Source organism: Vibrio splendidus (assembly GCF_002873455.1).
Classification (GTDB): Bacteria; Pseudomonadota; Gammaproteobacteria; order Enterobacterales; family Vibrionaceae; genus Vibrio; species Vibrio splendidus_J.
Genome location: NZ_MCUN01000012.1, coordinates 1 through 115343, shown reverse-complemented (window position 1 = coordinate 115343; position 115343 = coordinate 1). Strand labels below are relative to the sequence as shown.

91 protein-coding genes, 1 tRNA gene, 1 other RNA gene and 2 pseudogenes (1 of these 95 running past the window's edge) are annotated in these 115343 nt (G+C 44.9%); 67 read left to right on the top strand and 28 right to left on the bottom strand.

Going from position 1 to position 115343, the window contains the following annotated elements; all coding sequences use genetic code 11:
* The 23 genes from flhB to BCU75_RS11890 form a co-directional block, all read left to right on the top strand.
* Window positions 1-330, top strand: the end of a protein-coding gene (gene flhB / locus BCU75_RS12000) for a flagellar biosynthesis protein FlhB (RefSeq protein ID WP_102465754.1). The gene continues 801 nt to the left of window position 1, outside the view; the window shows 330 of its 1131 coding nt (coding positions 802-1131); its start codon lies off the left edge, out of view; its stop codon occupies window positions 328-330.
* Between the two features lie 257 nt (window positions 331-587).
* Window positions 588-2687 (top strand): flagellar biosynthesis protein FlhA, encoded by a 2100-nt coding sequence (gene flhA / locus BCU75_RS11995; RefSeq protein ID WP_102473993.1) that lies wholly within the window; start codon window positions 588-590, stop codon window positions 2685-2687.
* A 27-nt stretch (window positions 2688-2714) separates the two neighbouring features.
* Window positions 2715-4298 carry a flagellar biosynthesis protein FlhF gene (gene flhF / locus BCU75_RS11990; protein WP_076678091.1) on the top strand — a complete coding sequence of 528 codons (1584 nt, stop codon included), beginning with the start codon at window positions 2715-2717 and terminating at the stop codon, window positions 4296-4298.
* A 13-nt stretch (window positions 4299-4311) separates the two neighbouring features.
* Window positions 4312-5199: a MinD/ParA family protein gene (locus BCU75_RS11985; RefSeq protein ID WP_004736216.1), complete on the top strand. Its 888-nt coding sequence runs from the start codon at window positions 4312-4314 to the stop codon at window positions 5197-5199.
* Window positions 5192-5926, top strand: coding sequence for an RNA polymerase sigma factor FliA (locus BCU75_RS11980; RefSeq protein WP_017076812.1), 735 nt, complete (start codon window positions 5192-5194; stop codon window positions 5924-5926). The genes BCU75_RS11985 and BCU75_RS11980 overlap by 8 nt, the downstream gene beginning before the upstream one ends.
* Before the next feature lie 42 nt (window positions 5927-5968).
* Window positions 5969-6337, top strand: a complete 369-nt coding sequence (cheY, locus tag BCU75_RS11975; protein ID WP_016767062.1) for a chemotaxis response regulator CheY — start codon at window positions 5969-5971, stop codon at window positions 6335-6337.
* A gap of 106 nt (window positions 6338-6443) precedes the next feature.
* The gene (locus BCU75_RS11970) at window positions 6444-7175 is read left to right on the top strand and encodes a protein phosphatase CheZ (protein WP_102473992.1); all 732 of its coding nucleotides are present in this window, start codon (window positions 6444-6446) and stop codon (window positions 7173-7175) included.
* Between the two features lie 9 nt (window positions 7176-7184).
* A complete protein-coding gene (locus BCU75_RS11965; RefSeq protein WP_102473991.1) occupies window positions 7185-9356 on the top strand; it encodes a chemotaxis protein CheA in 2172 nt (723 codons plus the stop codon).
* A 13-nt stretch (window positions 9357-9369) separates the two neighbouring features.
* Window positions 9370-10491, top strand: coding sequence for a protein-glutamate methylesterase/protein-glutamine glutaminase (locus tag BCU75_RS11960; protein ID WP_102473990.1), 1122 nt, complete (start codon window positions 9370-9372; stop codon window positions 10489-10491).
* Window positions 10492-10501: 10 nt separating this feature from the next.
* The gene (locus tag BCU75_RS11955; protein ID WP_017076808.1) at window positions 10502-11284 is read left to right on the top strand and encodes a ParA family protein; all 783 of its coding nucleotides are present in this window, start codon (window positions 10502-10504) and stop codon (window positions 11282-11284) included.
* Window positions 11271-12314 (top strand): chemotaxis protein CheW, encoded by a 1044-nt coding sequence (locus BCU75_RS11950; protein WP_102473989.1) that lies wholly within the window; start codon window positions 11271-11273, stop codon window positions 12312-12314. The genes BCU75_RS11955 and BCU75_RS11950 overlap by 14 nt, the downstream gene beginning before the upstream one ends.
* A gap of 72 nt (window positions 12315-12386) precedes the next feature.
* Window positions 12387-12881, top strand: coding sequence for a chemotaxis protein CheW (locus tag BCU75_RS11945; protein ID WP_004736225.1), 495 nt, complete (start codon window positions 12387-12389; stop codon window positions 12879-12881).
* Window positions 12881-13393, top strand: a complete 513-nt coding sequence (locus tag BCU75_RS11940) for a DUF2802 domain-containing protein (RefSeq protein ID WP_076678085.1) — start codon at window positions 12881-12883, stop codon at window positions 13391-13393. The genes BCU75_RS11945 and BCU75_RS11940 overlap by 1 nt, the downstream gene beginning before the upstream one ends.
* Before the next feature lie 278 nt (window positions 13394-13671).
* On the top strand, window positions 13672-14289 hold the full coding sequence (ccmA, locus tag BCU75_RS11935; RefSeq protein WP_102465760.1) for a cytochrome c biogenesis heme-transporting ATPase CcmA: 618 nt from the start codon (window positions 13672-13674) through the stop codon (window positions 14287-14289).
* A 1-nt stretch (window position 14290) separates the two neighbouring features.
* Entirely contained in the window at window positions 14291-14959 is a 669-nt protein-coding gene (gene ccmB, locus BCU75_RS11930) for a heme exporter protein CcmB (RefSeq protein ID WP_076678083.1), read from the top strand.
* 177 nt (window positions 14960-15136) lie between these two features.
* Window positions 15137-15877, top strand: coding sequence for a heme ABC transporter permease (locus tag BCU75_RS11925; protein ID WP_004736229.1), 741 nt, complete (start codon window positions 15137-15139; stop codon window positions 15875-15877).
* Between the two features lie 14 nt (window positions 15878-15891).
* Window positions 15892-16098 carry a heme exporter protein CcmD gene (gene ccmD / locus BCU75_RS11920; protein ID WP_004736230.1) on the top strand — a complete coding sequence of 69 codons (207 nt, stop codon included), beginning with the start codon at window positions 15892-15894 and terminating at the stop codon, window positions 16096-16098.
* Window positions 16095-16577, top strand: coding sequence for a cytochrome c maturation protein CcmE (ccmE, locus tag BCU75_RS11915; RefSeq protein WP_076678082.1), 483 nt, complete (start codon window positions 16095-16097; stop codon window positions 16575-16577). Before ccmD ends, ccmE begins: the two co-directional genes overlap by 4 nt.
* Window positions 16574-18544 carry a heme lyase CcmF/NrfE family subunit gene (locus BCU75_RS11910; RefSeq protein WP_102473988.1) on the top strand — a complete coding sequence of 657 codons (1971 nt, stop codon included), beginning with the start codon at window positions 16574-16576 and terminating at the stop codon, window positions 18542-18544. Before ccmE ends, BCU75_RS11910 begins: the two co-directional genes overlap by 4 nt.
* Window positions 18545-18549: 5 nt before the next feature.
* Window positions 18550-19101, top strand: a complete 552-nt coding sequence (locus tag BCU75_RS11905) for a DsbE family thiol:disulfide interchange protein (RefSeq protein WP_076678080.1) — start codon at window positions 18550-18552, stop codon at window positions 19099-19101.
* On the top strand, window positions 19098-19586 hold the full coding sequence (locus BCU75_RS11900) for a cytochrome c-type biogenesis protein (protein ID WP_102473987.1): 489 nt from the start codon (window positions 19098-19100) through the stop codon (window positions 19584-19586). The genes BCU75_RS11905 and BCU75_RS11900 overlap by 4 nt, the downstream gene beginning before the upstream one ends.
* A complete protein-coding gene (gene ccmI, locus BCU75_RS11895; protein ID WP_102473986.1) occupies window positions 19586-20806 on the top strand; it encodes a c-type cytochrome biogenesis protein CcmI in 1221 nt (406 codons plus the stop codon). Before BCU75_RS11900 ends, ccmI begins: the two co-directional genes overlap by 1 nt.
* 123 nt (window positions 20807-20929) lie before the next feature.
* Window positions 20930-21715 (top strand): MlaA family lipoprotein, encoded by a 786-nt coding sequence (locus BCU75_RS11890; protein WP_102465764.1) that lies wholly within the window; start codon window positions 20930-20932, stop codon window positions 21713-21715.
* Between the two features lie 94 nt (window positions 21716-21809).
* Here BCU75_RS11890 and BCU75_RS11885 read toward each other — a convergent pair whose 3' ends face one another.
* The 4 genes from BCU75_RS11885 to BCU75_RS11870 all read right to left on the bottom strand — a co-directional run bounded on the left by BCU75_RS11885 (window position 21810) and on the right by BCU75_RS11870 (window position 26246).
* Entirely contained in the window at window positions 21810-23120 is a 1311-nt protein-coding gene (locus BCU75_RS11885) for an outer membrane protein transport protein (RefSeq protein WP_102474066.1), read from the bottom strand.
* A gap of 295 nt (window positions 23121-23415) precedes the next feature.
* Window positions 23416-24681 (bottom strand): outer membrane protein transport protein, encoded by a 1266-nt coding sequence (locus BCU75_RS11880; RefSeq protein WP_102473985.1) that lies wholly within the window; start codon window positions 24679-24681, stop codon window positions 23416-23418.
* Window positions 24682-24976: 295 nt separating this feature from the next.
* The gene (locus tag BCU75_RS11875) at window positions 24977-25705 is read right to left on the bottom strand and encodes a DUF3379 domain-containing protein (protein WP_076678074.1); all 729 of its coding nucleotides are present in this window, start codon (window positions 25703-25705) and stop codon (window positions 24977-24979) included.
* Window positions 25698-26246, bottom strand: a complete 549-nt coding sequence (locus BCU75_RS11870) for a sigma-70 family RNA polymerase sigma factor (RefSeq protein ID WP_029224857.1) — start codon at window positions 26244-26246, stop codon at window positions 25698-25700. The genes BCU75_RS11875 and BCU75_RS11870 overlap by 8 nt, the downstream gene beginning before the upstream one ends.
* Before the next feature lie 562 nt (window positions 26247-26808).
* Here BCU75_RS11870 and fadI point away from each other — a divergent pair.
* Together fadI and fadJ are read left to right on the top strand one after the other, a co-directional pair.
* Window positions 26809-28116, top strand: coding sequence for an acetyl-CoA C-acyltransferase FadI (fadI, locus tag BCU75_RS11865; protein WP_102473984.1), 1308 nt, complete (start codon window positions 26809-26811; stop codon window positions 28114-28116).
* On the top strand, window positions 28116-30332 hold the full coding sequence (gene fadJ / locus BCU75_RS11860) for a fatty acid oxidation complex subunit alpha FadJ (protein WP_198593420.1): 2217 nt from the start codon (window positions 28116-28118) through the stop codon (window positions 30330-30332). Before fadI ends, fadJ begins: the two co-directional genes overlap by 1 nt.
* A 420-nt stretch (window positions 30333-30752) precedes the next feature.
* Here the strand turns inward: fadJ and BCU75_RS11855 are convergent, their stop codons facing one another.
* Window positions 30753-33530 (bottom strand): insulinase family protein, encoded by a 2778-nt coding sequence (locus BCU75_RS11855; RefSeq protein WP_102473983.1) that lies wholly within the window; start codon window positions 33528-33530, stop codon window positions 30753-30755.
* A 304-nt stretch (window positions 33531-33834) separates the two neighbouring features.
* On the opposite strand from BCU75_RS11855, the gene sixA reads away from it, so the two are divergent.
* Window positions 33835-34299, top strand: a complete 465-nt coding sequence (sixA, locus tag BCU75_RS11850; RefSeq protein WP_054548175.1) for a phosphohistidine phosphatase SixA — start codon at window positions 33835-33837, stop codon at window positions 34297-34299.
* 111 nt (window positions 34300-34410) lie between these two features.
* Here sixA and smrB read toward each other — a convergent pair whose 3' ends face one another.
* Window positions 34411-34941, bottom strand: a complete 531-nt coding sequence (smrB, locus tag BCU75_RS11845) for an endonuclease SmrB (protein WP_102464602.1) — start codon at window positions 34939-34941, stop codon at window positions 34411-34413.
* Between the two features lie 62 nt (window positions 34942-35003).
* Between smrB and prmB the strand changes: the two genes are divergently transcribed.
* The 10 genes from prmB (at window position 35004) to hflX (ending at window position 47257) form a co-directional block, all read left to right on the top strand.
* Window positions 35004-35936, top strand: coding sequence for a 50S ribosomal protein L3 N(5)-glutamine methyltransferase (prmB, locus tag BCU75_RS11840; RefSeq protein ID WP_102464603.1), 933 nt, complete (start codon window positions 35004-35006; stop codon window positions 35934-35936).
* Window positions 35937-36205: 269 nt separating this feature from the next.
* Entirely contained in the window at window positions 36206-36847 is a 642-nt protein-coding gene (locus BCU75_RS11835) for a LysE family translocator (RefSeq protein WP_102473982.1), read from the top strand.
* Window positions 36848-37324: 477 nt separating this feature from the next.
* Entirely contained in the window at window positions 37325-38782 is a 1458-nt protein-coding gene (locus BCU75_RS11830) for a protein adenylyltransferase SelO (RefSeq protein WP_102464605.1), read from the top strand.
* Between the two features lie 157 nt (window positions 38783-38939).
* Window positions 38940-39668, top strand: a complete 729-nt coding sequence (locus BCU75_RS11825; RefSeq protein ID WP_017076788.1) for a response regulator — start codon at window positions 38940-38942, stop codon at window positions 39666-39668.
* Between the two features lie 45 nt (window positions 39669-39713).
* Window positions 39714-41159 carry an ATP-binding protein gene (locus BCU75_RS11820; RefSeq protein ID WP_102473981.1) on the top strand — a complete coding sequence of 482 codons (1446 nt, stop codon included), beginning with the start codon at window positions 39714-39716 and terminating at the stop codon, window positions 41157-41159.
* 110 nt (window positions 41160-41269) lie between these two features.
* Complete coding sequence (locus BCU75_RS11815; RefSeq protein ID WP_102473980.1) at window positions 41270-42517, top strand: ABC transporter substrate-binding protein; 1248 nt, start codon at window positions 41270-41272, stop codon at window positions 42515-42517.
* Between the two features lie 181 nt (window positions 42518-42698).
* Window positions 42699-43637: a carbohydrate ABC transporter permease gene (locus BCU75_RS11810; protein WP_102473979.1), complete on the top strand. Its 939-nt coding sequence runs from the start codon at window positions 42699-42701 to the stop codon at window positions 43635-43637.
* Window positions 43634-44491 (top strand): carbohydrate ABC transporter permease, encoded by an 858-nt coding sequence (locus BCU75_RS11805; RefSeq protein ID WP_009848502.1) that lies wholly within the window; start codon window positions 43634-43636, stop codon window positions 44489-44491. Before BCU75_RS11810 ends, BCU75_RS11805 begins: the two co-directional genes overlap by 4 nt.
* A 6-nt stretch (window positions 44492-44497) precedes the next feature.
* Window positions 44498-45610: an ABC transporter ATP-binding protein gene (locus BCU75_RS11800; RefSeq protein WP_102473978.1), complete on the top strand. Its 1113-nt coding sequence runs from the start codon at window positions 44498-44500 to the stop codon at window positions 45608-45610.
* 279 nt (window positions 45611-45889) lie between these two features.
* Window positions 45890-47257, top strand: coding sequence for a GTPase HflX (gene hflX, locus BCU75_RS11795; RefSeq protein WP_102473977.1), 1368 nt, complete (start codon window positions 45890-45892; stop codon window positions 47255-47257).
* A gap of 97 nt (window positions 47258-47354) precedes the next feature.
* On the opposite strand, the gene pfaD is transcribed toward hflX, so the two are convergent.
* The 5 genes from pfaD to BCU75_RS24745 are packed head-to-tail and all read right to left on the bottom strand — an operon-like array spanning window position 47355 to window position 65086.
* On the bottom strand, window positions 47355-48992 hold the full coding sequence (gene pfaD, locus BCU75_RS11790; protein WP_102473976.1) for an eicosapentaenoate synthase subunit PfaD: 1638 nt from the start codon (window positions 48990-48992) through the stop codon (window positions 47355-47357).
* A 44-nt stretch (window positions 48993-49036) separates the two neighbouring features.
* Window positions 49037-55021: a beta-ketoacyl synthase N-terminal-like domain-containing protein gene (locus BCU75_RS11785; RefSeq protein WP_102473975.1), complete on the bottom strand. Its 5985-nt coding sequence runs from the start codon at window positions 55019-55021 to the stop codon at window positions 49037-49039.
* The gene (locus BCU75_RS11780; RefSeq protein ID WP_102473974.1) at window positions 55018-57066 is read right to left on the bottom strand and encodes a PfaB family protein; all 2049 of its coding nucleotides are present in this window, start codon (window positions 57064-57066) and stop codon (window positions 55018-55020) included. Before BCU75_RS11780 ends, BCU75_RS11785 begins: the two co-directional genes overlap by 4 nt.
* Entirely contained in the window at window positions 57066-64895 is a 7830-nt protein-coding gene (locus BCU75_RS11775) for a type I polyketide synthase (RefSeq protein WP_102473973.1), read from the bottom strand. The genes BCU75_RS11780 and BCU75_RS11775 overlap by 1 nt, the downstream gene beginning before the upstream one ends.
* A complete protein-coding gene (locus BCU75_RS24745) occupies window positions 64895-65086 on the bottom strand; it encodes a hypothetical protein (protein ID WP_102473972.1) in 192 nt (63 codons plus the stop codon). The genes BCU75_RS11775 and BCU75_RS24745 overlap by 1 nt, the downstream gene beginning before the upstream one ends.
* A gap of 527 nt (window positions 65087-65613) precedes the next feature.
* On the opposite strand from BCU75_RS24745, the gene BCU75_RS11765 reads away from it, so the two are divergent.
* A complete protein-coding gene (locus BCU75_RS11765) occupies window positions 65614-66441 on the top strand; it encodes a 4'-phosphopantetheinyl transferase family protein (RefSeq protein ID WP_102473971.1) in 828 nt (275 codons plus the stop codon).
* A 20-nt stretch (window positions 66442-66461) separates the two neighbouring features.
* On the opposite strand, the gene BCU75_RS11760 is transcribed toward BCU75_RS11765, so the two are convergent.
* Window positions 66462-66869 carry a thioesterase family protein gene (locus BCU75_RS11760; protein ID WP_009847292.1) on the bottom strand — a complete coding sequence of 136 codons (408 nt, stop codon included), beginning with the start codon at window positions 66867-66869 and terminating at the stop codon, window positions 66462-66464.
* A gap of 356 nt (window positions 66870-67225) precedes the next feature.
* Between BCU75_RS11760 and BCU75_RS11755 the strand changes: the two genes are divergently transcribed.
* The 3 genes from BCU75_RS11755 to BCU75_RS11745 all read left to right on the top strand — a co-directional run bounded on the left by BCU75_RS11755 (window position 67226) and on the right by BCU75_RS11745 (window position 70406).
* Complete coding sequence (locus BCU75_RS11755; protein WP_102473970.1) at window positions 67226-68221, top strand: TRAP transporter substrate-binding protein; 996 nt, start codon at window positions 67226-67228, stop codon at window positions 68219-68221.
* Window positions 68222-68286: 65 nt separating this feature from the next.
* Window positions 68287-69042: a TRAP transporter small permease gene (locus tag BCU75_RS11750; RefSeq protein ID WP_198593419.1), complete on the top strand. Its 756-nt coding sequence runs from the start codon at window positions 68287-68289 to the stop codon at window positions 69040-69042.
* Between the two features lie 2 nt (window positions 69043-69044).
* Window positions 69045-70406 carry a TRAP transporter large permease gene (locus BCU75_RS11745; protein WP_102473969.1) on the top strand — a complete coding sequence of 454 codons (1362 nt, stop codon included), beginning with the start codon at window positions 69045-69047 and terminating at the stop codon, window positions 70404-70406.
* A gap of 32 nt (window positions 70407-70438) precedes the next feature.
* On the opposite strand, the gene BCU75_RS24425 is transcribed toward BCU75_RS11745, so the two are convergent.
* From BCU75_RS24425 to BCU75_RS11735, 3 genes are all read right to left on the bottom strand, one after another.
* The gene (locus BCU75_RS24425; RefSeq protein WP_198593418.1) at window positions 70439-70612 is read right to left on the bottom strand and encodes a hypothetical protein; all 174 of its coding nucleotides are present in this window, start codon (window positions 70610-70612) and stop codon (window positions 70439-70441) included.
* Between the two features lie 78 nt (window positions 70613-70690).
* Window positions 70691-72040 carry a sigma-54-dependent transcriptional regulator gene (locus BCU75_RS11740; protein ID WP_102473968.1) on the bottom strand — a complete coding sequence of 450 codons (1350 nt, stop codon included), beginning with the start codon at window positions 72038-72040 and terminating at the stop codon, window positions 70691-70693.
* Window positions 72041-72100: 60 nt separating this feature from the next.
* Window positions 72101-73909, bottom strand: coding sequence for a sensor histidine kinase (locus tag BCU75_RS11735; protein WP_102473967.1), 1809 nt, complete (start codon window positions 73907-73909; stop codon window positions 72101-72103).
* A gap of 163 nt (window positions 73910-74072) precedes the next feature.
* Between BCU75_RS11735 and BCU75_RS24835 the strand changes: the two are divergent.
* The 8 genes and pseudogenes from BCU75_RS24835 to BCU75_RS11700 all read left to right on the top strand — a co-directional run.
* Window positions 74073-74255 (top strand): annotated as a pseudogene (locus tag BCU75_RS24835) (hypothetical protein); the annotation flags it as partial.
* Between the two features lie 335 nt (window positions 74256-74590).
* Window positions 74591-75889, top strand: coding sequence for a trigger factor (gene tig, locus BCU75_RS11730; RefSeq protein WP_004736079.1), 1299 nt, complete (start codon window positions 74591-74593; stop codon window positions 75887-75889).
* A gap of 105 nt (window positions 75890-75994) precedes the next feature.
* Window positions 75995-76621 (top strand): ATP-dependent Clp endopeptidase proteolytic subunit ClpP, encoded by a 627-nt coding sequence (gene clpP, locus BCU75_RS11725; protein WP_004736080.1) that lies wholly within the window; start codon window positions 75995-75997, stop codon window positions 76619-76621.
* Window positions 76622-76702: 81 nt separating this feature from the next.
* Window positions 76703-77983, top strand: a complete 1281-nt coding sequence (clpX, locus tag BCU75_RS11720) for an ATP-dependent protease ATP-binding subunit ClpX (RefSeq protein WP_076678055.1) — start codon at window positions 76703-76705, stop codon at window positions 77981-77983.
* A gap of 132 nt (window positions 77984-78115) precedes the next feature.
* The gene (lon, locus tag BCU75_RS11715; RefSeq protein WP_102473966.1) at window positions 78116-80467 is read left to right on the top strand and encodes an endopeptidase La; all 2352 of its coding nucleotides are present in this window, start codon (window positions 78116-78118) and stop codon (window positions 80465-80467) included.
* 170 nt (window positions 80468-80637) lie between these two features.
* The gene (locus tag BCU75_RS11710) at window positions 80638-80931 is read left to right on the top strand and encodes an HU family DNA-binding protein (RefSeq protein WP_012604504.1); all 294 of its coding nucleotides are present in this window, start codon (window positions 80638-80640) and stop codon (window positions 80929-80931) included.
* Window positions 80932-81151: 220 nt separating this feature from the next.
* On the top strand, window positions 81152-83017 hold the full coding sequence (gene ppiD / locus BCU75_RS11705; protein ID WP_102473965.1) for a peptidylprolyl isomerase: 1866 nt from the start codon (window positions 81152-81154) through the stop codon (window positions 83015-83017).
* A gap of 226 nt (window positions 83018-83243) precedes the next feature.
* On the top strand, window positions 83244-83543 hold the full coding sequence (locus BCU75_RS11700; protein ID WP_102465942.1) for a ComEA family DNA-binding protein: 300 nt from the start codon (window positions 83244-83246) through the stop codon (window positions 83541-83543).
* Here BCU75_RS11700 and rrtA read toward each other — a convergent pair.
* Window positions 83534-84082, bottom strand: a complete 549-nt coding sequence (gene rrtA, locus BCU75_RS11695; protein WP_102465943.1) for a rhombosortase — start codon at window positions 84080-84082, stop codon at window positions 83534-83536. The genes BCU75_RS11700 and rrtA overlap by 10 nt on opposite strands.
* Before the next feature lie 9 nt (window positions 84083-84091).
* Here rrtA and BCU75_RS11690 point away from each other — a divergent pair, with 9 nt between their 5' ends.
* The gene (locus BCU75_RS11690) at window positions 84092-84691 is read left to right on the top strand and encodes a tRNA-uridine aminocarboxypropyltransferase (RefSeq protein WP_102473964.1); all 600 of its coding nucleotides are present in this window, start codon (window positions 84092-84094) and stop codon (window positions 84689-84691) included.
* A gap of 26 nt (window positions 84692-84717) precedes the next feature.
* Here BCU75_RS11690 and BCU75_RS11685 read toward each other — a convergent pair whose 3' ends face one another.
* From BCU75_RS11685 to BCU75_RS11665, 5 genes are all read right to left on the bottom strand, one after another.
* Window positions 84718-86061, bottom strand: coding sequence for an anti-phage deoxyguanosine triphosphatase (locus tag BCU75_RS11685; protein WP_102473963.1), 1344 nt, complete (start codon window positions 86059-86061; stop codon window positions 84718-84720).
* Between the two features lie 352 nt (window positions 86062-86413).
* The gene (locus BCU75_RS11680; RefSeq protein WP_102473962.1) at window positions 86414-87550 is read right to left on the bottom strand and encodes a linear amide C-N hydrolase; all 1137 of its coding nucleotides are present in this window, start codon (window positions 87548-87550) and stop codon (window positions 86414-86416) included.
* A 283-nt stretch (window positions 87551-87833) separates the two neighbouring features.
* A complete protein-coding gene (locus tag BCU75_RS11675; protein ID WP_102473961.1) occupies window positions 87834-88718 on the bottom strand; it encodes a LysR family transcriptional regulator in 885 nt (294 codons plus the stop codon).
* An 85-nt stretch (window positions 88719-88803) separates the two neighbouring features.
* Complete coding sequence (gene yfbR, locus BCU75_RS11670) at window positions 88804-89400, bottom strand: 5'-deoxynucleotidase (RefSeq protein WP_076678047.1); 597 nt, start codon at window positions 89398-89400, stop codon at window positions 88804-88806.
* A gap of 170 nt (window positions 89401-89570) precedes the next feature.
* The gene (locus BCU75_RS11665) at window positions 89571-90803 is read right to left on the bottom strand and encodes a pyridoxal phosphate-dependent aminotransferase (protein WP_076678046.1); all 1233 of its coding nucleotides are present in this window, start codon (window positions 90801-90803) and stop codon (window positions 89571-89573) included.
* A 296-nt stretch (window positions 90804-91099) separates the two neighbouring features.
* Between BCU75_RS11665 and BCU75_RS11660 the strand changes: the two genes are divergently transcribed.
* From BCU75_RS11660 to BCU75_RS24415, 7 genes are all read left to right on the top strand, one after another.
* On the top strand, window positions 91100-92407 hold the full coding sequence (locus tag BCU75_RS11660; protein WP_102473960.1) for an isochorismate synthase: 1308 nt from the start codon (window positions 91100-91102) through the stop codon (window positions 92405-92407).
* A complete protein-coding gene (menD, locus tag BCU75_RS11655) occupies window positions 92404-94128 on the top strand; it encodes a 2-succinyl-5-enolpyruvyl-6-hydroxy-3-cyclohexene-1-carboxylic-acid synthase (RefSeq protein WP_102473959.1) in 1725 nt (574 codons plus the stop codon). The genes BCU75_RS11660 and menD overlap by 4 nt, the downstream gene beginning before the upstream one ends.
* A 9-nt stretch (window positions 94129-94137) precedes the next feature.
* The gene (gene menH, locus BCU75_RS11650) at window positions 94138-94938 is read left to right on the top strand and encodes a 2-succinyl-6-hydroxy-2,4-cyclohexadiene-1-carboxylate synthase (RefSeq protein WP_017110064.1); all 801 of its coding nucleotides are present in this window, start codon (window positions 94138-94140) and stop codon (window positions 94936-94938) included.
* 102 nt (window positions 94939-95040) lie between these two features.
* Entirely contained in the window at window positions 95041-95907 is an 867-nt protein-coding gene (gene menB / locus BCU75_RS11645) for a 1,4-dihydroxy-2-naphthoyl-CoA synthase (protein ID WP_010439547.1), read from the top strand.
* A 73-nt stretch (window positions 95908-95980) separates the two neighbouring features.
* Window positions 95981-96988, top strand: a complete 1008-nt coding sequence (menC, locus tag BCU75_RS11640; protein ID WP_102473958.1) for an o-succinylbenzoate synthase — start codon at window positions 95981-95983, stop codon at window positions 96986-96988.
* Window positions 96989-97040: 52 nt separating this feature from the next.
* Window positions 97041-98471 (top strand): o-succinylbenzoate--CoA ligase, encoded by a 1431-nt coding sequence (gene menE / locus BCU75_RS11635; RefSeq protein ID WP_102473957.1) that lies wholly within the window; start codon window positions 97041-97043, stop codon window positions 98469-98471.
* 115 nt (window positions 98472-98586) lie between these two features.
* Complete coding sequence (locus BCU75_RS24415; protein WP_198592572.1) at window positions 98587-98751, top strand: hypothetical protein; 165 nt, start codon at window positions 98587-98589, stop codon at window positions 98749-98751.
* Window positions 98752-98891: 140 nt separating this feature from the next.
* Here BCU75_RS24415 and BCU75_RS11630 read toward each other — a convergent pair whose 3' ends face one another.
* The 3 genes from BCU75_RS11630 to BCU75_RS11620 form a co-directional block, all read right to left on the bottom strand.
* Window positions 98892-99812 carry a YeiH family protein gene (locus tag BCU75_RS11630; protein WP_076678040.1) on the bottom strand — a complete coding sequence of 307 codons (921 nt, stop codon included), beginning with the start codon at window positions 99810-99812 and terminating at the stop codon, window positions 98892-98894.
* Window positions 99813-99984: 172 nt separating this feature from the next.
* The gene (locus BCU75_RS11625; RefSeq protein ID WP_102473956.1) at window positions 99985-101859 is read right to left on the bottom strand and encodes an MFS transporter; all 1875 of its coding nucleotides are present in this window, start codon (window positions 101857-101859) and stop codon (window positions 99985-99987) included.
* A gap of 17 nt (window positions 101860-101876) precedes the next feature.
* Window positions 101877-102467 carry a TetR/AcrR family transcriptional regulator gene (locus BCU75_RS11620; RefSeq protein WP_102466158.1) on the bottom strand — a complete coding sequence of 197 codons (591 nt, stop codon included), beginning with the start codon at window positions 102465-102467 and terminating at the stop codon, window positions 101877-101879.
* Between the two features lie 197 nt (window positions 102468-102664).
* Between BCU75_RS11620 and BCU75_RS11615 the strand changes: the two genes are divergently transcribed.
* On the top strand, window positions 102665-103573 hold the full coding sequence (locus tag BCU75_RS11615; protein ID WP_102473955.1) for a Tim44 domain-containing protein: 909 nt from the start codon (window positions 102665-102667) through the stop codon (window positions 103571-103573).
* Window positions 103574-103909: 336 nt separating this feature from the next.
* Complete coding sequence (locus BCU75_RS24410; protein ID WP_165690362.1) at window positions 103910-104065, top strand: hypothetical protein; 156 nt, start codon at window positions 103910-103912, stop codon at window positions 104063-104065.
* Window positions 104066-104228: 163 nt separating this feature from the next.
* Here the strand turns inward: BCU75_RS24410 and BCU75_RS11610 are convergent.
* Window positions 104229-104313 (bottom strand) — tRNA-Tyr (locus BCU75_RS11610).
* Window positions 104314-104862: 549 nt separating this feature from the next.
* Here BCU75_RS11610 and BCU75_RS11605 point away from each other — a divergent pair.
* From BCU75_RS11605 to BCU75_RS11595, 3 genes are all read left to right on the top strand, one after another.
* Window positions 104863-105981 (top strand): efflux RND transporter periplasmic adaptor subunit, encoded by a 1119-nt coding sequence (locus BCU75_RS11605; protein WP_133148293.1) that lies wholly within the window; start codon window positions 104863-104865, stop codon window positions 105979-105981.
* Complete coding sequence (gene vexH / locus BCU75_RS11600) at window positions 105981-109094, top strand: vibriobactin export RND transporter permease subunit VexH (protein WP_102464106.1); 3114 nt, start codon at window positions 105981-105983, stop codon at window positions 109092-109094. Before BCU75_RS11605 ends, vexH begins: the two co-directional genes overlap by 1 nt.
* A gap of 141 nt (window positions 109095-109235) precedes the next feature.
* Entirely contained in the window at window positions 109236-109556 is a 321-nt protein-coding gene (locus BCU75_RS11595) for a DUF1244 domain-containing protein (protein WP_102473953.1), read from the top strand.
* Between the two features lie 92 nt (window positions 109557-109648).
* Here BCU75_RS11595 and BCU75_RS11590 read toward each other — a convergent pair whose 3' ends face one another.
* Entirely contained in the window at window positions 109649-110716 is a 1068-nt protein-coding gene (locus BCU75_RS11590) for a PLP-dependent cysteine synthase family protein (RefSeq protein ID WP_102473952.1), read from the bottom strand.
* 147 nt (window positions 110717-110863) lie between these two features.
* Between BCU75_RS11590 and BCU75_RS11585 the strand changes: the two genes are divergently transcribed.
* Together BCU75_RS11585 and BCU75_RS11580 are read left to right on the top strand one after the other, a co-directional pair.
* On the top strand, window positions 110864-111319 hold the full coding sequence (locus BCU75_RS11585) for an Lrp/AsnC family transcriptional regulator (RefSeq protein ID WP_076676905.1): 456 nt from the start codon (window positions 110864-110866) through the stop codon (window positions 111317-111319).
* Between the two features lie 72 nt (window positions 111320-111391).
* The gene (locus tag BCU75_RS11580; RefSeq protein WP_102464109.1) at window positions 111392-112057 is read left to right on the top strand and encodes a hypothetical protein; all 666 of its coding nucleotides are present in this window, start codon (window positions 111392-111394) and stop codon (window positions 112055-112057) included.
* Window positions 112058-112163: 106 nt separating this feature from the next.
* On the opposite strand, the gene tesB is transcribed toward BCU75_RS11580, so the two are convergent.
* Window positions 112164-113057 carry an acyl-CoA thioesterase II gene (gene tesB, locus BCU75_RS11575; RefSeq protein ID WP_102474063.1) on the bottom strand — a complete coding sequence of 298 codons (894 nt, stop codon included), beginning with the start codon at window positions 113055-113057 and terminating at the stop codon, window positions 112164-112166.
* 168 nt (window positions 113058-113225) lie between these two features.
* Here tesB and BCU75_RS11570 point away from each other — a divergent pair, with 168 nt between their 5' ends.
* Entirely contained in the window at window positions 113226-113666 is a 441-nt protein-coding gene (locus BCU75_RS11570) for a YbaY family lipoprotein (protein ID WP_076676901.1), read from the top strand.
* 75 nt (window positions 113667-113741) lie between these two features.
* On the opposite strand, the gene BCU75_RS11565 is transcribed toward BCU75_RS11570, so the two are convergent.
* Window positions 113742-114044 carry an MGMT family protein gene (locus tag BCU75_RS11565; protein WP_076676899.1) on the bottom strand — a complete coding sequence of 101 codons (303 nt, stop codon included), beginning with the start codon at window positions 114042-114044 and terminating at the stop codon, window positions 113742-113744.
* A gap of 51 nt (window positions 114045-114095) precedes the next feature.
* On the opposite strand from BCU75_RS11565, the gene BCU75_RS11560 reads away from it, so the two are divergent.
* The 3 genes and pseudogenes from BCU75_RS11560 to BCU75_RS11550 form a co-directional block, all read left to right on the top strand.
* Entirely contained in the window at window positions 114096-114839 is a 744-nt protein-coding gene (locus BCU75_RS11560; RefSeq protein WP_076676897.1) for a hypothetical protein, read from the top strand.
* Between the two features lie 197 nt (window positions 114840-115036).
* Window positions 115037-115133, top strand: an RNA gene (gene ffs, locus BCU75_RS11555) — signal recognition particle sRNA small type.
* A gap of 120 nt (window positions 115134-115253) precedes the next feature.
* Window positions 115254-115343, top strand: a pseudogene (locus BCU75_RS11550) (TnsA endonuclease N-terminal domain-containing protein); the annotation flags it as partial.

The window sequence follows — 115343 nt, the reverse complement described above, 5'->3', positions numbered from 1 at the left end:
ACCAACCCTGAGCACTTTTCAGTGGCGCTGCGCTATAAGCAGAATCAAGATAAGGCACCAATTGTGGTTGCTAAAGGTGTTGATCATATGGCGATGAAGATCCGTGAAATCGCGCGAGAAAATGACATCTATATTATTCCAGCACCGCCATTGGCTAGGGCGCTTTATCACACTACAGAGCTAGAACAACAAATTCCTGACGGTCTGTTTACGGCAGTTGCACAAGTGCTTGCATATGTTTTCCAGCTTAAACAATACCGAAAAAAAGGTGGAGAGAGGCCAAAACTGCAAGATTCTAATATGCCGATCCCACCTGATTTACGTCATTAGATCAATTGCTTGAGCTCAGCTTAATGAACCTTGATAATAGCAACTTAGCTAACCCTCTTTTTTCCGAGGTGATGGCGATAATTTGACGTGAGATGTTGGTACAGTGTTTGCTATATCAATGCCGAACATAATAAGTCCGATCATTATAAACCTGATCGTTATAAACTTGATCGTTGCGAACCTTAGCAACATAGCTTAAACCTGAGCCTCAATTCGCTTGGTGAGACAGCTACAACATAGCGAAACTGCCTAGATTTATGAAATTCTCCCTGCCTTTTGCGGACAAGCTACCTAAAATTCCTAACCGTGCAATGCCTGCGATTGGTGCACCTGTTATGGTACTTGCAACGCTTGCTATGGTGGTGTTGCCCATTCCAGCTTTCTTGTTGGATATGTTCTTCACCTTTAACATTGCACTGTCTATGGTTGTGCTGTTGGTTTCGGTTTATACCCGTAGGCCTTTAGACTTCGCAGCATTCCCGACCGTACTTCTGATTGCGACTCTGCTCCGCTTGGCCTTGAACGTTGCTTCGACACGTGTGGTATTGCTCCATGGTCATGAAGGTGGTGATGCTGCCGGTAACGTTATTGAAGCCTTTGGTAACGTTGTTATCGGTGGTAACTATGCGGTTGGTTTGGTGGTGTTCTTGATCCTGATGATTATCAACTTCATGGTTGTTACCAAAGGTGCGGGTCGTATCTCGGAAGTAAGTGCACGTTTTACCCTTGATGCTTTACCGGGTAAGCAGATGGCAATCGATGCCGACTTAAATGCAGGTTTGATCGACCAAGATCAGGCTCGTACTCGACGTTTTGAAGTGACCAAAGAAGCCGATTTCTACGGTTCAATGGACGGTGCATCTAAGTTTGTTAAAGGTGATGCGATCGCCGGTATCTTGATCTTGTTCATCAACATCATTGGTGGCTTGAGTATTGGTATGGTTCAGTTTGACCTTGGTTTTGGTGAAGCGATTGAAATCTACACGTTACTGACTATCGGTGATGGTCTGGTTGCACAAATCCCGTCTCTACTCCTTTCTATCGCTGCCGCGATGATGGTAACGCGTCAAAACACTGATGAAGATATGGGGCAACAGCTCTTCTTCCAAATGTTCGATAATCCCAAATCTTTGATGATAACCGCCGCTATCCTTGGCATCATGGGTATTGTTCCGGGGATGCCGCACTTCTCGTTCTTGAGCCTCGCCGTTGTTGCGGGTGCTGGTGCCTATTACATCGATAAAAAGAATAAGAAGAAGGCGCTAGAGCCAAACCTTCCGGCGACCGTTGAAGCGAGTGGAGAGACTGGTTCTCAGAAAGAACTTTCGTGGGATGATGTTCAGCCTGTTGATATTATTGGCTTAGAAGTTGGCTACCGTTTGATTCCTCTCGTTGACAGAGACCAAGGTGGCGAACTGCTTGAACGTGTTAAAGGGGTGCGTAAGAAGCTGTCTCAAGATTTTGGTTTCTTGATCCCAGCAGTACACATCCGCGACAACCTAGAATTGACGCCAAACAGTTACCGACTCACCTTAATGGGAGTGGCAGTTGGTGAAGCCGAGATTAAGCCGGATATGGAACTCGCGATTAACCCAGGCCAAGTGTATGGAATGATCGATGGTGAGCCGACGATTGACCCTGCCTTTGGCCTAGAAGCGGTGTGGATTCGTGAAGAGCAGCGTGAACATGCGCAAGCCTTAGGTTATACGGTTGTTGATTCATCAACCGTGTTGGCAACACACCTCAGTCAACAGCTAACGAATAACGCATCACAATTGATTGGTCACGAAGAAGTTCAGAATCTTCTTGAAATGCTTAGCCGTTCAACGCCTAAGTTAGTGGAAGGCTTTGTACCAGATCAATTACAGCTTGGTGTCGTTGTGAAAGTGCTACAGAACCTATTGAATGAAGCCATTCCAATTCGTGACATTCGAACAATAGTCCAAACTTTGTCGGAGTACTCAGGTAAGAGTCAAGAACCTGACATACTTACGGCGGCTGTTCGTATCTCTTTGAAACGACTAATTGTTCAAGAAATCAATGGTATAGAGCCAGAACTACCCGTAATAACTTTGATTCCAGAGCTGGAACAAATCTTGCATCAAACCATGCAGGCATCCGGCGGAGAATCTGCTGGTATTGAACCTGGTTTAGCCGAACGTTTACAGACCTCACTCAGCCACGCCACACAAGAGCAAGAGCTGAAAGGGGAGCCAGCAGTGCTACTGACCTCTGGTGTATTGCGTTCGACTCTGGCTAAGTTCGTGAAGAACACGATCCCAAGCTTGAGAGTGTTATCTTACCAAGAGATACCGGACGAAAAGCAGATACGTATAGTACAAGCTGTTGGTAATTAAGCCGCCTAATTAGAACGGACGATCGAATTGAAAATTAAACGATTTTTTGCAAAAGATATGCGAACCGCACTGCTCCAAGTTAAAGAAGAACTTGGCTCAGAAGCGGTGATCATGTCTAACAAAAAGGTCGCAGGTGGCGTGGAAATTGTTGCCGCTATTGATGGCGAGTCTAGCCCGTCGACAGCGAGCCAGAGATTAAATAAACCTCAGCAGCCTGCGCAAAGCCAATATACGCAAATGGCCGCGCCCGCAGCACCGGCAGGACGTCGTCAATTAGACGATGACAAGGTTAGCCTACAGACGAATGCTGAAGGTGGACGCTCAATGACCAAACGCTTTGCGAATATGCTAAAGCAATACAGTCATGGCGCCGATGATGAGCCACAACACCGTGCTGAAAACGAAGACTCGTTGTCAGCATTGCTAAATCGCCAATCCAGCACGGGTCATAAGCCGCATAGTAATCGTCAGTCTCTTGGCAACCAGCCGTCTCTTGGTAATCAACAGTCTTCCGGTAACCAACAGTCTTCTGGCAACCGACAGTCTCATGGGAGCCTCGATTCAGCATTTGCCCGTGAAACCGGCTTATCCAAATTGATTGCCGAAGACCGCAGAGTAGAGCGTCCAGCACCTCGTTTGGATCCTACCCGTTATGATCGTGGTCGTGAGAACACTCAGTCGAAAGGTTCAGATGCTGAAATGGAGACGATGCGCGAAGAGATGACCTCAATTCGTCGTCTGTTAGAGCATCAAGTGTCAGGACTAATGTGGCAAGAAGTTGAGCGTCGTGAACCGCTCAGAGCAATGCTTATCAAACGCCTTGAGCGTATGGGTGTATCTGCCGAGCTTGCCGATCAAATGGCCTGTTACATTCCTGAAGATACCAAACCTGCACGTGCATGGAAGGCTTTGTTAGCCCTGGTTGCTGACCAAATCTCTGTCACGCAAAAAGATATTTTAAAACGCGGTGGTATTGTGGCTTTATTGGGCCCGACTGGCGTAGGTAAAACAACGACGGTTGCTAAGCTAGCTGCACGCGCAGCCATGGAATATGGTGCTGACAACGTCGCACTAGTGACAACGGATACATATCGTATAGGTGCACATGAGCAGTTATCGATTTATGGTCGAATTATGGGTTGTCCTGTAAGAGTTGCTAAAGATTCTAGTGAATTGGCCGATGTAATATATCAGTTACGTAATCGTCGCCTGATTCTGGTCGATACTGCAGGCATGGGACAACGAGATGTTCGCCTATCCGAGCAGTTAGACACATTGATGCAAGAGAGTGGTTCCGTTATCAATAGTTACCTTGTGTTGCCTGCAACCGCACAACGCAAAGTACTACAAGAAACCATTGAACACTTTAGAAGAATCCCGTTGTCGGGATGTATCCTGACTAAGCTGGATGAATCCCTTAGCTTGGGTGAGTTCATCAGTGTGGTAATACAAAATGCATTACCAGTTGCTTACATAGCAAATGGTCAACGAGTTCCTGAAGATATCGTCATAGCTCAGCCAAAGTATATGATTGCTAAGGCCAATGAGTTATTAGAAAAATCTACAGAGAATGAACCTCATTACTGGAATAGCGATTCTGAAGGGCTCTAGGCGGCGGATAAATATGAATGAGAATATGATACACGATCAAGCTAGCGGCCTCCGTCGCTTAACCAAGCCTTCACTCACAAAAGTTATCGCTGTAACCGGTGGTAAGGGAGGCGTCGGTAAATCGAATGTGACGTTAGGTATGGCTATTTGTATGGCTCGCCAAGGCAAGAAAGTCATGGTACTGGATGCCGACTTAGGGCTGGCTAATGTAGACATCATGCTGGGCATTCGTTCTAAACGAAACCTGGGTCATGTGTTGGCTGGCGAATGTGAACTTAAGGATGCGATTGTTGAAGGGCCGCACGGAATTAGAATTATTCCAGCGACATCTGGCACACAAAGCATGACTGAACTTTCACACGCTCAACACGCTGGGTTGATTCGTGCATTTGGTTCGCTTGAAGATGAGATGGATATCTTGTTGGTTGATACCGCTGCGGGTATTTCAGACATGGTAATTAGCTTCTCAAGAGCGGCGCAAGACGTGGTTGTTGTGGTCTGTGATGAGCCTACCTCAATCACAGATGCATATGCACTGATCAAGCTTTTGAGCCGGGAGCACCAAGTTCAGCGATTCAAAATTGTTGCAAATATGGTCAGAAGCTACCGCGAAGGCCGAGAATTATTTGCAAAGTTGACTTTGGTCACAGAGCGCTTCTTGAATGTGAGCCTCGAACTCGTAGCATGTATTCCTTTAGATGATAAAGTACGTCAATCAGTCAAGAGACAGAAAATCGTAGTAGATGCGTACCCTCGTTCTCCAGCTGCATTGGCAATCAGCTCTTTGGCTAATAAAGCATTGACCTGGCCAATACCAAAAACGCCAAGTGGACACTTGGAGTTCTTTGTTGAAAGGCTGCTTAATCGTACTGAATTTATAGAGGAACCATTTGGTGAATAAAGCGCTTACTTACGATCAACATGCTAATCACAATAGCCAGCAGGCTTTTTTTGAGAAGTATTCTGTGTTGGTTAAACGTATCGCTCATCACTTGTTGGGGCGATTACCGCCTAATGTCTTGGTTGATGACTTAATTCAAGCTGGCATGATTGGCTTGATTGAAGCGCAACAAAACTATGATGGTACTAAAGGCGCAAGCTTTGAGACGTATGCAGGTATTCGGATTCGCGGAGCTATGTTGGATGACATTCGCCGTGGTGATTGGGTGCCGAGATCGGTTCATAAAAATAATCGAGAAATCAGCAGTGCAATCGCGGAATTAGAGGGTACCCTCAACCGCGACCCAAGTGATGCCGAAGTGGCAAAGCATATGGGGCTGAGTTTAGACCAGTACCACAACGCTTTAACTGATATTAATTGCTCAAGACTGGTCGGGATCGAAGATTTAGGCGTCTCAGATGATGTAATATCTCCGAATGAAGACTCTCAAGATAACACGCCTTTTCAAGGGGTTGCTGATGAGTCATTCCGTCAAGCTTTGATCGATTCGATAAAACAACTTCCGGAAAGGGAAGGCCTCGTGCTTTCGCTTTATTACGACGAAGAACTCAATTTAAAAGAGATAGGGGAAGTACTAGGTGTCAGCGAATCTCGCGTCAGCCAAATACTGAGCCAATCTATGCAGCGTTTACGCACTAAGTTAAGTGCTTGGACACAGAACGACTAACAACACTGATTTTATTCAGTGGAGGCTAATTTGAACAAAAACATGAAAATTCTCATTGTTGATGATTTTTCAACGATGCGCCGAATTGTTAAAAACCTACTTCGCGATTTAGGTTTCAACAACACTCAAGAAGCAGACGATGGCTTAACCGCGTTACCTATGCTGAAAAAAGGCGAATTTGATTTCGTGGTAACTGACTGGAACATGCCAGGCATGCAAGGTATTGACCTGCTTAAACACATTCGCGCAGATGCAGAACTTAAGCACCTTCCAGTGCTTATGATCACTGCGGAAGCGAAGCGTGAGCAGATCATCGAAGCAGCGCAAGCGGGTGTTAATGGTTACATTGTGAAGCCTTTCACTGCTGCAACGCTGAAAGAGAAACTTGATAAGATTTTTGATCGCTTATAAGCATCAATAAGTTTTAGGCACTTCTAGGCAAACACTGACCGATAAGTTCTCTGTTTATCTCGATAGCCTAAGCGCACAAAGTATGCGGAGTAAGGCCGAACTCAGGATGATTTCATTAGAACAAGCAAAAAAATTAGTAGAGCTGCTTGAGAACGATAAGCAGCAAGATGCTGATTCTCTTGTTAGAAGCATTTATGAAGACAATTTTAGTCTTCAAGACAATCCAATGCTTCAAGAAATAGGAAGTTTGACTCGCGACCTCCATGACTCTTTGACTCAATTTAATTTCGATGAGCGCATCAGCGTTATCGCAAATGATGAAATCCCTGATGCAAGGGATCGCCTTCAGTATGTCATTGATAAAACGGAAGTTGCGGCAAATAAGACGATGGACGCTGTCGATCGTTGTATGCCAATTGCAGACAACCTACACGAGTGTTTACTTCAAGTAAGGCCTCAATGGAATGAACTGATGCATGGCCGCATTGAGCTGGCACAATTTAAAGCTTTATGTCACCGCATTGATGGATTGCTTGTCCAAGTAGAAGGCGATAGTACTGAACTACGTGGACAATTGACTGAAATCTTGATGGCTCAGGATTTCCAAGATTTAACTGGGCAGATAATTAGCAAAGTTATTACCTTGGTGAATGAGGTTGAAGGACGTTTGGTCGAGATTCTCACCGTATTCGGTGCGAATCAAATAGAGCCAACTCCAGAGTCAGAGAAGAAAGCATCTATTGCGCCTGAAGGTCCAATTCTGAACCCAGAAGAGCGTGAAGATGCTGTTGCATCTCAAGATGAAGTCGACGATTTGTTATCCAGTCTTGGATTTTAAAGGTAACGTATGAGCTACGATTTAGACGAAGATATTCTTCAGGACTTTTTAGTCGAAGCAGGAGAGATCCTTGAACTCCTATCAGAACAACTGGTAGAGCTTGAGAATAACCCTGACGACAAAGACCTATTAAATGCTATTTTCCGTGGTTTCCATACAGTAAAAGGTGGTGCTGGTTTCCTAGCATTGACTGAGCTGGTGGATACTTGTCATGGTGCTGAGAATGTGTTCGACATTCTACGAAACGGCCAACGCAGCGTAACATCAGGTTTGATGGATACGATGCTGCAGGCGCTAGATACAGTTAATGTACAGTTTCAAGCCGTGCAAGATCAGGAGCCTTTAGTGCCAGCTGATCAAGCTTTATTGGATGAACTTCACCGCCTCTGCAGACCGCAGTCTGCCGATGAAGCTGCCCCAGTCGAAGCACCAGTAATCGCTGAGCCAGTTTTTGAAGCGCCTGCTGAACCGATCGTCGAAAGCGCAAGTATTAGTGCCTCTTCAGTGGATGATATCTCTGAGGATGAGTTTGAGCGTCTGCTTGACGAGCTTCATGGTAAAGGTGGTTCACCAACAGCATCTTCTGTACCAACACCGCCGCCAGCTCCTGTTGCTCCTCAGTCGGTTGCTGAGAGTGGTGATATTACTGACGACGAATTCGAAAAGTTATTAGATGAACTGCATGGTGCGGGTAAGAGCCCGACGGCAGTAAGTTCTGCACCTCCTCCGCCAGCACCTTCTTCTGCACCCGTTTCGGCGATGTCTGAAGGTGATGACCTGATGAGCGACGAAGAGTTTGAGAAGCTACTAGATCAGCTACATGGTTCTGGTAATGGGCCAACTATTGAAGAGCTGGATGCGGCAACTAAGCCAGCTGCAGCGAAGCCAATTGCTCCAGTGCCAGCTCCACAAGCAGCACCTAAGCCTAAACCATCGGCACCGGTCGCTGTTAAAGAAGCCCCTGCGAAAGCAGAAGTTAAAGCGCCTGCGAAGAAACAACAAGCTGACGCAACAGTTCGTGTCGATACGTCAACACTGGATACCATCATGAATATGGTGGGTGAGCTGGTGTTGGTTCGTAACCGACTTGTGAGCCTTGGCTTAAACAGTAACGATGAAGAAATGGCGAAAGCTGTCTCGAATTTAGATGTTGTTACCGCAGACCTTCAAGGTGCGGTAATGAAGACTCGTATGCAGCCGATCAAGAAAGTTTTTGGTCGTTTCCCACGAGTTGTCCGCGACCTTGCTCGTAGTTTGAAGAAAGACATTGTTCTTGAAATGCGCGGGGAAGAAACGGATCTTGATAAGAATTTAGTTGAAGCACTTGCCGATCCACTGATTCACTTAGTGAGAAACTCTGTGGATCACGGTATTGAAATGCCTGAAGCCCGTATTGCGGCTGGCAAATCACAAACGGGTAAAGTGATTCTATCTGCCTCGCAAGAAGGTGACCACATTGAACTGGCTATCGTTGATGATGGCGGCGGTATGGACCCTGATACGTTGCGTGCTATTGCGGTTAAACGTGGTCTGATGGATGAAGATGCAGCGTCTCGCTTATCAAACAAAGAATGTTTCAATCTTATCTTTGCTCCTGGCTTCTCAAGTAAAGAAAAAATCTCGGATATCTCTGGCCGTGGTGTAGGTATGGACGTTGTGAAAACAGCGATCAACACACTGAATGGCTCGATTGATATTGATTCAGAGATGGGACAAGGCACCAAGATTACGATCAAGGTTCCATTGACGCTGGCGATTCTACCCACCTTAATGGTCGGTGTTGCCGGTCATCCATTTGCATTGCCATTGGCTTCTGTAAACGAGATCTTCCACTTAGATTTAAGCCGCACAAATGTTGTTGACGGCCAACTGACTATTATCGTTCGCGATAAGTCTATTCCGTTGTTCTACTTGCAAAACTGGCTGGCACCTAAAGCGGGGATTGTAGAATTACGTAAAGGACACGGCCACGTTGTTATCGTGCAACTTGGTAGTCAACGTGTTGGTTTTGTTGTTGATACGCTTATTGGCCAAGAAGAAGTCGTTATCAAACCACTTGATAAACTACTACAGGGCACGCCAGGAATGGCCGGTGCGACAATTACAAGTGATGGACACATTGCATTGATTCTAGATGTGCCGGACTTGTTGAAGCAGTACGCAGCTGCGTCAAGAATTTAATTTAAGGATAAATATGGCGATTAAAGTATTAGTCGTTGATGATTCGAGTTTTTTTCGTCGTCGCGTTAGCGAGATCATCAACTCAGAGGCTCGCCTAGAAGTCATTGATGTAGCAGTAAACGGTAAAGAAGCGGTTGAGAAAGCGAAACAGCTGAGACCTGACGTAATCACGATGGACATCGAAATGCCTGTCATGGACGGCATCACCGCCGTTCGTGAAATCATGGCTGCGTCTCCAACGCCTATTTTGATGTTTTCGTCGTTAACCCATGATGGTGCGAGAGCAACGTTAGATGCATTAGACGCTGGTGCTTTAGACTTCTTACCTAAGAAGTTTGAAGACATCGCACGTAACCGTGATGATGCAGTCGCGTTGCTTCAACAACGTGTGATTCAGATTGCAGCAAAGCGTGCGTTTATGCGCCGTGCTCCTATTGCACCACGAGCTACAACTACAACAGCTTCAACATCAGCACCATTGCGCCAACCGATTTCAGCTGCTGCTTCGGCAGTGAAGCCGGCGGTTGCCTCAACGGCGAAATTCAGAGCTTCGGGTAAAAAGTATCAATTAACTGCAATTGGTACCTCTACCGGTGGCCCTGTTGCGTTACAGAAAATTTTGACACGCATCCCTGCACACTATCCACATCCAATTGTGTTAGTTCAGCATATGCCAGCAACGTTCACCGCCGCTTTTGCTAGCCGACTGAATACCTTATGTAAGATTGAAGTTCGCGAAGCACAGGACGGAGATGTGTTGAAACCTGGAGTGGCTTATCTTGCTCCTGGTGGTAAACAGATGATGGTTGACGGCCGTGCAGGATCTGCTCGCTTAAGAATTATCGATGGCGGCGACCGAATGAATTACAAACCTTGTGTGGATGTAACCTTCGGCTCTGCAGCGAAAATCTACGGCGATAAAGTCTTGTCTATGATACTGACTGGTATGGGTGCTGATGGTCGAGAAGGTTCGCGTATGTTAAAAACTGCGGGCTCGACAATCTGGGCGCAAGACGAAGATAGTTGTGTTGTATATGGTATGCCTCAAGCTGTAGCAAAAGCTGGCATTTCTACTGAAGACCTCCCTCTAGACCGCATTGCGGAAAGGATTTTGGTTGAAGTTGGGTTAGCTTAGGTAAATCGAAATGATTGTTTGGAGTGTTGCAAACCAAAAAGGTGGTGTTGGTAAAACGACCTCGACCGTGACCCTAGCAGGTTTACTTGCGCTGAAGGGGCACCGTGTTCTGTTGGTTGATACCGATCCGCATGCATCACTAACCACCTATCTGGGTTACGACTCAGATACGGTGGAATCGAGTCTGTTTGATCTATTTCAGTTGCGTGAGTTTAACGCGCCGACAGTAAGACCTTTGATTTTACAAACGGAAGTCGAAGGTATCGATATTATTCCCGCGCACATGTCTTTGGCGACATTAGACCGTGTGATGGGAAATCGAAGCGGTATGGGGTTGATCTTGAAGCGCGCTTTAGCGGCTTTAAAAGACGACTATGACTATGTGCTTATCGATTGTCCGCCTATTTTAGGTGTGATGATGGTCAACGCATTAGCTGCCAGTGACCGTATTTTGATTCCGGTACAGACTGAGTTTTTGGCAATGAAAGGCTTAGAGCGCATGATTCGCACCTTGGCTATCATGCAGAAGTCTCGCAAAACACCGTTTAAGGTGACGATTGTCCCGACGATGTACGACAAGAGAACCAAAGCATCACTGCAAACATTAACTCAGCTAAAAGAAGATTATCCAAATCAAGTTTGGACATCTGCTGTACCGATAGACACTAAGTTTAGAGATGCTAGTCTAAAGCGCTTACCAGCATCTCATTTTGCATCGGGTAGTCGTGGTGTATTTGCTTACAAACAGCTGCTTATTTATCTCGAAAGGCTGGCGATAAATGAGCGCGAATAAAGAATCAACAATGGCGCGATCAAGTTTATCAAGTGAACAAGCACTTGATGATTACTTTGCTGCGTTATTAGGTGATGAAATGCTGGATTCTGACGAATTTTTTGTTGACGAGACCAGCGATGAGTCATCATCTGCAGAGCCAGAGCCAGAGCCAGAGCGTCAAATTTCAAGTTACTCGACGTATGCTGAGTTGCGAGAAGCTGAATTTGAAGTGCCCAATCTGGAAGACGTTCAAAAACTACTGAGCCGCTTAGAAGCGACGAACGTGGTTGATGAACTGAATCTTGATGAATTAATGGATCAGAACACGCGGAAAATCGCTCAGCAAGCAGACATGCAAATGTTTGATGCTGCGGTGGAATCCGTTCAGCTTTCTGTAGAGCCCGAGATTCAAGATTGGAACCTCCCAGAGCCAGATTCATCAATGGTTGTTGATCGACCTGTTGAACGACCAATTGAGCAGCAAGCCGAGTCTCCAATAGCTGAAGAGCCAGAAGTTGAATCTATCAGTGAACCCGAGGTTGAGCTTGAAACTCAATCTGGCGGTATTGAACGGTTTACATCTTGGGAAACTACGGCTCGAACAGAAGATTTTCAGGTACTGTATTTTGATGTCAACGGGGTAACTTTTGCTGTTCCTCTTGATGAGCTTGGTGGTATTCATCGCCTTGAAGAGCTAAGCCATTTGATTGGTAAGCCTGCTTGGTATTTAGGTTTGCAAACAAATCGAGACAGTCAGTTAGATGTGGTCGACACTGCAAAGTGGGTGATGCCTGAGAAACTAACGAATGATGAATACAAAGAAAACTATCAATATATAGTGATGCTTGGTGAAAGCTTATGGGGTCTTGCGGGCACTGAGCTTAAAGGTACCGAGCTTCTTAATACAGATAAAGTACGTTGGCGAGAAATGGCAGGTAAACGCCCATGGCTCGCTGGTATGGTAAAAGAAAAAATGTGTGCTTTGATTCATGTCGAAGCATTGATCGCCATGCTAAACGCAGGGCTAGATGTAAAAGCATTAAGCTAGTAATAAGCATTAGGCTAACAATAAGCATCAAGTTAATAATAGTGGTCGGTAACGACGGCAAGAGGATTAAATATGTCTCATATGAGTGAAATTGAAGTAAGAAAAGACCCAACCAATGATGAAGTACTTCAATGGGTGACATTTCAACTAGAAGAAGAAACTTACGGCATTAATGTTATGCAGGTACGTGAAGTACTTCGCTACAGTGAAATTGCTCCAGTACCGGGTGCTCCAGATTACGTTCTAGGTATTATTAACCTACGTGGTAACGTTGTTACTGTTATCGACACTCGTTCTCGCTTTGGTTTGATGCAAGGTGAAATCACAGACAACACTCGTATCATCGTTATTGAATCTGAGCGTCAAGTCATTGGCATTCTAGTAGACAGCGTTGCTGAAGTGGTTTACCTACGTTCTTCTGAAATCGATACAACTCCAAGTGTTGGTACTGATGAAAGTGCTAAGTTCATTCAAGGTGTTAGTAACCGTGATGGCAAGCTGCTTATCTTAGTAGATCTAAACAAACTACTAAGCGAAGACGAATGGGATGAGATGGCTCACCTGTAATGTTTGAAGCGCTTCCTTTAAGCCCTGTTGCTCTGATTGCTGGAGTCGGGGTTTTTACGTTATTCATTCTGATTTTGATTAGCAAAGTAAAACGTGCGATTCAAAAACAGCTCGATCAGTCACGCCTGCAAGTTCGCAACTTGGACAAAGAACTTCAAAAATCGAGCAAGCAATTGCTTGAAGTTCGTTCAGTCGTGGTTGGCCTTGGTCAGAAAGTGACGGAGCAGCAAGATCTAATAAAGCACTTGAATGAACGCATCGTAGAGCTGGAACATGTTGATACCGATGGGCGCTTGTACACGCGTGCGACGAAAATGGTTCAGCTTGGCGCAGGGATAAACGAACTGATCGAAGAGTGTGAATTACCTAAAGCTGAAGCTGAGCTGATGATGTCTCTACAGAACAAGCTCGCAGGTAAGGAAAAAATCCCTTCGCTAAGAAGTAACCCTTCATCGTACGATGAACAACCGACATCCCCTCGCGATCGCAGAGACCCGACTCGACGTCGTTAAATTGAGCGCTTACTGCGTATTGAGCAATTGATGTTTATCATGCATCTCTCTTAAAAGAAGCTTCGGCTTCTTTTTTTATGCCTGTTATATCTATATAGAACGTTGTTTATAAGTGTTTGTATCTAATGCAATATCTTGTTTGTTGATGAAAATGTGTAAATTGTGATGCGGTGGTAACAGTTTCTTACGGAGTTTGTCTTATCGAAAAGGCCTAATCCTGTTTTGTCACCTTATTGGTGTGCTACTATAGCCCTCTCATTACTCGACTAAATTTACCTATGCTTGAAGTCTCAAATTTAACTGCTATTCGTGACGACAGGGTTCTATTTGAATCGTTGTCTTTTCAATTGAAACCTGGTGAGTTGGTTCAAGTTGAAGGTCGTAACGGTACTGGGAAAACGACACTCCTTAGGATTATCACTGGGTTAGGTGATCGTGATGAAGGCACTATATCTTGGGATGGTGAGTCCATTGAAACGAGTCGAGATGTGTATCACCAAAATTTGCTTTTTCTTGGTCACCAAACTGGCGTAAAACGCGAGCTTAGTGCCTATGAGAACCTGAGCTTCTATCAATCGATTCACAGCGGTGGGACGAGTAACGAAGAACTTTACAATGCATTGGCTCAGGTAGGCCTTGCTGGACGAGAAGACGTGCCTGCAGGTCAACTTTCTGCTGGTCAACAGCGCCGTGTGGCATTGGCTCGCCTGTGGTTAAGTAAGCAAATGTTGTGGATTCTAGATGAACCGCTGACTGCCATTGATAAGCAGGGTGTTAAAGTTCTTGAGTCTCTTTTTTCTCGGCATGCAGACAACGGTGGCATTGTGTTGTTAACCACACACCAAGATATGTTTGCTGATAGCCCGAAACTAAGAAAAATAAAGTTGGGTGAGTAATATGATTTCTTCAATGACAACGATCATTCGACGTGAGCTGTTGATCGCATTTCGTCGCCAAGCTGATATCTTTAACCCTCTGTGGTTTTTTATCATTGTCATCACTCTTTTTCCATTGAGCATCGGCCCTGAGCCAAACCTACTTGCGCGTATCGCAGCGGGTATTGTTTGGGTTGCTGCTTTACTCTCTGCATTACTCTCTCTTGAACGATTATTCCGAGACGATTTCCAAGACGGTGCACTTGAGCAGATGATGCTGATGCCCATCCCGTTGCAGTTGGTAGTATTGTCCAAGGTCATAGCGCACTGGATATTGACAGGGTTACCATTAATATTGATCAGTCCGTTGTTGGCGGTACTGCTGTCCTTGGATTTCGATACTTGGTTATCGGTGGTCTTAACGTTATTGGTTGGTACGCCTGCATTAAGCTTTATTGGTGCGATTGGTGTCGCTTTAACGGTTGGATTACAAAAAGGCGGTGTGCTGTTAAGTCTGCTTATTTTGCCGTTGTATATCCCAATTCTTATATTTGCTACATCCGCGATTGATGCGGCAGCACTAGGCGTTGCGTATAACGGACAATTAGCTGTGTTAGGGGCAATGCTAATGGGCGCTATGACGCTCACTCCATTTGCCATAAGCGCAGCGCTGAGAGTGAGTGTTAACTAGTTAATTATCCAATTAAAACTAGCTAACCAAGCGCTCACCACCGCTTTGTTTGTTCAAAGTGAACTAATTTAAGCTTTCAGACTCATAGAGTCACTGAAAGAGACAGTAAGCCAAATAAATATAATAATTATAGCTGTGATAGCTGTAAGCAATATGAAGTAAGAGTGAGATTACAACATGTGGAAATGGCTCCATCCCTATGCCAAAGCAGAAACCTCTTATCAGCTAGCTGGTAAACTTCTGCCATGGTTCTCTATCCTAGCGCTATTGTGTCTATCCGTCGGTACTGTATGGGGGCTTGCATTTGCGCCTTCTGATTACCAACAAGGCGATAGTTTTCGTATCATCTACATCCATGTTCCGTCTGCGATTTGGTCGATGGGCGTATACATGTCGATGGCAATTGCGGCATTTATCGGCTTGGTATGGCAGGTAAGACTATCAGATATGGCTGCATTGGCTATGGCGCCTATTGGTGCTGTTTTTACCTTCATAGCGCTGCTAACCGGTGCTGTTTGGGGGAAACCAATGTGGGGTGCTTGGTGGGTCTGGGATGCGCGTTTGACCTCTGAGCTGATTCTTCTATTCCTATACTTAGGTGTGATTGCACTACACCACGCGTTTGATGACCAAAAAACCGCAGCGAAAGCAGCAGGTATTTTGGCTATCGTTGGTGTCATCAACCTACCTATCATTCATTTTTCAGTAGAGTGGTGGAACACACTTCACCAAGGCGCGACGATTACGAAGTTCGATCAGCCTTCTATTTCAAGTGACATGCTATGGCCGCTTCTTCTTAACATCTTCGGCTTCGCCTTTTTCTTTGGTGCTGTGACTATGGTTCGTTTTAGAAACGAAATCATCAGTAAAGAAAGTCACCGTCCGTGGGTTCGTAAACTCGCGGCTGATAAAGCGTAGTAGGGTAGGTAATTATGTATTTTGAATCTCTGAGTGATTTCTTTGCCATGGGTGGCTACGCCTCATATGTATGGAGTGCATTTGGAATCACATTCCTCGCGATGATCATTTTACTGGTCTTAAGCGTTCGTCGTGGTAAGCAATTACTAAATGAAGTACAAGCTAAGATTGATCGTCAAGCTCGTATCGATGCAGCAAAAAATATGGAGAACACTCTATGAACCCAAGACGCAAAAAGAGGCTGGGCATTGTCTTAGCGATCTTTTTTGGTATCAGTGCAACTATTGGATTAATGGTTTATGCGCTTAACCAGAACATGGATCTGTTCTACACGCCAACTGAGCTTGTTAATGGCAAAGACGGTAAGAAACCTGAAGTTGGCCAACGCCTGCGTATTGGTGGCATGGTTGTAGTCGGTTCTGTAAGCCGTGACAACGAATCACTACGTGTAAGCTTTGACTTGAAAGATGTTGGTCCTAAAGTAACGATTTTATACGATGGCATTCTTCCTGATCTTTTCCGTGAAGGACAAGGTATTGTTGCTCAAGGCGTTCTAAAAGATGCGACAACAATTGAAGCGTTCGAAGTCTTAGCGAAACACGATGAAGAGTACATGCCTTCTGAAGTTGCTGAAGCAATGAAGAAAACCCATGAGCCAATGCAGTACTCTACAGAACAAAAAGAAGGAAGTGCTCAATGATAGCCGAGATCGGCCACTTTGCCATGATCCTGTCCTTAGGGCTGGGCTTGCTTTTGAGTGTGCTCCCACTGTATGGGGCTGCTCGAAATAACACATTATTAATGAATAGTGCGCGACCGCTATCGTGGGGTATGTTCGGATTCCTAGCGATTTCGTTTTTTATCTTGTGTTACGCGTTCTACACCAATGATTTTACGATTCAATACGTAGCAAGTAACTCGAATAGCCAACTTCCTTGGTACTACCGAATCACAGCGGTTTGGGGTGCTCATGAAGGTTCATTACTGCTTTGGGTTCTTATCCAAGCGGGTTGGACGGTTGCAGTAGCGACGTTCAGCCGTGGTATGCCTCAAGAGTCTGTGGCTCGTGTGCTGGCTATCATGGGTTTGATTACGGTCGGCTTCTTGCTGTTCATTATCGTAACATCTAACCCGTTCTTACGAACACTGCCTTACTTTCCTGTTGATGGCCGTGACTTAAACCCACTACTGCAAGACCCGGGTTTGATCATTCACCCGCCAATGCTTTACATGGGCTACGTAGGTTTCTCTGTTGCGTTCTCTTTCGCTATTGCATCTCTAATGAGCGGTCGTTTAGATACGGCATGGGCTCGCTGGTCTCGTCCTTGGACAATCGCTGCTTGGTTATTCCTAACTGTAGGTATCGCACTTGGTTCATGGTGGGCTTACTACGAACTTGGCTGGGGTGGCTGGTGGTTTTGGGATCCAGTAGAAAATGCTTCATTCATGCCTTGGTTAGCTGGTACAGCGCTGATGCACTCACTAGCGGTAACCGAAAAGCGTGGCACATTTAAAGCTTGGACAGTATTGCTGGCTATCTCTGCATTCTCGTTAAGCTTACTAGGTACATTCTTAGTTCGTTCGGGCATTTTGGTATCTGTTCATGCATTCGCATCAGATCCTGCTCGTGGTATGTTTATTCTAGGTTTCCTAGTGTTCGTTATCGGTGGTTCACTGCTGTTGTTTGCTGTAAAAGGCGCATCGGTTCGTGTCCGTGGTAATTTTGATTTGGTTTCTCGTGAAAACGCACTACTTGGCAACAACGTATTGTTGATTGCAGCGTTAGTAGTTGTGTTAGTCGGTACGCTATTACCATTAGTCCACAAACAGTTAGGTCTGGGTTCGGTTTCTATCGGTGCACCATTCTTTGATATGTTGTTCTTCTGGTTAATGATCCCGTTCTCGTTCCTATTGGGTATCGGTCCATTGATCCGTTGGAAGCGTGACAACCTGTCTAAGCTGATTAAGCCAATGTTAGTGTCGGGTATCTTCTCGTTAGGTTTAAGTGCGCTAATGGTGACCATGCTAGCTGACCGCTTCAGTGGTACTGCTTTTGCTGGTTGGGTGATGGCGTTCTGGATCATCTTCATGCATGGCTTTGAATTGCATGAGCGTGCAACACACCGTCATACCTTCATGAAAGGCCTAACCAAGCTACCTCGTAGCCATTGGGCTATGATCTGTGGTCATATTGGTTTAGCCGTAACAGTGATTGGTATTGCGATGGTGCAGAACTACAGCATTGAGCGTGATGTGCGTTTAGCGCCAGGCGAAAGCTACCAACTTGAAGAATACAACTTCCTGTTTACAGGGGTACGTGACAAAGATGGCCCTAACTACGATGGTTACATTGCTGACTTTGAAATTACCAAAGAAGGCAAATACATCAACACGCTTCACGCTGAAAAACGTTTCTACACTACTGCTAAGTCTATGATGACAGAGGCGGCGATCGATCGTGGCGTAACGCGCGACCTTTATATCGCAATGGGTGAGCGTTTAGACGACGACAAATCTTGGGCTGTACGTATCTACTACAAACCATTTGTACGTTGGATCTGGGCAGGTTCTTTGATCATGGCAATTGGTGGTGTTATTGCCATCAGTGACCGTCGTTACCGTTTCCGTAAGCCAACGAAAAAATCGGCTCAAGAGCAGGAGGCTTAATTCGAATGAACAAAAAGATTTTATTCATTCCATTGATTGCGTTCATGGTTCTAGTTGGAATCTTTGCAACTCAATTGATGCGTAACCAGTCGGGTGATGACCCGACTAAACTTGAATCCGTATTAATTGGCAAGCAGGTCCCTGAGTTTGGCCTAGAGGATTTGGAACAACCGGGTAAGTTTCATGATCAAGCTATCTTTAAAGGTGAGCCACTGCTTCTTAATGTGTGGGCGACTTGGTGTCCGACTTGCTACGCAGAGCACTCTTACCTAAACAAGCTTTCTGATCAAGGCGTTAAGATTATTGGTCTTAACTACAAAGATGATCGCAATAAAGCGGTAGGTTGGTTAAATGAGTTAGGTAACCCGTACTTAATCAGTTTGTTCGATGGCGACGGAATGCTAGGCCTCGACCTTGGTGTTTATGGTGCTCCAGAGACTTTCTTAATCGATGCTAACGGCATAGTTCGCTATCGTCATGTTGGTGACGTAAACCCAACTAACTGGGCATCGACACTTAAGCCGATGTACCAGAAGTTGTTGGAGGAAGCGAAATGATTAAGAAAGCACTGATTATTCTATTCGCGACATTTGCTATTTCGGCGACAGTTTCTGCTGCGCCTATCGAATTTCATGAATTTGATACGGTTGACCAAGAGCAACAGTTCAAAGAGTTAAGCAACACGCTGCGTTGTCCAAAATGTCAGAACAACACGATTGGTGATTCGAATGCCGAGCTTGCGGTCGACTTGCGTCAAAAAGTGTATGAGATGACAAAAGACGGTAAGTCGAAGCAAGACATCATTGATTATATGATTGCCCGCTACGGTAACTTTGTTACTTATAATCCACCACTGACACTAGCCACGTCGATCCTTTGGGTTGGCCCATTTTCGGTTGTTGTGTTCGGATTTGGTTTGATCATTTTACGAAGCAGAAAATCAAAGTCGAAAGTAGTGGAGTCAGATAAAGACTGGGATGCAGACAAAGAAGCTCGCTTAAAAGCGTTACTCGATGAAGAGAACGACGGAGATAAGAAGTAATGACACTATTTTGGATTTCTACAGTTGTCCTTTCATTAGCGGCGATTTTGTTTGTTGTTATGCCTTTCATTAATAAGAAGGCGAACAATGACGAAATGCTTCGCGACGAGTTGAACAAAGCATTCTATAAAGATCGTCTCGTTGAATTAGAAGTAGAAGCAGAAGAAGGTCTTGTTGATAACCAACAAGAACTGATCGCTGATTTGAAACAGTCTCTACTTGATGATGTACCTGCACAGAAAGAGATGAAAAAAACACAGGTCTCTACGTTGGGTGTTGTTGTTCCTTCTGTGATTCTGGTTCTGGTTGTGACTTATGGTATGTACTTTCAGTTTGGTGCATTAGATAAGGTTCAACACTGGCAAGAAGTGAGTTCGAATCTTCCTGAGTTGTCTAAAAAGTTAATGTCATCAGAAGGTGGCGCGCTAACGGATGATGAATTGGAAGATTTGACTCTAGCGCTTCGTACTCGTCTTCACTACCAACCAAAAGATTCGACCGGTTGGTTACTGCTTGGCCGTATTGCGTTAGCAAACCGTGACGCTGAAACAGCGAAAGATTCTATGGAAAGAGCTTATAAACTTGAGCCTAAGAATGAAGATGTTCAGCTAGGTTTTGCTCAAGCACTGATGCTTTCACCTGATGAAGCCGATCAAAACCAAGCGCGTTTGATTTTGAGCCGTTTGATCCAAAACGATTATGTCGACCTTCGAGTATTCTCACTGTTAGCGTTTGATTCGTTTGAACGTCAAGATTACCCAGGCGCTGTGAAGTATTGGAGCATCATGCAACAGATGATTGGTCCACAAGACAGCCGCTACGAGATGCTGTCACGCAGTATTGAAAGTGCTCAGAAGAAAATGGGCGACACCATGGGTGTTGACCAAGGCAAGAGTGTTGCAGTAACGCTTGAGCTGTCTAGCGATGTGAATGCTGATCCTAAGTCTGTGTTGGTAGTTTCGGTACACAGAGCGGATGGTTCGCCAATGCCTATCGCTGCCGCTCGTTACCCATTGGGTTCTTTCCCACGAACGGTTGTACTCGATGACGGTAACAGCATGATGGAAGGCCTAAAGCTGTCTAGCCTTGAAACTCTGATGGTTAGAGCTAGGCTTGATACAGATGGTAACGTTTCAACTCGCGATGGTGATTGGTACGGTGAAAGTGAAGTGGTTGAACTGGGTGCTCCAGTGACCATTAACATCAATAAGCAATATTAATCATCACTTTGCATAAGTGTTAGCTATTCCGATTTAATGACAAACGGTATAGACTTACGCAAACAATTGAGGCCAGCGATTGCTGGCCTTTTTTTTATTTGAATTCCTTATGGAAAAGGTGATATGTCTGTCAGTGTTTTAAGACTCTTGAGTTTACTTTTTATCGCAAGCTTAACGGTGGGTTGTTCTAGCGCACCAGATGAAAGCATGAACGATGATAACCTCGACACCTCTGAATACCTCGAAGAGTCCCATCCGAATGACCCTTTCGAAGGGTTCAACCGAGCGATGTGGGATATCAACTACGAGTATTTAGACCCTTATTTAGTTCGACCTGTTTCTCTCGCTTATGTTGACTACACCCCTGTACCCGTTCGTTCTGGTATCTCCAATTTCCTGGCCAACTTAGACGAACCTGCGAGCATGGTGAACAACATATTCATGGGCAATGGCGAGAAAGCACTCGACCACTTCAACCGCTTTTGGATTAACTCAACATTTGGTCTTTTAGGCCTAATCGATATTGCCAGTGAAGCGGGTATCACCAAATATGACGACAAGTCGTTTTCTGATGCGATTGGCCATTATGGAGTAGGGAATGGACCTTACTTCATGGTTCCGGGTTATGGTCCGATTACGACTCGCGAAGTGACTGAGCAAGTGGATAGCCTATATGTGCCTTTAGCTCTGTTGAACTTCTGGGCAAGCTTAGGAAAGTGGGCATTTGAAGGTATGGAAACCCGTGCTCAGTTAGTGTCACAAGAAGCTCTGTTGGATGACTCGCCAGATCCATATGCTCTGACTCGTGAAGTTTACATTCAGCGTCGTGACTTCAAAGCGGAAATTGAACCCGAAGAAGTTGACCTTGAAGAAGAAGATTTCATCGATGGGTACCTAGAAGATTACTAGATTTAATTCTCGGAACAACAGATAAAAGAAAGGCTCGATGTTGATAAGAACATCGAGCCTTTTTAATGTTTATTACTTTGATTCAGTAAACTGATTAGAAACGGTAGTTCGCTTGGATACCTACTAGCCAGATGCTACCTGTCACTTCACCTTCGAAGTCGCCACCAAACGGTGCTGATGCTGCATCGTCTTCATGCATCTTCGCATCTTTTGCTAGAATATAGGTGAAGCCTGCATCTAGAGTTAGTTGCTCAGACCATTGGTAACCAGCACCAATGCTTAACCAAGTACGGTCTGTTTCTGGAATCGTTGCAGTGCGGTGTTCTTCGCTTACTGCTGATGTGTCGTATGCGATACCAGATCGTAACGCTAGTTTAGGCGTCATTTGGTAAGTTGTACCTATTGCAAAGCGGTAGTTGTCTTCCCAGTTTTCTTCCTTGATATCTTGAGTTCGTTTTGAGCCAAACTCAGGGATATCTGCTACAAGCTCTTTGAAGCTGCTCCAGTTTGTCCAGTTAACGCTCGCGTGTACAGCTACTTTATCGGTAAGTTGGTGGAAACTTGCCAGTTCTGCTGTAGCTGGTAAAGCTAATTCCATCGACCCACTATACTTTGGTTTTATAGCACCTAATCCACCGTTTTCAGCTGCGGCCTTATCGAAAGCTGCGCCTTTTGCGTGACCTTCAAGGGTTAAATCAACTTCAGATTTGTAAGTAAAGCCCAAACGGTTGTTTTCATTGATCTGCCATGCGGTACCGACTTGCCAACCCCATGCGGTGTCATCACCTTCCATATATTTCAGAGCATCGCCTTTTGATACTCCAATCTGTTGAATAGAAGTTGCTGATACCGCACCAAAACTACCTTCAGCCATGATGTAGCGAACACCGCCACCAATAGATACACCTTCAAGTACTTGGTAAGCCGCGTTTAAGTTTAGCTCCATTGTAGTAACGCTTGCTTCGTTACCGTGGTTTGCGCCACCAAAGTCTTTACCTAGGTCTGTTTCCATACCGTAGTTAGTGCCAGCAGCAAAACCTAGTGCGAATTTGTCGTTGTACTTGTGAGAAACATAAAAGTTTGGAATTACTGCGCTGTGTGCGAAATCGCTAGAGTTCGAAGATGTAGAGGTGCCACCTGATGTTGAAGTCCCATCAATATCAATATTCGGGTCAACGTAAATACCACCAACAGAAACTTGAGTACCTTCTAGGTAAGTCAACATTGCTGGGTTACGCCACTGGGCATCTGCGCCGTCTGCCATTGCGGCTTCACCAGCATACGCACGGCCTAGGCCTGTTGCTGAGTATTCTGCTAGTTGAAAACCTGCCGCTTGAGTAACGGTAGAAGTCGAAAGTAGTCCAACTGCCACTGCAGCAGATAGAAGAGTCTTATTCATTTTCATTATTATGTTCGCTGAATCATAAGTATTTAGTAGCATGATTCTACTTTTAGAGTTAATGCTTTAAAAATGAAATTCGAATAAAACAGTGTTTTAGCGATTTAATTATTAAATAGGTGTATTTTCTAGATAAATAAACTGAATGTTTCGGGCATGTTGCGAAATTTGAGCGTACATCTGTAGCATCATATGTCCTCTGTGGAGTACACCTGTAAGCCTAAATGTTTAGTTTTGATTAATTTTGGGCAAAGAAAAGGGCCGCAGTGCGACCCTTAAATTTTTCTAACTGAAGCTTAGATTAGAAGCTGCGGCTGTACTGCAGACCCATTAGGATTGCATCCGCACGAGTAGTTCCAGATATCGATGAAAGATATTGTGGACCAAAGGATGGGTTTTCAGTCTTCTCTTCTACATCCACATCATCACCCATTAAGTAGGTAAAGCCGAAGTCAATATTCGACTTGTCGTCTAAGTGGTATGTAAAGCCAGCTGAGAACCATTGGCGATCTGAATCTGGTACAGATATAGATGTCAATTCGTCTTGTGCACTTGTGTCGTACATATAACCTGCACGTAGTGTCCACTCACGGTTTAGGTAGTATGTACCGCCAATGGAGTAGTGCATACCATTCTGCCATTCGTACTCGTTAAGTACGCCAGCGTCTTTAGCTTCTAGTTTGTCGAATGAGCTCCAACCGATCCATTGAACAGAGTAGTGGACAGCATATTTAGTGTCTTTAATCCTGTGGTAACCAGAAAATTCAAGCAGGTCTGGCAGAGGCATGTATAAAGTATCGTCTTTATGCTCTACACCTGTGTACGTAATGTCACCCTTTGCTTCGAGTTCTGGAGAGTAATGGTACGCTAAACCAAATCGATTATTTTCATCTAACTCATATACGGTACCAACATTGAATCCTAATGCCCAACCGTCAGCTTCTGCATCCAAAGCTGTGGAGGACCCTAGAGATCCTGCTAAAGTTGGGTGAAGGTCACGTTGTAGTGTACCTTTACCGTAAATTAGGTCTAGGCCTGCACCAAAACTCCATTGGTCATTAAGTCGGTATGAACCAGCTAAACCAAAATTAACACTCTGAACATCAGTCAAACCACCATATTCATGTCCAGCATAACTGTCAGAAAACTCGGTCTTAGTTCCAAAATTTGAGTAAGCGTTGAAGCCTACCGCGAATTTTTCATTGATAGGGACAATTAAATGAATGTTAGGAGCAATAGATGTATCACCTGCATCATCATAGTTTGCGTCTACACCACTCCCAGCGTCAAACAGTTTGTATTTAGCATCTTTGACTTCAATCTTAGATGTAATGCTTTCAAAGCCGAGTGACAAAGAAGTTTCGTCAAACAATGCCATTGCAGCAGGGTTACGGGCCATTACTGACGCGTTATCTGCGATTACTGCATCACCAGCGAAAGCACGACCGATGCCGGTTGCTGATTGTGCGTTAATTTGGAAACCTGCTGCCATCGCTTGCGAAGACGCCAGTGTAATTGTTACTGCTAAAAGAGACTTTTTAAACAGACGCGTGTTGTTGGTAGTCATTCATTTATTCCTTTATATATCCGCCTCTACAGGGCGATTAATTTGAGCAATTGCTCAAGGTGGCTGATCCTATTCGCAAGTATACGATATACAAATCCGACCATTGGGAAAAATGAGTATAAAATTATGGAAATGACGCCTATCTGGCACGGAAATGGTGATAAATGCCATTTTTTAGAGTTTTAACTCTAGAGGTATTTATTTTATGAATGATTTTATTGATTTGCATAAACAAAGCCCAGCAATATCAGTGGTATACTTGCTGGGCCTTTTGTTACGGGGCTTTTTGAGCGAATTAGCTCATTGGTTTGATGATTTTTGTTAGCTTTTCGGCGATCTTAGAAATATCTTCTCCATCTTCACCAACAAGGATCAAGCTACTATTGTCAATCGGTGTTACTGAGCCTGACATGCCTTTTTCATCAAAGTCGACAGGTTTGTCTGTCGGGATTCCAGTCAAAAACAAAGTGACCTTACCTTTTTCACCTTGGAAAACCATGTGCATTGCGTTGGATTTACCAAAACCACAATGGTTCAGATAATACACATGATAAGGGAATGCTTCATCAAACTGATAAGCAAATGGATTCATTTTTGCGTTGATCTGTTGCGATGTAACTTGTTCGTCGATTGAACTAACAAAACTTTTTTCTTCAACAAAATGTTTCATCGCGGTATCGACCAAACTTGCCTGAGCTGGGGCAACCAGTGCGTTTCCCCAATTAACCTGCCCAACAAGCAAACCTGCAACGAATGCGACTGAAGCTGCCATCGCCATAGCTCGTCTAGCAAAAGTAGGTCTTACGACTTTGCGTTCTTCGCTTGAGGTCTGATTGAACAGAATGCGATCAGCAAGATCGTCTGGCACATCTACATTCATCGCTGAATGGATCTGCTTATCAAGCGATAATACATCGTCTAAGAAGTTACTATTGGTTTCACTGTTTGTTGCAGCATCAATAATATCTTGTGTGCGTTGCTTAGGTTCCGACAATACACGACGACGAAATTCCAAATCATCCATTATGTTGCCCCCTCTCTGCCTCTTCTGTATCCAGCATCTCTTTCAACTGGTTTCGAGCTCTGAATAAACGTGTCATTACTGTGTTTTTGTTGAGATTGAGAATATCGGCAATCTCTTCACCACTAAATCCACCAATGACTTGTAGGAAGAGTGGTTCACGGTAATCAACTTCAAGTTTCATGATCTGAGCTTGCAACCACAGATGTTGATGGTGCGGGTCATCGCTGACACTAGCATCATTACCATGATCGTCGATATCAACCAGATCAAACTGTTTGCGTTCAAAACGTCGAGCATTCTCGCGTCGCAAGATGGTAATCAGCCAAGATTTAGCGGCTTTTTCATCTTGAAGGCTATCGAGTGACTTCCATGCACGAAGGCAAGTTTCTTGCACTAGGTCTTCGGCAATGGTTTTGTCTTTGCATAGCCAATAGGCATAGCGAAAGAGGTCACGATGATAGGCACGCACGAGTGCTTCATATTTTCTTTGTTTGTCCATATCAGAGTTGACCGGACGCTTGGCAGTTTTCTTTCCAAACATTTTTATTATCGACACACGAGCCTCCATAATTGCTCTGTGTATAGCTGTCTTCTATACGTTGTGCTTTGTTTTTATATTGTGTTTTGCTTTTAGAGCTGGTGATTTACTGGAAATCGTAAAATCACAATGAAAATTGATCTACTTCAAAATCTCAGGCTTCGAACAAGCTATAGTACACCCTGTCGTCTAGTTAGTCATTCGTGGCTAGCATGTTGAGCAAGACGACACTTCCTTTTGAAGGCTGACTTTACTTTCTCCTAATCAGGAAACTGATTATTTCAATTGGCGTTAAGTTAATTGCTTTATATACATTCCGACCACACAGCTTTGTGTGGTTTTTTTTTGCCTCAAGAAATCACATCTCACATAGCAATAACAGTATCCACTCACAATAGTTTAGTCTCTTAGGACAACCTTTCACCCCAAAAGGTTCGCCTGAATGTGCAGTTAAATTTTCAAACAGTGAGATACTCGTATCACGTTTATTTAAACGCTCGTTTGATTTAATTAACAACTTCTTTACAATGGTTCAGGTCAGACCTCTTAACTTTAAGGAGAAACCATGGGCAAACAGGAAGTCAAAACTCGTTCTGGAGAACGTGTTGCCGTTGTCGCTGGATTACGAACCCCATTCGCTCGTCAGAGCACAGAATTTAGCCAAGTGCCTGCGGTTGACCTAGGCAAAATGGTTGTGAGCGAAATGCTTGCAAGAACGGATGTCGATCCTGCGCTTATCGAACAAGTTGTGTTCGGTCAAGTGGTACAGATGCCAGAAGCGCCAAACATCGCACGTGAAATTGTGCTTGGCACTGGCATGGACATCAATACCGATGCCTACAGTGTGACACGAGCATGTGCGACTAGTTTTCAAGCTGCCGTCAATGTGGCCGAGAGTATTATGGCTGGCACAATCGATGTTGGTATTGCTGGTGGCGCTGATTCCTCTTCTGTATTGCCTATCGGTGTTTCTAAGAAGTTGGCTGCGAATTTATTGGCATTGAGTAAAACGAAAACGTTGGGCCAAAAGCTCAAGATATTAAAAACGTTATCCGTTAAAGACCTTATGCCTGTGCCACCGGCTGTTGCTGAATATTCGACGGGCCTTTCAATGGGTCAAACCGCCGAGCAGATGGCAAAAACTCATGGTATCACTCGTCTAGAACAAGATGCACTCGCGCACCGTTCTCACTCTTTGGCTTCTCAAGCATGGAAAGAAGGGAAAATAAAAGATGAAGTGATGACGGCTTTTCCAGCACCTTATAAAAAATACTTAGCGGAAGATAACAACATTCGCCATGATTCAACGGTTGAAGGTTACGCTAAATTACGCCCTGCATTCGATAGAAAGTACGGCAGTGTCACGGCCGCCAATGCAACGCCTCTTACTGATGGTGGTGCAGCGGTGATGTTGATGCGCGAAGGCAAAGCGAAAGAACTAGGTTTAGAAGTGTTGGGTTATATCCGCGGATATGCATTTTCAGCGATTGGTGTTGAAACCGATATGTTGATGGGGCCAACTTACGCGACCTCACAGGTATTAAAGAATACAGGTCTAGAACTGTCTGATCTGGCGCTTATTGAGATGCATGAAGCATTTGCCGCTCAAGTACTGGCTAACGTCAAAATGTTTGCAAGCGATGAATTTGCTCAGAAGAATCTTGGCCGAGATAAAGCGATCGGTGAGATTGATATGGATAAGTTTAACGTGCTTGGTAGTTCAATTGCTTACGGACACCCGTTTGCAGCGACTGGCGCACGAATGATGACTCAAACATTACGTGAGTTGAAACGTCGCGGTGGCGGCTTAGCACTGAATACCGCTTGTGCAGCTGGTGGTTTGGGTGCAGCAATGATCTTGGAGGTAGAATAATGTCTACGACTCTTGATGCAACAACAAAAAAAGAAGCAGTCACCAAATCAGGTTCAACACCAGTGACGGATTCTACAAATAACAAAGCAACGGCGTTCTCTCTTAATATCGATGAACAAGATATTGCATGGCTCGCGATTGATGTGCCAAACGAGAAAATGAACACGCTGCAAGCGGCTTTTGCTGAAGAAATGAAAGCCATCTTCGAGCAGTTAAAAGAAAAGCAAAGCCGAGTTAAGGGCTTAATCGTTCATTCACTAAAGCCAGATAATTTTATCGCAGGTGCTGACGTTCGAATGCTTGATGCATGTAAAAGCGCTGACGAAGCACAGTCTCTCGCTCGTCAAGGGCAGGAGATGTTCCAAACACTGTCAGATCTTCCATATCCCGTAGTCGCAGCGATTCACGGGCCTTGTTTAGGTGGGGGGCTAGAACTCGCCCTTGCATGTGATTATCGTGTATGTACCGACTCAGACAAGACTCGTCTTGGCTTACCTGAGGTTCAGCTCGGCTTGTTACCAGGCTCTGGTGGTACACAGCGTCTTCCTCGCCTTATCGGTTTGCTGCCTTCTCTTGACCTTATTCTTACGGGTAAGCAGTTGCGTGCTAAGAAAGCGAAATCGCTCGGTGTTGTCGATGCTTGTGTGCCAGAAACTATCTTGCTTGAAGTCGCTAAGAGCTTTGTTGAAAAGAACTCAGGCGGTAAAAAAGGTAAGCGTTTGGCGTCTAAAAACCAAGCTTCGACCAAAGAGAAACTGATTTCACGCAATGGCCTTGGCCGTAAAGTGATTTTCGAACAAGCAGCGAAAAAGACTAATCAAAAAACTCGCGGTAATTACCCGGCTGCGGATGCAATTCTAGATGTGATTCGCTATGGCTTAGAGAATGGATTTGATAAAGGCCTTCAGTACGAAGCGAAGCGTTTCTCTGAACTGGTGATGACAGCTGAATCTAAAGCCCTTCGTTCTATTTTCTTTGCTACTACTGAAATGAAAAAAGAGCACGGTGCAGATGCAGAACCTAAAGCGGTTAAGCGTGTTGGTGTGCTGGGCGGCGGTCTAATGGGCGCTGGCATTAGCCATGTAAGCGTTGCAAAAGCTAAGGTTCCGGTTCGTATTAAAGACGTATCGAATGAAGGTGTACTGAACGCGCTAAACTATAACTTTAAGTTGTTCGATAAGCAGCGTAAGCGTCGCATTCTGACTAAAGCTGGTCTGGAAAGTAAGATGCTTCAGCTTTCTGGTGGTATCGACTTTACGAGCTTTAATCACACAGATGTAGTAATTGAAGCGGTCTTTGAAGACCTCGATCTTAAGCAATCGATGATTGCCGATATTGAAGCCAATGCGAAGCCAGAGACGATTTTTGCGACGAACACTTCTTCACTGCCAATCCATAAGATTGCAGAGAAGGCACAGCGACCAGAAAACGTGGTAGGTCTTCACTATTTCAGCCCTGCAGATAAAATGCCATTGGTTGAAGTTATTCCTCATGAAACAACGTCAGAAGAGACGATTTCGACAGTTGTTGCATTTGCGAAGAAGCAAGGCAAAACCCCGATTGTTGTTAAAGATACGGCGGGCTTCTATGTTAACCGTATTCTTGCGCCTTACATGAACGAAGCTGCGCATTTATTGCTAGCGAATGAACCTATTGAGAAGCTCGATAGCGTGTTACTTGATTTCGGCTTCCCGGTTGGCCCAATTACTTTGTTAGACGAGGTGGGTGTTGATATTGGCGCGAAGATTATTCCAATTTTAGTGAATGAGCTTGGCGACCGTTTCCAAGGTCCTGATGTGTTCGATATTCTTTTGAATGACAACCGTAAAGGCCGTAAGAGTGGCAAAGGTTTCTACACCTATAAGGGTAAGAAGAAGGAAGTCGATAAGTCAGTTTACAAGCTGCTTAAACTGCAACCGGACCCTAAGTTGAGTGATAACGATATCGCAATGCGCTGTGTGCTTCCTATGCTCAACGAAGCGGTTCGTTGTCTAGATGATGGTATTATCCGCAGCCCTCGTGATGGCGATATTGGTGCTATTTTCGGCATCGGTTTTCCTCCATTCTTAGGTGGTCCTTTCCGCTACATGGATCAAGTTGGCATTAAGTCTCTGGTTGAAATGATGAACGACTTTGCTACGAAATACGGTGATCGTTTTGCGCCCTGTGATGGCCTGCTGACACGTGCTGGATTGGGCGAATCTTTTTATAAGTAACGCTCTCTGCAAGTAACGTTTTAGCACATTGATTATCAAACCCGTATCAAGCAACTGATGCGGTTTTTTTTGTGTCTGTAGCTTTTATGGTCAGTTAATTTACTCAATATAGATTCCTACTCAATCGTTCCTCTTTCTCGGGAATGACAGGGGAGGTTGGTGCGACTGAATGAGAATGTAAGTGGCAGAAGTTCTCAACTGAATCCTTCACTCTATCTAGGGAATAATGGCAGAGAGTGTTGTGTGCTGGCTGTGAGAAATGAGAAATAAGTTGGGTAAGCTCGCGATGTTAGTTGTAAATCGAACCCATCGTCATATCCCAAAGCGACGAAGGAGCGTAAGAGAGATCTGCTTTTGTGCTTCACCCAATAAAAAAGGTTGATGCTTTCACATCAACCTTATGATTTTTATCGCAGTTTATTAGCCAAGATCACAGTCTTTAGGGCGTAACTGAAACTCATCAATTGAGCCAATCTCCACACCTGCCGACAACTTCTGTTCCTTATTATGAGCATTACCGTGCGCATGCATAATCAGACGATTTGCCGTGCGAGGTTTAAGTTGGCTGACCACAAAACGTATCATGTCTGAGCGTGTTAGACCTTTGAGGTCTTCTAAGACACGCTCTCTCTGATTGAACTCCAAGTCCTTATTGCCTATCGCAACCCATAAGCGTTGAGCGCGACCACGCAGGGTGGTATCTGGCGTTGAAATCTGATTCCAGAGGCCGCGTTTACTACTGTGCCATTGATAGTCATTAAGCTCCAACAGCACCATGTAAAAGGCATTGAGGAATTCATCTATCGAGGCTAACAAGTCTGCTGGGGCAGCATTCGGTGATTGCACATATAACACAATACCCGGGTGTCGGTTCAACGGCATATTGCCAGTGCCGACCATATAGCCTAGCTGCTGCTTGGTACGAATCTCATGGAAGAAGGTGGCTGACATCAAATGGTTCGCCAATGAATACAGCGCAATATTTTTAGGTGAAATGTCAGCACATTGGTAGTAAACCACGATGGCTGAATCATCTTGATTACATACGACTTCGCGTTGGAAGCTACCATTTTCACCCAACATGATTAATGGGCGTAGTGACTCTTCGTAAGCTTGGTCTTGAACACGTAATGCATCTTTTAGCGTTTCAGCCATCTTGTGTGCATCGGCTTTTTTCCAATCACCATACACAAACATTTCGACATGCAGTTCTGCCAAAATAGCTTGAACAAAAGAAGAGAGTTCATCGACCTCAATCGTTTCCAATGCTTCAATTAATACGGAATAGGGCGGGTTATTTGGCTGAAGAATTCCAGTCATCGCATTAAACAGCTGAGAAATAGGACGATCTTGCGACGCATTATTCCAGTTTCTGAGCAATTGATGCTTAATAGTTTCAAAGCGTGTTGGACTAAAGTCGCGTGCTTGGAAGCGCTCAAGGATCATATTGAGCAGCTGTGGTTGCTTTTCGCTGAATCCCGAAAGCGTGAGTGTTACACCGCCCTGATGGGTATACATGTTGTAGCCCATACCCGCAATCTCAGCCTGATACGTATCTTTTTCAAGCGAGTCCAAGAACATCTCTACACACAAGCGTGTTTTAACGATGTTTCTCGGGGTGGCGACTGAGTGTGGGCTGTCGATAGCGATATACACCACACCTTTAGGTACTCGAAATTGATGGTCTTGAAGGTGCCATAACTTAAAGCCATCCAGTTCTTCTAACAGTTGTGGGTGCTTAGCATCACCTTCGAGTTCAGCAGGGTCTAAGTCGTAGCAAATAAATGGGTTTTTACTTGGCAGCTCAAACATCCAGCCGGGGTTGATGCACGTAAAGCATTGGGTCTGCTCTGAGCTAAAAGGCGTAACGGAGTAGGGCGTAAAATACCACTTTGCTTCTTTGTCATATTCGAAGCCTTGAGCAACGATGGTGACTCGCATGTTGTCGACAGATAAGTAGGGAAGCAAAGAGCGTTGTAACTCTTCGTCAAAGTGCGACATTTTGTAATCGCCATACACCACATCTTGCTCTTGATAGTGCTGCATGTTGATAACAAGATGACTGACAACATCGAGCGGTCTTGAGGGCTCTTGAAACCGGAATGCGGACTCTAAAACGGCGCGCTTTTCGAGATAACGCCACTCTTCGATGCCTTGTTGTTCAATTAATTTGATGTACTGAAATACTGCTTGGACGATGTTATCGGTTTTGGTTAAACCTTCGGTGGTCAATGAGCAACTGATCGTGAAGTCACGATAGTTACTGCCACTTGCGCCGCCACCTGCCGAGAGGGAGGTAATCCAACCTTTATCTTTCAGCTGCATCATCAAGCTACCTTCGCCTTCGTAACCGATAAGGTGTGCAAAGAATGATAATGGCTTAACGCCGTAGTGCTCGTCCATGCTTGGCATCGGGAAAGTTAAGATAAGTTTGCGTACTTCTTTTATCGGTTTAACGTGTACTTGTACACCCGTGCTTAATTCGCCAACAATCGGTACTTCAACCTTTTTACCTTGTAGTTTGTGATTGGTAATCGAGCTAAAACGCTCCTTAACCCAGCTTTGCATTTCGTCTAATGATTGATTGCCAGACAGTGTCAGCGTCATTAGATCGGCTGAATATTGTTGCTGGTGGAAAGCCAAGATTTCTTGTCGAATCGTTTCACCGTTTCTGTCACCCAACGTCTCGATATTACCGACAGAAAACTTCGAGAATGGGTGATTGTGATTCACCAGTTCTTTGGTCACTTGGTACAAGCGTCGCGAGTCGTCGTTGAGTTTCATCTTGTATTCTGAATCAACGGCTTGGCGTTCTTTGTCTAGTGCTTCTTCGTTAAAAAGTGGTGCTGTGAAAAATTGGCTGAAGCGATCGAGTGCGGTTTCAAAGGCATTCAATTCAACATCAAAAAAGAAGCAGGTGTGTTCGGTTCCGGTCCAAGCATTGTTGCTACCGCCATGTTGGCTGATAAAACTTTGGAACTCTCCGACCTTTGGATACTTTTCAGTTCCCAAAAATAGCATATGCTCTAAGTAGTGCGCTAAACCCTCTCGGTCGGTAGGGTCATCAAAATGCCCGACATTAACGGCGAGTGCGGCTGCAGCTTTTTGAGCGTTCTGATCGTGAACTAACAGTACTCGCAATCCGTTATCCAAGGTTACGTAACGGTATTGATGTTCATCATTAGGGCTTAAATGCACAGAAGCATCTCCAGAGAAGGTGGTTTTTAAATTATGTACGCGATGATTTGAGGTGCAAACCTTGCGATCACATTTTGGGATATGAAGAGCTTTTTGGCGACTTCTAAATCATTTTTATCGATTTTTATCAGTGATTTATTTTCTTTTAATAAGATTGTTAAGAAAGTCGAACTCTTTAGCAAGTGACTTGATATAATTATTTATATAGACTGCGGTTTCTCTAGTTTGAGAGCCAAACGCTAAGTAGCGTATCGCTGATATGGGATATATCGACTTTCGAAATGTTACGTAGACAGGACTGAACATGAAAATATTCATAATGCGCCACGGTGAAGCAGAACATTTTGCGGACTCGGATGCAGAACGAGCGTTAACCAAGCGCGGGAAAATGGCATCTCTTGCAGTGGCTCAAGCTGCAAATGAGCAGGGGATTAGTCAATTCGATAAAGTGCTTGTGAGCCCATATTTAAGGGCACAAGAAACGTGGTTAGAAATCTCTCAGGCGTTTTCTGGAAAGAAAGTAGAAACCTGTGATGATATTACGCCTTATGGAATGTCCGACGACGTGTTTGATTTGACCTTAGCAATGGCAGAAGTAGAAAAACTAGAGACCATTTTATTTGTGTCTCATTTACCTCTAGTGGGCTACTTAACAGCGGAATTTGCAACGGGCATGGCACCACCTATGTTTCCGACGTCAGGTTTGGCTTGCATTGAATTCGACCTTGAGACACAAAAAGGCGAGTTACTTTGGAACATCAATCCATAGTCGAGGTTATATCTAACCTGTAGGCTGAAAGATAACAAAGAAAAGGGCACCTCAATGATTTGAGGTGCCCTTTTCTGTTTTTGACGTTGGGGGGGGAATAGCGAGTCAGGGTTATTTGTCTGGAATAGCAAGCAAAACCAACAACGCACCGTTACCACCGAACTCTAAAGGTGCTTGGTGAAAGGCCATCACGTCGGGGTGCTGCGCTAACCACAAAGGCACCTTCTGTTTAAGGATGTGTTTACCGATACCGTGCTGAACACAGGCACACGCCACGCTCTCTTTCACGCAGTGCGCAATCATTGCACCTAACTCGCGTTTCGCTTCTTGTTGAGTCATACCGTGCATATCAAGATACACATCAGGTACGTAGACACCACGACGTAAGCGCTTCACCTCATACTTAGAGACATCATCACGCGCATAACGTGTTGGGCCTTCTTCGCTAAGATGCGGAATGAACTCATCCGAGAAATAAAACTCGCTATCACTGGCTTGTCTTGCCGTGCGAGTAATTTCTTTTTGCTTGGTATTTCTTTTTGGCTGCTGGACTATGGTATCCTGTTGCAACTTTTTAACGCCCTTTACTGCATCGTTGAATAGGGCGAAATCGTCATCGAAGTCGGTGTCTTTTTTGCTCATCAGGTTATGAATTCTAATTAGAAACGTAATTAGCAGTATTGTAGCGCTTTTCGGAGACAATTTTGGATAAGATTTTTGTAGAAGAAGCGGTATCAGAACTACACACGCTTCAAGATGTGATTCGTTGGACTGTTAGTCGCTTTAACGCAGCGGGCCTTTTTTATGGTCACGGCACTGATAACGCGTGGGATGAGGCGGTACAACTTATTTTACCTACTCTTTATCTGCCGATTGATGTTCCTTCGCATGTTATGAACTCTCGTCTAACGAGCAGCGAACGTCTGCGTATTGTTGAGCGCGTAATCAAGCGTATCAATGATCGTACACCAACGGCTTACCTAACCAACAAAGCTTGGTTCTGTGGTCTAGAGTTCTTCGTTGATGAACGCGTTCTTGTGCCTCGTTCGCCAATTGGTGAGCTGATCGAAGCTCAATTCCAACCTTGGTTAACTGAAGAGCCAACACGCATCATGGACCTTTGTACGGGTAGTGGCTGTATTGCTATTGCTTGTGCTCATGCATTCCCTGACGCTGAAGTAGACGCGATTGATATCTCTACTGACGCATTGCAAGTTGCTGAGCAGAACGTTCAAGATCACGGCATGGAGCAGCAAGTGTTCCCAATCCGTTCAGATCTTTTCCGTGATTTACCAAAAGAGAAATACAACCTGATCGTATCGAATCCACCTTACGTGGACGAAGAAGATATGAACAGCTTGCCAGAAGAGTTTACTCATGAACCAGAACTTGGCCTAGCGGCAGGTTCTGATGGCCTTAAACTGGTTCGCCGTATTCTGTCTAACGCACCAGATTACCTAACTGATGATGGTATCTTGATCTGTGAAGTAGGTAACTCAATGGTTCACATGATGGACCAATATCCAGAAATTCCATTTACTTGGATTGAGTTCTCGAATGGCGGTCATGGCGTATTCATGATCACTCGCGAGCAGCTAGTGGCTTGCGCAGATGAGTTCTCTATCTACAAAGACTAAGTTTTTTATAGACTAAGTTTGCACAGACTAAGCTTTGTATCGAAAAAGCTTCTTTGATTAGATTCGGGTTACCTTCGTTATTAAAGAAACCCTATCTGTATTAATTTAAACGCCATGCAGCAGTGCATGGCGTTTTTTATTGCCTAAATTTTGGATATCGTACTTAGCGTTGAGGATTCGTTTCATATTATTTAGTTGCTTAATGTGAATAACTATCACATATTGATGGTCAATGTTTACTCGTTTTAGTGAGTTAAGGAGAATTCGCGATGAGCTTTGATACATGGATTTATTATTTATTAGCGGTGCTGGTTTTGACAGCTTCGCCCGGGCCAAGCTCTTTATTATGCATGACTAAAGGGGTGCAGTCTGGCTTTAAACTATCGATATTTACCGCGCTGGGTAGCTTGACTGCGATTACTGGAATTCTTACGTTATCGTTTACTGGGCTGGGTGTGATTATTGCTTCGTCTGAGGTGGTGTTTAACGTCATTAAATGGACAGGTGCCGCTTATCTAATCTACCTTGGTTGGAAGTCTCTGCGTTCTAGTCAGCAAGATTATGACAACCTACCCAATCAACAATCCGATTCTAAATCGGTTAAAGAAAGTGCTGCGCAGCATTACCTCAGTGGCTTTATTGTTGGTGCGAGCAATCCCAAAGCTATTCTATTTTTTACCGCACTTTTCCCACAATTTATTGATCCATCGATCGCTCTGGTTCCCCAGTTTACCGTGTTTGCTTTGACCTTTGCCGTGATGGAATTATCTTGGTTAATGGTGTATGCCTACTTGGGCGCGAAGTCGTCAAATTGGTTGTTTGCTAAAGGTCGAGCTAAGATATTTAATCGTGTCACTGGAGGTGTCTTTATTGGGGCTGGTGCACTGCTTTCTACGACAAGCCGAGCATAGCTTTTGATTTATCAAATAGTTGAATAGTTACAGAAGTTTCTTGGTGTTGTAATAAAAGGTTAATATTAATGTGCTTGCTGATATCGGTGTAAAGTCGATATATTGGTGTTACACCATCACGTTCTCAGGAGAGACATATGCAGCATCAAGAAATGATTCAACACAGTAATTTTGGCGTAATCAGTCGTACTTGGATTTTCTCTACCCTTTCTCTAGTGGGTATTCTTGCTTTAATGTAGTCAGTTTTATGGCTCAATATTTTCAGTTTTTATTATGAATACACTTGTTAAAAAGTCTTTAAAGTCAGAACTCTTATTCTCGTAAATGTGGCTCTTCTCATCAGTCTAGCCACTTAGCTTTTCCTCTTCGCAAAACAGCTAAGCAATCTTCTCTCATAAGCTCATCGCGTAACCTCATCTGAAGTTGTTATCAAACTGTGATAATCTTAAATCATCTTTTATCTACAGTGTGCCTCTCATGTCTGTCTGGGATTCTATTTCATTTAACAATCGATTTACCGCATTACCTCGACTGTTCTATACCCCAATTCAACCTACACCGCTCAGCAATGTCCAATGGCTCGCATGGAACCATAATCTTGCGAATGAACTTGGCTTTCCGTCATTTGAAAACGCTTCCGAGGAATTGCTTGAGACGTTATCTGGCAATGTTGAACCTGAGCAGTTTTCGCCTGTAGCAATGAAATACGCAGGTCATCAGTTTGGCTCTTATAATCCGGACTTAGGTGATGGAAGAGGGCTGTTGTTAGCGCAAGTTGTCGCGAAAAGTGGTGAAACGTTCGACTTACACCTTAAAGGTGCAGGTAAAACCCCCTATTCTCGTATGGGCGATGGCCGTGCTGTTATTCGATCAACCGTTCGTGAGTACCTATGTAGTGAAGCGATGGCAGGGCTTAATATCCCAACCACTCGCGCGTTGGCGATGATGACCAGCGACACTCCTGTATACCGAGAGAAGCAAGAGTGGGGCGCATTGCTGGTGCGTGCTGCTGAGTCACATATTCGTTTCGGTCACTTTGAACACCTGTTTTATACCAATCAGTTGGCAGAACATAAATTATTGGCCGACAAAGTCATCGAATGGCACTTCCCAGAATGCCTCGATGAAGAGAAACCCTACGCAGCCATGTTTAATGAGATTGTTGATCGCACCGCTGAAATGGTCGCATTGTGGCAAGCGAATGGTTTTGCTCATGGAGTGATGAACACCGACAACATGTCGATCATCGGTCAAACCTTCGATTATGGCCCTTTTGCCTTCTTAGATGAATATGATCCAAGATTGATCTGTAATCATTCCGACTACCAAGGTCGTTATGCTTTTAATCAACAGCCTAGAATTGGATTATGGAATTTGTCGGCACTGGCTCATTCTCTTTCGCCGCTGGTGGATAAAGCTGATTTAGAGGCAGCGTTAGAGCAGTACGAGCCGCAAATGAATGGTTATTTCAGCAAGTTGATGCGTCGCAAGTTGGGATTGCTTTCGAAACACGAAGGTGACAGTCGCTTGTTTGAATCGTTGTTTGAGCTGATGTCGCAAAACAAAGTCGACTACCCAAGATTCTTTAGAACGTTGTCGAACTTGGATACCTTGCCGCCACAGGAAGTGATTGATTTGATGATCGATCGCGAGGCCGCGAAGCTATGGGTAGATAACTACTTGCAACGCTGTGAATTGGAAGAGAGTTCAGTGGCCGAGCGCTGTGAAAAGATGCGCCAAGTAAACCCGAAATACATGCTCAGAAATTACCTTGCTCAACTCGCCATAGATAAAGCGGAACGCGGTGATAGCAGTGATATTGATGCACTAATGGTGGTGCTGGCAGACCCTTATGCGGAACATCCTGACTACGAACATCTTGCTGCCTTGCCGCCTGAGTGGGGCAAAGCCATGGAAATCAGCTGTTCCTCTTAACCTCCTATGATTTTTTGAGTCGCTAAGTACAGGTAGAGGTCACTAAGATGTGATCTTTATCTGTTTGTTCGTCTAACTTTACAAACATGTCAATAATCAAATAATCGGCCAGCCTATACACTATGTGAATAAGTTGTAAATTTAATAGGTTTGGGCGATGCCAACAAATACTCGAATTCTCGTGGTGGATGATGATCAAGAAATCCGCGAGCTGCTGGAAGAGTACCTCACAAAATCGGGTTTCGATGTCTCTTCCGTTGGAGACGGTGTTGAATTAGAAACCCACCTGCAAAGCCAAGGTTATCCGGACCTGATTCTGCTCGATGTGATGCTGCCCGGTGACGACGGTTTTACTTTGTGTCAGCGAGTACGAAAGCAATCCAATGTGCCTATCATTATGCTGACAGCAGTATCGGATGAAACCGATCAGATCATCGGCTTAGAAATTGGTGCTGATGATTACATTGCGAAGCCGTTTAGCCCTCGTCAGTTAATGGCGCGTATCAAAGCGTTATTACGCCGTGTTCAAGTGGTGGATGACAAACCAAGCGATGCATTACCAAAGCAGATTATCTTTGGTGATTGGACGCTTGATACACTCGCGCATCGAATCTCGCACAATGAAAACTCAGAAGAAATGGACTTGTCAGGCAGTGACTTTTCTTTGTTGATGTTGTTCTTAACTCGCCCTAACGAAGTTCTCGACCGTGACACCATCTCTTTCGCCACCAGAGGCCGTGAAGCGCTGCCTTTTGAACGTGGCATTGATGTGCAGCTTAGTCGCCTGAGAAGCCGATTAGGTGACAGCGGTAAATATCCTCACTACATCAAAACCATGCGTGGCAATGGCTATATTCTTGCTGTGCCGGTTCAGTATGAACACTAATAATCAATTGCTGTTAATGAACACCTTGCCAATGAAGTATTTCCTATGAACTGGTTGAGCAGGTTAAAGCCAAACTCTTTGGTCGCAAGAACCTTGTTGTTAACCTTACTAGCGGTGGTGATCGCTCAGGGTATCGCAACGTCTATTTGGTATAGCGAATCCAAGCACAAAGAACTTGAGGGGATTCGTTCTGCCTCTTCGAGCATGGCGAACATGTTTGCCTCAACGGTGACTTTTTTCCAATCTTTGCCCGTTAAATATCGCCATATCGTGCTGGATCAGATCCGCAATATGGGCGGTACGCGTTTCTTCGTTTCTTTCAATAAAGAGGCTTTGATTGTCGAACCGATTCCGGATACCCGACTAAAAACCGCCTCAATTGAAGCGATAGAAAGTGTTTTGAGTAGCAAACTCAATAAAGTGGCGTCAGTGCGGGTTGATTTCTCTCGTCCTGAACACCTTCGCTTGCTCAAAAATGGCATCTATTTAAGCGATCTCCCACGATCGTGGGCACATCATACTTTAACGTTAGAGCCTCTTAATCCACCTATTTTGGTTGTTCAGATAGAATTGACCAGTCATGAATGGGTGTATATTGCGGCACTGTTGCCTGCGCCATACGTAAAGCTCGACGATACGATTCTTGGTCGTGAGCAAGTAATTTTCTTAGTTTCCTCGACACTCATTCTGCTCGTACTTACCTATTTTACGATTCGTCGCCAAGTTCGCCCTCTCAAAAAGTTGGCAAGGGCGGCTAATGAAATGAGCATGGATATTCAGCAGCCCCAATTGAAAGAAGAGGGGGCGACTGAACTGGTCACGGCAACCCGAGCCTTTAATCGCATGCAGCAGCGGATTCGTCGTTATGTTGCCGACCGAGAGCATTTGTTCTCGGCTATCTCTCATGACTTGAAGACACCAATCACCCGACTCAGGCTTCGTGCTGAGTTGTTGGAAAGCGAAGTAAAGAAAGACAAGTTCAACAAAGATCTTGATGAGCTTGAGATGATGGTGAAAGGTGCATTACAAGCGGTAAGAGACACAGACCTCCATGAAAACAATGCCATTATCGATCTCAACGATATGATGCTCTCCGTGATTGAATTACACAATCAATACCAAACTAAGGTCGAGTTTGAACCTGCAGTGATTGAGCCTTTGGTTGCCAAACCGCTAGCGATCAAACGCGTGCTTACTAATCTTATCGACAATGCTGTGAAATATGGACAATCCGCCGAAGTCGATATGAGCAGTGATTCAGTGTGGGTCATTGTGACGATTCAGGATCACGGCAAAGGTATCCCTGAAGACAAGTTAGAGCTGGTTTTTGAACCCTACTTTAGGTTGGCAACCGACGACCAAGGACATGGTTTAGGACTCGGGATCTGCCGAAATATCCTGCACGGACACGGCGGAGATCTCATTATTCGCAACTCCTCTCAAGGTGGCTTAGAAGCCAAAGTCTATATACCAAGAGGCTTAGAAGTGTAATGTAACAATTGTGTTACATAGGGCTTACCTTTTGTTTCAATCTTATAAATCAGAATAAGTAGACTCTTTATTGAACCGGACGTCGAGTCCGCTAAACATGGAAGATTATAATGAAAATCAATAAAACCCTACTTACTCTATCTCTTCTTGCTGCCTCAACATTTTCTCAAGCTGGTGAAGTGGAAGTGCTTCACTGGTGGACTGCCGGTGGCGAAGCGAAATCCGCTGCGGTACTGAAAGAGATGATTGAAGAACAAGGCCATACTTGGAAAGATTTTGCTGTTGCGGGTGGCGGCGGTGAAAGTGCGATGACTGTTTTGAAAACTCGAGCAGTATCGGGCAATCCTCCTTCTGCAGCGCAGATTAAAGGTCATGATATTCAGGAGTGGGGTGGTTTAGGTTTTCTAACGTCTCTCGATGCGACTGCTAAACAAGAACAATGGGATGAACTACTACCAGAAGTAGTGACTAAAGTGATGAAGTGGGATGGCGAATATGTGGCAGTTCCTGTCAACGTTCACCGTGTTAACTGGCTTTGGGCTAACCCTGTTGTTTTAGAAAAATCAGGCGTGACGGTTCCAACGACGTTAGATGAGTTCTTTGTTGCTGCAGATAAGATTAAAGCGGCTGGTTTCATTCCATTAGCTCATGGTGGCCAGCCTTGGCAAGACGCAACCGTATTCGAAGCCGTGGCACTTGATGTACTAGGCAGTGCAGACTACAACAAAGCGTTCGTTGATCTTGATATGGACGTGTTATCTGGCGACAAAATGGTGGAAGTATTCACCAAGTTCAAAAAGATGCGTGACTACATCGACAGCAACTCTCCAGGTCGTGATTGGAACGTCGCAACTTCAATGGTTATCAATGGCGAAGCCGCGATGCAAATCATGGGTGATTGGGCGAAAGGTGAGTTTACTGCGGCAGGCAAAGTGCCGGGTAAAGATTACATCTGTGCACCAGCTCCAGGTACTGACGGCCAATTTACCTTCAATATTGATAGCTTTGCGTTCTTTGAGTTAAGTGACAAAGAGAACCCAAAAGCGCAGCAAGACCTAGCGAAAACCATTCTTACTAAAGACTTCCAAGAAGTCTTCAACCTTAACAAAGGTTCTATCCCTGTACGTCTAGATATGGACATGTCTAAGTTTGACCAATGTGCGTTGGACTCAATGGCAACCTTCAAAGCGAGTGCTGAATCGGGCGATCTTGTTCCGAGTATGGCTCACGGCCTAGCGACAACAAGCTACGCTCAAGGCGCCATCTATGACGTAGTGACCAACTTCTTCAATGAGAAAGATGCCGACCCGAAACAAGCGGCAGCTAAGTTAGCAAAAGCAGTGAAAGCGGCTATCTAATCTAACTTGATAAGCGACACACAATGCACGTGAGTGACGGGTTGTGTTGCTTTATCGAACCCCCAGGGTGGGTAGGCTCGTAGGGAGCCTATCTGCTCTTCACTCCCAATTCTAATATGCGTGATGCTGATGTGGTGCCGAAAGGTAAGCCATTGGCTCGATTGTGCAACAAGGATAAGTTATGGAGCATGTTTTGACTGAGTCGACTCCAAAACCCACAAGGAGCCAGCCTGCACCGAAACCGAGTTTTGCTGACAGGTTGCAACATTGGTTACCTAAAATTGTGCTGGCGCCAACTGCGTTAGTGACCGTGGTGTGTATCTACGGTTATATATTTTGGACGGCCGCATTGTCGTTCACCAACTCTCGATTTCTTCCTAGCTTCAACTTCGTTGGTTTAACCCAATATGAAAAGCTGATGGACAACGATCGCTGGATCACCTCTATCACCAACCTCAGTGTGTTTGGTTTTCTATTTATGGCGATTGCCATCTTGCTTGGTGTTGGTTTAGCGGTATTGCTTGACCAGAATATCCGTCAAGAAGGCGCGATTCGTACTATCTATCTCTACCCAATGGCGTTGTCATTCATCGTGACGGGTACGGCGTGGAAATGGATTCTTAACCCGGGTCTTGGCATTGAAAAGCTGATGCAAGACTGGGGATTTACTGACTTCAAATTTGACTGGCTCGTCAATTCTGAAATGTCGGTTTACACCTTAGTGATTGCAGCACTTTGGCAGTCTTCTGGATTCGTGATGGCGATGTTCTTAGCAGGTCTGCGTGGCATCGATTCTTCAATCATCAAAGCGGCTCAAATCGATGGGGCAAGCTTACCCACTATCTATCTCAAAATCATTCTGCCTTGCTTGCGCCCTGTGGTTTTCAGTGCGGTGATCATCACCTCACACATTGCAATTAAGAGCTTCGACCTTGTGACCGCAATGACGGCAGGTGGTCCCGGTTATTCATCGGATCTTCCTGCGCTATTTATGTACGCACACTCCTTTACTCGCGGACAAATTGGCCTTGGTGCTGCCAGTGCCATGATGATGCTTGCCGGTATTTTAGCGATTCTCGTGCCTTATCTTTACTCTGAACTTAGGGAGAAAAAGTCATGATGAATAACATCAATTTTGCTCGAATCTTTATCTACTCAGCACTGCTTTTCTTCTGTTTAGTGTACCTAATGCCATTATTCGTGATGGCGCTGACGTCATTCAAAACTCTGCCTGATATCAAGGCAGGCAACCTGATGAGCTTGCCGAAAGAGTGGGTTTTCGATGCTTGGTATAAAGCGTGGGATACCGCCTGTACGGGCGTGAAATGTGAAGGCATCAAAGGCTACTTCTGGAACTCGTTCCAAATGGTGATTCCTGCGGTAGCGATTTCAACATTGCTCGGTGCATTCAATGGTTATGTCGTGACGAAATGGCAATTTAGAGGTTCAAACCTGTTCTTTAGCTTGTTGTTGTTTGGCTGCTTTATTCCATTTCAAGTGGTGTTGCTGCCAATGGCAACCATGTTAGGAAAAATGGGTTTGGCAAACACAACTATCGGCTTGGTGATTGTGCACGTTATCTACGGCATGGCGTTTACCACACTGTTTTTCCGTAACTTCTACATCTCGATTCCTGATGAATTGATCAAGGCGGCAAAGCTCGATGGTGCTGGCTTCTTTACTATTTTCTTCAAGATCTTATTACCGATTTCGACACCAATCATCATGGTGACGGTGATCTGGCAGTTCACCGCAATCTGGAATGATTTCTTGTTTGGAGTAGTCTATTCCGGCTCAGAAACTCAGCCGATCACCGTGGCATTAAACAACTTGGTGAACACCAGTACAGGCGTTAAGGAATATAACGTCGACATGGCCGCCGCGATCATCGCCGCACTGCCAACTTTGTTGGTGTATGTCTTCGCAGGAAAATATTTTGTTCGTGGCCTAACGGCAGGATCAGTAAAAGGATAATTACCCATGGCAACATTAGATTTAAAACAGATCCGTAAAACCTATCGCAACGCGGACAACGAAACGTTAAAGGGCATCGACATTAGTATCGATTCGGGGGAATTTTTGATACTTGTCGGCCCTTCGGGGTGTGGGAAATCCACCCTAATGAACACCATCGCTGGGTTAGAAAATATTAGCTCGGGTGAAATCGTGATTGATGGTGTTGATGTGGCGCAGGTTGAACCTAAAGACCGCGACATTGCGATGGTATTCCAGTCTTACGCGCTTTACCCAAATATGACGGTGCGTGGCAATATCGCCTTTGGTCTGAAGATTCGTAAGATGCCGCAACAAGAGATCGATGCAGAGGTCAATCGAGTGGCAGAAATGCTGCAAATCGAACAGTTGCTAGATCGTAAACCATCGCAGCTTTCTGGTGGTCAGCGTCAACGTGTCGCGATGGGACGTGCTTTAGCTCGTCGTCCTAAGCTGTATCTGTTTGATGAGCCGCTTTCGAACCTGGATGCCAAGCTGCGTGTTGAAATGCGTCATCAGATTAAACGTCTACACCAGAAGCTGAATACCACGATTGTTTATGTAACCCATGATCAGATCGAAGCAATGACTCTGGCGGATCGCATCGCAGTAATGAAAGACGGTGAACTGCAGCAGTTAGGCACACCGCAAGAGATCTACACCAAGCCAAATAACATGTTCGTAGCGGGCTTTATGGGTTCACCATCCATGAACTTCATTAAAACCATGGTGGACTTGGATGAGGAACAGAATCCGATCATCAAAGTAACTGGCACGGCGGAGCAAGAACACCACATTCGATTGCCACAAAGTATGCGCGATCAAGATGGCAAGGAGTTGGTGATTGGGCTACGTCCTGAACACATTACTGAGCAGCCAAGTGATGATGTTTCTGCCTCCACAAAGCTAGACTTACAACTAGAGGTATTGGAACCAACAGGGCCAGATACTATCGCGATGGTCAAAGTGAACGACCAAGAAGTCGCATGTCGTTTATCGCCAGAATTTGAAGTATCGGTTGGGCAAATGGCACCACTTCATTTTGACTTATCAAAGGCGGTATTCTTTGATGCTCAAACCGAAGTGAGAATTGATTTCTAACTTCTAGTTGCTGAGTTAGTTCAACAATCAAAGTTCATGTCTAAATCAAAGGCAGTATCACCAACTAGTAATAAGTAATGTGGTGCTGCCTTTTTCGTTGTCTATACTTGCTTTTTATCCCTTATAAAAACAGAGGGATAAACGATATATATGCTTCTACTGCAATAATATCTTGATTTAGTATCCCTTAGCTCTATAAAGCTGACGTAGAAACGCGTAGGATCACACTACTTTAGATCAAAAACTAGGTTGCACTTTGGTGCATAAACAGAAGAATACATGAAACTAACAGCAAAACCAGCGGCGAATAACGCTTTACTTATTTCTATTACGACACCGGATTTTAAAGGTGACGAAGCAAAAGAGTCTCTTGCCGAACTTGCTCGCTTAGTGTCAACCCTAGGGTTTAAAGTCGTCGGAACACAATCGCAACATCACAGCTCATCACAACGACAAAACGTGTTGGGTGCCGGTAAGCTTGCTGAAATTGCACACCTAACTGGTTATCAAGGCTCTATTGAAGAAGCAGAAGATGAAGACTTTATTGATGAGTCGTTTGATTTTAATGTTGAAATCGATGAGCTAGATTTTGATGATCTTCCAACGGGCAACTTCCAATACGGTGCCGCTGATGTTGTGGTATTTGACTGTGATTTAAGCCCATCTCAAATGCGTACTGTTGAGGCGAGTTTGGGTGTGGAAGTATTTGACCGTACTGGCATCATCATCGAAATCTTCAGCCGTCACGCACGTACTCGTACTGCTCGTCTGCAAGTTGATATCGCTCGTCTAAACTACTTAGTGCCACGACTTAGTGAAACGGCTGAGGGTGATAAAGAGCGTCAAATGGGTCAGGGCGCAGGTGAAACTTCACTAGAGCTAGACCGTCGTAATGTACGTGACCAAATTGCTGCGCTTAAGCGTGAGCTAGTAAGCGTACAGGATGAAATGAAGACCCGACGCACAAGGCGTGCGGAGCTTTTTACTGTTGCTTTAGTTGGCTACACCAATGCCGGTAAGTCTTCGATGATGCGTGCAATGACCGCAACCGAAGTAGTGGGTGAAGATAAACTATTCGCAACCCTAGATACTACGGTTCGTGCACTTCAGCCGATTACTCAGCCACGTATCTTGGTTTCAGACACGGTTGGTTTCATCAAGAAACTGCCACACGATCTGGTTGCTTCATTCCACTCAACGCTAGCAGAAGCGCATGATGCTTCACTGCTTTTGTATGTGGTTGATGCGTCTGACGTTTCGTTCCGAGCTCAGCTTGATGTGGTACACGACGTATTAGCACAAGTGGGCGTTGAAGGTAGCGAAAAACTATTAGTGCTGAATAAGTGCGATAGATTGACTGAAGAACAGCAATTAGAGCTGATCGAAGAATTCCCAGATGCGATGCTAACGTCAACTCGTGATCCGTTAGATATTACGAAGCTGCACAAATACATCGTTGGTGTTGCAGAAGAAGGCATGATCGAAGAAGAGATCACTATCCCTTATTCTGGACAAGGCATCATCGGTGAGATTCGCTCAAACATGAGTGTGGTTAAAGAAGAGTACGATTATGAACACATCAAATTAACGGTTCGTTCAAGCGCAATTGATTTAGCGCGACTGAAAAAACGTATGCAGAAGTCTTAATCTTTTAGCTAGCTTAAGAAGAATAACCAAAAGAAAAGCGACCCGTTAAGGTCGCTTTTTTTATTCGTTGAGCTTAATTAACTCTGTATTGAAATGCCTATGCCATTCTTTGAATCGGCTTCCAACGTGCTAGCTCTGGATCAAGCTTGATACCTTGCGAAGTCAGCAGGTTAACACGTGCTAAGTAAGCCGCACCGTGCATCAGGTGCTTAGCAAGGTCCACCGCATTACGCTGTTGGTAATCATCTAGGTAGCTGTCTTTTGCCCATGCGTTGAATGCGCCAAGTGCAGGGCCTGCCCATACTTGGTAATCCATTTCACGACCTTGCTCACCTGTGTTTGACCAACGGCTTGAAAGTCCCAAGTACCAACGGAAGATCAACGCCATTTTACGCTTCGGGTTGCCTTCAGCTCGTTCTATCTGTTTAGGATCGCGCTCGTTAAAGTGCGCCACAGTCCCCGCCCAAATATCATCCAGTGTTGAACGGAATACTTGCTTCTCAAGTTTCAGGCGCTCTTCTACTGGAATCGCTTCAATTGAATCGTAGCGAGTGTAAAGTTCGTACAGTTTGTTTGCACGCATTGGGAACAAGGTACCACGCTTAACCACTTGCAGTTTCACGCCCATTTCGAACATGTCTGCCGCCGGGGCCATCGTCACGTCAGCCATTTCAGTTGTCGAAAGCAGCTTACGTGTGTGTTCGCTCGCGCCAGCCTCAACACACGCTTGGTTGATTGAACCGGTAACAATGTAAGCAGCACCCATGTTAAACGTCGCTAGAGCAGCGTCAGGCGTACCTACGCCACCACCACAACCGACACGTAGCGGAGTTTTGAATTGGTACTGTGCTTGGATTTGCTCTTTCAGTGCAAGAATCGTTGGCAGTAGGGTAACCAGTGGACGGTTATCGGTGTGACCACCAGAATCTGCTTCTGCGGTAATGTCATCAGCCATAGGAACCAGCTGCGCCAGTTCCATCTGTTCTGCTGTGATTCGACCTTCATCAACTAGAGCTTGCAGCATTTTAGCTGGAGCTGGTTGCATGAACTTACTCGCGACTTCAGTACGGCTTACCTTAGCAATAACCTTGTTTCCAATCTGAATCTCACCTTGTGCATCACGGCTAAGGCCAGCGGCACGGTAGTGAACGATTTGCGGTGTTAAACCTAAGAAGGCTGAAGCCTCAACGGTTTTCACTTTGTGCTTCAAAAACAGCTCTACACTGCCGCGCTCTAGCGCGGGTTCGCTTGGGCTGTGAATCAGGTTAAACGCATAAGGACCGTTTGGCAGTGCTGCTTGAATACGGTTGATCGCTTGCTCAACGCGAGACGGGATTAAGCCCGCCGCGCCAAATGAACAAAGAATGCCAGCTTGACCAAGGGCAATCACCAACTCTTCAGATGAAATGCCGTTTGCCATTGCGCCTGCATAGTAAGCGTATTTCACGCCGTGACAGCGACGAAAATCTTCGTCGCCTAGGCTTTGTGTACCAAGAGCTGGAGCAAATGCGCTAACAGGTTGGCTGTTTGCTGCACTTGCTGAATCACCCGATGTAATTTCAGCTTGTTGGCTTACGCCTAAGCCTTTTTCTGGGTGGTTCACTACATAACAAGCAAGGCTTAAGTCTTTTAAGATTGTCGACATTGCCGCGCTATCAAAGTGAGTTGTGTTCTCTTCAATCTGCCAAGGCCACGGAGATAGCTTTTCGTTATTGATAGTGGTTTGAGTTGTCATAATTAATTCTTTCCTAGTTCTCTGTCTCTGTCACTAATGGCGGCTTATGCTTTATCGTTCACAGGGGCTTCTTCGATACAAATTGCGATGTCTTTCACTTCGTAAATGCGCAGACCATCTTTGCTCAGGTTTGCGTCGCCAATGATGATGCGTTTGCCGTCTTCGTCTTTAATCGCAGTGATGTGTACATCAAGAGACATTTGCTTGTTCAGAGGGTTAATCTGACCACGATATTTCCATTTCACTTCAGATTGGATTTGACCAAACTTCGGATTGCGGAAGCCAGCGCCAAGGTCTTTGTTCAGAGCGTAGGTTTGCATTAGTTCGATGATCGCTTCGACACCTAGAGAGCCTGGCATTACCGGATCTTGATGGAAGTGGAACTGGAAGAACCAATCGCTTGGGTCAATCGTACGCTCAGCGTATAGGTAACCTAGGCCATCTTTACCACCATCGCTGGTGATCTGCACCGTATCGATAAAGTTCAAGCGACCGCCAGCCAGTTGGTAGTGCTCTTGTACTTCACCAGTAGCAGAAACAGGTGCATTGAAGTAACGCGTCGTTTTGTCTAGTAGGTTGATGTTTACATCAGGCGTGCGGTTGTTATCAACATGCCAAGGGTGAGTCACTTTACCGTTGTCCAAACCAAGTTGATCTTTCAGTGCTGCGCCCTTGAAGTAACCAAATACCGCTGTACCTTGGTAGAAAGGCACGCCGTCAGTGCTCAGTTCGAAGCTGAAGCTCTGAACGATGTTGGTGCCCATCATTACTGTTGAAAGCAGACGAGAATCGTTGGTAATCGTTTTGCCGCGCAAGTCGACGTTACGCAACATTTTACCGCTGCCATCTAGGTTGCGGAAAAACAGTTCTTCACCTGGGAAGCCCAGTGTTGTGCCCATGTAGCCAGAGATAAAGCCGTTTGGTTGCAGTGAAATCTCCATCAATATCGAGTAAGGCATTAGGGTCTGGTGGCTGTTTTCATCAAAGTACCATGCATTCTCTGGCACTTCGTATTCTGCGATACATGATGAAGGCTTCTTGAAGTCGCCACGCTTACCGTCGATCTCAACAACACGAGTAGTTAGCTGTAGGTCGCCACACGGAGTACGTGGTGGAATCATGCCACGGTAGATAGAGAAATCAGGACCGAAGCATTTCTCGATATCACCTGTTGCGAATTCGAACATGTGGTAAGGCGTGAATGGAACCGTATCGGGAGTGCGATTTGGGTAATCTGGAGTTACCGGAGCTTCAACGTGTTGAAGAGGAACCACACCTTTATTTGGCGCAGTTTCTAGATCTTCAATTTGCGCCATCAATGGTGCATTCACTGAAGCCTGTTGATTCACTGCTGGTGTATGGCCCAAGTTTTCGATAACAGGGGTCGCGACAGCTGTTTCTAAAGAAGGCAGGTAACGAGTACATTCGTCGTCTTCTTTGATCATCACACCCAAGTTTTGGAAATCAACAATCACTTTGCCGTTGAGCAAGATATCGATGTTAGCTTTCGCGTATGGGCGAGGGCTTAGACCAATCTCGGTCACTTCCATGCGGTAAGTCAGTTCTGCCGATTGTGGTAGAACTTGACCACGACAGCGTACTTGTTGAGGGGCATTTTCAAGCGGTTGGAAACGACCATTTTGAACAAGCGTGTGCATGCCAAGGTGCATCATGAAGAACTGAAGCAATTGACCACAACCTTCTGCCATCAAAGAACCAGCCATTACCGAATCATCTTTGAAGTGACAAGGGAAGTACCAGTGCTCAGGCTCTAGCTGCTTGTGACCTTCAATCAGACCAAGTCCCCATGTGCCGCCTTTCGGTTCAACACGGCTAACCTTTTCGATCATCATGAACTTCTCTGAGCTGAAGCACAAAGAAGGCTGGTGGCTATTGGATTGGTGAGTTGGACCAAAACACTCTGCAATGTTGGCTGTCAGTAGATGACGTAATTCTTGGTGGTCAAACTGCGTTTTAGGGCAGTGCAACATAGGGTCAAAGCGTTGCTTAGTTGCAAGCTTACGAGCCTTAATTTCATCTTCAGTGTGAATCACACCTTTGCCGTCTGCTAGCTCTTCATCAGTGAAGAAGCCCGCACAGCCGTTATCCATTTTCAGGATCATCTTGTCGCCAACGAAACATTCGTACGAGAAGAAGAACAGCAACGTGTCGCCATTGCGAGCAAAGCTGTTGATTGAGATATCGTAACGCAGCGTATCGCCACCACGAGGCAGGTCGCCAAGGAAAGTCAGCGTACAATCCAGCAGGCGGTAAACGCGCTCACCTTTGTTTTCAAAATCGATACCTAGGTAGCTGATCAGCATTAAGTCACATTGACCAGACTCTACCGCCACAGCCCAAGGGATCTGACCATCAACAAGATACGGCGCATCAACAGGGATGTCGTATTCTGTGGTCATTGTGCTTGGCTTGTACTCGTTCACTGTCGCGTTGAGCTTGGTTACACGAGATACCAATAGGTAATCGGTAGTTGGTAAGCGAACGCGGCGCGAGTAGCTATCGATGATCGCGTAATCAGGACCAAATACGTTGGCGATATCGCCTTCAGCGTATTCAACCAGATCATCATAATCCCAGATACATGGCTTACGGATAGGTTTTACTGGTGCTGGCGTCGCCAATACGTTGACTGGTTCTGACTGAACCTGAGCTGGTTGAGCTTGAACAGTCTGAGTTAATGTTTTCTGACCAGTCGTTTGTTGACCATTCGTTTGTTGAGAAATGGCATTGTTCTCTAAACTTGAGTTATCTAAACCAGATGTCACTGCGTTTAGCTGTGCTTTTAATAGCGCATCAGCCATTTGCATGCCTTGGGCGCGAGTGTGCAGGAATGCTTTGTGTACTTGCTGCGCTGCTTGCTGGTTTTGAGCAAAAGCTTGGTTGTGTGGTGTTACAGACGGCTGTGATGCTGCATCCGTATTAACGTCGATATTCGATACGCCATTTTTAGCGGATAGGACATGAGTCATATTGCTGTGGTTACCTGTTAGCTGACTGTGGCGAGTTGGCGCCAGAGTAGGGGATACTGATGTAGGAGTTTCGATTATTGGCTCTACCGCGTTCTGCGCTAGTGCTTTCTTCTCTAACTCTTTTTGCGCAAGGGCTGCTTGAATGCTTGCTGTCGTTGGAACCGGCGCCACTCTTGCTGCTTGTTTACCAGAAGCTTTGTGTTGAATTGTTGCCAAGTTAGTCACTGGGGTTTGGGCAATATGTTGATAAATATCGCGGCCACCAAGAGTCACTTGCTTAACCAATTGACGTTTAGCATCACTCGCCAGTTCACTGCTTAAACGAACCGATAGTGATTGAGATTCAACACTCGATTGGCTTAGTAGCAGCTGTGAGCATTGTCCTTCGCTGATGTTGGCAACAATCGCGCTCTTAGAGCTGATATTTGGATTCAGAGACTCAAGGTTCAGGTTGAGCAGACCGTGTAGCAGACTTGCCATGCCAGAAGCAGCGGAGCAATGACCAACACGTTGACTCGCTTGAATTGTCTTAGCGCTGCTTCCTAGATTGATAGGAGTTTGCTCTTGTGACAAAGACTCTGATGCATGGTTAAGCTCAAGCAGTGAAACATCGTTCGATCTCATACCAACTTGAGTCAGTAATTCATCAACAACGGCGTTGTTATGCTCGCTTGAACCAAAGGCCAATGCGTTGATGCTGCCGTAAGCCGTATCTTGGTTACTCGCTACTCTATTCTCTTCAACAAGAACAATCGCACCTGCGCCTTCGCCCACATTCCAACTGCCGTCTTGCGGTTGTCCGAATTTTGGAGCAAGTGACACTGGGCTGACGCTGTTCTTCAGAATCACGTGCTCTGCACTGCCACTAAGGTCAACGGCGGCAATCACGACGGCGTCCATGGATTCTTGCGACATCAAGTTTTGTGCAACATCGATACAACGAGCAACCGACTGTTCAGCGGCTGAAATCGTGAAGGCAGGGCCGTTAAAGTCCCACAATGAAGAGATACGCGAAGCCATGATGTTGCCGATAAAACTGGTGTATTGGTTCAGCTTGGCTGCGTCCATCACACTGTCCATCGCGATGGTTTCTAGCGATTGGTATTCGTCTTGTGTTAGCTCAATATCCATGTTGGCAAAACTGTCAGCCAATTGGCTATGCAGGTTTACGCGTCCACGGAATTGGTGCATCTCAAGCTCTGTTTCCATCGCAACGAGTACTGCAACCTTTTGGCCTGCTACAAGCTTGGCGTCTTTGATGGCTTCGTCTGCAACTTTCATCAGTAGCAACTGCTGAGAGATCAAACGGTCATCTTCATTAGGCGGTACTTTGAAGCGTAGGAAATCGAGATCGAATTGATCGATGTACGCTCCGTTTGGAATACCGTGTAAACCAAACTGATTCAGTAGTTCTGGGTGTTGGTCTAAGCCTTTCCAGCGTTTCTTCGGCAATGCAATGAAAGCATCGTTGTTGGTCTCAATCGCAGTGCTTAGCGCATTGATGCTTTGCAGAGAGCCGAAGTGAGACGCTAGACCAGTAATGCTTAAATTAGACGGCTGTAGGCTTGGAGACGCTGATTCTAGAGTCTGGTTTACATGACTGGTGTCTGAATACGCTTCAAGCAGTAAGTGAGCGTTACAACCACCGAAACCAAATACAGAAACACCCGCACAGCGCTCTTGGTTACCTGCTTTACTTGGCCAAGGTTGAACCTGCGTTGGCAGAGTCTGTGAGCCAAATAAACCTTCAGGCGACGATAGTGGCTTGTCTAAGTTAATACTTGGCGGAAGCACACCTTCTTTCATCGCGAAGATCATCTTCATGATCCCAGGCATACCTGCGGCTGTCAGTAAGTGACCGAGGTTTGACTTCGCAGAGCCAATCAATGGTGGGTTAGAACCATTCAATTTGTCAGCAAAGAAACGCTCCATTGAGGTTAACTCAACCTTGTCACCTAATGGTGTGCCGGTTGCGTGACACTCAATCACTTCAATGCTGTCTGGTGTTAGGTTCGATGCCTCGTAAGCGCGTTCAAAGGCTTGTACTTGTCCTTTGCTATTTGGGCTTAATACGAACTGGCCACGGCCATCGTTCGACAAGCCAATACCGCTGACAACTGCGTAAATATTATCGCCATCACGCTCTGCATCAGCTAAGCGTTTTAGGACTAAAACACCAGTACCTTCGCCAGCAAACAAACCTTTACTGTTGCTATCAAACGGAACCGACACACCGTGATCTGGGTAAGCGTGGAAGATGGAAAAACCCATGTTGATAAAGAATGGGTCAGCACCGGATACCGCGCCTGCCAACATCATGTCGGCTTTGCCTGTATTCAAGTAATCACACGCTAACTTCAATGAATACACTGAGCTTGCACATGCGGCATCTAGGCTAAGTTGCACGTTGCCTAAACCCAATGCATCAGCCACTAACTTAGAGGCGTTGTGTGCTGCTGCACCGTTGATCGGGTTGAGGTTTTGAGCTGTTTCATTGGTTGGTAGCAGTGAAAACTGGTCATTAGCCAATTTAGCTTGTAGTGCTTTCTCGACCACCGAGTGGTACATCGGTAGAAACAGGTCGTTTGAACGTGTGGTTGGGAACGAAAGAGCACCCATGATCACGCCGGTACGCTCTAAAACATCGGCGTTTAAATCAATGCCAGCGTCGACTAACGCCTTACGGCTGGTATCCAAAGCCCATAGGAAGCTTTGATCTACGCCGTTAAATGATTCTGCTGTTAAGCGGTAGCCATTGCTATCGAAATTGAAGTTTTCGATGTAGCCGCCTTTGTCACAGTAAAAGCGGTCTGACTCACCTTGCACGCCCTGATAGCTTTCAGGTTTAGCACCTAACTTTTCAGCGCTTAATGTGGTCCGAGAATCTTTTTTATCCAGCAAGTTTTGCCAAAAGTCTTTTGGCGTATCAGCTTCTGGGTATTGGTTAGCAATACCGACAATCGCGATCTTATTGCACTTCACTTGCTGCTTATTCTTAGCCTTAGCTTGATATTGAGATGGCTTCGATTGAGAACTCATACTAGCTCTCCTTGATAATTCACTGCGCTGCCTTGAGATAAACCGCTTAATTGCTTAGCTGCGGTGATCTGTTGTTCTAGCCCTTGGATAAGAGGCTCGACAGACAATGGGATTTGATGAGTAATGAGCTGACCAATGCATTTGATGAGCGTGACAACATCGTCGCCACCTTTGGCATTGGAAGCGATTGTGCAGTATTGGTCTGCTACGTTGTCGCTACGATTGATCTTGTCGATCAATGTGCTGGTTTGACGATCGGCACCCACTTCGACAAACAGACGAGCACCTTGTTGACGTGCACTCTGGATCAACGCGGTAAAATCCAGCGTCGAACAGAAAGTGTCGGCAATCGAAAGGGCGATACTATCGCTGTCGATATTGATTGGGGCGCCAGTCGGTAGACCTGCTGCGCTGATAAAGCGGATATGCTTTGGCAACTCGTCGAACAATGGTTGCGTGTAAAACTCTCGCACTTGGCTATGCTGGCTTAGTGCTGGTGTAGTGTGCATTGCGGTAACTCGATTTGCGGCAATGCCACGTTTACCCAGTTTCTTGAGCAGAGCACGACAGGTGCTTTCACAGCCTGCCAGTACGCAAGTGTCACCTTGGATAATGGCAAGGTAAGCACGTGGAAACTCTGGTAACAGAGCCTCAATCGCTTGCGCATCACTGCGAACCACAAAGCTATTCCATTGGATGCTTTCGTTGCCGTTCAGCTGCCAATCTTGACGCACTGCGGTGAGTTCGCCAGAAATAGCCGTAGTGAAGATAGGACTGGTTTGAGTCATCTCAATCAGCGCATGTGGATTTTTCCAAATATTTAAGCTAGCCCACATGGAGGCTTCACCTTTGGAGTAGCCCAAGGCGAAATCTGGCTGTACTTTGAATTCATCACATAGCAGTTGTGTTAACAGATAACTACTGCCCACACCTGCAATTGCCAGCTCACTGAGCGACATTTCTTGCGAGTCGTCAGCGTAGGTTTTTTCAGCCTGCAGCATCTCTTTCAAGTTACCTTCGCGCTCTAAGCGAGCAAATAACTGTGGGAAATGGTGGTGAAACTCACGCAACATACCGGGATAAACCGTGCCAACACCAGGGTAAACAAATGCAACACCACCTTTGCTTTGAGGCATCGGTGAGAAACAACTGCCCGCTGGCGTTTTGTAATGGCTATTGTCAGTCATTACTTTTGGCAACGCATTTTCTAGCGCTGAGATCTCTTGTAGTGCAGCCTCAATTGAAGCCGCTTGAATCACGATGTTCGCACCACGGCCAGCATTGTGTTGAACGCTTTGAAAGTGGCTTAGGTTTGAATGCATCAAGCTGGCGATAGCAAGTTTGCTGTCTGCCGCTTCGTTAACGCATTTAAGCTCTTCTCTTAACGAGATTAACTGAGAAACCAACTCGGCTTGTTCGTTGCCTGAAACCACAAACATCAAACGCTCGCTTGATAGCAAGGGTTTTGGTTCTTGCAAACCGGTCGCTTGAGTCAATATTAGGCTGGTGGATTTTTGGCTATCGTCACTGAAAGTTAACGCAGAAACACGAGCTTTGTTCGGCTCAGTGAACCAGTAATTATTAGCTAATGAATGGCTCGGCAATGAACGGCTCGATATCGCCTCAACTATATTCAACAACTCATCAAACTGCTGCGAAGCAGAAAGTGCAGAATATTGTTGTTGATGGCTTAAATCTGTAGCGGGGCGGCGCGCAATATCCAGAGCTAGCTGAATGCTATCTCCGATAGCTGTATCTACAAAACCTGCTAGATAAGCGTGTGGATGAATCTTGTTTTGAGCAGCGGTCAGCGCGTTCAACATCAACAATGATGGATAATGAGAATCCAAACAAAGCTTAACAACATTACCTTGATTGACTGTCTCGATGGCGTGAGCAAGTGCTTGATTAAAATTGCCATCAACCACGACAGTAACAATCTCTGGAAGCGAAGGTGATAAGTCGGCAGAAAGCTCAGCCGCGTTTGCTGGCTGAGCTAAAAGAGCGATGCGCAATGGCATCGCTTTATTAGTAGGAACAGTCACTATGACAATTGCTCCTTTTCTGCGTTCTTAGTCGCCTCTTTCTTTGATACTGCTGAGCTAGACTTCGGCAAAAATGCATCGTTTAAGCTCTTGCTGATGGTGACTTTGGCACCTTTCATTACCGCACTTAAACGACCATCTTGGTGGTAAAGCGAGATATCAGCTTGCAGAGAACGAGCCGTGCTTTTTATCACGCTCAGCTCTAGCCAACCTTGGTCACCATTGCGCATCGGTGCGTAACAAATAAACTCACCAATTGCAGACGGTAGGCTTGCCGCTCCGTACTTCAATCGAGCCCATACCAACATAGCTTGCAATAGATAATCTTCAGCAAATGGCTGGCTATCGCCAAAACCTTGCTTAGGAATAAATGATCCGCAGTCGCTGTTTTCAATCTGAGGCAATTGGCACTGAGCCAGTAAGCCTAAGTCGTCAAAGCGTTCAACTGAGGTAATACCTTGCAGTCTTGGTCCGTGAAACAGAGTGCCGTCACTGTATAGATCTTGTGCCGTTGTTACAGGTGTTGAAGTGTTGGTTTCAAAGCGCTTTTCTGACGCTTGTTGAACATCTTCAGACACTAGCACAGAGGCAACTTGCAACTGAGCTTGATACTGTGGTCGCCCTTGGCAACTGATCACTGCTTTTAGCTGCTCTTTTGATTTAGCATCAGCAGAAAGAACCAGTTTTAGCTCTTGCACTTCATCAGTATCAAAAATCACACCCTTAAGCAGTTTGTAGTTGTGAACGCTAACGCTTACCCCTAACAGTTGCTCTGCCACTTCACGCATCCATTGGATGGCACACACTGTCGGTAACACTGGGTTACCGGCAATGCAGTGATCTTGAATGAAAGGCAAAGCCTTAGGATCAAGATGACGTGTCACAGTGATGCTTGTATTCAGCGGACTCTTTGCAAGATGCACAGACTCCGCATTAAGCTTTTTTACAGCAGCTTCCTTGTTGTCAGAACCTTGCATGCTCGTACCAACCAGCAGTTGAATGCCAGTTTCGTTCAGTAGTTGAGAACTAAACAGCTCTGCACCTGCCTGAAGAGGAATTACGTACACGCCGCGCTCTGTGAACATACGTTTCAGTGCTGCGTTGACCATGCCACCGTCCCACGGTCCCCAGTTGAAGCTCATCACTTTCGCTTGAGGGTTACGCGCAGACAGTTGTAGAGCCGCTTTGTTTAGGATCTCGTTAGACATCGAGTAATCACTTTGGCCAGTGTTTCCGTAGAAACCCGCCGCCGAAGAGAACATCGCAATCAGTTTTAGCTTGCTGCTATCAAGACCACCAAGAACCGCTTCTAGTCCGCCCACTTTCGTGCCGTAAACCATGTTCAGTTCATCAAGTGTTTTGTCTTGAATGTGTTTGTCAGCCAGTACGCCTGCGCCGTGGATAAGACCTGTGATGCCTTCGAAATTCGCCAGCGTTTTCGCTACTGACTCATGGTTCGATACATCTAGACTTAGGTATTCAGCGCTCGCGCCAATCTCGTTGAAAGCGGCAAGTGCTGCGTTGATTTCAAGGCTGCTCAATACAGGTTTTAGCAAGGTATCAACTTTCTTTGGCGTTGGTTTGTCACCTGTTGCTTGTAGGTGAGCAATAGCCGCTGGTTTTAGCTCTTTCTCTTGCTTGCCTTGTGCCCACTGAGGTAGCTCATCTGAAGTAATATGCTTACTACGACCTGCAAGAATGAAGTGAGACTTACATTGCTTAGCAAGCGTCAGTGCACATTCAAACGTCACGCCTTTAGCGCCACCAGTTACGAGAACTTTGTCGCTCTTGGTGAGTTGAGCGCCTGTGTTTTTGGTTTGTGCAGCACCTGGTGTTGCCGCAATCAATGTTGCACGACCCGATTCACCGTTTTCTGCATGGCTAAGACCGATTTCAACCGTGTTGGTATCGATATCGAACAGTTCGCCTGTGATAGCTTCAGCTAGGTGACGAGCATCAATAGAAGCGTCAGCATCCAATGCACGGCAGAACACGTTTGACCATTCATGGCTCAGTGTCTTAGTTAGACCAGACAACGCGGCTTGGTTGAGTTCTGCATTCGCTAATTGCTTAGTATCTAGGTAACCAAAGCCACCATCGATACGGCTTAGCGTGAAGAACACACTGCGACCAGAAACGGTATTCAGCTGACCATTTAGGTGCTTCGCGAATAAGAACGCTGTGGTTAGTGAAGCTCTTGAGTCTGCATTCAAGTTAACTGCTTGCTCGTTGCTTTGTTTCGCATCAACGATAGCTTGTAAATGAATGAAGCCAGCAATCACTTTGTTCGACGTTTTAAGGTCTGCTTCGATGTCGTTAATCACAGCTGTCACACCAGCATCATCGACGCTGTTGAGTGTGTAGCTTGCGATTTCACTGTTTAAAGGTGACGCGGCAGAAAGAGCACTACGCACTACAGCAACTTGAATGCCGTTAGCGGTCAACTTTTCTGCTAGAACACCAGCGTTGTGACCATCATCTGTGATCACGACACAAGCGTCTTTTGAGAAACAATCGACGAGTTTATCTGCCGCTGGTAGCTTTTTTAGCGCTACCTCATTGTGTGGAGGAAGTTCCGCTGTCGCTGTTTCTGCGATAGGCGTTACTGATTCAGCTTTTGGAGTCGCTACGGGTGCAGCAGCGGATAGCTTGCTTTGCATGTAAGTAACGATTTCACCAAGCGTACGACACTCAGCTAAGTCTTCAGGGTTTAGCTCTGGCAGCGTTGGTAGCTGGTCTTGAACTGTACCTAGGATCTCAACGCGTTTGATAGAGTCGATACCAAGGTCTGCTTCCATGTCCATCGCTAGGTCGAGCATTTCTGCGGGGTAGCCAGTTTTATCGGCAACCACTTCCATCATTGTTGATTGAACATGAGCAGGATTTAGGTCATTGCTCGTGCTTTCTACAGCGGCTGTAGCTGCTTCCGAACTAGGAGCTAACTTGCTGTTCATGTAGTCAACGATTTCGCCAAGAGTACGACACTCAGCTAGATCTTCAGGGTTCAGCTCTGGCAATGTTGGTAGCTGGTCTTGAACTGTTCCAAGGATCTCAACACGTTTGATTGAGTCGATACCAAGGTCTGCTTCCATGTCCATTGCTAGGTCGAGCATTTCTGTTGGGTAGCCCGTTTTATCAGCCACTACGCTCAGCATTGTGCTTTGAACTTGTTCTGCGTTTAAACCGTTTGATACTGCTTGCGCTGGCGTAGATGCTTGAGCTGCTACTGGAGCAGAAGCTGGAAGCTTGCTGTTCATGTAGGCTACGATTTCGCCTAGAGTGCGACATTCAGCTAAGTCTTCAGGGTTTAGCTCTGGAAGAGTAGGCAGTTCATCTTGAACCGTACCAAGAATTTCAACACGCTTGATTGAGTCGATACCAAGGTCAGCTTCCATGTCCATTGCTAGGTCTAGCATTTCAGTCGGGTAGCCCGTTTTCTCAGCGACCACTTCTAACATGGTTTTTTGAACGACAGCCGCATCTAGACCATTGCTAGCTGTTGCCGGAGTAACTACTGGTGCTTGTGAAGACACTGGAGCAGAAGCTGGAAGTTTACTGTTCATGTAGTCAACAATTTCGCCAAGAGTACGACACTCAGCTAAGTCTTCAGGGTTTAGCTCTGGAAGAGTAGGCAGTTCATCTTGAACCGTACCAAGAATCTCAACACGTTTGATTGAGTCGATGCCAAGGTCTGCTTCCATATCCATTTCTAGATCAAGCATTTCCGTTGGGTAACCTGTCTTCTCAGCAACCACTTCTAGCATGGTTTGTTGAACGACTTTCGCATCAAGACCGTTAGCTGCTTGAACAGGAGCGGTTGCGCTTGGCTGTGCTGCAACAGGCGCTGATGCTGGCATCTTGCTGTTCATGTAAGTAACGATTTCGCCAAGAGTACGACACTCAGCTAAATCTTCAGGGTTCAGCTCAGGTAGGTCCGGCATTTCGTCTTGAACGGTACCAAGGATCTCTACGCGCTTGATTGAGTCGATACCAAGGTCTGCTTCCATGTCCATTTCTAGATCAAGCATTTCCGTTGGGTAACCCGTTTTCTCAGCGACCACTTCTAGCATCACTTTTTCAGCATCTGCTGATTGTACTGCTACTGGTGCAGCAACAGGAACCGGTTGCGCTTTAACTGGAACAGGTTGAGCTGCAACAGGCGCTGCCGCTTGAGCCGCTACTTGTGGTGCAGGAAATGCTTTCTGTACAGGAGCTTTCTGAGTTGTTGTATTTTGAACCGGCGCAGCTTGAACAGACTGAGCTTGTACAGGAGTCGCTTGTACTTGAGCTACAGGCTGTTGGATGATAGCTGCTGGAGTAGTTGGAGCTTGAATCGCTGGTTGAGCATTGACTGACGCAACGAAGGTAGGTTGTGCCGTTTGTACTGAACCTTGCGTCAGCATATTAAGTGCAGAGCTGTTGCTGTGCGCTTGCATCTCTAGGTAATGAGCGTGAGCTTTTAGCGTTTCAGCTTGGTGCTGGTGGAACATCTCCATAGAACGCTGTAGGTTCTCAGGAATTGCTACGCCTGCTGTCGCCATTTTCGCTTGCTCAGACATTAGGGTGTTGAACGTGTCACCGTATTGCTGAGGAATCGCCAAGAATTGCTGATGTACTTCTGCTGCTTGTTGTTGAGCATTGAAGAACGATTGCAGTGAAGATTCATCAACTGTTACTTGAGCTGCTGGCTGAATAGTCGCTGGTGCAGATTGCGCCACTTGTGGCTGCTGAGCTGCTGTTACTACTTGTGCGCTTGGTGCTGGAGCAGCTGACTGTTGTACATTTGAAGCTTGAGGAGCAGCCACAGGTACTTCAACGATTTCTGTTTTAATCACTTCTTTTTCCACGATTTTCTCGACTTCAACTTTCACTTCAACAATCTCAGTCTTTTCGGTGACGTTGCCCGAAGCCAATGATTGATCCATTTTCTTACGAGTAGCAGGGCTGATGTAGTTGGTTGCATTCAGCTTGATGTTCATTGGTGATGCCTTCGCAGGTTCAGCAATGTCAGCTTGGTAAGGGTCAATGTTGTCTAATGAAATACCTGCCACGCACAGTTGAACCGCAGCTAAGCGAAGCTGTTGGTCACTGTCGCCTTTAGGGCTTGGGTTGATGCTGATTGCGTAAAGCTCTTCGTTCTTATCAGCCAATGTTTTCTCAACCAGCTTTTGAAGAATGTTTTTCGGACCGAACTCAACGAATACGCGCGCGCCTGCTTCATACATCGCTTCAATTTGCTCGCTGAAACGAACCGATTGCAGCATGTGTTGCTTGAACGCTTTCTTGATCGCTTTAGCGTCTTTGCTGTGCAGTTTGCCCGTTGCGTTTGAGTAAAGCGGCAGCGTTGGAGCGCTAAATGAAGCTTTGTCAATTGCAGCAGCAAATGGTTTTTGAGCGTGAGCAACAAGTGGAGTGTGGAACGCGCCAGATACAGGCAGAGCGATTGCTTTGAAGCCTTGTTCTGTCAGCGCTTGTGCTGCTTGTTGAACCGTCGTAGTTGGGCCAGCAATAACCAGTTGAGTCGGAGCGTTGTAGTTGGCAATGCTCACGCCTTCGAATTGGCTGATGCAGTTTTCAACGGCTGGAAGTTTGTCTGCGTCTAAGATGACCGCAAACATAGTACCGCTGTCGCCTTGTTCTGGTGTCGCCGCCATAGCATCGCCACGCGCGAAAGCTAGCTGGTAGTAATCGTCTTGCGAGATAACACCCGATGCACATAACGCGCTTAGCTCACCAAAGCTGTGGCCTGCGACCATGTCTGCTTTGAAGCCAGCTTGAGTCATGATATCGAACTGACCCATAGACACAGTACCAATCGCACTTTGCGCATTGGCGGTGTTGGTTAACACCGCTTCTTGAGCTTTGGTTGCTTCTGGTGTGAAAGTTGGAATTGGGAACAGAATTTGCGACAGAGCCGTTTTCTTGTGTTGACCAAATACCTGATCCGCTTGAGCAAGCTGTTGGCGCATTTCAGGGTAATGACAAGCAAGCTCGCGACTCATGTTGAGGTATTGCGAACCTTGACCTGCAAATAGTGCTGCCACTTTACCTGCACCATTTTCTGCAATCAGTGCCGACTCACGGTAGCTAGTACCGTTTGGCATCTGCCAATGTGTTTTGGTTTGGCTCTCAAGCATAGAAACCGCTTGAGTCAGTTGCGCTTGAAGGTCTGATTGGTCAGTGACAACTAAACCAAGACGAGCGTGCTTAGCGTCTACTTCGCGTAGAGCGTGCTGCTCAGCAAGCGCTTCTAGTTTGAATGCCGCATCTGCAGCTTTAGTTGAAACCTGCTTGAGCTCATTGATCAGTGCTTGACGAGATTCCGCGCTGAATAACAGAGTTTGCGGTACTTGGCGCTGACGGTATTTGTCACCGCGAGCGTGTTCTGGTGTGTACTCTTCCAATACCACGTGGAAGTTAGTGCCACCAAAACCGAATGAGCTGATACCTGCACGGCGTGGTGTGCCGTCGACACGTTTCATCCAAGGACGCGTTTGTGTGTTTAGGTAGAACGGTGAGTTCTCGATATCCAACTTAGGATTCGGAGCTGATACGTTAATCGTTGGCGGCAGTACTTTGTGGTGCAGTGCTAATGCAGCTTTGATTAAACCTGCAGTACCCGCGGTTGATTTAGTGTGACCAATTTGAGATTTCACAGAGCCTAACGCAATGTGTTGCTTCTCTTCATTGTTCTCACTAAATACCGAGTTTAAGCCACCAAATTCAGCCACATCACCTGCCGCTGTACCTGTGCCGTGCGCTTCTAAAAGGCCAAGCGTGTGCGGTGCGAAACCAGCATCATCGTAAGCACGTTTCAGTGCTTTTGCTTGTCCTTCAGGGCGAGGTGCGTAAATACTCTTGAACTTACCATCCGAAGAAGAACCGACACCTTTAATCACTGAGTAGATTCGGTCGCCGTCGCGCTCTGCATCTTCAAGACGCTTAAGAGCAACCATGCCGATGCCTTCACCAATCATCATGCCTTTTGAATCGATATCGAAAGGTTGAATGGTTTCATTAGTAGTGAATGCTGGAGTTTTAGAGAAGCTCATGTACATGGTTGGTGAGTTATCAGTACACACACCACCTGTGATCATCATTTCACTGCGGCCTTCAACCAGCTCACTTAGAGCCATACGCATTGCGGCTAGAGAGCCTGCACACGCAGCGTCTACTACACAGTTGATGCCACCAAGGTCAAAGCGGTTAGCAATACGACCTGATATTACGTTACCCAATGAACCAGGGAATGAGTTCTCTTCCCAGTGGATGTATTGGTCTTGGAATTTTTTGATCAGCATTTCGCTGTCGTCGTCGCTGATACCACTGCTCTTGAAGACTTTTTTCAAAACAGGGTATTGAAGACGAGCATTTAGGCTTTGAGCGATCTTCTGACCACCACCAACACCGAGCGTGATACCGATCTTATCGCGATCGTAGCCTTCAGGCAGCTTGGCATCTTCAAGTACTTCTTTTGCAACGATCAGAGAAAGCAGCTGTGAAGTGTCTGTCAGTTCTAGGATATTTGGCGGAAGACCGAACTCCATAGGGTTGAAGTCTACTTCTGGGATGAAACCACCGCGCTTACAGTAAGACTTGTCTGGCGTCGTACGATCTGAATCGTAGTAATCTTCTGGACGCCAGTGCGTATCTGGTACTTCAGTAATCGCATCGATCTTTTCGCTGATAAGGTCCCAAAATTTATTCAGGTAGCGAGAGTTTGCAAACATGCTCGCCATACCAACGATAGCGACAGGCATATCTTTAAGGCGTTTATTCAGTCGAGTATCGTCGACTGATTCCGGTGTATTTGTCTCGGGTTGGCTCATTATGAGTCTCCACTAGAAATCACAGAAAGTGATGTCGTGTTTTGAGGCTGCGCTTTTAAAGCTATAGAAAGAAAATCTGAAACAGACTTAGGGAAGCGCAGCTGAAAATTCAGGTTGCTGAGTGGCGGCAACCAGATAGAAATTAGTTTTTCGAAGTGCGTTGACTTACGAGTGTAGGGGAGGTGTTTCATGCGCGACGGTGGCATTCAAATGTTGAGGCGATGTCCATTAAAATCCTGTTCAAAGTCTGACTAAACGACAAGTCGGTATCCGCAAAGAAAACGTGTGAATTTGTTTAATGGTTGAGCAGGCTACCCGAGGTGAGTGGTCGATACAATGCTCCCAGAGGCCACTATGATCTGTTCAGACCAGATGAATTTGGCATGGTTTTGATTTTTGTATTTTTAATTTAATTAACTTATTGATAATTAATGGGTATGGGTTGTTTTTTAGTGTTTTTACTCTATATTTAGAGTTGGTGAGATCTATGTCATATTTTTGTAAGTAACATTTAATGGATGCCTCTTGTGTAAGGCTAAGTGTGATCTGTGTTTTAATTTGTTATTATTTGAAAAATTAGTTTTAAGTCCTCATATGAAGGGGGTTTCCCTCCCGTATTCTCTAGGTTCCACTTAATTCATAGGTGAGTTAAATTTGTTCGATTTGGTTGTTCCAATCGTGTTTTGAAGAGTGATTTATAGAAGTGAGTTCGCGTTAAATGAAAACTCCCGTTGTTGATTTGTGGCTATGCTCTCTGAGTAACTTGAATGACCAGCCAGACAATGTATCTCAGCTCAAAAAGAGACTGACAACCGATGAGATTGCCAAAGTTGAGCGTTATCGAATGCCCTCATCTCAGATTCAAGCTTTGTATGTACGAAATTATCTGAGAAAGGTGCTGTCTAGCTATTCTGATTTGATGCCTGAAGCGTGGCGCTTTGAATATGGTGAGAAAGGGAAGCCAAGATTAATTGAGAAACAACAAATAGAAACTGGCCTGAATTTCAATATCAGTCATAGCAAAGAACATTTGTTAATCGCAGTTTGCCAGAGAGAAGGGAAGTCATTTCAATTAGGCGTCGATATCGAACATGCCAGAAGCTCGACCAATATCGACTCGATCATGAAGCACTACTTTTCAGATACGGAATTGACGGATTTACTTGAGCTCAATAAAGAAGAACAGAGAGAGCGCTTTTTCGATCTGTGGGCGCTGAAGGAATCGTATATCAAAGCGACGGGCAAGGGGCTAGCGACATCGTTGCGAAGCTTTTCGTTCGATTTCTCCAATCTGACGGAGCAAACATTGCCAATTCACTTTTCGGATTTTCAACCAAACTTACAGGATGAAATTAGATTGCATGGTGAAATCAGCATATACAGTGGAGTTGGGTTGGATGTTACTGAGCAAACCGATAGTTCTACAGATTGGCAGTGTTGCTTAGGGCGGCTGGATGAACAGTATCGCTTTGCGGTTACACTTGGCGGAAATTTGCTACCCATGCAGATAGAGATGAGAACCTTTTCATCGTCTCATCTCTTTTAAGCTAGTTTGGTGAGACGAAGTTAGCTCGTTTCGCCAAGCATCGCTTTTAAGACTTCAGCAGGCACGGGCTGTAGTTGCTTGTCTTTGTCTAGGCAAACCATTTCGATATCACCAATCACCGCGGGTTTGGTTGCATCTTTACGCCACACTTCCTGTCGCCATAGCGTTTTGTATTTGCCATCAAGTTCAAAAGAGGTTCGGATGTCGCAGATCTCAGCGAACTCAACCCCATCTTGAAAAGTCATGTTGGCTTTGTATACCGCAAAACCTAATCCATGTTCATTCCACAATGTTGCCAGTTTATCGCTACCCAATACATGTTCGCGTGCACGCTCAAAGTACTTTAGAAAGTTAGGGTGATAAACCACACCTGAGTGATCGGTATCTTCATAGTAAATTTGTACTGGGTGATGGTAGATCTGACTCATTGGTATCAACTCTTGTTAAGTAGTGGGGTGGTAAATCTGGCTAAGTTGTGCAGCACTCTACAGGATAGGTTGAAATTACTTCAAGGCATCATCGGCAATGTGGCTCTTGGTCAGACCTCATTCAGCCGTATTCATTAGTGATGCGTTGGTCAACTCCCACCCATTTACAAATATTCTATGTGTCATTTCCCACCCATTAATTTTTGCAGCGAGTTGGTGACTACTACAGGCAAATATCATGAAGCCTTATGGTTAAAGGGTTGTTAATGGTTTGTATTAATGTGGCGCGCTAATTGCCTTAGTGAAAGCACGCAGTTCCCATTGAAGGGCTGCTTTGTTTACTAAGGAGAATAATAATGTTTAAGCCTCTTACCCTGCTGTCTGTCTCTGCTCTGGCGCTCACAAGCTTTAATGCTGCTGCAAACTGTGACCCAGGTGAAATCGTGATTAAATTCAGTCATGTAACCAATACCGACAAGCACCCGAAAGGCATTGCCGCTTCTTTACTGGAAGAGCGAGTAAACACGGAAATGAATGGCAAAGCTTGTATGCAAGTTTTCCCAAACTCAACACTCTACGATGATAATAAAGTACTGGAAGCCCTGTTAAATGGTGATGTTCAAATGGCGGCACCATCGCTGTCTAAATTTGAGAAATTCACTAAGAAATACCGCATTTTTGACCTTCCTTTCCTATTTGAAGACGTAGAAGCTGTTGACCGTTTCCAAAACTCAGAGTCTGGCGAAAAGCTGAAGAACGCGATGAAGCGTCGTGGCCTGCAAGGTCTCGCGTTTTGGCACAATGGCATGAAACAGATGTCGGCGAACAAACCTCTTATCAGCCCTGAAGATGCAAAAGGTTTGAAATTCCGTGTTCAAGCATCAGATGTATTGGTGGCTCAATTTGAACAACTAGGCGCTAACCCACAGAAGATGTCTTTCAAAGAAGTGTACGGTGGCCTACAAACTAAAGTTATCGATGGCCAAGAGAACACATGGTCAAACATCTACGGTAAGAAGTTCTTTGAAGTACAAGACGGCGTAACTGAAACCAATCACGGTATCTTGGATTACCTAGTTGTAACGTCAAACGACTTCTGGAAAGACCTACCTGAAGATGTACGTAAACAGCTTGGTACTATCGTTCAAGAAGTTTCTGAAACACGTAATGCAGAATCTTCAAAAGTTAACCTAGCGAACAAAAACAACATCATCGAAGCCGGTGGTGAGGTTCGTACACTTACGCCAGAACAGCGTGAAGCATGGGTAAATGCGCTTCAACCAGTATGGAAGAAGTTTGAAAAAGACATCGGTTCAGACCTTATCGATGCAGCGTTAGCTTCAAACCAATAACACCGCTAAGGGAGTGGCGTGCATTTCGCCACTCCTTATTAAAATAACTATAAGCGGAGTCAATTATGGACAATCCTCAAATGGAACAACCAAATTCTAGCGAATCAGCACTGGAAACTTCTTTTTTTTCCAAAGTCGGAAGAGTTACGGATGTGATTGAAGAGTCATTAATCGCATTTTTCCTTGGCGCAATGACGCTACTTACTTTTGCCAATGTGGTATTCAGATACGCATTCAACGGCAATATATTGTGGGCACTAGAACTGACTGTGTTCATGTTCGCTTGGATGGTGTTAGTGGGTGCATCTTATGGCGTTAAAAAACACTTCCACATTGGCGTTGATGTGATCATTAACCTTGCCCCAGAAAAGCTACGTAAAGTGTATGCGTTAATCGCCGTTACAAGCTGCTTAGCCTTTTCAATCTTACTTCTTATCGGTTCTTGGAATTACTGGTACCCGTTCGCGACTGAGCGCGCTTGGTACGAGACCGATGATATTCCAATGCCAGAGATGCTTCAGTTTCTTGCCGACTGGCTGAATGAAGGCGAGCGATACGAGAAACTGCCACGTTTTATTCCTTATATGGCACTGCCGATTGGTATGGCAATGCTGACGTTCCGATTCATCCAAATCGCTTATCAAGTGGCGACGGGCAAACTTGACCGCATGATTGCAGGCCATGAAGCTGAAGAAGAACTGGATGCATTGAAAGCTGATGTTTTAGCGGGTTCTGATGAAGACGCGACTGCGGTATTGGATTCGACTGAGCAAAACAAGGCGAATGAGTCGGGTACAAAATCTAACGGTAAGGAAGACTAATCATGGCAATGTTATTTCTATTTTTAATGGTAATTGCTTTCATGTTGGTCGGTGTGCCAATTGCGATTTCCCTTGGTTTGTCGAGCGTCATATTCTTGTTGATGCACTCTGATGCGTCACTAGCTTCGGTTGCACAAACGCTGTTTAATGCATTTGCAGGCCACTACACACTTTTAGCGATCCCTTTCTTTATCTTGGCCTCTAGCTTTATGTCCACAGGCGGTGTGGCGAAACGTATTATCCGTTTTGCTATCGCAATGGTGGGCTGGTTCCGCGGTGGTTTAGCGATGGCGTCGGTTGTGGCATGTATGATGTTCGCAGCGTTATCTGGATCGTCTCCAGCAACGGTAGTGGCAATCGGTAGTATTGTTATCGCTGGTATGATCAAAAACGGCTACACAAAAGAATTCGCGGCAGGGGTTATCTGTAATGCGGGTACTTTGGGTATCTTGATTCCACCGTCAATTGTGATGGTTGTTTACGCTGCGGCGACGGATGTATCTGTAGGTCGTATGTTCCTTGGTGGGGTTATTCCTGGCCTATTGGCGGGTGTGATGTTGATGATTGCTATCTATATTGCAGCACGTATTAAGAAGATTCCTGCGCAGCCGTTTGTGGGCTGGGGTGAGATGTTCGCAGCAGCAAAAGATGCAAGTTGGGGTCTGCTACTGATTGTCATCATTTTGGGTGGTATCTACGGCGGTATCTTTACACCGACGGAAGCGGCGGCTGTTGCAGCGGTGTACGCGTTCTTTATTGCCAACTTTATCTATAAAGATATGGGGCCATTCGCAGATAAGAAAAACACCAAGCCAGCTTTGGTTAAAGTGTTCCAAACCTTTGTTCATAAAGACACGAAAGACACGCTCTATGATGCAGGTAAGCTGACGATCATGCTGCTGTTTATCATTGCCAATGCTCTGATTCTTAAGCATGTACTGACAGAGGAACGCATTCCTCAGATGATCACTGAGTCTATGCTTTCTGCGGGCTTAGGTCCGATCACCTTCTTGATTGTGGTGAACGTTCTACTCTTGATTGGTGGGCAGTTCATGGAGCCATCAGGCTTGCTGATCATCGTTGCGCCGTTGGTCTTCCCAATCGCAATTGCACTGGGCATCGACCCAATTCACCTAGGTATCATGATGGTTGTGAACATGGAAATAGGGATGATAACGCCGCCTGTTGGGCTCAATTTGTTTGTAACCGCCGGGGTTGCGAAGATGTCGATGATGAACGTGGTAAAAGCTGCACTGCCGTGGGTTGGCGTGATGTTCTTGTTCTTGATTATCGTAACTTACGTACCTTGGGTATCAACATGGTTACCGACCACGTTGATGGGGCCAGAGATCATTACTAAATAGGAAGTTGTGTCATTTTAAAAAGTGAGGAGGTATCAAACCTCCTCATCAATATTCCTGCCGAAGTTAAAATGAGAGTCGCTCTGTTGATAGAGGGCTCTTTTTGCTTCTAATTCAGGAGTGTTTAGGTCGACATGTTGATCGATATAATAAACACCATCTATCTCCAACGTATCAGTAATTGATGGAACTTTTGTTTTCTCACCCATAACTACTTCCTTATTAGCTTTATTGCATAACATCCTGTTAGCAATTTAAGTATAGGTGATCTTGCTCGCATATCTAATTTAGTTTTCGCTCTGTCGGTATGACTCTTTCGCAAGTTGATGTTTTTGCATCTTGTCATAGAGAGTTTTACGCGGAAGTTGAAGCCTTTCCATGGTCTCTTTTATGCTGCCATTACACTCAATAAGCGCTTGCTTTAACGTGTTTTTCTCAAAGTCAGAGACGAGTTCCGTTAGAGATAAATGCTGAGTTGATCCGGCGGTGTTGTCTGATAAATGAGACAGCTTGCCTAAAAGCACGAAACGCTCGGCTGTATTACGTAATTCTCGTACGTTTCCGGGCCAATTGTGGGTTAAAAGTTCGTGCAGCTCTTGTTGTGGAATCGCGGGAGCGGTTTTGCCATAACGAGCCGCTGCGACCAGTAAGAAGTGGTGGAAGAGTGCTGGGATATCTTCTTGGCGACCTCTTAATGGTGGTAAATCTAGAGTGACAACATTGAGTCTGTAATAGAGGTCTTGGCGGAAAGTCCCTTCCTCAGAAGCCTTTTTTAGGTCGACTTTAGTTGCGGCAATCACGCGAATATCCAGCGGTACTAATCCGTTCGAGCCTACTCTTTCAATGACGCGTTCTTGCAAGACACGTAACAGGCGAATTTGTGCCTGCATCGGCATGGATTCTATTTCATCTAAAAACAGTGTGCCGCCTTGCGCAAACTCGAACTTACCAACACGCTTACTTTCTGCTCCAGTGAATGCACCTTTTTCATGGCCATAGAGTTCACTTTCAATCAGGTTTTCAGGAACGGCGCCACAGTTGACCGCAACAAAGTTTTGCTCTCGGCGGCTGCTTTGTTCATGCAGAGAACGTGCGACTAGCTCTTTGCCGGTACCTGTTTCTCCAAATAACAAAATATCGGCGTTAGTGTCGGCAACGTGGGTGATGATGGAGCGCAGCTCGGTCATTGATTGCGTGTCACCAATGATTCTTGGTCCAAGCGTTTTACTGGCCTTGAGCGAGCGCTTTAATTCAAGGTTCTCAAGGGTAAGTTGGCGTTTTTCTATCGCTCGCTTAGTTGTTTCGATTAGACGTTCATTGGCGAACGGCTTTTCAATGAAGTCGTAGGCGCCGTCTTGGATTGCTTGAACGGCCATCGAAATATCGCCGTGACCAGTAATCATGATTACTGGGATCTCTTTGTCTTTGTGCATCACGGTGTTGAGCAGATCATGCCCGGAAAGACCCGGTAAACAGATATCAGTGATGATTACATGGGGTAAGCCGTTCTCTTGAATCGCGAGCAGAGCAGACTCCGCGTCGGGAAAGAATTCGGCATCAACATCAGCAAGCTCAAAGCTTTGCTCAATCGCCATTCTTAAATCGGATTCATCATCAATGAAATAGACGTGACACATAGTGATTCCTTTAATCTTTTATTTTTATTATTGGTGAACATGTACTGGTTTGCTTAGCGACTAATCTGATTCTTTTGGTGGAACGATGGGTAACTCGATACTAAATCGAGCACCGCCTTGTGGGCTATTTCCGGTAACGAGCTTGCCGTTGATTCCGCTGATTATTTGTTGAGAAATCGATAATCCAAGTCCAAGTCCATTTTTCTTGGTGGTGTGGAAGGGTTCAAAAAAATCTCCGCTTGAAGGGGAAGTGAAGCCGGGGCCATTATCATCGACATGAATCAGCAAGGTGTTGGCTTGTTGATGGTCGGATTCCCTAACCTCTAACAGAATAGCTAATTGTTTGTCGTCTTGTTGTTCCATCGCCTGAATTGCGTTGGTCAGTAAATTAATGATCACCTGTTCCAATTGAATGGCGTTGGCGAGCACACAAGCATCAAAGGTTTTAGGGAGTTCGTTGACCTTAACTCGTTCACTCTTGAGTTGTGGTTTCATCAGTTCTTTTGACGAGTGCAATACGGGAAGTATTTGCAACGTATGTAATTCTTCTGCGGTGGATTTTTTTGCAAAAGAGCGAAGCTGGTGGCTGATATTCGCCATGCGATCAGTGAGCGCCGAGATTCGCGATAGGTTGTCATCGACACGATCGGTCTTTTCTTTGGCAAGAAACAGTCGGCCGTTGTCGGCATAACTGCGAATTGCAGCGAGAGGGTTATTCAACTCATGGCTGATGCTTGCTGACATTTGCCCTAACACCGCCAGTTTGGCGGCTTGGATGAGTTCGTCTTGTGTCTGCCTCAGTACATGCTCGGTTTCGATACGATGTTTAATCTCGACATGCAGCTCTGATGTGCGCTCAAGCACTTGAAATTCTAGCTTTTGCTTGGCTTCAGATTGCAGCCTGTCAATTTGGGCACGCCTTTGTTGTCGATGGTGATTGAGCTGCATCGTTAGATAAATAATCGCAAAGATAAGGCTGAGAACTACAAGGTAAGCCACCAAGTCCCACCAAACTAAGTGGGTTGGAGAAAATACTCTGATTGTGAGTTTCGGTTCAGCTAAAAAGCGTGAAGAGCTAAAGAACTGCTCTTGGACGAGTTTGTGTGGTGACTCAATATTACTGGTTGCACTCTCGAAATTACCAGAGAAGTGGAGGCTTTCTATTTTTGTATCGAGATACTGCCTGCTTTCTTGAATTCTAGCTTGTTGTGCCTGGCTCAGCGGCTGAAGGCTTTTGAACAGCCACTCTGGATTACTCGACATGAATACGATTTGGTCTTTATCGTCAGCAACGAAAAAACTCTGTTTTCCTTTCCAACTTGCTTCAATCAGCGATAAATCCATCTTTACGACAATGACGCCAATAATCTCGGCCGCATAAGAGACGGGGTAAGAATAATAATAGCCTCGCTTCCCAGACGTTGAACCTAGCGCAAAATATTGATTTTCATTGCCCTGAATGGCTTCTTGATAGTAGGGACGGAAAGCAAAATTTCGACGAATAAAAGAACGCGGTTGATTCCAGTTACTGGCTGCGATGGTGGTGCCAATGCTGTCTAATAGATAAGTGTCAGACGCTTGAATTACTGAGTTTACGTGTTCTAGATAGCGGTTAGTGAGTTCGATTTGCGCAGAATTACTTGGAGAATTAAGAGCATCGACCAGCTCTTTGTCCTTTGAAAGCAGCTCGGGAATGTGCGCGAACTTGTCCAATTGACTTGAAATATGAACCGAAAAGCGGTCTAGCTTAGATTGATGATCATTTAACAAACTTTCATGACTTGTATTCCATACCCAATGACCGCCAAAGACCATAAGTAGACTGTAAGTGGCCATTAATAGTATTGGGATTCGCAAAGCTTGAAACATGAAGGCTCTCCGCTCATTTCTTTGGTAATCAATCAAGCCTGTCTTCTCTCATTTATGGTAGCAAATAGCGGTAGTTTTTGCTGAAAGGAGAAAGTCGACAGATGGGGCTAGGTTAAGGGTTTGTAACCGGGATTGTTGAAAAAGTTATCGACTCTGAGGGGTAAAACAAGAGCAAGATCTCTTTTTAAGGTTTTTAGCAAAAAAAGCCCTCGATTCCCTTGAAAAAGTCGCTATTGTCCCCATTTCTGTTGTGCTAAGTGATGATTTGATCGTTTTTATATCATTTAGTTGGACGAATTTAGAGCATTCATCATCATGCAGAGGTGAACGGCTCGACAGAGATTAAACAGATCGCTAGAATGTCGCATCTAAAATTTCTGTCCTGAGGCTAATCGGAGATACCTTTCTTGTTTTCGAAAACAAGCTTTACTGCTTTTTGTAAGTACGTGAGAACGTTTTATAACTGCGTGAGAACGTTTAATAAGCATGTGAAGAACGAAGATATCGCTGATTAGTCTGGTGTTTGGTTGAATAATCAATTCAGACATCAATGCTCGATTTTAAATTAGGTGTTCGGATAGAGCACTACACAAGAATGCAGCCAACAACGTCGGCTTTTGAATTAAAGCTAAGTTACGGCTCATATGCTCAGATTACTGAGCCAGTTTTGAGGTTTATATAATGCAAGTTACTGTTGAAACGCTAGAAGGCCTAGAGCGCCGTCTTAATATTACTGTTCCTGCTGCTAACATCGAAGATGCAGTTACAGCTGAACTACGCAACATCGCGAAAAACCGTCGTTTCGATGGTTTCCGTAAAGGCAAAGTGCCTATGAAGATGGTTGCTAAAATGTACGGCAAAGCAGTACGTCAAGACGTGATGGGCGAAGTAATGCAACGTCACTTCATCGAAGCGATCGTTAAAGAGAAAATCAACCCAGCTGGCGCACCTACTTTCGCACCAGTTGAAAACAACGAAGGCGCTGACCTAGTATTCAACGCAACTTTTGAAGTTTACCCAGAAGTTGAGCTGAAAGGTCTAGAAAACATCACTGTTGAGAAACCAGCAGTAGAAGTTAAAGAAGCTGACGTTGAAGAGATGATCGAAACTCTACGTAAGCAACAAGCAACTTGGACTGAAGTTGAAGCTGCTGCTGACGCTGGTTCTCGTGCAACTATCGACTTCGTTGGTTCTATCGACGGTGAAGAGTTCGAAGGCGGTAAAGCTGAGAACTTCCCACTAGAGATGGGTGCTGGTCGCATGATCCCTGGTTTTGAAGACGGTATCGTTGGTAAAACAGCAGGTATGGAATTCGAAATCGAAGTAAACTTCCCAGAAGATTACCACGCTGAAAACCTAAAAGGTAAAGCTGCTAAGTTCTCTATCAAGCTGAACAAAGTTGAAGCTCGTGAGCTTCCAGAACTAAACGAAGAATTCGTTTCTAAGTTCGGCGCAGCTGAAGGCGTTGAAGGCCTTAAAGCTGAAGTTCGTAAGAACATGGAGCGTGAGCTTAAGCAAGCTGTTAAGAACCGCATCAAAGAGCAAGCAATCGACGGTCTAGTTAACGAAAACAACATCGACGTACCTTCTGCTCTAATCGATCAAGAGATCGGTGTTCTACGTCAACAAGCTGCTCAACGTTTCGGTGGCAACACTGAAGCTGCTGACCAACTTCCACGTGAGCTGTTCGAAGAGCAAGCTAAACGTCGCGTAGTTGTAGGTCTTCTTCTTGGTGAAGTAATCAAGACTGAAGAGCTAAAAGCTGACGACGAGAAAGTGAAAGCTATCATCGAAGAGATGGCTACAGCATACGAAGATCCAACAGAAGTTATTGCTTACTACGAGCAAAACGAGCAAATGATGAACAACATGCGCAATGTTGCTCTAGAAGAGCAAGCTATTGATGCAATCATCGCTAAAGCTCAAGTTTCTGATAAAGAAGTTAGCTTCAACGAGCTAATGAATCAGCAACCTGCTTAATATAGTAATATCTGACGTAGAAGGTTGACGTACGGTCAACAATTCTGCTAACAATGGTCCGTATGATTTAATCATTCGGGCCATTTATTTTAGGGACATAAGAATATGAGCTACCAAGAAAAAAATACAATGCCATCGATTATGGACGCACTAGTTCCTATGGTGGTTGAACAGACTTCCCGTGGTGAACGTTCTTACGATATTTATTCTCGTCTATTAAAAGAACGTATCATTTTCTTAACAGGTCAAGTGGAAGACCACATGGCAAATCTTGTCGTGGCTCAACTGCTTTTCTTGGAATCAGAAAACCCAGACAAAGATATCTATCTTTACATCAACTCACCTGGCGGTAGCGTAACAGCGGGCATGTCTATCTACGACACAATGCAGTTCATTAAGCCAAACGTGAGCACTGTCTGTATGGGTCAAGCTTGCTCTATGGGTGCATTCTTACTAGCGGGTGGTACTCCTGGTAAGCGTCACGTGCTTCCAAACTCACGTGTAATGATTCACCAGCCACTTGGCGGCTTCCAAGGCCAAGCGTCTGATATTCAAATTCACGCGCAAGAGATCCTAACGATCAAACAAAAGCTAAACAAACTATTGGCCGAGCACACTGGTCAGCCTTTAGAAGTTGTTGAGCGTGATACAGATCGTGATAATTTTATGTCTGCTGATCAAGCAGTAGAATACGGCTTGGTAGATTCAGTTCTTAATCACCGCGGTCAATAATTGCACGGCAATTGTTTAACGCAAAGTGATTCAAATTGATATACACTCAAGCATAGAGAGTAAAGGCTAAGAGGTTAGCGAATGACAGACAAAAGCAAAGAGGGTGGTAGCGGTAAACTGCTTTACTGCTCTTTCTGTGGCAAAAGCCAACACGAAGTTCGCAAGTTAATCGCAGGTCCTTCTGTTTACATTTGTGATGAATGTGTCGATCTTTGTAACGACATTATTCGTGAAGAAATTAAAGATGTTCTTCCTAAGAAAGAATCGGAATCGCTGCCAACGCCGCGTGAGATTCGTGAGCATCTTGACGACTATGTAATCGGTCAAGAATACGCGAAGAAAGTGCTAGCAGTTGCAGTATATAACCACTATAAGCGTTTACGTAATGGTGATACGACAGCTGAAGGCGTAGAGCTAGGTAAGAGTAACATTCTTCTTATCGGTCCTACTGGTAGTGGTAAAACACTACTGGCTGAAACATTGGCTCGTTTCCTAGACGTTCCTTTCACAATGGCAGACGCAACAACACTAACCGAAGCTGGTTATGTGGGCGAAGATGTTGAAAACATCATCCAGAAATTGCTTCAGAAATGTGATTACGACGTAGCGAAAGCAGAACGTGGCATTGTTTACATCGATGAAATCGACAAGATTTCTCGTAAAGCTGAAAACCCATCAATCACGCGTGACGTGTCTGGTGAAGGTGTACAGCAAGCTCTACTAAAACTTGTTGAAGGTACAGTTGCTTCAGTTCCACCTCAAGGTGGTCGTAAGCATCCACAGCAAGAGTTCTTGCAAGTGGACACGTCTAAGATCCTATTTATTTGTGGCGGAGCGTTCTCTGGCCTAGATAAAGTGATTGAGCAACGTGTAGAAAAAGGTTCGAGCATTGGTTTTGGCGCAGAAGTGCGTTCAAAAGATGAAGCAAAAACTGTGGGTGAACTGTTCACTCAAGTTGAACCTGAAGATCTCGTGAAGTACGGTCTAATTCCGGAATTCATTGGTCGTCTACCCGTGACAACGACATTGACAGAACTTGACGAAGAAGCTCTAGTTCAAATTCTTTGTGAACCGAAGAATGCGCTTACTAAGCAGTACGCAGCATTATTTGAAATCGAAGAGACTGAATTAGAATTCCGCGAAGACGCTCTACGTGCGATTGCTAAGAAAGCGATGGAACGTAAAACGGGTGCTCGTGGTCTGCGTTCTATCTTGGAGGGTGTTCTACTAGAAACTATGTACGAACTGCCATCTTCGACAGATGTAAGCAAGGTTGTGATTGATGAGTCGGTAATTAATGGTGAGTCAGAACCACTATTGATTTACAGCAACTCAGATAACCAAGCCGCGGTTGCAGAGTAGGTCTTTTTTAGACAAGTCACTCAAATTGAAAAAGGAGGTAAGTAATTACCTCCTTTTTTTTATTCTTCCATTGAATCCAGTCGTTTAAGCCCCATATACTGCTTTATAAGTTAAAGCGGAAGAGAGAAATATATGAACTTGGAACGTTCCGAGCGTATCGAAATCCCCGTGCTACCTCTACGTGATGTAGTGGTTTACCCACACATGGTTATTCCATTGTTTGTCGGTCGTGAAAAATCGATTACTTGCCTTGAATCGGCAATGGAAGCTAACAAACAAGTACTACTTGTAGCGCAGAAAGAAGCGGACACTGATGAGCCTTCAATCGACGACCTATTCAACGTAGGTACAGTCGCGACTATTCTTCAGTTGCTAAAGTTGCCTGATGGTACTGTAAAAGTACTTGTTGAAGGTCAGCAGCGTGCAAAAATTCACCAATTTAAAGAAAGTGAATTTTTCCTAGCGGATGCCGAATACGTTGTAACCTCAGAACTTGACGAAAAAGAACAAGAAGTGGTTGTTCGCAGCGCGATCAATCAATTCGAAGGCTTTATTAAGCTAAACAAAAAAATCCCACCAGAAGTTCTAACGTCTCTGAACGGTATTGATGAGGCTGCACGCCTAGCCGATACGATTGCAGCGCACATGCCACTTAAGTTGGTAGATAAGCAGCACGTTCTAGAAATTGCAGATGTGACTGAACGTCTGGAATTCTTAATGGGCCAAATGGAGTCAGAAATTGACATCCTGCAAGTTGAAAAACGCATTCGTGGCCGCGTTAAGAAGCAGATGGAGAAATCTCAGCGCGAGTACTACCTGAATGAGCAAATGAAAGCGATTCAGAAAGAACTGGGCGAGATGGATGACGCACCTGATGAATTCGAGACTCTGAAGAAGAAGATCGAAGATTCAAAAATGCCTCAAGAAGCTCGTGAAAAAACCGAGCAAGAACTGCAAAAACTGAAAATGATGTCGCCAATGTCTGCTGAAGCAACAGTAGTACGTAGCTACATCGATTGGATGGTTGGTGTTCCTTGGGCTAAGCGTTCAAAAGTTAAGAAGAATTTAGCGAAAGCGGAAGAGGTCTTGAATGAAGACCACTACGGCTTAGAGCGTGTTAAAGAACGTATCCTTGAATACTTGGCAGTACAAAATCGAATTAACAAGCTAAAAGGTCCAATCCTTTGTCTTGTTGGTCCTCCTGGTGTAGGTAAAACCTCGCTAGGCCGTTCGATTGCAGCGGCAACGGGCCGTAAGTACACTCGTATGGCTCTTGGTGGCGTACGTGACGAAGCGGAAATCCGCGGTCACCGTCGCACGTACATCGGTTCACTTCCGGGTAAACTGATCCAGAAGATGTCTAAAGTTGGCGTTAAGAACCCACTGTTCCTATTAGATGAGATCGATAAGATGTCTTCTGATATGCGTGGTGACCCATCTTCAGCGCTTCTAGAAGTATTAGACCCTGAGCAGAACGTTGCATTCAACGATCACTACCTAGAAGTAGATTACGATCTGTCAGATGTCATGTTTGTTGCAACATCTAACTCAATGGACATTCCTGGCCCGTTACTGGACCGTATGGAAGTGATTCGTCTGTCGGGTTACACAGAAGATGAAAAGCTAAACATCGCTAAAAGTCACTTACTGGACAAACAAGTTCAACGTAATGGTCTTAAGCCTCACGAGATTAATATCGAAGATTCAGCTATCGTCGGCATTATTCGTTTTTACACGCGTGAAGCGGGTGTGCGTAACCTAGAACGTGAAATCTCTAAGATCTGTCGTAAAGCAGTTAAGAACATTCTGCTAGACAGCAGCCTTAAGTCTGTAACGGTTAACATAGATAACCTGAAAGAGTACTTAGGCGTTCAACGTCATGACTTTGGTAAAGCGGATGAGAGTAACCGTATCGGTCAAGTGACTGGTTTAGCGTGGACTCAAGTTGGTGGCGACTTGCTGACTATCGAAACTGAATCCATGCCAGGTAAAGGTAAGTTAACGCAAACCGGTTCTCTTGGCGATGTGATGAAAGAGTCGATTCAAGCAGCCATGACTGTGGTTCGTTCTCGTGCGGAAAATCTGGGTATTAATACCGATTTTTACGAGAAGCGTGATATTCACGTTCACGTACCGGAAGGTGCAACACCAAAAGATGGTCCGAGTGCGGGTATCGCAATGTGTACTGCATTGGTATCTAGCCTAACAGGTAACCCTGTGAAAGCTGAAGTCGGTATGACAGGTGAAATTACCCTTCGTGGTGAAGTTTTACCTATCGGTGGCTTGAAAGAAAAACTGCTTGCAGCACACCGTGGCGGCATCAAAACTGTCTTGATTCCTAAAGACAATGAGCGTGATTTGGAAGAGATTCCAGACAATGTAATCGCTGACTTAAAGGTGATTCCGGTCCAATGGATTGATGAAGTACTTAAAGTCGCGTTAGAACGAGATCCGTCAGGGGTCGAGTTTGACGTGAAAAAATAGTGATGCATAGCAAAAATAAGTAAAGAATTACGCTGATAGACCCGAAAAGGCTTGTCAGCGTTTTTTTTGGACGCTAAGTTATTTGACTAAAGCGGCAGCCCTTTTGCAATAAGGCTTGCGGCTAAATTAAAACCAAAATGGAACGTACAGTCATCAAGAAGTAGTCACAGATGACACATAGGGGAAAAACAGTGAATAAAACACAACTAGTAGAATCAATCGCAGAAAACGCAGACATCTCTAAAGCTTCAGCTGGTCGCGCTCTAGACGCTTTCATCGAAGCAGTTGGCACAACGCTACAATCAGGTGATCAAGTTGCACTTGTTGGCTTTGGTACTTTCAGTGTTCGTACTCGTGCTGCTCGTACAGGTCGTAACCCAAAAACTGGTGAAGAGATCCAAATCGCAGAAGCTAAAGTACCTGGCTTCAAAGCAGGTAAAGCACTTAAAGACGCATGTAACTAATTTTCACTGCTGAAACCTCGATTTTAGAGAGGGGAAGGCAGTAAAATGCGTTTACTGTTTGAACAATGATGTTTCATTCTTAGACAGTATGTGTGCAAAGCACATTGAACTTATTTAAATTATGCGCATCCTACTGATGCGCATTTCTTTTTCTGATAATATCGCGTGAATAGATTTTTATTTTGAAGCCAATACTTCATATCCGGAGAGCACTTAAATTATGATGGATCGATTACGCGAAGGCGTGAATAGCATCGCGGTAAAAATTATCCTTGGGTTGATTATCCTGTCATTCGTATTCGCAGGTGTAGGCAGCTACATCACCGGTGGCGGTAACAACGCAGCAGCTAAAGTTGGCAACACAGAAATTGCTCGTGGTGAGTTCGAACAAGCTTACCAAAACGAACGTAATCGTATGCAGTCTCAACTTGGCGATTACTTCGCTCAAATGCTTGCAGACCCTGCATACGTAGAGTCTTTCCGTAAATCAGTACTTGATCGCATGATCAATGATGTTCTACTTGAGCAGCAAGCTGAGTCACTAGGCCTACGAATCAGTGATTCTCAAATCCGTACAATGATTCTAGAAATGCCTCAGTTCCAAACTGCTGGTCAATTTGATCAAGAAGTTTACCAAGCAGCACTGCGTCGTGCTGGTTTCAGCGCAGAAAGCTTCGCTGAATACATGCGTCGTGACCTCATGCGTAACCAGCTTGTTACTGCGCTTCAAGGCAGTGAGTTTGTTCTTCAAGGCGAAATCGATACTCAGAGCAAGCTTATTGCTCAAACTCGTGACATTCGCACAGTGACCTTATCTGTTGCTGATCTAGCAAAAGACATTGAACTAACTGATGAGCAAATTGAACAGTACTACTCTGAGAACCCTCAAGCTTACACTCGTCCAGAGCAAGCTAAGGTGTCTTACATCGAGCTTTCAGCTGAAGCACTTAAGTCTCAGCTTGAAGTAAGCGATGAAGAAGCACAGAAATACTACCAAGAGCACCTAGACAAGTACTCAACTGAAGAGCAACGTAAAGTTAGCCACATCCTAGTTCAAGGTGATGACGAAGCGAAAGCTCAGTCAATCCTAGACGAGCTAAATGCAGGCGCTGATTTTGCTACGCTAGCGGAAGAGAAATCTGACGACTTCGGTAGTGCCGATGTTGGCGGTGACTTAGGTTGGATTGAACGCGATGTTATGGACCCAGCATTCGAAGATGCGGCTTTCGCTCTTGAGAATATTGGCGATACGACTGGCCTAGTTAAATCTGATTTTGGCTACCACATCATCAAGCTAGACGAAATTAAAGCGTCTCAAGCTCAGCCTTACACAGAAGTAGCCGCTGAAATTAAACAAGAGCTACTAGACCAGCGTGCTGTAGATCAGTTCTACGAACAGCAAACTGAGCTAGAAAAAGTAGCGTTTGAATTCCCAGATTCTTTGGATGATTCAGCAGAAGCTATCAACGCGAAGATCACAACAACAGACTTCATCTCTCAAGTTGACGCTCCAGAAGTTCTGATGACGCCTGCCGTTATGCAAGCTATCTTGAGCCCTGAAGTGAAAGAAGACGGTCTGAACTCTGAAGTTATTGAAGTTGCACCTGAGCACGTGATTGTTGTTCGTGTAGAAGAGACTCGCGACGAGACAGTTCTTCCTCTAGCTGAAGTGAAAGATCAAGTTGTCGCTGCATTGTCTGCTGTACAAGCTGAGCAACAAGCAGTTGAGCTAGGTGTTTCTCTAGTGAACGAGCTTAAGCAAGGTAACGAAGCAGTACTTGCAGATAACAACCTTGAGTTCACTGAACTTGAAACGATTGACCGTAACTCGCCACTAGCGGCGTCTGTATTCGCTCTAGCGAAACCAGAAGCAGGTCAAGCTGTATTCGGTCAATCTAAAGACCAAAACGGTAACATCGTTGTTGTTGAGCTCTCTAAAGTGACGGCTGAAATCAACCCAGCTTACAGTACTCAAATTGGTGCACAGTTAGAGCGCGTTGGTAACCAGCAAGACCTTACTAATGTATTAAACGTACTGCGCAAAAACGCAGACGTTGAATACTACGTAGTGGGTCAAGGTCAGTAAGCGTTTGATTATCTCAGTAGTAAGGTCAACTTGATGATTTGCTACTGATAATCAAAGCATGGTTATTGCTCTGTAAAAGAGATTTGCGAGCCAACAAACAAGCTGATGAAAATAAGATGTATAACGAAGCGGGTCACTTTGGTGACCCGCTTTATTTTTATCTGGTGATTGTGTTATCTAGTGCGGCAAATGCATAAATTACGTTTTTTGTTCAAAGGAACGGTTTATGCGCACGATATATTCAACACTACTTCTTTCATTTCTGATGGCCCTGAGCTCCCCAGCGTTCTCTGATAGCCCAACTAAAGCTGAGCTTTACGATGGCATTGAGATTACGGTAAACATCAATACCGCGACGGCGGAGGAGCTATCAGCGCTATTAGTTGGTGTAGGGGACAAGAAAGCCCAAGAGATCGTCGATTACAGAGATCAAAACGGTGCGTTTACGACTGCTGATGATTTGGTGAGTGTGAAAGGGATAGGCGAAGCCACAGTTGAAAAAAACCGAGATAGAATTCAACTTTGATCCGTTTTCCTATTTGTTAGAAACGAAACGATAGATATGAAGCCTCCGGCCAGTGCACCGGCTAGGTGGGCTTCAATCGCGACACGAGCATTAATCAGTTCGCCAGTTGTACTCGATGGACCGACAAGCTGCTCCCAAGCGATTTTAGCGACTAATCCTAATACTAACAGCCAACTTGATCTCCTACCGTTTAAAGCCTCACTGAGCGCGAATAAGCCAAACAACCCATGCAAAGTGCCAGATAGGCCAACATAGATCTGAATACTCGAAAACAGCAGAGCGATCCCAGTCACTAAACTAATGACAAGCAGAGCAAGAACAAGCTGTTTTTTACTCGGTTTAAACAGATAGCTGATGATCCACAAGCCTGCTAAATTCATCAGAAGGTGTGAGTGGTTGGTATGTGAAAAGTTTCCTGTTAGGATCCGCCACCATTGCCCATCGGCAATTGCATTTTTATCCCATACGACCCAAGCCTGCACAGGCTCAAGTTGGAATAAAACGCATAAAAGTGAAGTGAAAATTAAAACAGGGTACACATTAAATCCATGTCTCGTTATTGCCCCCAATGCAGTAAAGCGTTGAAAGCTTGTATTTGTCAGTGGGTTACACCACTCGAATCGAATGTTGAGCTTATCATTCTTCAGCACCCATCAGAAGAGCATCGCCCGATGGGAACTGCGCGTATCCTCTCGTTATCTCTAAATAACAGCGTGACGCTTGTCGGTGAAGATTTTTCAGACAACGAACAATTGAACGCATTGCTGGCCGATGAACAGTACCAACATGTAATTTTATACCCAAGCGAAAACTCTGTTTCAGTTGAATCTGCGACATGTCCAAGCAAGAAGCTGCGTGTAATTTTATTGGATGGGACGTGGAAGAAGGCGTTCAAGATGTGGCAGGTGTCAAGTAACTTGCATGCGCTGAGCACGGTTCACTTACCGAAAGATCTCAAGGGTAATTATCGAATCCGTAAAGCGCCAAGTGAAAACAGCCTTTCAACCGTTGAAGCTGGCTATCATTTGCTTAGCTTGTTAGAGAGTGATGGTGACTTTCGCCCTTTGCTAACGGCATTTGACCAAATGATTCAGTTTCAAATCAATCAAATGCCGCCTGGCGTGTTTGAGAAAAACTACTTAGATTAAGCCGTCTCTGTAGAGTGAGTCAGGAATTAAAATTCGGTATGAGCTGAGAACAATTGCAGATGCATTTTCTGCGCAAGATCATCGGTCATTGATGAGATGTAATCGGCGATCACGCGCATCTTTCTAGACTCATCTTGATGTTGTAGCCATTGCTTCTTGATAGGCAGTGGCAACAAACGTTCAGGATCGGCGCTGAACGCCTCAAACATGTCCATGATGATTTGCTGCCCCTTGTATTCAATGACCTGAACTTGAGGGACTTGGATAACAAACTCGCTAACGAAATGTTTCAGCTTATCGAGTGTGGCATCCATGCTCGGTTCGAGCACGGCATTGTAAGCGAGCAGTACATTCTCAAAGTCTGCATCCACTCGTTCAATCGAAATACTGGTCAACAGTGCGTTGACTATCCCACCAATCGCATCCTTTCGACGATACTGCTCACCAGAGAAAAGCATCTCTGTAATTGAATCTAAGTGCTCACAAATCCAAGGGTCAGCCATTTCTCTGAGCTGAGGGTATGCAGAATCGACCCATTGAGCTTTAGTCACTGAACCTAGCACAATCGCATCTTCCAAATCGTGTACGCCATAGGCGATGTCATCGGCAAGCTCCATGATCGAACAGTCAAGTGACTTATATTTGGTTCTGTTGTGCTCAAGTGGCTCGGTGTGCGTTTTTCTTTTCTGTTTTAGAAGCTGCTGATCGTTGCTTGAAAGCGGCTTAAGCACCCAGTTAAACAAATCTTCATCATGATCATATATGCCTTTTGTTGGCATCCAATCTTTGGCTCGTAGCTGCCGTTGGTGTTTAACGGGCTCAGACTGCAATTTCGCTTGAACCTCACTAAGTAGAGAAGGGTACTTAATGAGACCCAACAAAGTGCGTCGAGATAGGTTCATCCCGTGATGTTCAGTGTAAGGCTCAAGTTGCGTGACAATTCGGAATGTCTGAGCATTGCCTTCAAAGCCACCGTGGTCACGCATCATGTAGTTGAGTGCGACTTCACCACCATGCCCATAAGGAGGATGGCCAATATCGTGTGCCAAACACAGTGAATCAATCAAACTATCTGAAGGCAGTAGTTCTCGGAACTTAGGTTGCTTCTTTTTAAGTTGAGCAACAATGCCTGTGCCAAGTTGAGCGGCTTCTAACGAATGGGTAAGGCGTGTGCGGTGGAAGTCGTTGACGGTGGTACCGTGTACTTGAGTTTTGGCTTGTAGGCGACGAAAAGCCGCAGAGTGAAGCACCCGCGCACGATCGCGTTGATACGGGCTACGATGGTCATCACGTCTTATTTTATGTTCATCGTCATTTCGATGTTGCCATTCTTGTTCGAGTTCAAATGGTGGTTCGTGAGGAGAAGTCAAAATAACACCTATCAATCTGATTTTACGGAGGTCATTGGCTCAATTATATAATAAATATACATCTAGCTGTTTTATATCATTCAATGAAAAATAGAAAGTAAGAAGATAGAGCTCAATTTGTATTGCTTCTTTTGAAAGAAATGAAAGTAAGTTATGTATATTCTAATGTTGATTAAGGTTGCATAAGATATGTTGAAATTGGAGTGTGTTTTGTAGATCACTTGACGGTTAAGTGTACGTGGTCAGCGATGTATTACTGCGGTGAAGAGAGAGCGGTTTTGGTGTTGAAAAAAAGGTGGTTATCTCCAGATTCCCACCTTAATCAAAGCTCCTTAAAAAAACGGTTACTACATTAATTTATCGGCGTTATGTCATCAATTTCCTGGACTTTTCTTACATCAAGTTCAAGGTGTTGGATATGCGAATTGTTAGCTGAAAAATCAATGTTATTAAGATCAATCATTCTTACTTTTCGATTGTGCTGAGTATGGTAGTAATACTTCAAGTTTTTACTATCAGCAGCGCTTGTCCAAATAGTCGAACTTCTCATGCCATCTAACTGACCACTTTCCGCAGCAGGCCCCTCAGCTGCACCCAAAGGTAAATTAAAGTTGTCCATGATGCGCAAGACTTCATAGACAGTCTCATCAGCATCGGCTGTTTCTCTAGCTGTTTCAGTAAACGCTACGGCACGAATGAATCTTGATGGTGGAGTAAAGTCGCCAGGGAGGTTAAGGAAGCCAGTACCAGCCCCAATAGGTGCCAAATCCACATTTTCAGAACCGCGCACTAGTGTTTTTGTCGGTAATGCTGCACCTGTCAAATTGATGTAGTTGCGTAGATTCGTCATATGCCAATCAAAGCTAGGGCTGTTTGTTAATGCTCGGGTTGGGTTGTCAAATATTGCGAGCTTTCCATTTAAGTACTCAACGACAATGGCCTTTCCGCTGGCATCGATAACAGTTAAGTGAATTGGAGCTTCAATTCCCAGGGCTGGCTCAATGATTCCAACCACTTGAACTTTGTCCAATCCTTCTTTAACTTCGTCTACCGTTGAGAATGAAGTGAGTACGTAGTTGACGATCTCTAACGATCCAATAGTGTGATCTGAGTTTGACGGGTTATATTCTGGGTACTTGGCGACACCCGGGTGGTATAGCAGCCCAACGACTAAACCTTGCTCGTTCATACCATCCATCATGTAATCTTTTTGAATAGCATCAAGTGCAACGGCACCGTATTTCGCTTTCCAACGCATTCCTGGTTTACCATCCGGAGTGCTGCCTTCAAATTCATACCCACGTGGAATAATAGCAACCCTCGAGTGAAGGTCAAAAGTACCCCATTCCATTGTTCTACCGTAAACAACAGCACCATCTTGTGCTTCAAGAGCAATACTTGTACAAGCAAGCACTGCTCCAACGTGCAAAGCAGGAGCAAGCAAGCTGATAAGCCCTATCTTTTTTGCAATTTTCTTGAATTGATTCATTGGATTTTTCCTCTACGTAAATTCGATATTGATAACTTTCGATATTGATAACTAATGAAACAAACGTATAGGAAGAGCTCGTAATCAATTGCTTGTGGCAAGGTTGCCAAGGTATCGCATCGAATTAACTCAGCAAGACGCTGTTTCAAAACATAACCCAAGTGCCGACTTGTAATATTGAAGGCTGGTTATTGATTTAGTGTGAGGATTCTAATGAGTAGTGACGGTAAGGTGCAAAGCGCTTGATTTGTTTTACGGGGGATAATCCCCCATATACATAGAATTAGCTTTTTGCTGACTTGGATAGTATCAAAGGAATGTTTTTAATTAACCAAAGTTTTGCCTTTCCCATTGTTTGGTTATGTCGCCAAATTAACAACCGACGCAATGTAAAAGGATGATTTGTATCTAGATGAATAGGTGAAAGCTCTTGCTGATACAAAAAAGCCTCCTCTAAAGTCCCCAATGTCCAAGATTCTTTCGTTCTTACAATCTGAAGCGCGCACTCTCGGGAAAAGACTCGATGTGTTTTTTCAAAACGATCATTACGAAAAACACTGTCCATTCCTGGGAAAGAAATCAAAGGCGTTGAACGCAAATCTTGGTGTTTAACTAAGCCCGATTTATGGGGGAGTGCATTTGCATTGATGAGTGGCACAAGTTCTAAATTGTCAATATGAGCAAGGTGATACTCATCTGAGATATTATTATTTTGAAATAATCGAATATTGATATCGACGTCGCCGTTATCAAGGAGGTTATCCAGTTCAAAAGTTGAGTGCTGTCTCCAGTGGACTGAGAGGTTCGGAAATTGTTGGGTGATCAAGTGATGGAGGTCCGCTATTTCGGAGTTTGATACGAAATAGTCGACACCAACTACAATCTCAGATTCAAGTCCTGCAGAAAGGTCAGTACTGAACTGGCAAAAAGATTGGTAGTTATGGAGCAATGTTCGAGCTTTATTATAAAGAGCCTGGCCTTCGGGTTTTAGCAATAGCTGACGGCCATTTCGTTCAAACAGTTCGAAGCCGAGGTCAATTTCTAAGTTGGAGACTGCTTGGCCAATAGAGCTTCTGTCACGTTTTAAATATCGAGCGGCTGCAGTGAAAGACCCTTTTTCGACAACAATAATAAAGTAACGTAAATGTTCAATACTTGGTGAAGTCATAGAGATTAACAATCTTTAATTTTCTAAATAATATGATACTAACGTAAAATGAAGTTTAGCTATCTTTCAAATATGTTAGGGAATCTTACCCGGATATCTTGTCAAATGTTGTTGTACAGCTATCACAAAATATCTCCATGAAATCATTCACTTCGGGCATCGTTTCAATAAGCTTTTCGATTCTAAGCTCCAGCCCTTCTTTCACATGTAAGAATTCATCATTGTTGAACCTAAGTTCATTTAAAGATTTGATATATGCGGCCAGAATATCTGCAGCCTTCACGATAGACTTGTAATCATTATCAACATTTTTTTGAACTAATAAGTCATTGAATTCGTCCTGAAGATCCTCAGGGAGTGTTTCTAAGCACTCTTGCTCTGCAATATCTTCAAGCTTCTTGAATGCCGCTGTAAATTCCGGGCTATGATATTTGGTCTTTGAATTCATATCTTGAAGCTTGGTTTCTGATATTTCATGATAAATAGCAATTACAGCGGCTTTTTCTGGGCTTAAATTACCCCCGTAACGTTTGTTCTTAATAACGGTTAGTAGGTGGGCGATCACTGATACTTGGTGGGAGTGCTCTGAGACGTTCTCTTCTTGAAAGCAATGCATCAAGGCCCAACGTTTGATTAAAGGCATTCGTGTTACCCATGCCATGAATGTACTTTGCTTTTTCATAATCATCCTTTTTAAACAATGCTCCACTCGTACTTGTATTCAACACAAGTTATACGAGACAGCGGATACAAAAAAGGCTCCTAAACAGGAGCCTTTTAAGCATAGAAGTGATTGATTACAAGTTAAAGTCTTTTAAAACAGCAAATTGTAGTCATTTCCCTTCGGGTTCATTAATCGGCAGTGAGCTCGTCTTGACTGTAAGTCTGCAAAAAGCGCTCAAGACGACCAATTGCGATTTCTAGATCTTCAATGTGCGGCAGAGTCACGATGCGGAAGTGATCCGGTTTGGGCCAGTTAAAACCGGTACCTTGAACCAGTAGCACCTTCTCTTGCTTAAGAAAATCGAGCACAAACTTCTGATCGTCTTTGATGTTGTACATGTTGGTATCGATCTTAGGGAACAAGTACATCGCGCCTTTTGGCTTCACACAAGAAACCCCTGGGATCTTGTTAATCAATTCCCACGCGCGGTCACGCTGTTCAAGCAATCGACCGCCTGGAAGAATCAACTCATTGATACTTTGATAGCCACCGAGTGCGGTTTGGATAGCGTGTTGCATCGGAACGTTGGCACACAAACGCATCGAGGCCAGCATTTCTAGTCCTTCAACGTAGCCTTTCGCTAAGTGTTTCGGACCCGTTAAGAACATCCAACCGCCACGAAAGCCACACACACGGTAAGCCTTAGATAGGCCGTTGAACGTAACCATTAATACGTCTTCAGCTAGTGTTGCAACTGAAGTGTGTACCGCACCGTCGTAAAGTACTTTGTCGTAGATTTCGTCGGCAAAGATAATCAAACCATGCTCACGAGCAATCTCAACCACTTGTAGTAGGAAATCTCGGCTGTATACCGCACCTGTTGGGTTATTTGGGTTGATCAGTACAATGCCGCGTGTCTTAGGTGAAATCTTCGCTCGCATGTCGTCTAAATCTGGATACCAATCGGCATCTTCATCACACATGTAGTGAACCGGTGTGCCACCAGAAAGTGCAACAGACGCTGTCCATAGTGGGTAATCCGGAGCAGGAACTAAGATTTCATCACCATTATCCAGTAGCGCCTGCATAGACATAACGATAAGCTCTGATGCGCCGTTACCAATGTAAACGTCTTCGACATCAAGGTTACGTAGGCCTTTTTTCTGGTAATGCTGAACAACCGCTTTGCGGGCTGAATAGATGCCTTTTGAGTCGCAATAACCTTGAGATGTCGGTAGGTTACGGATTACGTCAACAAGGATTTCATCAGGGGCGTCAAAACCAAATGGGGCGGGGTTACCAATATTAAGCTTCAGTATTTTATGCCCTTCTTCTTCCATGCGCTTAGCATGTTTGAGTACAGGCCCCCTGATTTCGTAGCATACATTGTTGAGTTTTGACGACATCCCGATATTTTGCATTGCCGATTTCCTGAAATTAATTTAAATACTTTATTAAAGTACCGCAAAATGGGGTTTGATAGAATAAAAATCTGATGAATGTCGCATTTCAGTGTCACGTTTGGTCTTTTTGTTGTCACTCTTTTCTACATTTTAGTTAATCGCTTTATTTGTTGTTGGCTAAGATGAATAAAGAGGCTGGATCGCTTAAAATCACAGGAATGTTCAAAAGATATAGTACATTCTTGATCTAAGTGGGTGCTGCCCATAAAGTATCAAACTAATATAATAATAATTTAGATGTGAACGAGGTCGATTTGTCACATTTCCAGCAAACTATCTCCGCTTTGATTGAGCGAGTACAAAATGCCCAAGCAAGTGAAGTTCGTTGTGTTGAAGTTCTAACGCAAAAACCATCGTTTGCATTTATAGAATGGCTTCATGCTCAACCGCTCTTTCCAAAGTTTTACTGGCAGTCACGTGACACTCGTGAAGAGGTCGTCGCGCTCGGTCAACTACATACTTTCTCTGATCCCGCTCCTGCGTATGCGATTCTTGGTGAAGACCAACGAATTTGGGGTGGACGTTCATTTGACGGACATACCGCAAAAAACCGTCGTTGTATGGAATCGTTTTTCTTTCTTCCTCAGGTTGAATTAATTCGTTTTGACGACACTTGGTCGCTGGCGGTTAATTTGTCTCCTGATCGCGTTGCTTCCATTAATGCTTTGAATAAGCTTTCTGTAGAAGCGGCGATATTGGTGCCTTTGTCTGCTCATATTGAACAGATCAACCATGTGCCAGAAAGAGAGCAGTGGGGCAACCTTGTCGATAAAGTGCTGAAAGGCATTAGTGATGAAGAGTACAAAAAAGTCGTTTTAGCACGCAAAACCACATTGCAACTCGATGCTCCGATTTGTGCCGCTCAATTGCTTAAAGCCAGTTACCTACAAAACCATCACAGTTTTCATTTCATGTTGGTATTGGATTCTAAGCACAGCTTCATTGGGTCTACACCAGAGCGACTGTATAGCCGATACGGCACTGAGCTCAACACCGAAGCATTGGCAGGAACCATTGGTCGTGGAGAAAACGCAACAGAAGATATGGAGTTAGCGAACTGGCTTTCTCAAGACAGTAAAAACCTTAATGAGAACCAGTATGTGGTCGATGACATTGTTGAGCGTCTTACTCCTCACTCTCAAACGGTACACGTTGAAAAAGAAGCGCGTCTTGTGCGTTTGCGTAAGGTGCAACATTTGAAGCGTAATATCCACGCTCAGCTCAAGAATGGCGTTAACGGTGTTCAGTTGCTTGCTGCATTGCAGCCGACTGCTGCGGTGGCAGGTTTACCCCGTAAAGAGGCGATGGACTTCATACTTGAACATGAACCGTTTGCGAGAGGTTGGTATGCAGGTTCTGTTGGCTATATCAGCCATCAACGAGCGGAATTCTGTGTCGCGATTCGCAGTGCATTGATTGTAAACGATCAAGTACAACTGTTTGCGGGTGCTGGGATCGTGCCGGGATCAGTTGCTGAACATGAGTGGCAAGAGCTGAATAAGAAGATGTCGACTCTGCTAAGCCTAATTTCAGATCACCCACCTTTGGGTGTGGCGTCATGAACCACGACCAAGCCGTATTAAACAGAGTTTGGTGTCACACATTACTTGAAGAACTAGCCCGCAGTGGCGTTGAACATGTTTGTGTTGCACCAGGCTCGCGCTCAACACCATTAACACTCGAAGCCGAAGCCAATCCAAAACTGACGCTGCACACGCACTTTGATGAGCGTGGGCTTGGTTTTCTTGCGTTAGGTTTAGCGAAAGCCAGCGATAAGCCAGTTGCCGTGATTGTCACCTCTGGTACTGCTGTTGCAAACCTTCTTCCTGCGACGGCTGAATCTGGACTGACACGAGAGAAGCTGATTTTGCTGACCTCTGATCGACCTATCGATTTAGTCGACTGTGGCGCCAATCAAGCCATTCAACAACAGGGTATCTTTTCTTCCCATGTTGAAAGTGCTTTAAATCTACCAAGTCCAACCACACAGATTTCATTGAATTGGCTTCTGACATCAGTTGATAACGCGCTAGCGAAACAACGCAATGTTGGCGGTGCGATTCATATCAACTGTCCGTTCCCAGAGCCTCTATATTCTGCGAATAGCGCGGAAATGTATGCGGAATACACATCCAGTATCTCAGGGTGGAAGTCGGGAACAGGTTGTTACAGCCAAACGTTTTTACCTAATCAAGTGAATACACAACCGATTGCTCCAGGTGAGTATCTTGGACGCAAGGGTGTGGTTATTCTCGGTTCGCTAGATATTGAACAAGCGACAAAAGCTCAGCAGTTTGCCACTGCATTAGGTTGGCCAGTTTTTTGTGACCCTCAATCAGGTGTCACAAGTGATTGGAAACATTATGATCTGTGGATGCAGAGTGACGTAGCTAAAGCGCAACTCAACCAATGTGATTTCATCCTTCAGTTCGGTGAGCGTATTGTTTCTAAGCGCCTTAATCATTGGATAAAGTCGCAAGCTTCATCATTCTGCTCATCACAATACATTGTTGTGTCGCCAGATACGCACCGAATCAACCAAGATCATCTGCCTCAAACCCATATTGTTGCTGATATCGAGTCATGGGTGTCAGAGCAGCATTTACCCACCTTGTTAGGTCAACATGCAGGTTGGGCAGCACCTTTGGTCGAAATCGCGAATACGGTTCAACAATTGGCATTAGCGCAAATATCCAATAATGATCAACTGACCGAGTTGAGCGTTGCAGTTGACTTGTCGACTAGACTTAAAGACAGAGAGTTGTTTGTGGGAAACAGCTTGATGGTAAGGCTGATGGATATGCTGTCATCAATATCTGCAAACCAAGTTTACAGTAATCGTGGCGCATCGGGCATTGATGGCTTGGTAGCAACGGCTGCGGGTGTGGTGAAAGCCAACCAAAACCCCTTGATAATGTTGATTGGCGATACCTCTTTGCTTTATGACCTCAACTCACTGGCTCTGCTGACTCACAATGTAACGCCGATGGTGATTGTTGTGACCAACAATGATGGCGGTGCGATCTTTGACTTGTTGCCTGTTCCTGAGCAACAAAAACAATCTCTATATCAAATGCCCCATGGTTTCGGTTTTGAACATGCCGCTGCGCAATTCCAGCTTGGTTATGCGGCGCCAGAAACTTTGAATTGCTATCAAACGATTGTCGAACAACATTTCGAACAAGGTCAGGGTACCTTGCTCGTTGAAGTTAAGACGCCTCCCGAACAAGCGTCTACTTTGCTGAAACAATTCAGTTCAATGCTCACCGAGGCATTAGCCTAAGGACTTTACATGCTTTACTCCAATTATTACCCAGCTGTACAAGAATCTTCTGACAAACCTTTGCTTGTTTTTTTACATGGTTTACTCGGAAGCGGGGATGATTGGAGCGCATGTCATCCATATCTAGAGGATTTTCCTCGTCTTTGCATAGATTTGCCCGGGCACGGACAAAGTCGCTTTATCGATCCGGTAGGCTTTGATCATTGCTGCAAGAAAATCGTTCAGTGCATCACTTCTCAACTTGCTCTCAACGATCTTCCTGCAGATTACCCTATCGTGGTGATTGGCTACTCTATGGGAGGCCGGCTCGCCATGTATGGGGTGACAAGCCCTTGCTTCGAAACGCTCAATCTTGAGAAAGTCATTATTGAAGGTGGCAACTTTGGTCTGGAGCGTGATGAAGAACGAGCACAAAGGTTAGTACATGATACGCAATGGGCTGTCCGCTTTGCGCAGCAGTCGATTGAAGATGTTTTAGACGATTGGTATCAACAAAGCGTCTTTTCTTCACTAAATCATGAGCAAAGACAAACTTTGGTCATAAAGCGTAGTGGTAACCTTGGAGTATCCGTAGCAAATATGTTGTTATCTACTTCGTTAGCGAAGCAACCGGATTTACGTGCCACATTGAAATCTCATGAGCATCAATTGCATTATGTGTGTGGTGAAAAAGATCGTAAATTCATGGAGCTAGCTGAGAATAGTGGCTTTGAATATAGTCAGGTTGATTACGCTGGTCATAATGTTCATTTCGAGCAACCAGAGTTGTTTTCTAACCTGATCATCCAATGTATCGCCAGTCGTCGCTAAACCGACTGAGCGGTTCTCTCGTATCAAGCACTATCAAAAGCAGAGCAACACCGTCACGACTATTCGTTAGTCGTGGTCTCTAATAGAACAATGGGAATCACCATGGCTAAAACAGTAGGCATCACAGAAGAAGAACTTTACGCAGCAGTTAACTGGCGCGATGAAAGTAGTCAATTTGAAGATATTCAGTACCACAAGTCTGACGACGGTATTGCGAAAATCACGATTGCTCGTCCTCAAGTCCACAATGCGTTCCGTCCACAAACCGTAAAAGAGATGATCAATGCACTGGCTGATGCTCGTTATGACGAAAAAGTTGGCGTAATCATTTTGACGGGTCTTGGTGAGAAGGCGTTCTGTTCTGGCGGTGACCAAAGTATTCGTGGTGACTACGGCGGTTATCAAGATGATTCAGGTACACATCACCTGAACGTACTTGATTTCCAACGTCAAATTCGTACTTGTCCAAAACCAGTTATCGCAGCGGTATCGGGTTGGGCTGTAGGTGGTGGTCATGTTCTTCACATGATGGCAGACCTTACAATCGCAGCTGAAAACGCACAGTTTGGTCAGACTGGTCCTAAAGTAGGTTCATTCGATGGCGGATGGGGTGCTTCTTACATGGCTCGTATCGTTGGCCAAAAGAAAGCGCGTGAAATCTGGTTCTTATGTCGTTTCTACGATGCTCAAGAAGCATTGGACATGGGCCTAGTAAACACAGTCGTCCCTGTTGCTGATCTAGAAAAAGAAACTGTTCGTTGGTGTCGTGAAGTGCTTCAACACAGCCCAATGGCGCTGCGTTGCTTGAAAGCGGCACTCAATGCTGACTGTGATGGCCAAGCCGGTCTTCAAGAGTTGGCGGGTAACGCCACCATGATGTTCTACATGACAGAGGAAGGCCAAGAAGGTCGCAATGCGTTTAACGAGAAACGTCGACCTGATTTCGACAAATTCCCGCGTAACCCATAGCCTTTTCCTCTTCAGAATGAGTCGCTAAATAGCGGCTCGTTTTGTTTTGATGTTCCCATTTTTAGGACACCTTATGAACTCAGTGAATTCTCAGCGTCACGCGAAACTCTACCGTTATCAATTACCTATGGATAGTGGTGTAGTACTTCGTGATAATAAGTTGAGCGAACGAATTGGTTACATTATCCAACTTGAGTGTGATGGTAAAACTGGTTTTGGTGAAGTTGCACCTCTACCTGGTTTTAGCCTAGAAGATGCCGAGCAAGCCGGTATTCAACTGCAACACGAACTAGAGCTTTGGAGCCACAACAACCCTCAAACGCCATTTGATGAGTTATATCCCTCTGTCGCCTTTGGCTTTTCGATGGCGAAGATGGAATTACGCGGCGATCTTAACGCAGAAGGTAACTACCAAGCTGCGCCTTTGTGTACAGGCGATCCTGATGAGTTGATCCCTGTACTCAATGAGATGAAAGGCGAGAAGGTTGCCAAAGTAAAAGTTGGCCTTTATGAAGCGATCCGTGATGGCATGCTGGTGAGCTTATTCCTTGAGTCGATTCCTGATTTAACCCTAAGACTTGATGCTAACCGTGCGTGGAAGCCAGAAAAGGCTAAGCAGTTCATCAAGTACATTGCGCCTTCACTGCGTCAACGTATTAGCTTTATTGAAGAACCTTGTCAGAAGCCAGAAGACAGCTTGGCATTTGCCATTGACCATGGCGTTGCGATTGCATGGGATGAGACACTACAAGAAGCGGTAAGAAGCCCAGAGTTTAATCTCAGCGACTTGACGGGCGTTAAAGCGGTAGTGATTAAACCAACCCTAATTGGTTCGGTAGAGCGTTGTGTTGCTATCATTGAGCGCGCGCAGCAACTTGGTATCAAACCAGTACTAAGCTCAAGCATAGAGTCTAGCCTTGGATTAACTCAGATTGCACGATTAGCACAACAGTACTTGCCTAATGAAGTTCCAGGACTTGATACGATTGGCTTGTATCAGCAACAGCTAGAAGTCTCTTGGCCGGGTTGTAAGCTTCCTGTTTCTACTCTTGAACAGCAGCAATTGATTTGGTCTTCTTAGGCTGATTGTTCGCTTGGCTTAGACCGTTCTCAATCCATAACTTGGTTATTTTATGATGCGCCCACAATCTATTTATCACCCGCTCTGGGTACAGTGGGCGCAGCAAAACCCACTTCAACCAGCGTTAGTGACTACTCACCGCACTTATACTTGGCAGCAAGTGTCTGTGCTGGTGAGTGAGTACCAACAACAATTATCCCATCAAGGTTTATGTGAAGGTGATGTCCTGACGATTGTCGGTAAGAACCAAGCTGAAGTGATTCCGGTTTATCTTGCCGCACTCAATTTGGGTGTGGTTTGTGCGTTTACCATGCCTCAGCCGAAAGCTCGTTTAACGCAGAGGTTTGGATCCCTCTATGGTCAGCTAGACAGACGTTACCTTTGGCTATTAGATAGCTGTGGGTTAGATCATTCTGATGTTGTTGACCTCAAGACTGTATTGGTGACGCTACCTTGCTTGAACGAAGTTAAGGCCGATGGTGATGACAAACTAACAACAGCGCAAAATCCTAACTTTAATCCTCAATCTTTAGCGAGCATCGTATTCACTTCTGGCTCTACCGGAAACCCGAAAGCGGTGGCTCACACGCTGCAGCAACACTTATGTTCAGCTCAGGGTTTACTAGACGTTTTTAACTTTGAACAAGCTGACACTTGGTTGCTTAGCTTACCGATGTACCATGTGTCGGGATTGGCGATTGTCCATCGTTGGTTGGCGGCTGGTGGCTGCATCAAAATAGGGTCAGGTAAGCTTGAGTCAGACATCGAAAGTTGCAGCCATGCCTCATTAGTCGCCACTCAGCTACATCGATTACTAAAGAGTAAGCAAGCACTTACTTTAACTCATGTGCTTTTAGGCGGTAGCCATATCCCAGAAGTGCTAGGGCTTGAAGCTCAACAAATGGGCATTGAAACTTGGCTTGGATACGGTATGACAGAAGCGGCTTCAACAGTGACCGCGAAGCCAGTCGATTCTAGTAATACTGCTGGTTTTGTTCTCGACCAACGCCAGTTAAAAATTGAAGATCAACGTATCTTTATTAGCGGCAATACGCTTGCTTCTGGTTATTACTGTCAGGGCGAGTTAACACCATTGGTGGATGAGAACGGTTGGTTCGACAGTAAAGACCTCGGCGAATGGGATGGCGACCAAGTGTCGATAATTGGTCGCGCTGATAATCAGTTTATTTCTGGGGGAGAGAATATCCACTGTGAAGAAATTGAACGAGCACTGAATCAGTTATCTTTAATCAATCAGGCGTTTATCGTTCCCATTGAAGATGATGAGTTCGGGTTTCGACCTGTCGCTATTGTGGATTGTACGGATTTACCAACCAAAGAATGGTTTACCGAGCAATTAAATGGCCGTTTGGAACGGTTCAAATTTCCTGTCGAGTACTATCGAATGCCTCATCAAGAACAGCTAGGTATCAAGGTCTCGCGCGCTGGATTAGCATCTTGGTTGTCTCAGAACAGGGGTTAAAGGCAAGCGGTTAGTTAATTTAGCAATTAGATAGTTCAAAACAGAATTTATTATCTTTATAACCATCCATCATAATAAGCCTTATAAATAACGGATTATAGAATAAGGTCTTATTATGAAAATTGCCCTCATCATTGCGGTTTTACTGCAGATAGGCCAAGCAGTGACTTCATCTGGGTTGACGCGATCGTTGGCTGAACTCACCGCATTTGTATTGGTTGTGGTACTTGTTTTGATGAAGAGGGAGAGTCAAAAGAGTGATAAGCCTGTGTTTGACTAGTGACTGTTGTAACAATGAATATATACGATAAAGGCAAAGCCCATTTGAGCTTTGCCTTTTTATTTTGTCATTCGTTAATCTGTTGTCTGGCTAATACATTAACGAATCTATTGGTGTTCCCACTGTCTAATCAGGGTAGGTTAGGCGAGAGTTAACCACGCTAATGAGCCAGTCGAAATCATTGTCCACATCGTAATACCAAACATCAATGGCTTCGGCCCTGCGGCTTTAAGCTTCTCAACCGAGATACCGCAACCAATCAAGAACAGACACACCACTAGTGCCCGCTTAGATACATCAAAGATCCCTTGGTAGACCATTTCAAATTGTGGCAATAAGTCACTAACAGCAATAGCAGCGCAGTAGAAGAAAATGAAGTAAGGAATCGTAATCTTCTTTTGATCGTTCTTGAAGATCATCGCGCTGATTAAAGCGATTGGGATAATCCAAAGTGCACGAGCTAGCTTGAGTGTTGTTGCTGTCGTGAGTGCTTCTTCGCCATACGCCGATGCTGCACCGACAACCGAAGAAGTATCATGAATAGCGATTGCTGCCCAAGTACCGAATGTTTGTTGGCTTAACTCAAGCGCGTGGCCAATCATAGGGAACAAGAATAGAGCGACTGAGTTCAACACGAATACAGTGGCTAACGCCAAGCCAATCTGTTCATCGTCTGCTTTAATCGCAGGCGCTACAGCTGCTATCGCGCTACCACCGCAAATAGCGGTACCTGAAGAGATTAGGTAACCTGTGGTGCGATCCAATCCCATTCGTTTGGCTAAGAACCAACCAATCACTAACGTACCAATGATGGTCGTGACAATTAAACCAATACCGTCACCTGTTACCGCCAATGCTTTTTCAAACTGAATACCAAAGCCTAAGCCGACAATCGAGTAGGCCAGTAGCTTCTTGGTTAGTTTGCCAACTTCTAAATGTTCAGGCACTAAACCCAAACTCGCAAGAAGGAAGCCGATAACAAGCGCAGTCGGTGAGCTTACCCAAGGGGTTAAGCAAAATAGAGCAGCAAGATAAAATGGAACAGACTTTTTTAGATTCATTGTATTAGGTTGTCATTTTTAGTTATGGCAGCATAGTGGATGACTATACGCTTGACTCAATGGTAAGTAAGTCTAAATGAATTGAACAAACGTTAAGAAAAACTGAACGTTTATTCGTCGATATAAATGTTACCTGATACTGTTCGATTGGATGTTGCTTAGTTATCGCTATTTAATATAGCGGTCCACGGAGTTCAGCAACAGCCTGGCGCAGTGTCTCGCAATTCGCATTCTTCGGCAAAATAGGTTCGCCAGCTTCTATCTCTAGCTTGGTCCAGAAACGAGTGGGTAAGCCTTTGCATGCTCTGCCTTTGAAGCGACTGAAGTAACTTCCCCATAGTCCTTTGAGTGCCATTGGAATCACAGGAACAGGAGAGCGCCTAATAATTAGCTCCATACCACGCATGAATTCGGCGACTTCACCGTCTGAGGTTAGCTTTCCTTCCGGGAAGATACATACGATGTGGCCGTCATGCAGTGCTTGTTCAACCGCTTTGAACGCATTGCGAATTGAACTGCGATTGGTCGATGAGATGGGAACAACCCCAGCTCGTCTCAAGAAACGTCGAATTGGCGGTAACTTGGTGTAATCTTCTTCCATCACAAAGCGGATCAAGCGAGGGCAAACGGCGCTTAGCAATAATGCATCCATATAACTCACATGGTTGCAGATAATCAATGCGCCGCCTTTTTCTGGCAGGTGATGTAAGTTTTTATGTTTAACTCGGTACATGGTGTGAGTGACCACCCACGTAAAAAAGCGGAAAGCGTAAATAGGTACCTGATAAAACAGATACAACATAACCAAAGTGTTTCCTACCGCGAGCAGTACAAACAGTTGTGGAATTGAAAACTCAAGAATACTAAGGCAAACAATACCTAAAACAGCGCTTCCTACCATGAATAGCGAGTTGTAGATATTGAGCCCTGCGATTACTTGAGCTCGCTCATTTGGCTTCGCACGTAACTGCATTAGAGAGTAAAGCGGAACAATAAAGATACCGCCAGAGATCCCCAGTAGAAGAAGATAAGCAAACAGTGGCCATAGTTCTGAATACGTTACAAATTGATGGAAAGAGTTAAAGTTTGGCAAAGATTCAGGAATGGATATCGCCATCAACAGACCGAAGATCGAAATACCTAGGCTACCCATTGGCACGATGCCGATTTCAATGCGGTGATTAGATAACTTATCGCAAGCCAAAGAGCCGATCGCAATGCCTACCGAGAACAGTGCCAATAAAAACGCGACAGCGCTTTCGGTCCCGTTTAGGTAAACCTTGGTGAAGTTGGGAAACTGAGTGAGGTAAGCTGCACCTAGGAACCAGAACCAACTGATTGACATAAGTGCTTGAAAGGTTGGGCGGTCTTTTTTGGCAATGGCGAGTGTTGCGCGGGTTAGCTTTACTGGCTGCCACGTTATTTTCAGATCTGGTGCGTTACTTGGCGATTGTGGGATAAAGCAGCTCGATACATAGCCAAGCACAGCGAACGAAACAATACACACAGCAGCAATGAATTTTGCGCCTTCTTCTGACGCAATAATACCAGCACCTAAAGTACCGATTAAGATGGCTAAGAATGTGCCAGTTTCAACCAAGGCATTTCCTGACACAAGCTCTTTGTTTTCTAACTGCTGCGGGAGTAGGGCGTACTTAACTGGACCAAAGAAGGCACTTTGCGTTCCCATCAAGAACAGAAGTAACAGTAATATTTCGTAGCTTTCGTAGATAAATCCGATCGCACCTAGTGACATAATCACCACTTCAAGAAGCTTAACTTTACGGATAAACCACGATTTTTCGTATTTGTCAGCCAGTACACCAGCTAAAGCAGAAAATAGGAAGAAGGGTAGAATAAAAAGGCCAGCGGCCAAATTAATGAATAAATTGCTGGAAATAGGTAGCGTGTCTACGCTTGCGAAAGCAACAAATAGTAACAGGACATTTTTGAATATGTTGTCATTAAAGGCTCCCAGAAATTGGGTAATAAAGTAGGGTAGGAACCTTTTTTGCGTTAACAGCGAAGATTGGCTGCTGTTGTTCATTGTCTTTCCTTGGATGATTACCAGTTGGTTAAGTAGTTTGAGACTAGGTTATTGATCAACTCTTTACCATCGATAGGCTCAGAGGCGAAAAATTTATCATCAACGCTAAGTAGAGTAATTCCATGTACTCCAGACCATAATACGCGACTGGCTTTAACGACTTCGCTTTCAGTATGTTCAGGAGCAATCGCTATTAATAGTTGCTCTAACATACCTGTCATTCTATCTATACGGTTCGATTGCCATTCAGGAAGGTTTTCACCGTTCATGTTGTGCTCAAAGATAAGCTGCCAACGGTGAGGGTGTTTTTGTGCAAAATCGTGGTAGCAGTATGCAAGGTTGAATAGAGCTTGTTGAGGGTTGCTTGATTGTTCAACGACTGCAGCAGATTCTGACGCCAGTTCATCTAATGTTTGAGCAACAACATGTAATAGCAATAGGTTGTAGTTGCCAAACACATTCACCAAGGTACTTGGAACGTAACCAATCATATTGGCGATTTTGCGTAGACTTAACTCGTGATAAGAGTGCTCTTCTAAGAAGTCGGTCACCGTTTTTAAGGTTAATTGCACTAATTGTTCGCGAGTATGATCGTTTCGTCTTGCCATGGGTACTTTCTATTAAATGAACATCGTTCAATATTTTATATGCTGCCCCAGAGTGCCGTCAATCCCTTCGCAAGTTTAGTAATCAATTAATAGCCGCAATATTATGATACATGTGTAAACGCCGTGAATATTTCATTGTTCTTTGTTAACGAGTATGATTAAGGTGTCGAAAGATAAAAAACCTATAAAGGATAATAATGAAACGATTTTTCTCACTAGTCGCGATCCTGTTGGTAACAGTCGCGGTGACGCCAATCGCGGAAGCGAAAAAGTTTGGTGGTGGTAAGTCATTTGGCAAAAGCTTTAAAACGGCTCCAGCACCAAAACAACAAAACACGAATTCGATCCGTCAAGATCAAACGGGTAAGAACACAGCAGCTAACTCTAGCAAGAAAGGCCTTATGGGCGGTCTGCTAGGTGGTTTACTTGCTGGTGGTCTTTTAGCTGCATTCTTTGGTGGCGCATTTGAAGGTATCCAGTTCATGGATATTCTGATTATGGGTCTGATTGCTTTCCTAGCGTTTAAATTCCTACGCGGAATGTTGGGTGCGAAGCAGGGTTCAATGAACCAGCAAAATGCACGTGGCCAACAGCCAGCGTTTGGCGGCATGGGTCAGAACAAGTTTGAACAGCCTAAGCAACAGCCAAATGTTCATAACTTCGAGCAAGCACAACCTCAATCACAAGGCACTGCTGGTGGTTTCGGTTTTGGTGCACAAAGCGATGTTCCACATAACTACCCACCGGGCTTTGATCAAGCGGCATTCATCAATGGTTCTCGTGAGCACTACCGTACACTGCAAGGTGCATGGAACCACAACGAGCTAAACACGATTGAAGAATACGTGTCTCCAAGCTTATTTGAAGATCTAAAAGCTGAGCGTAACAAGCTCGACGGTGATCAGCACACAGACGTAATGTACGTTGATGCAGAAATCGTTCGTGCAGACCATGATGGTAGCAAAGCACAGCTAAGCCTTCAGTTTAGCGGTCGTTACCGTGATACTGCGGACGGCATTGAGGAAGATATCACTGATATCTGGCACTTAGAGCGTGATTTAACGACTCAAAATGCACCGTGGCTAATTGTTGGTATTCAAGGTTAATTCCACGATTTAACTGAACATCAATATGATGTAGTTATTCGGAATGGCACCAAATAATTGAAAGCCCTTGCTGAGAAATCAGCAGGGGCTTTTTTGTGTCTAATGATATGTATCTGTAAGTTGCGGCTGGGAAATTGGCTTTGAGCTTTTTTTGGGAAGGGGGTGGGGAGAGTTTTAGATTCACGGAGCAATACCAATATGACGAAACATGCGGAACAGGCAAATAATATGAGTAGAGGAAGAGTGTCATCACGACAAATATTAGGAGATGTATCTTGTTCAAAGATTGAATTAATCTAAGACTAATTAACTGATTTTATTTGGATGTAATGAGGAATGACAAAGTTCTTTGAACCCGTATTGGAGCCTGAGATCACGGTGCATCAAAAACAGGACATTGCGAGCAAATGCAAAGAGCAAGTTTCTACAAACTGTTTAGGTTGTGCTGCTTATCTGGTTTGTGAGCGTCATGCTGAAGTATGGGAGCACTGATGTCTGAATGAGTCAGATCGATTAAGTTTTTTGTAATAGCGGGTTAGTGTTTAGGAAGTTGAGGGCAGTGTTCAGCAATATACGTTTAGAAAGATATAAAGCTCGGAAACGAAAAAAGCCAACTCAATGAGTTGGCTTTTCGATTTTCCAATTAAGAAGAATATGGTGGAGGGAGACGGATTCGAACCATCGAAGGCAGTGCCGGCAGATTTACAGTCTGCTCCCTTTGGCCACTCGGGAACCCCTCCAGGGTGTTTTTCCTAACTCATAATGGATAGGCCAAAGAGATGTTTTTCCCAACGCATCTCTCAAGTGCGGAGCGCATCATAGCAAACACGTAAAACCTGTAAAGAGTTTTTCTTATGGTTTTGTGTTGAATGCTGCCTTTTTGGGCAAAGATGGCGAAAAGTACGCATATTGCTCGGGAAGTGAACGTCTGTACTAAGGTTTACGTAGTGATAGGTAACACCTTGAGGTAACTCGCTTTCTGCATTGTGTTTGGTTTGCGCCATTCGCCAAGAAACGTAAATGGAATTTAATCTAGATTTACACTTCTTGACGTTACAGCATTCATCAGTTGATAGAATACGGTTAATTTCATTTATAGATAATAATACCAATCGTAGTAAATAACATGTCATCCTAGCTTGTTAAAATGCTCGATAACGGCGTTAGAATTTTTGATTGTAGAATAACTACTTATCGAAAACTCTTCCTTGTTCTCAAGCCTTTTTCCTGCGCTATTTCTGACCTTTTACATACTGTGATTGGTATAAACTTACTTGCAGACCATTATTATGAAGCATAAATCTGTTTTAACCCTGCTTAGCTTGTCGATTCTTATGGCGTCTCCAGCCGCACTCGCAAAACGCATGGGCCCTAGCACTGTCACTGTTGTTACTGAGCAAGTTGATATTCACCAAGTTAGCCAATCTCTTTCTTTGGTTGGTAAGTTAGAAGCAGAACAATCTGTGATTATTAGCTCTGAAGTTGCGGGCAGAGTCGATTCTATCAATATCAAAGCCAATCAAGATGTCACTAAAGGGCAGATGCTGGTTCAGTTAGATGACGACAAAGCCAAAGCGGCAGTTGCAGAAGCGCAAGCGTATCTAAAAGATGAAAAACGTAAGCTAGCGGAATTCCAACGACTAGTGAAACGCAACGCGATCACGCAAACTGAAATTGACGCTCAGAAAACGAGTGTAGAGATCGCCAATGCTCGATTGGCTGCTGCTAACGCTAATTTAAAAGAGCTGCATATCAGTGCACCTTTCTCCGGTACTGTCGGTTTTATCGACTTTAGCCGCGGTAAAATGGTGACATCAGGCACTGAGCTTGTGACCTTAGATGATTTGTCTGTGATGCAGTTAGATCTTCAAATTCCCGAGCGTTACCTTTCTAAGCTGTCTAAAGGCATGACAGTAACGGCTCGCACCAGTGCATGGGGTGATACCCAGTTCACCGGCACTGTGGTTGGCATTGATTCTCGTATCAACGCTGAAACCTTGAACCTTCGTGTTCGAATTCACTTCGACAACAATAATGATTATCTAAAGCCGGGCATGTTAGTCGCGGCTGATATGGACTTCCCACCCGTTGAAGCACCGATTATCCCTGTTCAAGCATTGGAGTACTCAGGTACTAAGCGTTTTGTTTATGTGATTGGTGAAGATAACAAGGCAACTCGAACTGAAGTATTCTTGGGTGCTCGTATCGATAACGAAGTCGTGATTGATAAAGGCATCGAGATTGGTCAGAAGATCGTGGTACAAGGTATCGTAAATATGCGTGACGGTGTGTTGGTTCAAGAGCTCGCTGTTAATCGCCCTGCTAAACCTGGCGGCGATACCGCTAAGCTTGATGGCAACAAAGCTCAACTTGATGAAAATACAGCAGCACAAGAAGGCGCTAACTAATGTTGTTATCTGATGTTTCTGTAAAGAGACCAGTAGCGGCTGTCGTATTGAGCCTGCTCTTGGTCGTGTTTGGTATTGTCTCTTTCAATAAGCTCGCGGTTCGTGAGATGCCAGATATTGAAAGCCCAGTGGTATCGATCAGTACTCGTTATGAGGGTGCTTCTGCCACCATCATTGAAAGCCAAATAACCTCCAATCTTGAAGACCAGTTATCCGGCATCAGTGGCATTGATGAGATCGAATCCACAACGCGTAATGGTATGTCGCGTATCACGATAACCTTTGAGCTTGGTTACGACCTCAATACGGGTGTCAGTGATGTGCGTGATGCTGTGGCCCGTGCTCAGCGTTCATTGCCAGATGAAGCCGATGACCCGATTGTTTATAAGAATAATGGTAGTGGTGAAGCCTCGGTCTACATCAACTTAAGCTCGACGGAGATGGACCGAACGCAGTTAACCGATTACACCGAACGTGTGTTGATTGACCGCTTTAGTTTGATCTCAGGTGTGAGCTCGGTGGATATCTCGGGTGGCTTGTACAAAGTCATGTACGTGAAGCTGAAACCTGCGCAGATGGCAGGTCGTGGCGTTACTACCTCGGACATCACCTCTGCGTTAAACAGTGAGAACATTGAAAGCCCGGGTGGTGAAGTACGTAACGATGCGATTGTGATGTCGGTTCGTACCGCTCGTTCTTACACAGAAGCGGAAGATTTCGAATACCTAGTGGTAAAACGTGCTTCTGATAACACGCCAATCTACTTGAAAGACGTAGCGGATGTGTACATTGGCGCAGAAAACGAGAACTCGACCTTTAAGAGTGACGGCGTTGTTAACGTTAGTATGGGTATTGTACCTCAGTCAGATGCGAACCCACTTGAGGTAGCTGACTTAGTCCATAAAGAAGTCGAAGCAATTCAAAAGTTCTTGCCAGATGGTACTCGTTTGGCTGTCGACTATGACTCAACAGTCTTTATCGACCGTTCGATCTCAGAAGTTTACAGCACACTCTTTATTACCGGTGGCTTGGTTATCCTCGTGCTTTACGTCTTTATTGGTCAAGCACGTGCAACACTTATTCCAGCGGTAACGGTACCTGTCTCTCTGATCTCGTCGTTTATTGCGGCGTACTACTTCGGCTTCTCCATTAACCTAATCACCTTGATGGCACTTATCCTGTCGATTGGTTTGGTGGTCGATGATGCGATCGTGGTGGTTGAGAACATTTTCCACCATATTGAACGTGGTGAATCGCCATTGCTTGCGGCTTATAAAGGTACACGTGAAGTAGGATTCGCGGTAATCGCAACAACGCTTGTATTGGTGATGGTATTCCTGCCAATCTCGTTTATGGATGGCATGGTAGGTCTCTTGTTTACCGAGTTTTCTGTATTGCTCGCGATGTCAGTGATCTTCTCGTCTGTTGTGGCATTAACGCTAACGCCGGTTCTGGGTAGTAAGATTCTGAAAGCGAACGTGAAACCAAATCGCTTCAATCAATTTGTAGAGCGTGTGTTTGGCAAGCTAGAAACTGGATACAAAGCGGTATTGCGCCGTGCTCTAAATTGGCGTTGGGCAGCTCCGGTTATCATTCTTGCGTGTATGGGCGGTAGCTATGGTTTGATGCAACAAGTGCCTTCGCAACTGACTCCGCAAGAAGACCGTGGTGTTATCTTTGCGTTTGTTCGTGGCGCTGATGCAACCAGTTATAACCGTATGTCTGCCAATATGGACATCGTTGAAGAACGCCTAATGCCATTGCTTGGTCAAGGCTTCTTGAAGTCATTCAGCATCCAATCACCAGCGTTTGGTGGTAATGCGGGTGATCAAACGGGCTTCGTTATCATGATCTTGGAAGATTGGGACGAACGTGAAGAGACCGCTCAGGAAGCATTGAACGAAGTTCGTAAATCTTTGAATGGTATTCCAGATGTGCGTGTATTCCCGTTCATGCCGGGCTTCAAAGGTGGTTCCAGTGAGCCTGTGCAATTCGTTTTAGGTGGTTCTGATTACACGGAACTCCAAAAATGGGGCGAGCTATTAAAGCAAGCGGCTGAAGACTCTCCAATCATGGAAGGTGCAGATATCGATTACTCTGAGAAAACGCCTGAGTTAGTCGTCACGGTAGACAAGCAACGTGCTGCCGAATTGGGTGTTAGTGTCTCTGATATTTCAGATACGTTAGAAATCATGCTTGGCGGCCGCAGTGAAACCACCTTCGTTGACCGCGGTGAAGAGTACGATGTTTACTTGCGTGGTGATGAAAACAGCTTCAATAACGCGAATGACTTAAGCCAAATCTACATGCGAACTCAGTCTGGTGAGTTAGTCACGCTAGATACGTTGACGCACATTGAAGAAGTGGCATCGTCAATTCGCCTATCGCACTACAATAAGCAAAAGTCGGTGACCATCAAAGCGAACCTGATGGAAGGCTACACGCTAGGTGATGCATTGGATTTCCTTGACGAGCAAGCAATCGACCAACTGCCAGGCGATATCTCGGTAAGCTATTCTGGTGAGTCAAAAGACTTTAAAGAGAACCAATCCAGTATCCTGGTGGTGTTTGCTTTGGCAATGCTGGTAGCTTACTTGGTACTGGCTGCTCAGTTTGAAAGCTTCATCAACCCGTTAGTGGTGATGTTCACCGTACCTATGGGTATCTTCGGTGGTTTCTTAGGCCTAGTCCTGATGAGTCAAGGTCTTAACGTCTACAGCCAGATTGGTATGATCATGTTGATCGGTATGGTGACCAAAAACGGTATCTTGATTGTGGAGTTTGCTAACCAACTTCGTGACCGTGGCATTGAGTTTGAAAAGGCGATCATTGATGCTTCGGCTCGACGTTTACGTCCAATCTTGATGACGGCGTTCACCACACTAGCCGGTGCAATCCCATTGATTACTTCAACGGGCGCGGGTTACGAAAGCCGAGTGGCTGTGGGTACCGTTATCTTCTTTGGTATGGGCTTTGCAACTTTGGTTACTCTGTTCGTCATCCCAGCGATGTATCGACTGATTTCTGGATCAACTCGTTCTCCAGGCCATGTGGAAGCGGTTCTTAACAAAGAGCTGAGCCATGACAACGTGGGCAGAAGCAGTCACGGTTAATGAGCACGTACGGCTAATGAACATGGAATAGTGTAACAATATTGAAAAGCCTGCGTTTGCTCCTAGCGAATTGCAGGCTTTTTTTGTATAACAAACAGAGCTCAATAAATTAATACAATAAATCGAATAAAGGAAAGTAAAGTGGCTGAATTTAAATACAAAGATCTTTCTCAAGAAGAACAAGACAAGCTAGATGCAGCAACCTTCCGTCGTCTGCTAGCACACCTAGACAGTAATAAGGATGTGCAGAACATCGACCTTATGATTTTGGCGGGCTTCTGCCGCAACTGTTTCAGCAAGTGGTACAAAGCGGAAGCTGAACAACAAGGCCTAAACTTGGATATCGATGACGCTCGTGAGCGCGTATACGGCATGACTTACGATGAGTGGAAACAAAACCATCAGCCAAAAGCGACGCCTGAACAGCTAGCAGCATTTGAAGCGAAGCAGAAGCCAGAATAATCTTTCTCGATAGTGGTTGATTAATAGAACAAACAAAAGAAGAGTCCATTAAGGGCTCTTCTTTTGTTTTGGAGTCGGTGTTTGCTCTGCGGTTAAGCTAATTCACCTGTTTGCGAGAAAGTTTCTAACTTCGCCGTGTACGGTTGTAAGTCACCAATATTCAGATTTACCCATTCGTCATTGAAGTAAGTATCTAGGTAACGCTCGCCGCTATCGCAAAGCAAAGTTACGATAGAACCTTTCTCTCCGCGCGCTTTCATTTCACTTGCGAGTTGAAGCACACCGTACATGTTAGTACCGGTTGATGCGCCAACTTTGCGACCGAGAATATCGGACAACCAATGTGTAGTAGCGATACTTGCTGCATCTGGAATTGTACGCATTTCATCAATCACACCGGAAATAAAGCTAGGCTCCGCTCGTGGACGGCCGATACCTTCAATTTTGCTAAATGTGTTGCCTTTGACGTCCGCGTTCCCAGTTCTGAAATATTCATGGAAGACAGAGTTTTCAGGGTCAACAACACAAAGTTTCGTTTCATGCTGTTGGTAGCGAATAAACCGACCAATGGTTGCTGAAGTACCGCCAGTACCAGGGCTCATTACAACCCAAGCTGGAACTGGATGATCTTCCATTTTCATCTGGTTGAAAATAGAGTTGGCAATGTTGTTGTTGCCACGCCAGTCGGTTGCGCGCTCAGCGTAAGTAAATTGATCCATATAGTGACCATTCAACTCTTCGGCTAAACGACGAGATTCATCATAGATTTCATCTGAGCGATCAACGAGATGCGCTTGGCCGCCGTAAAATTCAATCTGCTCAATTTTTTTCTTTGCCGTGCATTTTGGCATTACCGCAATAAACGGAAGGCCAAGCAGGCGAGCAAAGTACGCTTCAGACACCGCTGTACTGCCTGATGAAGATTCAATGATCGTGGTTTCTGGGCCAACCCAACCATTACAAATCGCATAGAGGAAAAGGGAACGCGCTAAACGATGCTTCAAAGAGCCTGTTGGGTGTGTACTTTCATCTTTAAGATAGATATCAATCCCTTCCACACTTGGCAGATCGAGCTTGATTAAGTGCGTGTCCGCTGAGCGCTGGTAATCGGCTTCAATTTTGCGAATCGCGTTGTTAATCCATTGATGGTCAGTACACATAGGCGTTCTCCTGATACTAAGTAGGAATTTTTTGTAATTGGTATGGTTATAATTTAGCTAGATATAAGGAGAAAAACTTTGCCATATTTCCTTTGTTTTGCTTAAATTGTAGAAAATTATTCTCTTTAAAACTGATTTGGTGAAAGTGTGATAGATGCCGTAGATAAAAAGATATTAAGGTTGTTACAAGAAGACAGTACGTTGTCGTTGAATGACATATCTGAAGCGGTCAATCTAACGACCACACCTTGTTGGAAAAGACTTAAGCGGCTTGAAGAGAACGGAATCATTGAAAAAAGAGTCGCTTTGCTGAACCCTGAAAAGCTCGATCTGTCCTTTACCGCGTTCGTATTGATCAAAACCAGTGATCATTCTCATGAGTGGTATGGTCGTTTTGTGAATACTGTGTCGGAATTTCCAGAAGTGATGGAGTTCTATCGCATGGCTGGGGAATATGATTATATGATGAAGGTTCAGGTTAAAGACATGAAGTGCTTTGACGACTTTTACAAACGCTTAGTGAATAGCATTGATGGTATATCTAATGTGACGTCGACTTTTGCGATGGAACCACTGAAGTACACGACAGCGTTGCCGCTTTAAGCTCAACCTAATCTTATGCTACCTCTCGTTTCAGTTTAGACATCGCCTTTGCGATAAAGAAAAGGATTATTCATGTTTGCAAAAGTATCTACCGCAATCCAGTTGGTATTAGCGGTCGCCATTTTTTTCTTGGGCTACACCATCTATTCATTTACCAATAAAGTCGGGGAGATCGTCGATACCTATCCGCAGGTTATCGATGATTTATCCGATCTCACGAAAGGGCTAAAAGTGGAAGAGCTACTTGCGTTTGCTGAACATGTCAGTGAGCTTGCTCCTCAAATTTTGAACACAGTCGAAGAGGTCAGAAAGACGATAGATGACGTGAATCAAACCGTTTCATCTGTCGACAACAAAATCCCTGCGATATTAGATGAAGTGAAAAATGTTCGAACGGAAGTCGAGCAGGTCAGAACCGATGTCATCCCACCAACATTGACTGAGCTGAAACGATACCGTGTGGATGTCATGCCACCGATGCTCGCTGAAAGTAAATCGTACCGCGAGCAAACTATCCCCGCTGTTGTTACTGAATCTGAAATGCTAAGAGCGGAAGTGCCAAACATCTTGGTGCAAGCTAATTTGCTGGCAGATAAGAGTCGAGCTTTGGCTCAGGACGCTGCAGAAGGGGCTGTGAAAGGTGTGGTGCTATCACCCTTTAATCTATTGCGAGATGCCGGAGATGGCATCAAAACGCGAGTGCAAAGCGAGTTTGAGCCTACGTTAGAAGCAGAATAGATTTTAGTCACTCTTAAGTGACGGCTTTGCGTTAGTGTTTTAAAAAAGAGAGGCTAGGTGTTAAACCTAGCCTCTCTTTTTGTTTGCTCGTACTTATTTTTGGCTTTTAAAACAACGTTTGATCGCTATTTATTTGATCGCTACTAGTAAAACGCATCACACCTTCCTGAACGGCTGTCGCCACGAGCTCACCTTGCTGATTAAAAATTTCGCCGCGAACTAGGCCACGAGTGTTCGCTGCCGTTGGGCTTTCAATCGCATAAAGCAGCCATTCATCCATCTTAAATGGGCGGTGGAACCAGATAGAGTGGTCAATCGTCGCTACTTGGAAGTTCGGTGTCATGATCGAAACCTCATGCGGGTGAAGTGCCGTCACCAAGAATCCCCAATCGGATGCGTAAGCAAGCAGGTACTGGTGAATCAATTGGTTGTCTGGGACCGCACCATTTGCTCTTACCCAAAGGTACTGTTTTGCTTCAGCTTTCTTAGGATTGAGTGGATTCACAACAGTCACAGGGCGCATCTCAATCGGCTTTTCACCACAGAAGGTTTTACGCAGTTTCTCTGGTAGGAACTCCGCAATGTGGCTCGCTAACTCGGTTTCAGATGCAAAGTTCTCTGGCCCAGGAATATCAGGCATTGAAATCTGGTGCTCAAAGCCTGGAGCATCACCATGATAAGAAGCCGTGAGATAGAAAATAGGGCGGCCATTTTGAATAGCTTTCACACGGCGAGTGCTGAAGCTGCGTCCATCTCTTAGGTTCTCAACATCGTAAATAATTGGTTTTTCAGGATCGCCAGGAAATAAAAAGTAACTGTGGAATGAGTGCACACTACGGTCGTCTTGAACGGTATAACGAGCCGCAGAAAGCGCTTGCCCTAATACTTGACCACCATAAACTTGTGGCAGACCGAGGTTCTCACTTTGCCCGCGGAATAGACCTTCTTCCAGCTTCTCTAGCTGAAGTAAACTTAATAATTCTTGTAAAGGTTGACTCATCGCCAGCATGCCTCTTGGTAAAATAGATGTCAGATTATTGTGTTAATCATTTAGCTTAGTCAGATATCTGTCAATAAATCATAGGGTTTCAAGACAGAATATGAAAGCTCTCTTATAATTGGTGGGTAGATTTGCCGAGTCCGGCAAACATGTTGAGAGAAATTGAATATGAAAAAGGCTCTAATTCTTATTACGTCTTTAGTATCGTTTGGCCTACTTGTGGGTTGCCAAGCAACATCAGAAACAAACGCTTCTCAGGAAGTGGTTGCAGAGAACACTCAAGTGATTTCAGGAACAGTAAGCTACCGTGAAAGAATTGCATTGCCAGAGAATGCTTTGGTGACTGTTACGCTAGAAGATATTTCACTGGCTGACGCACCCTCGACGATTATCGCAACTCAAGAGTTCACCACAGACGGTAAGCAAGTACCGTTCGCGTTCGAGCTGAACTACGACAACAACAAGATTAAAGCTAACCACCGTTACAACATGCGCGCAACGATTCACGTTGACGGTAAACTGCGCTTCACTACTGACACCATTAAGTCAGTAATTACTGATGTAGAAAATACACAGCAAGCAGACCTACGTTTAGTTGGTGTTCGTTAATCAGAAATCGATGCCACTGTTAAGGCATCTTGATTGGCTTAACTTAGCCAGTTGAATTAGCGATTAGTGGCAGCTCTAGGGCTGCCATTTGTATATTCTGAGTTTGATCTTTCCTGCATCACTCACCTCAACCCCTTCTTTAACCAAATGCTTCTTTTGTCGGTCGAACGAATCACCCTTTAAAGATATTTCACCCTTGCTGTTGATTACCCGATACCAAGGCAGTTTGCTACCTTCTGGTAGGTTGCCCAACGCTTTACCCACATGGCGTGCGTAGCCCGGAAAACCTGAAAAACGTGCTATGTCTCCATAAGTTGTTACTTTCCCATATGGAATTTGGTGAATCACAGCAAAGATTTGGGGCAAAAATTGGTCCATACTAAAAGTTCCTAGTTCATTAATACCACGGATCGGTAGAAGGAGAGGGCTATGGTATTTTCAACGTTTCAGTTCTTGATCACCACATTATTAGCGGTTGTTTGCGCGAGAGCAATCAGTTTAAGTGAGGGGGATATCCCAGTACTTGCAATGGTTATCCCTGCGTTATGGATCTTACCGCAAGGGGGCATCGCAGGATTAGCTTTGCTCGCATCCATGACAGTCTATGGTTTAACTCTGCCTTTACAACCCATCACGCTGTCTGTCAGTGCGTGGGTATTATTCCCACTGCTTATGGTGGTCTTTTCTAAACGCAGTAGTTTGTCCGTTGTCATTATTTCTGGCTTGATCGTCGCAACGCTACAAGTCGGGATTATGGTCACGCAATCAGCAGGTAAGCTTGACGGCGTTCCGTGGGTTACCACACTACAAACCTTGTCAATCATCGTTATTTGGTGGGCGGCAAATCATCTTAAGCCAGCCAGCCGACACAGCTGGTGGTCATTAGGCTTGATACTTCCATTATGGATGGCCGATTTACCTTATGCCGCTTTGGTTGCTTTGTGTGTAACGGGCATCATGGCATCGATGGAAACACTGACGCGTTTGAAAACCTTCCGCTGGAATAAGCTATTATGCTGGACATTGCCAACGGTTGGTTTTGCTGCTCTGGTGATTACCCCAAGCATTGAGGTTCCAAGCCCGGTATTTGTGGTTTGGTTGTGCCTGTTAGGTACGGCATGGATGACAGATTACATCCTTCGCACCGAAGATAACGAAGACATCGATATCTAGCACCTCAGAAATTCAAGCCTTTAGAACGCAGGTCAATGGTGAATTTACCTGCGATTTTCTAGTGGTTTGAATAAAGGATAAGCACTTAGACAGCAATTGTTCAAAAATAGGGTCGAAGAGCTTGCAATGGTTGCTGCGATGCTTAATAATCCAATCACTCTTTGAGGCAAGCCTCTTAGAAAAAGAATCTATGGAGGCTCTGGTCCTCCCGCAACACTAACTTGTGAACTCGGTCAGGCCTGGAAGGGAGCAGCCGCAGCAGGCGACGTGTGTGCCGGGATGTGGCTGGGGCTTCCACCCATAATGAAGCCTGCAATATATGTTCGCATAAATTGCAGGCTTCTTTTCTTATTTGCACCCTGAGTCTTCATGGTCTATTTTTTGTTGTAGGTTTACAACAAAAGTGCTTTTGCTATGTACGACCAAACCAAAAAATCATCAGCTGTTCACAACATTTGTAAATTCATGAGTTTGAAAAATGACGGTTCTGTCGCAAACCTAGTT

Coding starts and splice junctions, on each gene's coding strand:
- flhA (WP_102473993.1), top strand. CDS start 588: ATGAAATTCTCCCTGCCTTTTGCGGACAAGCTACCTAAAATTCCTAAC.
- BCU75_RS11985 (WP_004736216.1), top strand. CDS start 4,312: ATGAATGAGAATATGATACACGATCAAGCTAGCGGCCTCCGTCGCTTA.
- cheY (WP_016767062.1), top strand. CDS start 5,969: ATGAAAATTCTCATTGTTGATGATTTTTCAACGATGCGCCGAATTGTT.
- BCU75_RS11970 (WP_102473992.1), top strand. CDS start 6,444: ATGATTTCATTAGAACAAGCAAAAAAATTAGTAGAGCTGCTTGAGAAC.
- BCU75_RS11965 (WP_102473991.1), top strand. CDS start 7,185: ATGAGCTACGATTTAGACGAAGATATTCTTCAGGACTTTTTAGTCGAA.
- BCU75_RS11960 (WP_102473990.1), top strand. CDS start 9,370: ATGGCGATTAAAGTATTAGTCGTTGATGATTCGAGTTTTTTTCGTCGT.
- BCU75_RS11955 (WP_017076808.1), top strand. CDS start 10,502: ATGATTGTTTGGAGTGTTGCAAACCAAAAAGGTGGTGTTGGTAAAACG.
- BCU75_RS11950 (WP_102473989.1), top strand. CDS start 11,271: ATGAGCGCGAATAAAGAATCAACAATGGCGCGATCAAGTTTATCAAGT.
- BCU75_RS11945 (WP_004736225.1), top strand. CDS start 12,387: ATGTCTCATATGAGTGAAATTGAAGTAAGAAAAGACCCAACCAATGAT.
- BCU75_RS11940 (WP_076678085.1), top strand. CDS start 12,881: ATGTTTGAAGCGCTTCCTTTAAGCCCTGTTGCTCTGATTGCTGGAGTC.
- ccmA (WP_102465760.1), top strand. CDS start 13,672: ATGCTTGAAGTCTCAAATTTAACTGCTATTCGTGACGACAGGGTTCTA.
- ccmB (WP_076678083.1), top strand. CDS start 14,291: ATGATTTCTTCAATGACAACGATCATTCGACGTGAGCTGTTGATCGCA.
- BCU75_RS11925 (WP_004736229.1), top strand. CDS start 15,137: ATGTGGAAATGGCTCCATCCCTATGCCAAAGCAGAAACCTCTTATCAG.
- ccmD (WP_004736230.1), top strand. CDS start 15,892: ATGTATTTTGAATCTCTGAGTGATTTCTTTGCCATGGGTGGCTACGCC.
- ccmE (WP_076678082.1), top strand. CDS start 16,095: ATGAACCCAAGACGCAAAAAGAGGCTGGGCATTGTCTTAGCGATCTTT.
- BCU75_RS11910 (WP_102473988.1), top strand. CDS start 16,574: ATGATAGCCGAGATCGGCCACTTTGCCATGATCCTGTCCTTAGGGCTG.
- BCU75_RS11905 (WP_076678080.1), top strand. CDS start 18,550: ATGAACAAAAAGATTTTATTCATTCCATTGATTGCGTTCATGGTTCTA.
- BCU75_RS11900 (WP_102473987.1), top strand. CDS start 19,098: ATGATTAAGAAAGCACTGATTATTCTATTCGCGACATTTGCTATTTCG.
- ccmI (WP_102473986.1), top strand. CDS start 19,586: ATGACACTATTTTGGATTTCTACAGTTGTCCTTTCATTAGCGGCGATT.
- BCU75_RS11890 (WP_102465764.1), top strand. CDS start 20,930: ATGTCTGTCAGTGTTTTAAGACTCTTGAGTTTACTTTTTATCGCAAGC.
- BCU75_RS11885 (WP_102474066.1), bottom strand. CDS start 23,120: ATGAAAATGAATAAGACTCTTCTATCTGCTGCAGTGGCAGTTGGACTA.
- BCU75_RS11880 (WP_102473985.1), bottom strand. CDS start 24,681: ATGACTACCAACAACACGCGTCTGTTTAAAAAGTCTCTTTTAGCAGTA.
- BCU75_RS11875 (WP_076678074.1), bottom strand. CDS start 25,705: ATGGATGATTTGGAATTTCGTCGTCGTGTATTGTCGGAACCTAAGCAA.
- BCU75_RS11870 (WP_029224857.1), bottom strand. CDS start 26,246: ATGTTTGGAAAGAAAACTGCCAAGCGTCCGGTCAACTCTGATATGGAC.
- fadI (WP_102473984.1), top strand. CDS start 26,809: ATGGGCAAACAGGAAGTCAAAACTCGTTCTGGAGAACGTGTTGCCGTT.
- fadJ (WP_198593420.1), top strand. CDS start 28,116: ATGTCTACGACTCTTGATGCAACAACAAAAAAAGAAGCAGTCACCAAA.
- sixA (WP_054548175.1), top strand. CDS start 33,835: ATGAAAATATTCATAATGCGCCACGGTGAAGCAGAACATTTTGCGGAC.
- smrB (WP_102464602.1), bottom strand. CDS start 34,941: ATGAGCAAAAAAGACACCGACTTCGATGACGATTTCGCCCTATTCAAC.
- BCU75_RS11835 (WP_102473982.1), top strand. CDS start 36,206: ATGAGCTTTGATACATGGATTTATTATTTATTAGCGGTGCTGGTTTTG.
- BCU75_RS11830 (WP_102464605.1), top strand. CDS start 37,325: ATGTCTGTCTGGGATTCTATTTCATTTAACAATCGATTTACCGCATTA.
- BCU75_RS11825 (WP_017076788.1), top strand. CDS start 38,940: ATGCCAACAAATACTCGAATTCTCGTGGTGGATGATGATCAAGAAATC.
- BCU75_RS11820 (WP_102473981.1), top strand. CDS start 39,714: ATGAACTGGTTGAGCAGGTTAAAGCCAAACTCTTTGGTCGCAAGAACC.
- BCU75_RS11815 (WP_102473980.1), top strand. CDS start 41,270: ATGAAAATCAATAAAACCCTACTTACTCTATCTCTTCTTGCTGCCTCA.
- BCU75_RS11810 (WP_102473979.1), top strand. CDS start 42,699: ATGGAGCATGTTTTGACTGAGTCGACTCCAAAACCCACAAGGAGCCAG.
- BCU75_RS11805 (WP_009848502.1), top strand. CDS start 43,634: ATGATGAATAACATCAATTTTGCTCGAATCTTTATCTACTCAGCACTG.
- BCU75_RS11800 (WP_102473978.1), top strand. CDS start 44,498: ATGGCAACATTAGATTTAAAACAGATCCGTAAAACCTATCGCAACGCG.
- hflX (WP_102473977.1), top strand. CDS start 45,890: ATGAAACTAACAGCAAAACCAGCGGCGAATAACGCTTTACTTATTTCT.
- pfaD (WP_102473976.1), bottom strand. CDS start 48,992: ATGACAACTCAAACCACTATCAATAACGAAAAGCTATCTCCGTGGCCT.
- BCU75_RS11785 (WP_102473975.1), bottom strand. CDS start 55,021: ATGAGTTCTCAATCGAAGCCATCTCAATATCAAGCTAAGGCTAAGAAT.
- BCU75_RS11775 (WP_102473973.1), bottom strand. CDS start 64,895: ATGAGCCAACCCGAGACAAATACACCGGAATCAGTCGACGATACTCGA.
- BCU75_RS24745 (WP_102473972.1), bottom strand. CDS start 65,086: ATGAAACACCTCCCCTACACTCGTAAGTCAACGCACTTCGAAAAACTA.
- BCU75_RS11765 (WP_102473971.1), top strand. CDS start 65,614: ATGAAAACTCCCGTTGTTGATTTGTGGCTATGCTCTCTGAGTAACTTG.
- BCU75_RS11760 (WP_009847292.1), bottom strand. CDS start 66,869: ATGAGTCAGATCTACCATCACCCAGTACAAATTTACTATGAAGATACC.
- BCU75_RS11755 (WP_102473970.1), top strand. CDS start 67,226: ATGTTTAAGCCTCTTACCCTGCTGTCTGTCTCTGCTCTGGCGCTCACA.
- BCU75_RS11750 (WP_198593419.1), top strand. CDS start 68,287: ATGGACAATCCTCAAATGGAACAACCAAATTCTAGCGAATCAGCACTG.
- BCU75_RS11745 (WP_102473969.1), top strand. CDS start 69,045: ATGGCAATGTTATTTCTATTTTTAATGGTAATTGCTTTCATGTTGGTC.
- BCU75_RS24425 (WP_198593418.1), bottom strand. CDS start 70,612: ATGGGTGAGAAAACAAAAGTTCCATCAATTACTGATACGTTGGAGATA.
- BCU75_RS11740 (WP_102473968.1), bottom strand. CDS start 72,040: ATGTGTCACGTCTATTTCATTGATGATGAATCCGATTTAAGAATGGCG.
- BCU75_RS11735 (WP_102473967.1), bottom strand. CDS start 73,909: ATGTTTCAAGCTTTGCGAATCCCAATACTATTAATGGCCACTTACAGT.
- tig (WP_004736079.1), top strand. CDS start 74,591: ATGCAAGTTACTGTTGAAACGCTAGAAGGCCTAGAGCGCCGTCTTAAT.
- clpP (WP_004736080.1), top strand. CDS start 75,995: ATGAGCTACCAAGAAAAAAATACAATGCCATCGATTATGGACGCACTA.
- clpX (WP_076678055.1), top strand. CDS start 76,703: ATGACAGACAAAAGCAAAGAGGGTGGTAGCGGTAAACTGCTTTACTGC.
- lon (WP_102473966.1), top strand. CDS start 78,116: ATGAACTTGGAACGTTCCGAGCGTATCGAAATCCCCGTGCTACCTCTA.
- BCU75_RS11710 (WP_012604504.1), top strand. CDS start 80,638: ATGACACATAGGGGAAAAACAGTGAATAAAACACAACTAGTAGAATCA.
- ppiD (WP_102473965.1), top strand. CDS start 81,152: ATGATGGATCGATTACGCGAAGGCGTGAATAGCATCGCGGTAAAAATT.
- BCU75_RS11700 (WP_102465942.1), top strand. CDS start 83,244: ATGCGCACGATATATTCAACACTACTTCTTTCATTTCTGATGGCCCTG.
- BCU75_RS11690 (WP_102473964.1), top strand. CDS start 84,092: ATGTCTCGTTATTGCCCCCAATGCAGTAAAGCGTTGAAAGCTTGTATT.
- BCU75_RS11680 (WP_102473962.1), bottom strand. CDS start 87,550: ATGAATCAATTCAAGAAAATTGCAAAAAAGATAGGGCTTATCAGCTTG.
- BCU75_RS11675 (WP_102473961.1), bottom strand. CDS start 88,718: ATGACTTCACCAAGTATTGAACATTTACGTTACTTTATTATTGTTGTC.
- yfbR (WP_076678047.1), bottom strand. CDS start 89,400: ATGAAAAAGCAAAGTACATTCATGGCATGGGTAACACGAATGCCTTTA.
- BCU75_RS11665 (WP_076678046.1), bottom strand. CDS start 90,803: ATGCAAAATATCGGGATGTCGTCAAAACTCAACAATGTATGCTACGAA.
- menD (WP_102473959.1), top strand. CDS start 92,404: ATGAACCACGACCAAGCCGTATTAAACAGAGTTTGGTGTCACACATTA.
- menH (WP_017110064.1), top strand. CDS start 94,138: ATGCTTTACTCCAATTATTACCCAGCTGTACAAGAATCTTCTGACAAA.
- menB (WP_010439547.1), top strand. CDS start 95,041: ATGGCTAAAACAGTAGGCATCACAGAAGAAGAACTTTACGCAGCAGTT.
- menC (WP_102473958.1), top strand. CDS start 95,981: ATGAACTCAGTGAATTCTCAGCGTCACGCGAAACTCTACCGTTATCAA.
- menE (WP_102473957.1), top strand. CDS start 97,041: ATGATGCGCCCACAATCTATTTATCACCCGCTCTGGGTACAGTGGGCG.
- BCU75_RS24415 (WP_198592572.1), top strand. CDS start 98,587: ATGAAAATTGCCCTCATCATTGCGGTTTTACTGCAGATAGGCCAAGCA.
- BCU75_RS11630 (WP_076678040.1), bottom strand. CDS start 99,812: ATGAATCTAAAAAAGTCTGTTCCATTTTATCTTGCTGCTCTATTTTGC.
- BCU75_RS11625 (WP_102473956.1), bottom strand. CDS start 101,859: ATGAACAACAGCAGCCAATCTTCGCTGTTAACGCAAAAAAGGTTCCTA.
- BCU75_RS11620 (WP_102466158.1), bottom strand. CDS start 102,467: ATGGCAAGACGAAACGATCATACTCGCGAACAATTAGTGCAATTAACC.
- BCU75_RS11615 (WP_102473955.1), top strand. CDS start 102,665: ATGAAACGATTTTTCTCACTAGTCGCGATCCTGTTGGTAACAGTCGCG.
- BCU75_RS24410 (WP_165690362.1), top strand. CDS start 103,910: ATGACAAAGTTCTTTGAACCCGTATTGGAGCCTGAGATCACGGTGCAT.
- BCU75_RS11605 (WP_133148293.1), top strand. CDS start 104,863: ATGAAGCATAAATCTGTTTTAACCCTGCTTAGCTTGTCGATTCTTATG.
- vexH (WP_102464106.1), top strand. CDS start 105,981: ATGTTGTTATCTGATGTTTCTGTAAAGAGACCAGTAGCGGCTGTCGTA.
- BCU75_RS11590 (WP_102473952.1), bottom strand. CDS start 110,716: ATGTGTACTGACCATCAATGGATTAACAACGCGATTCGCAAAATTGAA.
- BCU75_RS11580 (WP_102464109.1), top strand. CDS start 111,392: ATGTTTGCAAAAGTATCTACCGCAATCCAGTTGGTATTAGCGGTCGCC.
- tesB (WP_102474063.1), bottom strand. CDS start 113,057: ATGAGTCAACCTTTACAAGAATTATTAAGTTTACTTCAGCTAGAGAAG.
- BCU75_RS11570 (WP_076676901.1), top strand. CDS start 113,226: ATGAAAAAGGCTCTAATTCTTATTACGTCTTTAGTATCGTTTGGCCTA.
- BCU75_RS11565 (WP_076676899.1), bottom strand. CDS start 114,044: ATGGACCAATTTTTGCCCCAAATCTTTGCTGTGATTCACCAAATTCCA.
- BCU75_RS11560 (WP_076676897.1), top strand. CDS start 114,096: ATGGTATTTTCAACGTTTCAGTTCTTGATCACCACATTATTAGCGGTT.